This window comes from Streptomyces sp. P9-2B-2 (genome assembly GCF_030406865.1).
Taxonomy (GTDB): Bacteria; Actinomycetota; Actinomycetes; order Streptomycetales; family Streptomycetaceae; genus Streptomyces; species Streptomyces platensis.
This window is the reverse complement of the sequence record NZ_CP129126.1, coordinates 7,890,952-8,006,294: the sequence shown is the minus strand read 5'-3', so window position 1 is coordinate 8,006,294 and position 115,343 is coordinate 7,890,952. Positions and strand designations below refer to the sequence as shown.

The 115,343-nt window shown below is 69.3% G+C and carries 86 protein-coding genes and 13 pseudogenes (2 of these 99 only partly in view); 43 read left to right on the top strand and 56 right to left on the bottom strand.

Annotated features, from left to right (window positions below; all coding sequences use genetic code 11):
* On the bottom strand, positions 1-254 hold the 5' portion of the coding sequence (locus tag QT196_RS35115; protein ID WP_266732756.1) for a TetR/AcrR family transcriptional regulator. It extends 412 nt beyond the left edge of the window; the window shows 254 of its 666 coding nt (coding positions 1-254); its start codon is at positions 252-254; its stop codon lies beyond the left edge, outside the window.
* Between the two features lie 242 nt (positions 255-496).
* On the opposite strand from QT196_RS35115, the gene QT196_RS35110 reads away from it, so the two are divergent.
* Both QT196_RS35110 and QT196_RS35105 read left to right on the top strand, forming a co-directional pair.
* Complete coding sequence (locus tag QT196_RS35110) at positions 497-805, top strand: hypothetical protein (protein WP_168482673.1); 309 nt, start codon at positions 497-499, stop codon at positions 803-805.
* 79 nt (positions 806-884) lie between these two features.
* A complete protein-coding gene (locus tag QT196_RS35105; RefSeq protein ID WP_290356377.1) occupies positions 885-1,523 on the top strand; it encodes an SRPBCC family protein in 639 nt (212 codons plus the stop codon).
* Positions 1,524-1,682: 159 nt separating this feature from the next.
* On the opposite strand, the gene QT196_RS35100 is transcribed toward QT196_RS35105, so the two are convergent.
* Positions 1,683-2,981 carry an MFS transporter gene (locus tag QT196_RS35100; RefSeq protein ID WP_290356376.1) on the bottom strand — a complete coding sequence of 433 codons (1,299 nt, stop codon included), beginning with the start codon at positions 2,979-2,981 and terminating at the stop codon, positions 1,683-1,685.
* Positions 2,982-3,073: 92 nt separating this feature from the next.
* Here QT196_RS35100 and QT196_RS35095 point away from each other — a divergent pair, with 92 nt between their 5' ends.
* Entirely contained in the window at positions 3,074-3,526 is a 453-nt protein-coding gene (locus tag QT196_RS35095; protein ID WP_168482671.1) for a helix-turn-helix domain-containing protein, read from the top strand.
* A gap of 9 nt (positions 3,527-3,535) precedes the next feature.
* Here the strand turns inward: QT196_RS35095 and QT196_RS35090 are convergent, their stop codons facing one another.
* Positions 3,536-4,075, bottom strand: a complete 540-nt coding sequence (locus tag QT196_RS35090) for a 2'-5' RNA ligase family protein (protein WP_266732748.1) — start codon at positions 4,073-4,075, stop codon at positions 3,536-3,538.
* Between the two features lie 798 nt (positions 4,076-4,873).
* On the opposite strand from QT196_RS35090, the gene QT196_RS35085 reads away from it, so the two are divergent.
* Genes QT196_RS35085 through QT196_RS35075 form a run of 3 tightly spaced genes read left to right on the top strand, consistent with a single transcriptional unit; the run spans position 4,874 to position 19,769 of the window.
* Complete coding sequence (locus tag QT196_RS35085) at positions 4,874-10,966, top strand: DEAD/DEAH box helicase (RefSeq protein WP_290356375.1); 6,093 nt, start codon at positions 4,874-4,876, stop codon at positions 10,964-10,966.
* Positions 10,963-13,527 carry a hypothetical protein gene (locus QT196_RS35080; protein ID WP_290356374.1) on the top strand — a complete coding sequence of 855 codons (2,565 nt, stop codon included), beginning with the start codon at positions 10,963-10,965 and terminating at the stop codon, positions 13,525-13,527. Before QT196_RS35085 ends, QT196_RS35080 begins: the two co-directional genes overlap by 4 nt.
* Before the next feature lie 56 nt (positions 13,528-13,583).
* Positions 13,584-19,769 carry a hypothetical protein gene (locus QT196_RS35075; RefSeq protein WP_290356373.1) on the top strand — a complete coding sequence of 2,062 codons (6,186 nt, stop codon included), beginning with the start codon at positions 13,584-13,586 and terminating at the stop codon, positions 19,767-19,769.
* A gap of 108 nt (positions 19,770-19,877) precedes the next feature.
* On the opposite strand, the gene QT196_RS35070 is transcribed toward QT196_RS35075, so the two are convergent.
* From QT196_RS35070 to QT196_RS35045, 6 genes are all read right to left on the bottom strand, one after another.
* Positions 19,878-20,159: a hypothetical protein gene (locus QT196_RS35070; protein ID WP_266732740.1), complete on the bottom strand. Its 282-nt coding sequence runs from the start codon at positions 20,157-20,159 to the stop codon at positions 19,878-19,880.
* Positions 20,156-20,416, bottom strand: a complete 261-nt coding sequence (locus QT196_RS35065) for a hypothetical protein (RefSeq protein ID WP_290356372.1) — start codon at positions 20,414-20,416, stop codon at positions 20,156-20,158. The genes QT196_RS35070 and QT196_RS35065 overlap by 4 nt, the downstream gene beginning before the upstream one ends.
* Entirely contained in the window at positions 20,413-21,168 is a 756-nt protein-coding gene (locus tag QT196_RS35060; protein WP_290356371.1) for a hypothetical protein, read from the bottom strand. Before QT196_RS35060 ends, QT196_RS35065 begins: the two co-directional genes overlap by 4 nt.
* Before the next feature lie 241 nt (positions 21,169-21,409).
* Complete coding sequence (gene katG / locus QT196_RS35055) at positions 21,410-23,599, bottom strand: catalase/peroxidase HPI (RefSeq protein WP_290356370.1); 2,190 nt, start codon at positions 23,597-23,599, stop codon at positions 21,410-21,412.
* Positions 23,600-24,269: 670 nt separating this feature from the next.
* Entirely contained in the window at positions 24,270-25,310 is a 1,041-nt protein-coding gene (locus tag QT196_RS35050) for a hypothetical protein (protein WP_290356369.1), read from the bottom strand.
* Between the two features lie 217 nt (positions 25,311-25,527).
* Entirely contained in the window at positions 25,528-25,899 is a 372-nt protein-coding gene (locus tag QT196_RS35045) for a barstar family protein (protein WP_290356368.1), read from the bottom strand.
* A 297-nt stretch (positions 25,900-26,196) separates the two neighbouring features.
* Between QT196_RS35045 and QT196_RS35040 the strand changes: the two genes are divergently transcribed.
* Positions 26,197-27,012: an SDR family oxidoreductase gene (locus QT196_RS35040; protein WP_266732731.1), complete on the top strand. Its 816-nt coding sequence runs from the start codon at positions 26,197-26,199 to the stop codon at positions 27,010-27,012.
* A gap of 71 nt (positions 27,013-27,083) precedes the next feature.
* Here QT196_RS35040 and QT196_RS35035 read toward each other — a convergent pair whose 3' ends face one another.
* Positions 27,084-27,335, bottom strand: a complete 252-nt coding sequence (locus QT196_RS35035; protein ID WP_168482662.1) for a hypothetical protein — start codon at positions 27,333-27,335, stop codon at positions 27,084-27,086.
* Positions 27,332-27,946 (bottom strand): ParA family protein, encoded by a 615-nt coding sequence (locus QT196_RS35030; protein ID WP_168482661.1) that lies wholly within the window; start codon positions 27,944-27,946, stop codon positions 27,332-27,334. Before QT196_RS35030 ends, QT196_RS35035 begins: the two co-directional genes overlap by 4 nt.
* A gap of 251 nt (positions 27,947-28,197) precedes the next feature.
* On the opposite strand from QT196_RS35030, the pseudogene QT196_RS35025 reads away from it, so the two are divergent.
* Positions 28,198-28,281 (top strand): annotated as a pseudogene (locus tag QT196_RS35025) (IS5/IS1182 family transposase); the annotation flags it as partial.
* On the opposite strand, the gene QT196_RS35020 reads toward QT196_RS35025, so the two are convergent.
* Positions 28,271-28,585, bottom strand: a complete 315-nt coding sequence (locus QT196_RS35020) for a hypothetical protein (RefSeq protein WP_168482660.1) — start codon at positions 28,583-28,585, stop codon at positions 28,271-28,273. The pseudogene QT196_RS35025 and the gene QT196_RS35020 sit on opposite strands and share 11 nt — an antisense overlap.
* 231 nt (positions 28,586-28,816) lie before the next feature.
* Here QT196_RS35020 and QT196_RS35015 point away from each other — a divergent pair, with 231 nt between their 5' ends.
* Entirely contained in the window at positions 28,817-29,299 is a 483-nt protein-coding gene (locus QT196_RS35015) for an SAM-dependent methyltransferase (protein ID WP_290356367.1), read from the top strand.
* A 278-nt stretch (positions 29,300-29,577) separates the two neighbouring features.
* Here QT196_RS35015 and QT196_RS35010 read toward each other — a convergent pair whose 3' ends face one another.
* Positions 29,578-30,003, bottom strand: coding sequence for a pyridoxamine 5'-phosphate oxidase family protein (locus tag QT196_RS35010; protein ID WP_168482658.1), 426 nt, complete (start codon positions 30,001-30,003; stop codon positions 29,578-29,580).
* A 128-nt stretch (positions 30,004-30,131) separates the two neighbouring features.
* Here QT196_RS35010 and QT196_RS35005 point away from each other — a divergent pair, with 128 nt between their 5' ends.
* The 4 genes and pseudogenes from QT196_RS35005 to QT196_RS34990 all read left to right on the top strand — a co-directional run.
* Positions 30,132-31,064 (top strand): IS5 family transposase, encoded by a 933-nt coding sequence (locus tag QT196_RS35005; RefSeq protein WP_290356793.1) that lies wholly within the window; start codon positions 30,132-30,134, stop codon positions 31,062-31,064.
* 78 nt (positions 31,065-31,142) lie between these two features.
* Positions 31,143-31,706, top strand: a pseudogene (locus QT196_RS35000) (DUF1772 domain-containing protein); the annotation flags it as partial.
* A 204-nt stretch (positions 31,707-31,910) separates the two neighbouring features.
* Positions 31,911-32,111 carry a ferredoxin gene (locus tag QT196_RS34995; protein ID WP_168484201.1) on the top strand — a complete coding sequence of 67 codons (201 nt, stop codon included), beginning with the start codon at positions 31,911-31,913 and terminating at the stop codon, positions 32,109-32,111.
* A gap of 109 nt (positions 32,112-32,220) precedes the next feature.
* Positions 32,221-32,412, top strand: a pseudogene (locus QT196_RS34990) (MFS transporter); the annotation flags it as partial.
* A 158-nt stretch (positions 32,413-32,570) separates the two neighbouring features.
* Here the strand turns inward: QT196_RS34990 and QT196_RS34985 are convergent.
* From QT196_RS34985 to QT196_RS34955, 7 genes are all read right to left on the bottom strand, one after another.
* The gene (locus QT196_RS34985; protein WP_168482657.1) at positions 32,571-34,031 is read right to left on the bottom strand and encodes a hypothetical protein; all 1,461 of its coding nucleotides are present in this window, start codon (positions 34,029-34,031) and stop codon (positions 32,571-32,573) included.
* Between the two features lie 50 nt (positions 34,032-34,081).
* Positions 34,082-35,428 carry a discoidin domain-containing protein gene (locus tag QT196_RS34980; protein ID WP_168482656.1) on the bottom strand — a complete coding sequence of 449 codons (1,347 nt, stop codon included), beginning with the start codon at positions 35,426-35,428 and terminating at the stop codon, positions 34,082-34,084.
* Between the two features lie 129 nt (positions 35,429-35,557).
* Complete coding sequence (locus QT196_RS34975; protein ID WP_266732718.1) at positions 35,558-36,067, bottom strand: hypothetical protein; 510 nt, start codon at positions 36,065-36,067, stop codon at positions 35,558-35,560.
* Positions 36,068-36,092: 25 nt separating this feature from the next.
* On the bottom strand, positions 36,093-40,532 hold the full coding sequence (locus QT196_RS34970; RefSeq protein WP_266732717.1) for a discoidin domain-containing protein: 4,440 nt from the start codon (positions 40,530-40,532) through the stop codon (positions 36,093-36,095).
* On the bottom strand, positions 40,529-42,721 hold the full coding sequence (locus QT196_RS34965) for a hypothetical protein (protein WP_168482653.1): 2,193 nt from the start codon (positions 42,719-42,721) through the stop codon (positions 40,529-40,531). The genes QT196_RS34970 and QT196_RS34965 overlap by 4 nt, the downstream gene beginning before the upstream one ends.
* 5 nt (positions 42,722-42,726) lie before the next feature.
* Positions 42,727-46,641 carry a DUF6603 domain-containing protein gene (locus QT196_RS34960; protein WP_266732715.1) on the bottom strand — a complete coding sequence of 1,305 codons (3,915 nt, stop codon included), beginning with the start codon at positions 46,639-46,641 and terminating at the stop codon, positions 42,727-42,729.
* A 997-nt stretch (positions 46,642-47,638) separates the two neighbouring features.
* A complete protein-coding gene (locus QT196_RS34955) occupies positions 47,639-48,802 on the bottom strand; it encodes an epoxide hydrolase (protein ID WP_168482651.1) in 1,164 nt (387 codons plus the stop codon).
* Between the two features lie 103 nt (positions 48,803-48,905).
* On the opposite strand from QT196_RS34955, the gene QT196_RS34950 reads away from it, so the two are divergent.
* Positions 48,906-49,475, top strand: a complete 570-nt coding sequence (locus QT196_RS34950; RefSeq protein WP_266732711.1) for a CGNR zinc finger domain-containing protein — start codon at positions 48,906-48,908, stop codon at positions 49,473-49,475.
* Positions 49,476-49,862: 387 nt separating this feature from the next.
* On the top strand, positions 49,863-52,748 hold the full coding sequence (locus tag QT196_RS34945; RefSeq protein WP_290356366.1) for a BTAD domain-containing putative transcriptional regulator: 2,886 nt from the start codon (positions 49,863-49,865) through the stop codon (positions 52,746-52,748).
* A gap of 61 nt (positions 52,749-52,809) precedes the next feature.
* Here QT196_RS34945 and QT196_RS34940 read toward each other — a convergent pair whose 3' ends face one another.
* From QT196_RS34940 to QT196_RS34910, 7 genes are all read right to left on the bottom strand, one after another.
* Positions 52,810-58,881 carry a non-ribosomal peptide synthetase gene (locus QT196_RS34940; RefSeq protein WP_290356365.1) on the bottom strand — a complete coding sequence of 2,024 codons (6,072 nt, stop codon included), beginning with the start codon at positions 58,879-58,881 and terminating at the stop codon, positions 52,810-52,812.
* A gap of 29 nt (positions 58,882-58,910) precedes the next feature.
* The gene (locus tag QT196_RS34935) at positions 58,911-59,117 is read right to left on the bottom strand and encodes an MbtH family protein (protein WP_266732705.1); all 207 of its coding nucleotides are present in this window, start codon (positions 59,115-59,117) and stop codon (positions 58,911-58,913) included.
* 61 nt (positions 59,118-59,178) lie between these two features.
* A complete protein-coding gene (locus QT196_RS34930) occupies positions 59,179-59,955 on the bottom strand; it encodes an alpha/beta fold hydrolase (protein ID WP_266732703.1) in 777 nt (258 codons plus the stop codon).
* A gap of 162 nt (positions 59,956-60,117) precedes the next feature.
* Positions 60,118-61,941, bottom strand: a complete 1,824-nt coding sequence (locus QT196_RS34925; RefSeq protein ID WP_168482645.1) for a non-ribosomal peptide synthetase — start codon at positions 61,939-61,941, stop codon at positions 60,118-60,120.
* A complete protein-coding gene (locus QT196_RS34920) occupies positions 61,938-62,972 on the bottom strand; it encodes a TauD/TfdA family dioxygenase (protein ID WP_168482644.1) in 1,035 nt (344 codons plus the stop codon). The genes QT196_RS34925 and QT196_RS34920 overlap by 4 nt, the downstream gene beginning before the upstream one ends.
* A gap of 146 nt (positions 62,973-63,118) precedes the next feature.
* Positions 63,119-63,352: a hypothetical protein gene (locus QT196_RS34915; protein ID WP_168482643.1), complete on the bottom strand. Its 234-nt coding sequence runs from the start codon at positions 63,350-63,352 to the stop codon at positions 63,119-63,121.
* Between the two features lie 174 nt (positions 63,353-63,526).
* Entirely contained in the window at positions 63,527-64,816 is a 1,290-nt protein-coding gene (locus QT196_RS34910; RefSeq protein ID WP_248001454.1) for an MFS transporter, read from the bottom strand.
* Between the two features lie 112 nt (positions 64,817-64,928).
* Here QT196_RS34910 and QT196_RS34905 point away from each other — a divergent pair, with 112 nt between their 5' ends.
* A complete protein-coding gene (locus QT196_RS34905; protein WP_168482642.1) occupies positions 64,929-65,948 on the top strand; it encodes a LuxR family transcriptional regulator in 1,020 nt (339 codons plus the stop codon).
* A 19-nt stretch (positions 65,949-65,967) separates the two neighbouring features.
* Here the strand turns inward: QT196_RS34905 and QT196_RS34900 are convergent, their stop codons facing one another.
* A complete protein-coding gene (locus QT196_RS34900) occupies positions 65,968-67,260 on the bottom strand; it encodes a condensation domain-containing protein (RefSeq protein WP_248001453.1) in 1,293 nt (430 codons plus the stop codon).
* 446 nt (positions 67,261-67,706) lie between these two features.
* On the opposite strand from QT196_RS34900, the gene QT196_RS34895 reads away from it, so the two are divergent.
* Positions 67,707-68,699: a phospholipase gene (locus tag QT196_RS34895; protein ID WP_290356363.1), complete on the top strand. Its 993-nt coding sequence runs from the start codon at positions 67,707-67,709 to the stop codon at positions 68,697-68,699.
* Between the two features lie 9 nt (positions 68,700-68,708).
* Here QT196_RS34895 and QT196_RS34890 read toward each other — a convergent pair whose 3' ends face one another.
* Positions 68,709-69,134, bottom strand: coding sequence for a hypothetical protein (locus QT196_RS34890; RefSeq protein ID WP_248001452.1), 426 nt, complete (start codon positions 69,132-69,134; stop codon positions 68,709-68,711).
* Positions 69,135-69,398: 264 nt separating this feature from the next.
* On the opposite strand from QT196_RS34890, the gene QT196_RS34885 reads away from it, so the two are divergent.
* Entirely contained in the window at positions 69,399-70,124 is a 726-nt protein-coding gene (locus QT196_RS34885; protein ID WP_290356362.1) for a dienelactone hydrolase family protein, read from the top strand.
* 206 nt (positions 70,125-70,330) lie between these two features.
* On the opposite strand, the pseudogene QT196_RS39480 reads toward QT196_RS34885, so the two are convergent.
* From QT196_RS39480 to QT196_RS34870, 4 genes and pseudogenes are all read right to left on the bottom strand, one after another.
* Positions 70,331-70,438, bottom strand: a pseudogene (locus tag QT196_RS39480) (TetR/AcrR family transcriptional regulator); the annotation flags it as partial.
* Positions 70,439-70,656, bottom strand: a pseudogene (locus QT196_RS34880) (SAM-dependent methyltransferase); the annotation flags it as partial.
* Positions 70,657-70,758: 102 nt separating this feature from the next.
* Complete coding sequence (locus tag QT196_RS34875) at positions 70,759-71,403, bottom strand: DUF2064 domain-containing protein (RefSeq protein WP_266732687.1); 645 nt, start codon at positions 71,401-71,403, stop codon at positions 70,759-70,761.
* Entirely contained in the window at positions 71,400-72,128 is a 729-nt protein-coding gene (locus QT196_RS34870) for a glycosyltransferase family 2 protein (RefSeq protein ID WP_290356361.1), read from the bottom strand. The genes QT196_RS34875 and QT196_RS34870 overlap by 4 nt, the downstream gene beginning before the upstream one ends.
* A 131-nt stretch (positions 72,129-72,259) precedes the next feature.
* Here QT196_RS34870 and QT196_RS39475 point away from each other — a divergent pair, with 131 nt between their 5' ends.
* Positions 72,260-72,412 carry a hypothetical protein gene (locus QT196_RS39475; protein WP_356948492.1) on the top strand — a complete coding sequence of 51 codons (153 nt, stop codon included), beginning with the start codon at positions 72,260-72,262 and terminating at the stop codon, positions 72,410-72,412.
* A gap of 218 nt (positions 72,413-72,630) precedes the next feature.
* Here the strand turns inward: QT196_RS39475 and QT196_RS34860 are convergent, their stop codons facing one another.
* Entirely contained in the window at positions 72,631-73,683 is a 1,053-nt protein-coding gene (locus QT196_RS34860; RefSeq protein WP_266732684.1) for an NAD-dependent epimerase/dehydratase family protein, read from the bottom strand.
* A 714-nt stretch (positions 73,684-74,397) separates the two neighbouring features.
* Here QT196_RS34860 and QT196_RS34855 point away from each other — a divergent pair.
* Positions 74,398-75,765, top strand: a complete 1,368-nt coding sequence (locus tag QT196_RS34855; protein ID WP_290356792.1) for a hypothetical protein — start codon at positions 74,398-74,400, stop codon at positions 75,763-75,765.
* Between the two features lie 70 nt (positions 75,766-75,835).
* Here QT196_RS34855 and QT196_RS34850 read toward each other — a convergent pair whose 3' ends face one another.
* From QT196_RS34850 to QT196_RS34815, 9 genes and pseudogenes are all read right to left on the bottom strand, one after another.
* A complete protein-coding gene (locus tag QT196_RS34850; protein ID WP_248001451.1) occupies positions 75,836-76,549 on the bottom strand; it encodes a methyltransferase domain-containing protein in 714 nt (237 codons plus the stop codon).
* 37 nt (positions 76,550-76,586) lie between these two features.
* Positions 76,587-77,105 carry a hypothetical protein gene (locus tag QT196_RS34845; RefSeq protein WP_248001450.1) on the bottom strand — a complete coding sequence of 173 codons (519 nt, stop codon included), beginning with the start codon at positions 77,103-77,105 and terminating at the stop codon, positions 76,587-76,589.
* Entirely contained in the window at positions 77,102-78,382 is a 1,281-nt protein-coding gene (locus tag QT196_RS34840; protein ID WP_290356791.1) for a molybdopterin-dependent oxidoreductase, read from the bottom strand. The genes QT196_RS34845 and QT196_RS34840 overlap by 4 nt, the downstream gene beginning before the upstream one ends.
* Positions 78,383-79,101: 719 nt before the next feature.
* On the bottom strand, positions 79,102-80,742 hold the full coding sequence (locus tag QT196_RS34835; RefSeq protein WP_290356360.1) for an NAD(P)/FAD-dependent oxidoreductase: 1,641 nt from the start codon (positions 80,740-80,742) through the stop codon (positions 79,102-79,104).
* A 351-nt stretch (positions 80,743-81,093) separates the two neighbouring features.
* Positions 81,094-81,558: a hypothetical protein gene (locus QT196_RS34830; RefSeq protein ID WP_168482634.1), complete on the bottom strand. Its 465-nt coding sequence runs from the start codon at positions 81,556-81,558 to the stop codon at positions 81,094-81,096.
* Between the two features lie 114 nt (positions 81,559-81,672).
* Complete coding sequence (locus tag QT196_RS39470; protein WP_356948507.1) at positions 81,673-81,954, bottom strand: helix-turn-helix transcriptional regulator; 282 nt, start codon at positions 81,952-81,954, stop codon at positions 81,673-81,675.
* A 132-nt stretch (positions 81,955-82,086) separates the two neighbouring features.
* A pseudogene (locus QT196_RS39465) lies at positions 82,087-82,593 on the bottom strand (AraC family transcriptional regulator); the annotation flags it as partial.
* 486 nt (positions 82,594-83,079) lie between these two features.
* Positions 83,080-83,769: an SDR family oxidoreductase gene (locus QT196_RS34820; RefSeq protein ID WP_168482631.1), complete on the bottom strand. Its 690-nt coding sequence runs from the start codon at positions 83,767-83,769 to the stop codon at positions 83,080-83,082.
* Positions 83,766-84,668, bottom strand: coding sequence for an NAD(P)H-binding protein (locus QT196_RS34815; RefSeq protein ID WP_168482630.1), 903 nt, complete (start codon positions 84,666-84,668; stop codon positions 83,766-83,768). The genes QT196_RS34820 and QT196_RS34815 overlap by 4 nt, the downstream gene beginning before the upstream one ends.
* A 69-nt stretch (positions 84,669-84,737) precedes the next feature.
* Between QT196_RS34815 and QT196_RS34810 the strand changes: the two genes are divergently transcribed.
* Both QT196_RS34810 and QT196_RS34805 read left to right on the top strand, forming a co-directional pair.
* The gene (locus QT196_RS34810; protein ID WP_290356359.1) at positions 84,738-85,547 is read left to right on the top strand and encodes a LysR substrate-binding domain-containing protein; all 810 of its coding nucleotides are present in this window, start codon (positions 84,738-84,740) and stop codon (positions 85,545-85,547) included.
* A 141-nt stretch (positions 85,548-85,688) separates the two neighbouring features.
* A complete protein-coding gene (locus tag QT196_RS34805) occupies positions 85,689-85,916 on the top strand; it encodes an IPT/TIG domain-containing protein (RefSeq protein ID WP_168482628.1) in 228 nt (75 codons plus the stop codon).
* 389 nt (positions 85,917-86,305) lie between these two features.
* On the opposite strand, the gene QT196_RS34800 is transcribed toward QT196_RS34805, so the two are convergent.
* Together QT196_RS34800 and QT196_RS34795 are read right to left on the bottom strand one after the other, a co-directional pair.
* On the bottom strand, positions 86,306-86,524 hold the full coding sequence (locus QT196_RS34800; protein ID WP_168482627.1) for a hypothetical protein: 219 nt from the start codon (positions 86,522-86,524) through the stop codon (positions 86,306-86,308).
* 677 nt (positions 86,525-87,201) lie between these two features.
* Positions 87,202-87,807 carry a hypothetical protein gene (locus QT196_RS34795; RefSeq protein ID WP_168482626.1) on the bottom strand — a complete coding sequence of 202 codons (606 nt, stop codon included), beginning with the start codon at positions 87,805-87,807 and terminating at the stop codon, positions 87,202-87,204.
* A gap of 155 nt (positions 87,808-87,962) precedes the next feature.
* On the opposite strand from QT196_RS34795, the pseudogene QT196_RS34790 reads away from it, so the two are divergent.
* The 4 genes and pseudogenes from QT196_RS34790 to QT196_RS34775 form a co-directional block, all read left to right on the top strand.
* Positions 87,963-88,175 (top strand): annotated as a pseudogene (locus tag QT196_RS34790) (protein-L-isoaspartate O-methyltransferase); the annotation flags it as partial.
* 233 nt (positions 88,176-88,408) lie between these two features.
* Positions 88,409-88,615: a hypothetical protein gene (locus QT196_RS34785; protein ID WP_168482625.1), complete on the top strand. Its 207-nt coding sequence runs from the start codon at positions 88,409-88,411 to the stop codon at positions 88,613-88,615.
* A 170-nt stretch (positions 88,616-88,785) separates the two neighbouring features.
* Positions 88,786-89,199, top strand: a complete 414-nt coding sequence (locus QT196_RS34780) for a hypothetical protein (RefSeq protein WP_290356358.1) — start codon at positions 88,786-88,788, stop codon at positions 89,197-89,199.
* Positions 89,200-89,770: 571 nt separating this feature from the next.
* Positions 89,771-89,896, top strand: a complete 126-nt coding sequence (locus tag QT196_RS34775; RefSeq protein ID WP_282189783.1) for a hypothetical protein — start codon at positions 89,771-89,773, stop codon at positions 89,894-89,896.
* Between the two features lie 231 nt (positions 89,897-90,127).
* Here the strand turns inward: QT196_RS34775 and QT196_RS34770 are convergent, their stop codons facing one another.
* Complete coding sequence (locus QT196_RS34770; protein ID WP_290356357.1) at positions 90,128-90,736, bottom strand: hypothetical protein; 609 nt, start codon at positions 90,734-90,736, stop codon at positions 90,128-90,130.
* A 522-nt stretch (positions 90,737-91,258) separates the two neighbouring features.
* Here QT196_RS34770 and QT196_RS34765 point away from each other — a divergent pair.
* The 3 genes and pseudogenes from QT196_RS34765 to QT196_RS34755 form a co-directional block, all read left to right on the top strand.
* Positions 91,259-91,657, top strand: a pseudogene (locus QT196_RS34765) (transposase family protein); the annotation flags it as partial.
* 1,231 nt (positions 91,658-92,888) lie between these two features.
* On the top strand, positions 92,889-93,860 hold the full coding sequence (locus QT196_RS34760) for a hypothetical protein (protein ID WP_290356356.1): 972 nt from the start codon (positions 92,889-92,891) through the stop codon (positions 93,858-93,860).
* A gap of 448 nt (positions 93,861-94,308) precedes the next feature.
* A pseudogene (locus tag QT196_RS34755) lies at positions 94,309-94,498 on the top strand (IS1380 family transposase); the annotation flags it as partial.
* Positions 94,499-94,591: 93 nt separating this feature from the next.
* Here QT196_RS34755 and QT196_RS34750 read toward each other — a convergent pair.
* Positions 94,592-95,110, bottom strand: a complete 519-nt coding sequence (locus QT196_RS34750; RefSeq protein ID WP_290356826.1) for a hypothetical protein — start codon at positions 95,108-95,110, stop codon at positions 94,592-94,594.
* A gap of 282 nt (positions 95,111-95,392) precedes the next feature.
* On the bottom strand, positions 95,393-95,584 hold the full coding sequence (locus QT196_RS34745; RefSeq protein ID WP_168482621.1) for a hypothetical protein: 192 nt from the start codon (positions 95,582-95,584) through the stop codon (positions 95,393-95,395).
* Between the two features lie 142 nt (positions 95,585-95,726).
* Here QT196_RS34745 and QT196_RS34740 point away from each other — a divergent pair, with 142 nt between their 5' ends.
* From QT196_RS34740 to QT196_RS34730, 3 genes are read left to right on the top strand one after another with little or no spacing between them, the layout of a single operon-like run.
* The gene (locus tag QT196_RS34740) at positions 95,727-96,869 is read left to right on the top strand and encodes a hypothetical protein (protein ID WP_290356355.1); all 1,143 of its coding nucleotides are present in this window, start codon (positions 95,727-95,729) and stop codon (positions 96,867-96,869) included.
* A gap of 28 nt (positions 96,870-96,897) precedes the next feature.
* The gene (locus tag QT196_RS34735; protein ID WP_290356354.1) at positions 96,898-97,299 is read left to right on the top strand and encodes a hypothetical protein; all 402 of its coding nucleotides are present in this window, start codon (positions 96,898-96,900) and stop codon (positions 97,297-97,299) included.
* A 4-nt stretch (positions 97,300-97,303) separates the two neighbouring features.
* Positions 97,304-98,494: a hypothetical protein gene (locus QT196_RS34730; protein WP_168482619.1), complete on the top strand. Its 1,191-nt coding sequence runs from the start codon at positions 97,304-97,306 to the stop codon at positions 98,492-98,494.
* 262 nt (positions 98,495-98,756) lie between these two features.
* Here the strand turns inward: QT196_RS34730 and QT196_RS34725 are convergent, their stop codons facing one another.
* Both QT196_RS34725 and QT196_RS34720 read right to left on the bottom strand, forming a co-directional pair.
* Positions 98,757-99,401, bottom strand: a complete 645-nt coding sequence (locus tag QT196_RS34725) for an NAD(P)-binding domain-containing protein (RefSeq protein ID WP_290356353.1) — start codon at positions 99,399-99,401, stop codon at positions 98,757-98,759.
* A 47-nt stretch (positions 99,402-99,448) separates the two neighbouring features.
* On the bottom strand, positions 99,449-100,261 hold the full coding sequence (locus QT196_RS34720; protein WP_290356352.1) for an inositol monophosphatase family protein: 813 nt from the start codon (positions 100,259-100,261) through the stop codon (positions 99,449-99,451).
* Positions 100,262-100,376: 115 nt separating this feature from the next.
* On the opposite strand from QT196_RS34720, the gene QT196_RS34715 reads away from it, so the two are divergent.
* The gene (locus tag QT196_RS34715; protein WP_290356351.1) at positions 100,377-101,288 is read left to right on the top strand and encodes a LysR family transcriptional regulator; all 912 of its coding nucleotides are present in this window, start codon (positions 100,377-100,379) and stop codon (positions 101,286-101,288) included.
* 736 nt (positions 101,289-102,024) lie between these two features.
* Here QT196_RS34715 and QT196_RS34710 read toward each other — a convergent pair.
* Complete coding sequence (locus QT196_RS34710; protein WP_290356350.1) at positions 102,025-102,900, bottom strand: LysR family transcriptional regulator; 876 nt, start codon at positions 102,898-102,900, stop codon at positions 102,025-102,027.
* 122 nt (positions 102,901-103,022) lie between these two features.
* On the opposite strand from QT196_RS34710, the gene QT196_RS34705 reads away from it, so the two are divergent.
* A complete protein-coding gene (locus QT196_RS34705; protein ID WP_290356349.1) occupies positions 103,023-104,021 on the top strand; it encodes an NADP-dependent oxidoreductase in 999 nt (332 codons plus the stop codon).
* A gap of 42 nt (positions 104,022-104,063) precedes the next feature.
* Here QT196_RS34705 and QT196_RS34700 read toward each other — a convergent pair.
* Positions 104,064-105,580: pseudogene (locus QT196_RS34700) on the bottom strand (APC family permease); the annotation flags it as partial.
* Between the two features lie 626 nt (positions 105,581-106,206).
* On the opposite strand from QT196_RS34700, the gene QT196_RS34695 reads away from it, so the two are divergent.
* The gene (locus QT196_RS34695; RefSeq protein ID WP_266732659.1) at positions 106,207-106,731 is read left to right on the top strand and encodes a hypothetical protein; all 525 of its coding nucleotides are present in this window, start codon (positions 106,207-106,209) and stop codon (positions 106,729-106,731) included.
* Positions 106,732-107,195: 464 nt separating this feature from the next.
* On the opposite strand, the gene QT196_RS34690 is transcribed toward QT196_RS34695, so the two are convergent.
* Positions 107,196-108,011 carry an alpha/beta hydrolase gene (locus QT196_RS34690; RefSeq protein ID WP_290356347.1) on the bottom strand — a complete coding sequence of 272 codons (816 nt, stop codon included), beginning with the start codon at positions 108,009-108,011 and terminating at the stop codon, positions 107,196-107,198.
* A gap of 155 nt (positions 108,012-108,166) precedes the next feature.
* Positions 108,167-108,832, bottom strand: a complete 666-nt coding sequence (locus tag QT196_RS34685; protein WP_168484194.1) for a DUF4097 family beta strand repeat-containing protein — start codon at positions 108,830-108,832, stop codon at positions 108,167-108,169.
* Positions 108,833-109,070: 238 nt separating this feature from the next.
* On the opposite strand from QT196_RS34685, the pseudogene QT196_RS34680 reads away from it, so the two are divergent.
* From QT196_RS34680 to QT196_RS34645, 8 genes and pseudogenes are all read left to right on the top strand, one after another.
* Positions 109,071-109,277, top strand: a pseudogene (locus tag QT196_RS34680) (helix-turn-helix domain-containing protein); the annotation flags it as partial.
* A 114-nt stretch (positions 109,278-109,391) separates the two neighbouring features.
* A complete protein-coding gene (locus QT196_RS34675) occupies positions 109,392-109,826 on the top strand; it encodes a MarR family transcriptional regulator (RefSeq protein ID WP_266733024.1) in 435 nt (144 codons plus the stop codon).
* Between the two features lie 354 nt (positions 109,827-110,180).
* Positions 110,181-110,865 (top strand): annotated as a pseudogene (locus QT196_RS34670) (histidine kinase); the annotation flags it as partial.
* A gap of 378 nt (positions 110,866-111,243) precedes the next feature.
* Entirely contained in the window at positions 111,244-111,432 is a 189-nt protein-coding gene (locus QT196_RS34665; protein WP_266733058.1) for a hypothetical protein, read from the top strand.
* A gap of 287 nt (positions 111,433-111,719) precedes the next feature.
* Positions 111,720-112,061, top strand: a complete 342-nt coding sequence (locus QT196_RS34660) for an HD domain-containing protein (RefSeq protein WP_266733022.1) — start codon at positions 111,720-111,722, stop codon at positions 112,059-112,061.
* Between the two features lie 167 nt (positions 112,062-112,228).
* Entirely contained in the window at positions 112,229-112,537 is a 309-nt protein-coding gene (locus tag QT196_RS34655) for a transposase (protein ID WP_168477819.1), read from the top strand.
* Positions 112,534-113,406, top strand: coding sequence for an IS3 family transposase (locus tag QT196_RS34650; RefSeq protein ID WP_168478147.1), 873 nt, complete (start codon positions 112,534-112,536; stop codon positions 113,404-113,406). Before QT196_RS34655 ends, QT196_RS34650 begins: the two co-directional genes overlap by 4 nt.
* 232 nt (positions 113,407-113,638) lie before the next feature.
* Positions 113,639-114,172, top strand: coding sequence for a DUF1648 domain-containing protein (locus QT196_RS34645; RefSeq protein ID WP_168482610.1), 534 nt, complete (start codon positions 113,639-113,641; stop codon positions 114,170-114,172).
* Between the two features lie 225 nt (positions 114,173-114,397).
* On the opposite strand, the pseudogene QT196_RS34640 reads toward QT196_RS34645, so the two are convergent.
* Positions 114,398-114,685, bottom strand: a pseudogene (locus QT196_RS34640) (serine hydrolase); the annotation flags it as partial.
* A gap of 239 nt (positions 114,686-114,924) precedes the next feature.
* On the bottom strand, positions 114,925-115,343 hold the 3' portion of the coding sequence (locus QT196_RS34635) for a YjbQ family protein (protein ID WP_168482609.1). It continues 4 nt past the right edge of the window; the window shows 419 of its 423 coding nt (coding positions 5-423); its start codon lies beyond the right edge, outside the window — the gene reads right to left on this strand; it ends in the stop codon at positions 114,925-114,927.

The following is a 115,343-nucleotide window of genomic DNA, read 5'->3' as shown; positions in this document are numbered from 1 at the left end:
GCGCGGAGGGTCTCGGCGAGGCTCCGGTAGGCCTCGCGGATGAGTTCGGTGATCAGCTCGTCGCGGCTGGCGAAGTAGCGATAGAGCGCGGGTCCGCTCATCCCCATCTGTTTGGCAATGGCGTTGAGGGAGAGCGCCGACGCGCCCGCCGTGGCGATCTGCTCCCAGGCGCGCTCCATGATTTCTGCGCGCACCTGGGCGCGATAGCGCTCCCTCGGGGTCCTCGTGTCCGTCTCCGCGTCCGCCTTCACCACGACCTGACCCCTTCCCCACCCAAATGGATACACCTTCCAGATTGCGTTAGAGGGTATCACGCACCTGTTGCCCTCTCACACCCCATGGGTTATAACTTCTAACGAAGCCGAGACGGTCTAATCAAACGTGCGGAATGCGCAGTACGGCTACGCAACGCGCACGCCACCGGACGAGGGGAACCCCCGTGGCCACCACAGCCGAATCACCTCAGACTCACGCAGGCCGGCGCGCTCCGCTGCCGGTGACCATCTCTTCCTGGGCCGTCCCCGTCATGGTGGTCGGGCAGTTCGCTTTGCTCGCGGTCCTCCCGGTTGTGATCGTGCTGGTCGGCGCTCACCGTTCCCTTCGCGACCGGGCGGTGCGCTGGGCGGCCACCCTGCTCGCCGTCGTATACGCCGCCCCACTCGCCGTATGGCTGGCTCGGCCCGACGGGGCACAGAGCCTGTCCAAAGACATGCACCCCGTGTTCGCCGGGCTGATCGTCGCCGCGTCGGCCGCAGTCATCGTCGCCCTCCAGCGGGCGCGGACCCGGCGCCTTCCTGCGGGATGACCCGCCCTCCGGGCCGGCGTCCAACTGCCGCTCGCCCACGCCACCGACACCACGGACCAGGAGAGACAAGGGAGACCTCATGTCCGGCATCCCCAACACCCGCATCTGCGCTGCCCTGTTCACCATCCCGCTCGTCGCCATCGCGGCCCTCGGCACCGCTGCCGCACCAGCCGGAGCCACCACCTCTCCTGTCGCCAGGTCCCTCACCTGCCGCGGGGAAGGCGTCGCCCCCCACGCCCTCGTCCGCTACCGGACCGAGACCGTGATCCACGCCCCGCTGCGCATCATCTGGAAACTTCAGACCGACGTGGAGCGCTGGCCGTACTGGCAGGACGCCGTCACGACCATGAGACGCCTCGACCACGGCCCGTTCCGCAAGGGTTCGGCGTTCCGCTGGACGACCCCCGTACCCCCCAACCCCACAACTCCCGCCACCAGTCTCGCGATCACCTCGACCGTCGAGCAGCTCAAGCACCACTCCTGCATCCGCTGGACCGGCCCCGCGGTCGGCGAAGGTCTGCGCATCGACGGCGTTCACGTGTGGAACTTCACCAGGGTCAAGGGCGGCGTCCGCGTGAGCACCGAAGAGACCCACACCGGCGCCGAGGTCGAAGCCGACGTTCCCACCGCGACCAAACTCCTCCGCCAGGGCCTCGAAGCCTGGCTGCGCGACCTCAAAACCGCCGCCGAAGCCCCCACCCACGACCGGCCGCACTGAACCACGAACAGGACCGGTCCCGCGCCGCCGCTCTCCTCTGCGTCATGTGCGAGGAGGCCGGCGGCGCAACATACACCGACCGTGTCGCCACTCCCCGAAGAGACCGCGCAGACCTCCGACCTGCGGCGCACCCGCCACTCAGCCCTTCAACGAGAGCGCTCAACTTCCAACGCGGGAGGGCATCTTGGTGGTGGCCGGGTCCGGGATGCCATGCCGCGTGAACGCCAACAGCACGAGTCCGAGGCAGCTGAACGCGGCGCCCAGTGCGCATACGGCGCCCCAGCCGGCCACCGCGTAGAGGGAGGTCGCGGTGATGGCGCCGGTGGCGCTGCCGATCGAGTAGAAGACCATGTATCCGCCGATCAGCCGGCTGCCCGCGTCCGGGTGCAGCGCGTAGATCAGAGTCTGGTTGGTGACATGGACCGCCTGCACGGCGAGGTCGAGGAGGATCACCCCGACGCACAGGGCCCAGAGCGAGCTGCGGGTGAAGGCCAACGGCAGCCATGAGGCGGCGAGCAGTGCCAGGGCGATGCCGGTGGTCCGGCCGGAGAGTCCGCGGTCGTTGAGGCGGCCCGCCACGGTCGCGGCCAGGGCGCCGGTGACACCGATCAGCCCCAGCGCCCCGATCGCGCTGTGGGGCAGGAAGTACGGGGCCTCGCTGAGCGGCAGCGCGACGCTGCTCCACAGGGTGCTGAAGGCGGCGAAGATCAGCAGGCCGAACAGGGCGCGGAGCCGCAGCAGTCGTTCCCGTACGAACAGGGTGATCGTGGAGCGCAGGAGCTGTCCGTAGCGCAGGGTTGTCGGCGGAGCGTCAGTGTGGTGCGGCAGCACTCGGTACAGGACCAGGGCGAGCAGCGCGGTGAGCGATGCCGAGGCCAGATAGACGGAGCGCCAGCCCGCGAGATCGGCCAGGAGGCCGGATGCGGTGCGGGCGAGCAGGATTCCGATGACGACACCGCTGGTCACCAGACCGACGACCCGTCCGCGTCCGGCGGGAGGGGCCAGTGATGCCGCGAAGGCCACCAGCGTCTGCGTGACGACCGCGAGAAGCCCCATCGCGGCCATGCCCACGAGCAGGATTGCCGCCGTGTGGGCAGCGGCCACCACGACCAGCGCCACCACCAGGAGCAGCAACTGGGCCACGATGAGCCGTCTGCGGTCCGCCACGTCGCCCAGCGGCACGAGGAAGAAGAGCCCCAGCCCGTACCCGACATGCGTGAGGGTGACCACGCTGCCGACAAGTGCTGGGCTCATGGCGAGGTCGTGTCCCATCGTCACCAGGAGCGGCTGGGAAAAGTAGACGTTGGCGACCGCGGCCCCGCAGGCGACGGCGAACAGTATGACGACGCCTCGGGACAGGACGGCCCCGGGTCCCTCCCCGCTTCGGGCCCCGGGACCGTTCCCCCTTCGGGCCCCGCTCCGTCGCGTCACAGCCTCACCGTTGCCGGGCATCAGCACTCCCCCACATCTGGTTTCAACTTGCTACCACTGGTGACGGTAAGCATCTTGGTAGCATGTTGCAACCGTTAAGTGAGTGAGGGAGGGACGCCATGGTGACCAGGACGCGCTTCGACGACAGCGAATGTCCCGTCGCCCGGTCGGTGGACGCGATCGGCGACTGGTGGTCCCTGCTGATCGTGCGGGACGCCTTCGACGGAAGCCGGCGCTTCGGGGAGTTCCAGCGCAGCCTCGGCGTAGCGAAGAACATCCTCACCGCGCGGCTGCGCACTTTGGTCGCCGGTGGTGTCCTCGAATCCGTCCCCGCCTCGGACGGCAGCGCCTACCGCGAGTACGTACTGACTCCGAAGGGCAGGGCACTCTTCCCCGTCGTCGTGGCACTGCGGCAGTGGGGCGAAGAGAACTTCTTCGCCCCGGACGAGCCGCACTCACAGTTGGTCGACCGCCAACAGGGCCACCCCCTCCGCGCACTGGAAGTACTGTCCGCGGACGGACGGCGGCTCGACCCCGACGACACCACCGTCCACAAGGTCTCCGGCCAGTGATCCCAGCGTTCATTCACAGAGCGCGAACGACGCTCGCTCTCGCCACTTGGCGCCGTCATAGGCCATGAGGTCAACAGACGAGACCCGGGACATAAAGGGGAGTTGGCCGAGAAGGTCGACTTCAACCTCATCCAGGACGGCGTCGTCCTGGCCATCGGCGATCGTCAGGTGAGGGACGATCTCGGTGAACTTGCCGCCATAGGGAGGGGCTTCGGGCCACCGCTCAGCGACCACCTCAGTGAGCCGTCGCAACTGCGTGTCCGGCTCAGGAGCGAGATACAGCACCCCCGGAAACCGCCCGCAGCGCTCAAAACGCAGGTCAAAGGCACGGTGCTTGCCGAGTAAGTCAGCGAGAGCCGGGCAGACTTGCGAGCCCATGCGGCTCTCGGCGAGGAACGGGAAAAGCACCGTGACATGTGCTGGAACCCCTGCTCGGGCCGATGGATCGAACCGTTCACGCCATGCGCGGACGGCCGACTCAGCCTCCGGGACCCTGACGATGAGCCCTGTCTGGCCTGCCTGAAACCTGCTCGTGCTGTCGTCTGTCATGCGACGGCATGCTGCCATCTTCGCGGAAATCGACAGCAGTCACGGTCCGTCGGTGATCACGAGCGATCCACTGCGCGCCGCAAGCGGATTCTCGCCCCTCACCGGATGGATGACCGCCGAAGAACCTCACCATCACCTTGCATCGCCCGGAGCAGGAGCGGTCCGCACGGAGACTGTCAGGGAGGCGTGTGCAAGAGGCGGAACGGCTTGTTCAGAAGACCTCCGCATGTGTGCCACACCACAGTATGGTGAACTCCGGACAACGCCCTCAGTGGTCTTCCGTGATGCGCCTCAGCGCTGCGGTGATCCACTGTCTGGGCTGCACGGGGGCCGAGGGTAACGGCCCTGGTCAGGGGGTGTCGTGTGGGGACTACGGTGCAAGACTGGTGGCTCGGCCATGGTGTCGGCGGTGTACGGACCGGATGGCCTGGACTGCCTAGAGCGTTGATGTACCTTCCTCCGAAGGTGATGAGACACCTCGTCACCTGACGGCACCGGCACTTCGACGGCACCCCACTTTTCCCCCACCGATGGCCACCGGGGCCGGCGGCTTCGACGGCCCCGGTGGGAAGCGTGCTCCTTCCCGGCGCCTTCGAGAGGCGTCGTGCGCATGATGTGTGCGCACCCGCATGGACGCCCCGTCGTTCCGATGGACGCCCCGTCGTTCCGGTCGAACTCTTCGCACCAGTTATCTCTCACCGACAGCGCAGCCCGTGGTCCAAGTGACCGTACGGGTGTCCCGCCTCCCCCACGTCGGCCACCCTGCCGCCCGGCGCGGCGACGTAGGAAGGAACACCCATGGGCAGTCGAGCCTCGGTTTCGTCATCAGCCCGGAAGATCGCCGCACTCATCGCCGCCACCCCGGCTGGACTGGACCGTGCAGGCGTGGCCGCGGCGGCGGCCCGGCGCTATCCGCGCATGCACGAAGCGCGGCTCGCGGCGTTCCTGGCGGAAGCCGTCGAAGGCGGTCTCCTCACCCGCAGTGGGGACCGTTATGCCGCCGCCGTGCCCGTCGACGCCAACGTCGACGCGTTGATATCCGAGGCGTCCGCGGGCGCCACCGCTTCCCCGGCGGCCGCAACTCCCGCACGGCAGCCCGGGGTTCCGGCATCGGCCCGTCCGGCGATCGCCACGCGCGGCGCCGATGCCGGGGGCCGAGCGGCGGTCGGCGCTTCCGAAGACGCAAGCCCACGGCGCGAGTTACTACGTGCCGTCGCTCTCGACATCGAGTCCGTGGTGCGCACCACGGAGAAGAGCCCCTACCTGGAGCGGCACCCCTACGAAATCGCCGCCATCCGCTTCGGCACGGACCAGGAGTGGGTCGATGGGGCGGCGGAGCCGTTCCAGCGCTACCTGACGCTGCCGTCGCCGGAGGATGTCGCGGAACTCCGGTCGGATGCCGTCCGTGAGGCCGTGCTCAGCCGCGGTGTGGACCCCGCCGAAGCGCTGCTCGCGCTGCGCGGCTACCTCGCCGGAGCGGAGGTCGTCATCGCGTACAACGGAACCGCCCTCGACTTCCCCCTGTTGGCGCAGAAGGCCGCGGCGGTCGGCGTCGAGGACCCGCTCGACGGCACCCGCACCGCGGACGCCCTCTACCTCGCGCACGCGATGTGGCCGACGGCCAACTCCCACCGCCTGCACACGCTCGCCACCAACCTCGAGTTGCCGACTGCGGACCTTTCGGCGCACCGGGCCGACGGCGACGCCGAGCTCCTCATCCGGCTGCTTCGGCACGCAGCAGCCGATCTCGCCGAACGCCGCGAGCTGGGGCAGCTGATCGCCGATGTCTGCCGCGACTCCGAGGCCTGGAGCCTCTTGCGGAAGCTCGCCGACCCGGCCGCGCCCGGCGGCCCGTCCGACGACCCCGCCGCCCGGCGCATCTGGGCTCCGGCGGAGGTTGCCCGGCTTCTCGGCGCCGGGCTGGCGCACCATCCGCCTCGGCGCACCGAGGCCGGACCTGGTCCCGGCCGGGGTGCCGTGGTGGTGCCCGGCTCGCTCCGGGGCGACGACGGCAGGGTCGATCCGGCCGCACTGGCCCGCGCCGTCCATGGAACCGAGGCCGAACCGCGGCCCGCCCAGCAGGAGATGGCACGCACCCTGCACGACTGGACCGAACGCGGCCTCAGCGGACTCCTCGAAGCCCCCACGGGCACCGGCAAGAGCTATGCGGTGCTCGCCGCGGCCCTGGAGTGGCTCGCGGGAGGGCCCGGTCGCACCGCGGTCATCGCCACCAACACCAAGCAGTTGCAGAGCCAGCTGGCACGCGACCTCAAGAATCTGGAGCGGGCGCTGCCCGGTGTCCTCGGCGTCACGGACCTGGTCAAGGGCCGCAGCAACCGCCTGTCCCTGGCCACCCTGACCCGTACTCTCGCGGACGCCACCCGAGACCGCGGCCACCGCAGCCCGGGCCGCGGCCCCGGGCGCTGGGTGCACGACCGGCGCTTTCGCGAACTCGCCGTCTACCTCGCCCTCCGCCTGCTCGCGGCCACCGAGCCGCCGGACACCTGGACGGCCCGGTCCGTCGACCCCGTCGACCTCCCGCCGTTCCTGCGCGACTACACCCGTCCCACCATGTTCGGACTCTGGCTCGAAGCCCTCTCCCAGCGCGACGGCGACTACGCCCCGGGGACGGCGGGGCCGCTGACCGCGCACACCGACACCGTGCGGGAGGCACTGGAGGGCCACCGGCTCGTGCTCGCGAACCATGCGCTCGCTGTCGCGCACGCCGACCACCTGGGCGCCCACAGCCAGGAGACCCTGCTGGTGCTGGACGAGGCGCACGAGCTGGAGAACGCCGCCACCTCCGCCCTCACCGTCTCCGTCGACTACCAGGACCTCGAAGCCCTGCTCGCCGACTATCAGGAGTGGACGGCCGGCGCCGCCGACGGCGCGGAACGGAACCGGACCGAGGCCGCCGTGGCCGACCTCGAACGCCTGCTGGACGACGAGCGGCTGCCGCGCCTGGCGGCCCAGGCATTCGACGCCCAGGCCAAGGGCGTCGGCGTGCGGATCGGCGGCCGTGCCACCGCGCTCGCCGGGCCGCACACCGGCACCTCGGGCGCGCGCGTGACCCGCCACCTCTGCCTGCAACTGCGCCGCATCGGCCGGGCCGCCACCGCCTGCCGCATCGGGCTCGAACGGTACGCGGCCCAGCACGGCCCCGGTCTCGACGCCCTCGTCCACGAGCGCTTGCTCGCCCTGGCCGAGCACACCGATACCGTCACCACCGCCCTCGAGCAGATCACCACAGACCTTGACGCGTTCCTCGACCCCGCCCCCACGCTCGACGGTGAGCCGCCCTCGCGCGTGGTGTTCGCTGAGGAACTGGGCGAACTCACAGGTGAGTTGCGCACCTATCGCTTCCGGATCGCCGCAAGCCCTGTCGAGCTGCCCGCGTCCGCGGAGTGGCGCGGCTTCCTGGCGTCGTTCCCGCGCGTCCACTATGTCTCGGCCACCCTGCGCGTGGCGGGGGCCTGGGATTTCCTCCGCGACCGCCTCGGCCTCGCCGCGGACCTGCCGGCACTCGCGCTGGCTTCCCCGTTCGACCTGCGCCGACAGACCGAGCTGGTGTGCTTCTCCGACTTCCCGTCATGGGCCGAGCAGGAGGAGGGGGCGCTGCGCACCGTCGCTCACCAACTCGCCGGATACGCAGAGGAGATGACACACGAACGCGACGATGGATGCGGGTACGACGGCGGGGGCATGGTGCTGACCACTGCACGGGCCACCGCCGCCGGCATCGGCGCCCACCTCGTACGCGAACTGCGCATCCGCGGCTGTGAGGCCCCGGTCGTGGAGGCCATGACGCTCGGCAACGGCACGGCCTTCCAGACCTTCACCGACCGCGAGCAGGGCGGCGGCTTTCTCGTGGGAACGAAGGGCCTGTGGCAGGGCGTCGACGTCTCCGACGAGCACCGGCTGCGGCTCGTGTGGATCAATAAGCTGCCGTTCGCCCCCTTCGCGGCGCCTGTCGTCGAGGCCCGCCGGGCCGCTGTCCGCCACCGGGCCGCCGAGGCCGGACATCCCGACCCGGACGGGGTGGCGACCGAGCGGTACTACCTGCCCCTTGCCGCGCTTCAGCTCCGGCAGGCCGTCGGCCGGCTCATCCGTTCCGACCGGCACCGTGGCGTGATCGTCATCAGCGACCGCAAGCTCGCCGGGCCCGGTCTCCTGCGCCGCTCCTACCGCCGCGCCTTCCTCGGCAGTCTGGACGAGGGCCTGACGCGGGCCGACCCGGAGACGGGTGATGTCGGCGGCGACAACGTCTGCACGGCAGACGAGGGCTGGCGGCGCATCTGGCGTTTCCTGGCCCGTACCGGCCTCCTCGACTCCGCCCGGGCCGACGAGCTGTGCACCGCCGAGGCGCTGGCTCGTCACACCCTGCTGCCACACACCCGCATGATCCGCGAACTGGCCCTGGACGCCACCGCAGTGGAAAAACTACGGGCCGAGGGAAAGCTGGTGGAAGAGGTCCTCGCACGCGCCGGGCGGATCGGCGGCCTGCTCCGGTTGTCGGACGAACCGACGGCGCTGCGGCCCGCCCAGCAGGCGGTCATCGCCGCTGCCGTCGAGGGGCGCAATGTGCTCGGGCTGTTGCCCACCGGCTTCGGGAAGAGCTACACGTTCCAACTGCCCGCCCTCGTCCTGCCGGGGGTCACCCTCGTGGTCAGCCCCCTCGTGGCCCTGATGCACGACCAGGCCCTGGAGCTCAACCGCACCATCGGCGGAGCGGTCCGCGCGCTCATCTCCCCGCTGCGCGAGTCCAGCAGCCGGACCGGCAAGACCGAGGTGGCCGACCAGCTCACCGGGCGCCACGACCATGGCATCAGGATCCTCTACGTCAGTCCGGAACGCCTCAGCCAGCGCCGCTTCCGCGAACTCGTCCGCGAGGCGGTCCGCACCGGCCGCGTGACCCGCATCGCCGTTGACGAGGCGCACACCCTCGCCCAGTGGGAGGACTTCCGTCCCAGCATGCGCCGCCTCGGCCGGTTCCTCGGCGAGCTCCGGCGGGACCACGGGCTGACCGTCACCGCCGTCACGGCCACGGCCAACCGGACCGTGCACGAGTCGCTGCGTGCGCAGCTCTTCGGGACGACCGCGCCGGTGCCGCGTGCGGAATCACCCGAGGACATCGCGGAGCGCACCCGGGAGCCCGCCTGCACGTCGCTGGTGACCGTGCGCGAGAACCCCATCCGGCCGGAACTGGCCCTGCACCGCCGGTCCCTCGGGCAGCTCGGCCCCGCCGGGGTGACCGGCCTCGTCGAGCGCGTAGTGGACGCCGTCGACGGTCACGCGATCCTCTATTGCCTGACCGTCAAGGAGGTCAACACCCTCTACACCCACCTTCAGGAGTACGCCGGCACCGGGCGGACCAGGGTCCTGCGCTTCCACAGCCGGCTGACCGAGGCCGAGAAGTCCGCCACCACCACGGTCTTCCGGGAGGCACCACGCCAGGGAGAGGAGGGGTTCGCCCCGGTCGTCATCGTGGCAACCTCCGCTTTCGGGCTGGGGGTGAACCGGCCGGACGTGCGCACGGTCTTCTGTGTCTCACCGCCCACCGACCTGGCGGCGCTCTATCAGCAGGTGGGCCGGGCAGGGCGGGACCGGGCGGGCCGTGACCTCGACGACGACGCGGTGAACCTTGGCCTGACCCTGGCGACCAGCCGTGGCCTGCGCATGGTCCGCTTCATGACCGGACAGGACCTGCCTCCCCAACTGCTGCGCCGCATGGGGCGACTGGTGCTCCAGCAGCGCGACGGCACCCTCGACCCCGTCCGTCTCGCGGACCGCCTGATGACCGAGGACCTGGCGAGCGGGGACCTCACCGAGACGGACCTTGCCGACCGGCACGTCCAGGACCGCTACCGCACCGGCGTCATGCGTGCCTTCAGTGCCCTCGCCGACCTCGGCGCCATCACCGACTTGGGCGATCATCCTCCGTACTGCGCCGTCAAGGCCGGTGAGATGGGCGGTGTGCAGGAGCGCGTGGCGCCCTCGGCCGGCACCGGCCGCGGCCCCGACCACACCGACACCGACACCGAAGCCGCCCGTGTCGAAGGACTCGTCGTCGCGCAGGCACTCGCGTGGGACACGCCGGGCAAGATCGACGTCCGGGTGCTCGACCGCGCCCTGGAGGCCGGTGTCCCCGGCTACCGCACCTACGTCAAGGGGCCCGCCGCCACCTGGGAGCTCCTCGCGGACCTGCACGACCGTGGCCACCTGGATGTGTCCGCGGCACCCAGCAAACGCTTCGTCACCGGTCTCGGCATCCACCTCGACGACCTGCCGGCGGGCTACCTTCCGCTGCTGATGCGGCGCAACACCCGCGCCGGCGAGGAACTCAGCCGGCTCAAGGCGTACTTCGAAAGCCCCGACGTGTGCGCACAGCACGTCATGGCGGACTACTTCGGATCCGACGATCCGCCCAAGTCGTGCTGTAGCACCGCCGGCAGCCGGTGCTCGGCCTGCTGGGATGCCGGCCGGGCGCCTGAGAACGAACGCCGCCCCGAGGTGGCGCGCGCCTTCCACAGTCCCCGCCCGCGCGACGGTGGCGCACACGTGGACAGCGCCCAGCGCGAGCAGCGCGTCGACCGCCAGGTGCACCGACTGCTCCAGCTCCAGCCCCGCGGTATGCATCCACGCCGGGTGTGGCACGCGCTGCGCGGAGACGAGTCGGCCTTCCTGCCGGGCGCCGGACGGATGGTGGCGCTGCCGCGTGCCCTGCGCGACAGCCGGCACTTCGGCGGCCGGGCCGACCTGGGTTTCCCGGAGGTCGGCCGGAGCCTGGCGCGGCTGGCACAACGGGGCGCCGCGCAGGAACTTCCCGACGGCACGTGGCAACCACTGCGCCCAGTCGGCGCCACAGCGGAAGCGAGGAGGAACGGGGCATGACGACAAGGGACATAAGCCTTACCGCCGTCCGCGACGAGGTCTGGGCACCCTACGAGACCGCACCCGTGCTCACCCCGGCGATGGCGGCCGGGCCGGCCGCGGTCCCCGGTGAGGAACTCGACCGGCTGCGGACCTATCTGGCTGCTGTGGTGGCGGACCGCCGCGGACCGGTGCATACCGCGGTCGCCTTCAACGCCGCCTATTTCGGCTACGAGACGGGCGGCGAGGGGTACGGCAATGGCGCCTTCGACCTCGACGGCTTCCCCGTGGTCACCCTCGGCGGCGACGCGCCCGCCCTCCCCGTGGGCTCCCTGGTCCGTATCGAGACCGGTTCGGACCCGCTGTACGCCGAGATCGTCTACAAGGAGGGCCAGCGGCACGACACCGCCGACGGGCCACAGGTCGAACCGGCCTGGCTGTCCGGAGCGCCGGTGCACGCCACCGGCCCCGGACAGCTGGGCTCCGCAGGACCTTGTACACGACGGGAACTGCTGGTACCGGACCTGACGGTGTTCGGCCCGGGCCTGTGCCTGGAGACCAAAAAGCTCAAGCGGCTGCGCGACCACGGCAAGTGGCTCAACCGCGACGGGCACGTGGTGATGCATGCCCGCTACGAGTCGGCCGAAGCTGCCGGTCGCGACGCCGCGGCCGCTTTCGTCGACCACCTCCTCACCACCCAGCGTGCCGCCCTGCTCGATCCGAACGTCCCCGTCCCGCTCGTCCACCTGGCCGGTACGACGGACGAGGCTGCCCTGCGCACCGCGCTCACCGCGCTGATGGCGGTCGTCGACCACGCCCTCATGGCCAACGACGACCTGCGCCGCTGGAACCACTACGCCCTGACCCGGGCCCGGGTCGGCCGCGGCCTGGCCCAGGACGGCCCGCTCGGGCACGCGGACCTCCAGGACCTGGCCGGCTCGGTGCAGCGCAGTGTGCTGCCGGTAGGTCGTCGGCGCTACGGCCTGGAGGCGCGGAGTACCGCCTACACGGCGGTCGGGCCGTGGCTGCGCACCGTCGCAGGCGCCGGGCAACAACTGTGCGACGTGGAGTACGCGGTCTCCGTGTGCCGCGCGAACCTGGCGCTCGCCGACCTCGTACGCGACACGGAGCACGGGCTCTTCCCGGACCGGGACGTCCGGGTCGGGCTGGACGACCCCTTCGAGAGCGGCGGCGTCTGGCGCTCACACCACCCCGGTACGCAGGAAGAGAACCATGACCCGCTGGTTCCGGCGGGCCTGGGCTGGCGGGCCGCTGCCGAACCGCCCGCACCAGTGCGGCCGCCCGAACCGCAACCGGCTCTCTCAGAGGAGCCGGTTCCCGAGGTCGCGTCGGACGAGAGCACCGAGACCGCCGGCGGGGACAAGGCACCTGACGCAGTGGAGACGCCTGCGGCGGACGACACCACCGATACGACGTCGGACCAGGCCACCGCCGTGGACCAGGAGGCGGAGACGGACCAGGAGGCGGAGACGCACCCGTCGCAGGAGGCGGACGAGGCAGCCGACGCCGTGCAGACTCCGGACCCACAAGCGGCGGACCTCCCCTCGACGCCACTCGACGGTCCACTGCCCGATGACGACGCGCTCGGCGGTACCAGCCTGCTCCGGATCGCGAACAGCGAGGTGTCCTGGCAACTGACCCTGCGTCTGAGCCACTTGCTGGAAGGCACTCTTCCGCTGCGCCCGATCGTCAGCGACACCCTGCGCCGACTCAGCGACGCGAGCCATCCGATCCGCGTGGAACTCCACCATCCCGGCGGAGAGCTCGATCCGGACGAGGAGTACCAGCCGGTCGCCCTCGCCGAAGAGGGCAACACGCTCACCTCCATCGCCTGGCCCATCGACTTCTTCCCTGGGCTGCGTCTGACCCTTCAGTGGCCGCGCGGCGGGCTGGTGGTGCGCCTGTCCACCATCGAGTTGGAAGTCCCCGTCGAGGTGGACGGCGACCTCATCCACCACGCCTACGACGCGCAGGTCCGCACCCGGGAGAGCGCGCCGGGCAGTGACCACAGCCGCGACTCGGCTCACGGCCTGGACGATCGCGATCTGGTCCTGCGGGCAGTCCGCCGCTGCGGGCTGCTCACCGTCGACGGCCATGCCCTCCTCGACCGGGAGGCGCTGCCGCGGACCGTACACGGCACGGTCCCGCAGGCCGGTCGGCTCACGGGTCTGGAAACCGCGGTGCAGCAGCTCCTCGCCGACCGGAAGCTGTACGCCGCCACCGGGAGCCGCGACCGCACCGGTCTGCCGCATTACCCGCCCCGGCCCGGAGAGCCCGCGATCCCGCTCATCGGGTACGACCCACGGCCGCGGGCCGTCCCCCGGACCACCGCCCCGCACCCCACCGGGCTCCTCCGCCATACCGGCGCCCAGTACCACGTCGAGGGGTTCCTGCGCCGGCTGCCGACCGGAGAGGAACCGAGCAACGCCCAGCGCGCCGCCTACCGCAAGCACTGCCAATGGACGGGGAAGGCCGACGGCTGCGACCTGCCACACGGGTTCACCTTCGTCACCGCCCACGCCCGCACGTCCCGTACCGGCAGTGGCGTCCGCGTTCGCTGACGCCGGTCCGGCCCGACGTCCGCACCACCACCGAGACCCATGGAGTCCCGCACCAGATGACACGACGCCCTCCCCCGTCCGACACCGCGCCTTCCTCCGAGTCCGAGCTGCCGGTCGAGACCCTGAAAGAGCTATCGACCGCGCTGGACGCCTTGGGACCGGTCGTCGGACCGGCCCTCGCCGACCTCGGCGCCGCCGAGATGGCCATGGCCCTCAACGCCCTTTCGCTGCGAGACCGTCAGTACCTGCTTCGCCTCCTCAACATCCACAAGGTGGCCCCCCGCCGGGTCGGGCGGGTGCTGAGCGAGCAAGTGCTCACGCGCATCAGGCGGTTGGAGAACGAGTCGGACCAGCGGCACGCCGCCCTGCACCTCACCCGGCGCATCAGCGGTGAGGTGGTGGCGGCCGCCTTTGCCTGCGAGCACGGACGCGCCGGGGGCGACCCGGCCGCGCGCTGGGGCGCCACGCTGCTGCGTCTGACCGTCTTCAGCCACCTTCGGGCGTCCGCGTTCGACGCCCGGATCGTCCTGTGGACCGCCGGACGGGGCTGGTTCGGACTGCCGGCCGAACCGTCGGCTCTCACGGCTGCGGCGGACGCGGCGGCGCGGATCGTCGATGCGACGCCACACTATGAATGGCCGGGTGCGGAGGGAGAGTCGCCGGACGACTGCGCGCACGAGACCGAGGCCGAGGCCGAGGCCGCGGACACCGGCTCCCGCGCCGCTGACACCACTCCCGTGGCCATCCCGGCGCAGGATTCTGCCCAGCCGCAACCCACCGGCGGCACCACCGTCCCCGAACCCCGTCAAGCACCGCCCCAGACTCCAACGAGCGCTTCCGAAGCGGATGTTGACGCTGCCTGCGCACTGCTGAAGCAGACCGTCGAGGCCGGACGGCAAGCCGGCGAGCGGGTTCTCTCCGTACTTCAGGACGGCCGGGCGCCCAGCGAGAACGACCTGACCTCATTGGCCGCGGTCGAACCGGCACTCGCGCACATGCTCGCCCTCCTCGCCGCCGCGGGCCACACCGAGGTGCCCGCCCGGCTCGCCGACATCGCCGAGGCCGTGCGCGACCATCGGGCACGGGCCGAGGAGATCAAGGCGGCCCGCACCGACCTGAGCCTTCTGGGCACCTTCCGGTGCCACCGGAACAGCCCGGTCGCCGACGCCCTTGCCGACGCCCAGGCACGTGCCGCGCGGCTCCTCGCGCTACCGGTGTGGAATGCGGACGAGGAGAGCGCAACGACGCCCCTGCGCCTGCTGGTCGAGCTGGTGCGGCTGCGGGACGAGCCGGAGGCATCCGACCAACTCGTCGCCACCCAGCAGCGGTTGACCACCGTCCATCCTCCCTACGCGGTGGCCGCCGTCCTGCACGACCAGATCGACTCGGTCGGGGCTCCTCCTGCCGAAGCGACCTCCACAGTCACGTCCGCCGCGCCGGACGAGGCCGATGACTCTCCCGCGCCGGCCGACAGCGACCCGCCCGCCGCCACGCCGTCGACCGAACCGCCGGAGGGTCGGCAGGCCGGTGATCCGGCCGATAGTGGCGCCGAAGCGGGCGCACCGGACTCCGGTTCTTCCTTCGGCGCCACTACGGCGGAAGACGCCGCGGAGGGCTCCGCCCCGGTCCCCACCTCGTCCGCCTCCGCCACCATCACCGCCACCGCGTCCGGTGAGGCAGCCGACACCGACACCCAGCCGGTCACCGACACCACGCAGAGCGCGCCCGCAGTCACGGCCCCCGCAGTGGGACCCACCCCGACGACGCCACACGCCGACGGGGCGCCTCGCCGTCAGGAGACCGGTGCGCCCGCGCACCCCGCGCCGGGTGCGGCGGACACGGCCGCCGCGCTGGCGCGTCTCGTCGCCGAGAAGCGCTTCGGTCTCGCCGCACATCTCTCGGCCGCGGCAGGCCGTCCGGCCGCCGAGCAGACCGCCCTGCGGCTGGCCGCGGTGGCGACCGCCCTGCGCAGGCGCGCCGACCCCGCCGCGCTCTCCCTCGTCGACGCGCTGCGCAGCGAGGAGGCACAGGAGGGAACCGAGAGCGACGGTGTGCCGCTGCTCCTTCTCCCCGTCCTGGTGCGCACCGCCCTGGTCACCGGGGAACCGGTGGTCGGTGCCCAACTGAAGGCGCTGGTACCGCGGCTGCCCGGCGCACTCGCGGAAGTCGCAGGCGCCGTGGCCGACCCGGCCCTCAAGGGTGCCCTGCTGATCGCGCCGCCCAGGTCGGTCGTCGCCGATGTCTCCGAGGCGGAGAGCCGGCTGCTCGCCGCCGCGGATGCCTGCCGCGCGCTGCTCACCGCACCCACGATCCGGTTCCAGCGCGCCACGCACATGGTCACCCTTTGGCTCCAGCCCGGTGGACAGCTCGGGGCCGCCCTGCACGCCATCGCCGACGGCGATCCGGAGGCGCCGCGGCTGGCCGAGGAACTGCTCGGCAGCACCGGCCGCCGGTCCCGTATCGAGGCCGCCATCGACCAGATGGACACCGAACTACGCCACAACAACGGACGTGGCCTTCAGGGCGCGGGCCGGACGAACGTGCGCCAGTTCATCGCCCGGGTCCGCGAAGCGGTTACCGAGTGGCGGGCCGCGCAGCACGACGTCGGGACGCATCACAGCGAGGGCAACGCCTGGGCGTTCGAGACGGTGGCCACTCTTCGACTGCTCTTGCTGGGCCTGCGCGAACGCGTCATCGCCGACCTGGCGGCCGCGAGCCACCGCGCCACCCCGCTGACCGCGGCCGCCGCGATGGTGGCCCGGGAGGTCCTGGAGACCGCGTTCGCGGAGCTCGCCGACGGCACCTCCGCTCGCCCCGTGCCGCAGGACGCCCTCGCGCACGAGGTGGCAGCCGTCCTGGACATCGAGCTCCGCAAGTTGCCGCATCCCGCCGCCGGTCCGGCCTCGGTCACCGAACTGCTGGCTCTCGTGGACGTCCCCTGGGACGAGGCCGTGGCGCGGCAGGTGGCCCGGGACGACTTCACCGCCGCCCGCACCATCTTCGACCTCGCCGACCGGAACCTGCTGCCCGCAGCGGCCACACTGCATCGCGCTGAACGGGACCGTGCCGAGCTGGACCGGACGGAGCAGCAGCGGCGCGCAGCGCTCGTCGCCCGCGTCCAGGAACTGTCGGTGGCGCTGGGACGGGCGCAGGCCGATGGCGCCCTCACCGTGGAGCAGGACGTCAACCTCCAGGAGCTCCTGGCCGATGCCTCCGCTCCCGCCACCGCTGGTGACGCACCTGAGCTCGCCGGTGTTCGCCGCAATCTCGACCAGGTGTCCGCCCTGCTGCCGCGCTACCGGGAGGAGGCCGCCTCCCGGCTGCGGGCCCGGCTCGCCGAGCTGCCCGAGGTGAGCCCCGAGGACCGCGAACACGTTCAGCGCGCCCTGGACACCGACAACCTGGCGACCGCCGCCGAGCTCGTGTACTTCCTGGAACTGGGCGAGCCCGTGCCCGAGGTCCGTTCACAGGATTCGCACCTTGAGGCGTTCTTCCCCGACGTGCCCCGGGCCCTGCCCGCCGGTATCACCCAGAAGCTGGTCGGCACCGTGCGCAATCGGCGCCGGTGGTCCGGCCTCGCCACGCTCGACTACGAGGACCTGTCGGTCGAGCAGGCGGAGCGCGCCGCGGAAGCCCTGGAGCTGTGGCACCGTCTCGCCTCCGCCCACGACCGCGTCAACATCAACCCGCGCGCCGACCTGACCCCCGCGCTCTCCCTGATCGGTTACGAGGCCAAGCGCGCACGGCCGCTGAGCGACTTGCCACGCGGCAAGGACTACCGCTTCTTCGAACTCGCAGACATCCAGGTCACCGGCCGGGCCTGGGCACCCGCCTTCGGTTCGCAGATCGCCGACAGCGGGCACAAGCTGCGGGTACTGCTGATCTGGGACCGCCCGTCGGCCGACCTGCTGCGCAGCCGTATCTCTCAGGATCCCAGCGAGAACAGCCTGCTCGTGGTCCACTTCGGCACCATGGACCGGCGGACCAGGACCGAGTTCGCCGCCGGACTCCGCGACGGCAAGCCGGTCATGGTCGTCGATGACGCGGCACTCGCGTACCTGGCGGCACACGGCAACCGGCGCATCGACGCCGCCAGCGAGACCATGCTGCCGTTCTCCGCGGTGAACCCGTACATCAAGGAGAAGCGCGGTCAGATCGGCCGGGAGATGTTCTACGGCCGGGACCGGGAACGCAAGAGCATCCTCGACCCGCAGGGCACGCAGATCCTCTACGGCGGCCGGGGGCTGGGAAAGTCGGCCCTGCTGGCCGATGCCGGAGACCGCTTCGAGGAGCAGAGCCCCTCGTACCGCAAGCTCTACCTCAACCTCGACAAGATCGGCATCGGCCGGGGCACCGCCCAGGGCGCCGACGCGATCTGGCCCACTCTCGACCGCGAACTCACCCGTGGCGGCATCCTCGAACCGCCCCGCCGGCGCGGTCCCCAGCCCGAGCCGTACCAGCGAGTCACCGACGGCATCGCCCAGTGGCTCGACGCCGATACCGACCGCCGGCTGCTGATCCTGCTCGACGAATGCGACCGGTTCTTCGAATCCGATGTGCCGGAATGCACCGAGACCCGCAGGCTGCGCGGCCTGGGCGATGCGTCCCGGGGCCGGGCCAAGGTGGTCTTCGCAGGTCTGCACTCGGTGCAGCGCTTCACCCGGCTGGCCCGAAACGGGCCGTTCAGCCACTTGGCGCAGACACCGACGGTCGTCGGCCCGCTCGCCCCGCAGTTCGCGGCGGATCTCATCGTGCATCCGATGCGAGCTCTCGGCTTCGAGTTCGACAACGCGGACCTCGTCAACAGGGTGCTGGGGTTCTGTTCCTACCAGCCGTTCCTGTTGCAGATCTTCGGCAGCCGCATGGTGCAGGTCATGCAGGAAAAGCGCGCCCGCCTCGCTCCGGAGGCGCACCCGCCGTATGCCATCGAGGCCGCCGACGTGGACGCCGTCGAGCAGGACGCCACCCTCCGCTCCGACATCACGGCTGCCTTCAAGGACACACTTGCGCTGGACGACCGCTACAACGTGGTCGCCAACGTGCTTGCCCAGCACGCCCGTGACCACGGCCTGGAAACCCGGCTGAGCGACCACCAGCTGCGCGAGGAATGCGGCGGCTGGTGGCCCCAGGGCTTCGAGCAGCTCGACAGCGAGGGTTTCCGCGCCTACCTCCAGGAGATGGTGGGCCTCGGCGTGCTGGCCCCCAACCATGACGGCCGCGGCTGGCACCTGCGCGGTCCGAACGCCCTACGGATGATCGGCACCGCGCAGGAGATCGAGGCCCGGCTGCTGAGTGCGGAGCGGGAATGCCGACTGGAGGAGGCCGTGGTGCTGGAGAGCCGCCCGGAACTCTACGGCAACCGTGCGGCGCCATTGACGGTCAATCAGATCGACTATGTGCTCGGAGAGGGCGGCAACCAGGTGCGGGTCATCCTGGGAACGCCCGCCACGGGCATCGCGGACGTCGAGCGCACCTTGCGGGACGCCACGGGGCGGGGCGCCAACTGGACCGTACCGGCGATCGGCAGTGCCAACGTCTTCCGCCGCGCCCTCACGGACGGCCGGGCCGGCGAGCGCCGGCTGCTCGTCAGCGACCTCAGTGACGGCAGCGCCAAGGCGTGCCGGGAGTCCCTGGCGCAAGCCCGCGAGCTGGTGCCGGAAGAGCACGAGGCCACCCGATCCGTGGTGCTGATTTCCGACTTCGGACAGGTCGACTTCTGGTACGACCTGCTGGAGTCGCCCGAGGCCGACATGGCCGCCATGGTGGTCCCGCTGCGCCGCCACGACGCACGGAGTCTGCGCGACTGGGCACTGGCCCGCGGCCTGTTCGAAACCGATGAACGGCTGCACCGCCTCGCCGCGCTGTCCGGCGGTTGGCCGCTGCTGCTCGACAAGGTCGTGGAGCTGCACTCCGGCCATCACGACCAGGACCGCGCCCTGCGGGAACTGGAGGCCTGGCTCGCGGAGAAGGAGGGCGCCGAGGAGTTCGTCGAGGCGGTCGGCCTGGGCGAGGACATCGACCAGCGGGCCGCCTGCCTGGCGATCGTCCACGAGTGGAAGGACGCCTGGGAGGACGACACCTATGTGCGGGCGGCGGCCGAGACCTCCGGTCTCACACCGTCCCGGGCACGCACCGTCGTCGACTGTCTGGAGGTCCTCCAGGTGCTGGAACGCGACATCGACCGGCTGCGGGTCGAGCCCGTCGTCCTGGCAGCCCTGAAGGTGACGGGCGCACTGAAGTGACCTGAGGCGACGCTGACCTCAACCACGGGCCGGGGCCGGCCCGTGGTTGAGGTCAGGTGGCGTGCGGGCCCCGGACCAGCGGGTCACCGCAACCTCCACCCGATCCCGTCAGTGGCCGTGACCGTGACCACCGCCGTGGTCAGCGTGGCCGTAGCCGCCGCCCTGGCCGCCACCGATGTGCCCGCCCCCGCCGTGCTTGGCACCGCCCTGCCCTCCCCCGCCTTGGCCGCCACTGCCAACGATCGTCCACGGGCGCATCAAGTCATCATCTTCGTGTTCGAGAAGATGGCAGTGGTGGACGTATGTCGCCGGGAGCACGGTGCCGCTGCCCGGGATCGACGCGATCGTATCCATCGGCGGGGTGAATTCCCCGGTGATGATTCTGGTCACCGTCTCCGGATATGACATTGCCCGATCAGGAAGTTCAGCATTTGCAGCGGAGTACGGAATCCGCCGTCGGTGCCGATCAGCCAGAACGGCAGATTGGGCTGAAGCAGTGCGGAGCTGGGAACGTCGAACCTCAGCCGCCAGAAGCGCTCGTTGGAAGCGTTGAGAATGCGCAGCCGGTAGCGTCGTGGCTCGACGGCCAGGAAGGGGTATGCCTTCCCATTGACGACCGGGGTGTCCTCACCTTCCCTTTGCATCATGGTGTAGGCGAGCGAGCCGTCCCGGCCGAAGGTCCGGTCCTGAAGGACGAGGGGACCTCGAATTCGCCGCGCGGCAGCCCTAGCCGCTCGTCGGCGGGGTCACGAATGAGGTAGAGACCGGCAAGGCCCGCGTAGACGTTGACGCTGGTCATCCCCATGCCGTGATCGTGATACCAGAGCATCGACGAACGCTCGTGGTTGGTGTACGCGCAGATCGCTTCGTTGGGTTTGACCCGGCTCGGGTCCAGGGTGGTGTAGGACTCGGCATGGAAGCCGTCCGGGCTGAACGAGTGCAGCGGCATACCGTCGGATTGTGGTGCGGTGAAACCGCCGTGCTGGTGCACGACGTTCCACACACTCACATTCTTGGGAAAGGGCGGCTTGCTCTTGTAGGGAGGCGGAGCCGTCGGGGCGAGCTGGGGGTCCCCGCTGCGAATGCTGTCGATGACGGACTGGAAGAGGTGGGTGGTCGGCAGCTTGTTGCGGTACTTGACGACCGTCGGGTGGTTCGCGGTCACGCTGATGGTCGGCCCGAGATAGCCCATGCCGATCGCCTTGCGAGGATCCTTGGGGTTCTTGGCCCAGTAACCCCACACGGTTGCCGGCTTGAGATCCCGGTGAAAGCGCCACAAGCCCTGCCGCATCGTGATCTCGTAGTAGTCGGCACCCGGGTAGACCGAAGGATCCGGGATGGCCGTCAGCGGCGTGGGCAGCGGATCGACGTACTTCTCCAGCGGAGGAGTTGAGGTCACCGGTGCATCGTCCGCAGACCCGGTCCCGTGAGACGACGACGCATACCTGTGTGCTCCCAGAACACCCAGCGGAAGCATGGCCGCACCCCCCACGGCACCGAGATTCTCGTCCTCCTCGGATGCGCCATGGTGACCAAGTGGTCGCAGGTGCAGCCCTCCTGGACCGCTCGCAACCACCCTGACTGAACCCGAGGTGTCCCGGTCGGCCGATGACTGTGAAGGACCGACCGGGACATCGGCCTCAGGCGAGGTCGAACCGATCGAGGTTCATCACCTTGTCCCAGGCCGCCACGAAGTCGCGTACGAACTTCTCGCCCGCGTCCTGGGACGCGTAGACCTCCGAGACGGCTCGGAGCTGGGAGTGCGAACCGAAGATGAGGTCGACGGCGGTGGCGGTCCACTTGACCTCGCCCGTGACGCGATCCCGGCCTTCGAAGACGTTCTCAGCCGATGCCGACGCCTTCCACTCCGTGCCCATGTCGAGCAGGTTGGCGAAGAAGTCATTGGTCAATGTCTCCGGCCGCCGTGTGAAGACACCATGGGAACTTCCTGCGAAGCCGGTGGTCAGGGCGCGCATACCGCCCATCAGCACCGTCATCTCGGGAGCGGTCAGCGTCAGCAGGCTGGCGCGGTCCAGCAGGAGCGTCTCCGGCGACAGCTTCTCTCCGGCCCGGAGGTAGTTGCGGAACCCGTCTGCCCTGGGTTCGAGCACGGCGAACGACTCCACGTCGGTCTGCTCCTGCGAGGCGTCCGTACGCCCAGGTGCGAACGGGACCGTGACGGCGTGCCCCGCGTTCTTCGCCGCCTGCTCGACGGCCGCGCATCCGCCCAGGACGACCAGGTCGGCGAGGGACACTTTCCTTCCGCCGGTCTGTGAGCCGTTGAAGTCCTGCCGGATCTGTTCGAGGGTCTGCAACACCTCGGCCACCTCGGGCAGGTCGTTGACCTCCCAGTCCTTCTGCGGCGCGAGGCGAATCCGTGCCCCGTTGGCCCCGCCACGCTTGTCGGTGCCGCGGAAGCTTGACGCCGCCGCCCAAGCGGTGGTGACCAGCTGGGAGACGGACAGCCCCGAGGCGAGGACCCTGCGCTTGAGGTCAGCGATGTCGTCGGCGGCGACCAGTTCGTGATCGACCTCGGGGACGGGGTCCTGCCACAGCTGCGGCTCGGCAATCCACGGGCCGAGGTAGCGCGAGAGCGGTCCCATGTCGCGGTGCAGCAGCTTGTACCACGCCTTGGCGAACGCTACCGCGAGCTTGTCCGGGTTCTCGTGAAAGCTCTTCGCGATCGGTCCGTAGATCGGGTCCACCTTCAGCCCGAGGTCCGTCGTCAGCATCATGGGAGCGTGCCGCTTCGACGGGTCATGGGCATCCGGCACCGTGTTCTGGGCCGCGGCGTCCTTCGGAGTCCACTGCTTCGCCCCGGCGGGGCTCGTCGTCAGCTCCCAGTCGTACCGGAACAGGTTGTCCAGGTACTCGTTGTCCCACTTCGTCGGCTGGGAGGTCCACGCGCCCTCCAGCCCACTGGTGAGCGCGTCGGCGCCCTTGCCGCTGCCGTACGTGTTCCGCCAGCCGAGGCCCTGCTGCTCGAGGGGACCCGCCTCGGGCTCCGGGCCGATGTACGAGGGATCGACCGCACCATGGCACTTGCCGAACGTGTGTCCGCCGACGATGAGCGCCACCGTCTCCTCGTCATTCATCGCCATCCGCCCGAATGTCTCGCGGATGTCCCTGGCGGCAGCCATCGGATCCGGGTTGCCATTGGGCCCCTCCGGATTGACGTAGATCAGACCCATCTGGACGGCACCGAAAGGACCGGTGAGTTCCCTGTCGCCGGTGTAGCGCTCATCTCCCAGCCAGGTGTCCTCGGGCCCCCAGAAGATTTCCTCGGGTTCCCAGATGTCCTCCCGCCCGAAGCCGAACCCGAACGTCTTGAACCCCATCGATTCCATGGCACAGTTGCCGGTGAAAACCAGAAGGTCGGCCCAGGAGATTTTCCGCCCGTACTTCTGCTTGACCGGCCAGAGCAAACGGCGCGCTTTGTCGAGGCTCACGTTGTCCGGCCAGCTGTTGAGGGGCGCAAAGCGCTGTGCACCGGCGCCGCCACCGCCCCGGCCGTCGGCGATCCGGTACGTTCCCGCCGCGTGCCAACTCATCCGGATGAAGAGCGGCCCGTAGTGGCCGTAGTCGGCCGGCCACCAGTCCTGCGACGTCTTCATCACCTCGAATACGTCGCGCTTCAGCGCGTCGACATCAAGGGTCGAGAACTCTTCCGCGTAGGTGAAGTCCTCGTCCATCGGATTGGACCGGGACGAATGCTGATGGAGAATCTGCAGGTCCATCTGATTCGGCCACCAGTCCCGGTTCGTCCTGGGCTGGGTCGGCGTGGGGGCCGGGGAAGGGATTACTGGGTTCTCGCTCTCGCTGCCGGACACGTCCGTCCTTCTTCCTGTCGCGAAGTTTCCTTCTGCTGGCTGCTGGCTACTGGCTACTGGCTGCTTGCTCTTGACGTTGGTTTTCTCGTGGTGTCGAACGCGGCGACCTGCGCTCACAGCGCGCCACGGCGCCCACCGGCCGGCACCGCCGGACCAGACCCGCGGCAGTCGACGCGGGCTACCGGCCGGCGAGAACCCACCCTCATGCACGACGCCGATGATCGATCCTGTGTCGGCGTCCGTATGGTCGCGCACCACAGGCCACACCGTTACGAGAACACGCTGAGCACCCTGCGTAACAAGCACTCGAAGGCCGAAGATGATGTGGTCGTACCTCCGGCGGGTACGGCAGCGGCCTCGTCAAGCGACGCAGCCGGCGGGTCGGTGGGGTGCCGTCGGCAAGTAGAGCCATGTCATGGCCGGGGGGGCTGGGTGAGCCGGGTTCCCGCAGGTATGGGGGCTGCGGGCGGGCGGGGTCACCGTGCGGTTCACCGAGTACCCCGGAGCGGTGCACGGGTTCCTCGCCATGCCGGGCGTGGAGAAGCGGGCCAAGAACGCCCGTGCGGAGACCCTCTAGTTCCTCCACACGGCCCTGGCAAAAGTGTGGTGGGACACGCACGAGCAACCACCCGAGGCGTGTCCCACTCTGCGCTCAATGAGCGGCTCGGCCTCAGCCCTTCGGGGCTGTGGAACGTTCGATCAGAGCGTTGACCTTCGTGTCACTGTGCTCATCCATCGGCATCTTGTAGTCACCGACGGCCCAGAAGGTGCCGGAGTCACCGGCCGGCGCGAGATCGTTGAAGGCGTAAGACGGCCAGCTGGTCGCGGCGTCCGGAGCCAGTGCTCCAGCCTGCTTGGTCCACGTCGCGCCGTCGTAGTGCCAGATGAAGGGCTCGGCCCCCACTTCGGGGGTGCTCTTGTCCGAACCGGTGGCCCACAAACCACCCGCGCCATCGGAGGAGAGGGAATCGAGGTGCATGTCGGCGAGCGAGCCGGTGATGTTTTGCCAGCCGGCTCCGTTCCAGCACATGACACTGGGGACGGGCGGGGCGCCGTGCTTTCCCTGGGCCCAGCCGCCGACGTACACACTCCCAGGCGACTCTGCAACGATTTGCACGGCGTCCGTGCTCTTCTTCAAGGGCGGCTGCGGCAGAAGGGTCCAGGTCGTGCCGTCCCAGTGGTAGACGACGGGATGACCGTCGTCCACGGGGTACTGCATGCCGGTCGCGTAGGCATTGTCCGCCGACAAGGCGTCGATGTCCCTGATGTCGACGAGGTACGGCAACTCGAAGGTCTGCCAGTCCCCGTCGGCGTAGGTGTAGAGGGCCTTTCCCCCCTTGAACAGGCGCCCGGGGACGGCGTCGAGCGGAACCTCCGGCCAGGATCTGTCGAAGGCGCCCACGGTGGGCACGCTGCTCCAGCGATCGCCGTCATAGTGCACGAGAGCCTGGCCGTCGTTGTCCACCCCGTACGCCCACACGTCGTCGGCAGAGACAGCGCTCACCGCCGACCACTGCCAGACGTCCGGCAGCCCCGGCGTGGTATCCGCCTGCCAGCTCCGCCCGTCCCACCGCATGATGACGCCGCGCATGGCCTTTCTGCCGACAGCCCAGGCATGATTCGCGTCGGGCGCGGAGACCGACATCAGGGACTCTGCCGCACTGTCGCCCGAAAGCGACAGCTCCCACCCGGACGCCGTGGCCGCCGCCACCCCCGTGCCTCCTGTGGTGAGCAGTGTCGCCCCGAGAGCCAGGGACACGGCCAGGGCGCGCACCAAGTGCCGTAAGTGCATCAGCGGGTCCTTCCTACACTTCGAAAGTCAGGGGATCGCGACCGGCAGGGAAGCCGGGCGAGGTACGAGACCCACGGCACTCGGTGATGGTTGTACTGGAATGAGCTGAGCAGAAAGTCCCGAAAGTGACCAGCCATCACCGGAGCATGACGCTCACACCCCGTTCCTCGAAGACTTCCTTGAGCAGGTCGAACAGCGCGACGTCGCCCTCGCCGGTCGGTACGCGCTCTACCAACCGTGCGCTGGCCTCGGCCGAGGAATCCCAGTGCAAGGTGAACGGAGGGGTGGCGCCCAAGCCGCCTCTCAGACAGTCGTCCAGAGCCTCAAAGTTCAGTAGGCCACCCTGCGGGAGACAACCTGCCAGGCGCACTCGTCGTGCTCCCGCCTCGCCCGGCAGCGGCGTGAACAACCCCTCGGCCTCGCGGGCACAGCCCCAGAAGTCGGCGTCGTCCTCGTCCGAGGCCAGCGCGTACTTCTGCCCTGCGCCGCCCCGCCCTGATGTTCGCATCGCACTCCCCCTGAGAGCGCTGATCCTACTGACGCTCGGCGACTTGCCAGGCGACTACAGGCCCTGAGCGAGGGTCTGGCGATTCAGGAGGGAGGGTGCCGCTACTTCCTCGTCACACCGCTCCACCGATTGACCGCCGCTGTGCTCGCCGCTGCCCTTTGGCGAGGTCGTTCCTCGCCCCGCACCCAGCCGTGTTGCCGACGCTAGCTGTGCCCGGTCGGCCCGGCGGTGCCGGCGCTTCGTATGCTCGCGGTACGGGGAACCGGAAGCTGACCACCTTCGGAGGCGAAAACGAGCATGTCGGAACAGCGTGTTGTCCTGGTGACGGGCGGGGGAACGGGGATCGGGGCCGCCACCGCCCGGCTGCTGCGCACCGCCGGGCACCAGGTCGTGATCTCCGGGCGGCGGCCCGAGCCACTGCGCCGGGTGGCCGAGGAGACCGGAGCGCTGGCCCACCCTTCCGACGCCGCCGACCCCGAGGCCGTGCGCGAGCTCGTCGAGGCGACGGTGACGGCCTACGGGAGACTCGACGGTGTGGTGCTCAACGCCGGAATCGGGCGGGGCGGCGCGGTCGGCGACACCGCGGTCGAGGACTGGGAAGAGCTGATACGGACCAACCTCACCGGCCCGTTCCTGCTGCTGCGTGCCGCGCTGCCGCATCTGCTGGCGGCCCGCGGCACGGTGGTCGCGGTCGCCTCGGTCGGCGCACTCCGCAACAGCGTCGGCAACGCCGCCTATGCAACGTCCAAGGCGGGGCTGCTCCACCTCTGCCGCTCCCTCGCCGTCGACTACGGGCCGCAGGGGCTGCGGGCCAACACGGTGTGCCCGGGCTGGGTGCGTACGGAGATGGCCGACCAGCGGATGGCGCGGTTCGCGGCGGAGGCGGGGCTGGCGGGCGGTGCCGAGGAGGCATACGAGGAGGCGAACCGGCTGAATCCCGCCCGGCGTCCGGGCGATCCGGAGGAGGTCGCCGAGGCGATCGACTGGCTGCTGTCGCCCGCCTCGTCCTACGTCAACGGGGCCGTCCTCACCGTTGACGGCGGAGTGACCCAGGTCGGCGTCGGCGGCGCCGCCTTCGACTACCGGATCGAGGCGCGCACCCCGCGCCCGTAGCGGACGACCCGACAGGCTCGTTCCACGGGGCTCGTGGCGGAGCCAGGAACCCGGCGCCGGGGCAAAGCAGCCTAGCCTCCGGGCCGGGACACCCTGCCGACGGTGTCGGCCAGGGTACGCAGGACGGTCGTGCCGGCGACCACTACCGAGGAGACCGGCCATGCCACCCATCGCGCCAGATCGCCTTGAAGGTCGGGATCCACCTCGACCGTCACCCGGATGTACCTGCTCTGCAGCGTGGTGACTTTGGCGGATCGGGGTCCGGAACCGTCGTCCTGCTCGCGCCGCAATGCTGCGCGGTAGTTTTCCCTGCGCTGGCTCATGCCTCTCCCTGACGCTCGATCAGTTCCTCCGCGAAGTCCATATACGCCGAACCCTTGGCCTGGACCGAGTTCCCGAAAGATTGGGCGTACAGGTCGAGCCGCGCGATCTGGGTGTCCAGCACCTCGAAACCCCGCTCGGTGAGTGCCTCGCGAGCATCGGAATCGGGCCCGGTGCGCGTGGCATCGGGACGGTTGGTGCGATTGAGCAGAACCGCCGTGCGGGCCGGCTCGGCACGCAGGGACTGCACGTCCGCCATCTCGCCGAGGATGGGTGCCATCCGGTCCAGTTCGATGGGGGCGGGAGTCACGGGCACGATCCACTCACCGGCGTACCTCATGATACTGCGGGTGATCCGGGGATGGTCCTCCAGCTGGGGCGCATCGAGCACGACGGCCTGCCGGTTGCCGAGGAAGTCATTCACGCGACGGTGGACGTCCCCCACCGGCAGAGCGATCACCGGAAACGGAAAGCCACCGGCCAGCTCGCTCCAGCGCAGCGCGGAAGAGGCCGGGTCACCGTCGACCAGCAGCGGCGACAGTCCCAACTCATGAAGCGCATGGGCCAGCCACACAGCACTCGTCGTCTTTCCGACGCCGGGCTTGAGGTTCACAAACGCACAACTCAACGGCACAAGAGCTGACAATAGCGTGCACAATCGTCCATTTTCGATCGGCGCGAGGGCGTGGCGTCGTGGTTCACCCGCACGCGAGCGAGAGACGGCGGACAACCGTTGTGGTCACGGCCGTCCGTGTGCACCGCAGGTTGCCCTTTCTTGCCCCTCGTCAGATGCCTTTCGTCCCCCACCCGACCGCACCGACTGCTCCGCTCGGCCCAGCCACTGCCGGCCCACGAGCCTGAGGAAGGGCCTGCCGTCTCAAGGGGGACGGCGTTCACCAGGCCATGCTCGGCATCGCCCGACTCCACAACCTCGCGCTCACGGGATGAGCTGGCTTGTTCTCACGGCGAAAGTGTCCCGTCCGTCTGGCGTCGTGACCCCGTCCGGTGAGGTGGAGACCGTCACGACCTCGTCGCCGGCAAGCGTCTCGACGTCGTCCTGGATCACGCACCTCACCGCGACCTTCACCGGGTAGACCGAGTCGGGGGTCAGCTCATCGAACTCCGCGAAGATGGGGCTCTTGTCGATCAAGGACCAGCGTTGTCCCTCAGCATCAATGAACTGAACCTCGACGATGCCCGGAAACGGCTCGTCATCGACCCAGCGAACCGCTTCACAGCGCAGCTCAGGCACTCAAGCTCCTGTCCTGGATCCGGAACACAGCGGCAACCGGCGCCAGTATGCCCGAGACGCCGACTCGGGTACGGGCCAACCTTTAGCGGCTGGACCGCTTTTGGCTCGGTACGCACATCACGCATACCGACGTCCCGGATGCCGACGTACTGGATACCGATGACCGCAGGCCATCGATACGGTAGGCCAACTCGACCAACTGGCCGACGCTTTGGATGAAAGGCACTGCACATGCCCGAGAACAGCACTCCTGCCGCGGTGGTTTCGGTGCCGGTGGGCCAGGTGGTCGGCGGCCGGGCGGAGGTCCGCGACGACGACTGGGGCAAGGAGACCGCGATCATCCGCCTGGACGCCGGCCAGTACGGCCCGGAGGCGGTGGCGGGCCTGGACACGTTCTCCCACCTGGAAGTCGTCTACCACTTCGATCGCGTCCCCAACGACAAGATCCAGACCGGGGCCCGGCACCCGCGCGGCAACACCGACTGGCCCCTGGTCGGCATCTTCGCCCAGCGCGGCAAGAACCGCCCCAACCGGCTCGGCGTCTCCCACTGCCGCCTCCTCAAGACCGACGGCCTCGACCTGCACGTCCAGGGCCTGGACGCCGTCGACGGCACCCCCGTACTCGACATCAAGCCCTACATGACCGAGTTCGGCCCTCAAGGCCACACCACCCAGCCTGACTGGGCCACCGACATCATGCGCCACTACCACTGACCGACCGGGCCTCCCGCGGGTGCGTGGGGGGCCCGGGCCGGCCCCCTTAGCGACCGCGCCGAGGCGGAAGGCTCAGTGCACGAGTGGGGAGCGGCTGACGTGGGCCTCGAAGGCATCGTGGTGAAGAAGCTGAACCAGCACTACCGTCCGGCCGCCTCTTGGTGCGACGTCATTCCTGTAGAACTCCACAGCTCGGTGAACGCAGCTCGGGTTGCCTTCGCACCGGAGGCTTGGACGTTCGGTGAGCTCTGGCTCTGGGCGGGTGCCACAGCCTTTCGTCAGAAGGCTCCCAGGTCGGCCGATACCCAGTGTTCCGGCTGCATGTAGAGGGCGATGTGCTCCCCCAGCTGTGTCTGGTCGTAGGCGACGAACTCGGCGACCTTGTCCTGCGGGAGGTACCGCTCAGCCATCTCCCAGGATCGCTGGCGACTATCTGGCGCCGTTCTGGTCACCGGGCCCTCCACCGACACGTAGCGCACCGTCGGCTCGGTCCGCTGCACCATCAGACTGAAACGCCCCGCAGACCGAATCGCGCGCGCCTTCCGAGAATCAGGCCCGGTACGCACCCACAGTTCGCCGCCAGGCGTGTACTGATACCAGATGGGAACCGTGAGCGGTGCGCGGTCCGGCCGTTCCATCACCGACAAGGCACCGATATGAGGTTCCGCCAGAAATTGCTCTCGTTCTCGCAGAGACAGCGTCATACGGCCGACCCTAGGGGATGAGTCCGATCCTTTTTCGTGCTGTGCACCCGGCTCGTCGGAAGCGACGCCGACTAGGACCTGTCCGCCCGATCATGTGACCGCCCTGTGGTCGCATCGTTGATGTGGGCATGGGGCGGGGTGATCTGACGGACGCGGAGTGGGAACGGCTGCAGCCGTTTCTGCCGGTCGGCAATGGCCGTTGCGGCAGGTGGCGGGATCACCGGCAGGTGATCGACGGGATCTTGCACCGGGTGCGGACCGGCGTTCAATGGCGGGATCTTCCGGAGCGGTTCGGACCGTGGAAGACGGTCTATGAACGCCACCGGCTGTGGTCGGCGGACGGCACCTGGGAGCATCTACTGCACCAGGTGCAGGCCGCGGCCGATGCCGCGGGGGGAGATCGACTGGGACATCTCGGTGGATTCCACGATCGTGCGCGCGCATCAGCACGCGGCCGGCGCCCGCACCACCCCGCCGCCGGATCTTGCGCCAAAGGGGGCCGAAGCGGCGGAACACCAGGGCGAAACACCGTGGCAGAGTCTGTTCGCCCGCCTGGTGGAGGTGGTGCACGAGGTGAGGGTCTGGGCCGCTCGCGTGGTGGGCTGACCAGCAAGCTCCACCTGAGCGTGGACGGCCGCTGCCGCCCTCTGTCCTTGATTGTCACCGGCGGACAGCGGGCGGACTGCACGCAGTTCCAGGCCGTGCTGGACAGGATCCGCGTCCCTCGGATCGGGCTGGGCAGGCCGCGCAAGAAGCCCGACAGCCTTGCGGCGGACAAGGCGTACAGCAACGGCCCATGCCGTGAGTACCTGCGACGTCGCGGTATCCGGCACACCATTCCGGAGAAGTCGGACAGCCGGGCTGCCCGTCTGCGCAAAGGCTCACGCGGTGGACGGCCGCCCGCCTTCGACGAAGAGCGGCACAAGAAGCGCAACACCGTCGAACGGGCGATCAACAAGCTGAAGCAGTCCCGGGCCGTGGCCACGCGCTACGACAAACGCGGCTACGTCTACCTCGGCACCGCGACCGTCGCGGCCCTTGGCATCTGGCTCCGTACGTGATCGACCGGACGCAAGTCCCAGGGCTTCCGTCCGGCGCCACAGTGGCGAATTACCCCAGCTGCCGATGGTTCAGAACAGATGGTTCTGGATGTCAGAAGTAAAGGATCTTGGACTTCTGACGGATACCCGGCCACCCTTGAAGCCAGCCTCGGCTCCCGGCTCATCGCCTACGGGCCGACCCCATGGGCAACTCATCCGCCCCAAGCAAATGCACCGGAGCCGACGAACATGCGCATCAGACTCGTCCATGGATTCGCCCTGCTTTCCACCGGCCTCCTCGCCGGCGCGTTCGGCTACGGCGCAGCTAATCTCGTCCCCACCTTCAACGCCGTACCACTTGCGATGCGGCTGTCATTCCATGCCGAACTGATGAAGATGAACGGCATCACCATGCAGACGGCGATGGGCGCGTCGATCCTGAGTTCCCTCACGCTCGCCGTCCTGACAGCGGGGCGCACCCGACTGCTCGCGGGTGCGGCAGGTCTACTGGCCCTCACGTCCTTCCTGATAACCCGGCTCGGCAACGTGCCGATCAACGGACGGATCAAGCAGTGGGCACTCACCTCGGCCCCGGCCGATCACGCGGAGATCCTGCGGCGCTGGGAGCTGTTCAACAACATGCGTACGCTCACCGCCTTCGCAGCGTTTGTTCTACTGATCGCCCTCGCCGTCGGCAGACTGCGAGTGGCTGTCCGCCCCGTACATGATCGGGCGGACAGGTCCACATCCCCGCCGCCGACCTCGAACGCCTGGAAGGACTGCTGGTCGGCGGTCTTCGCGAGGTCCCCGTCCGCTGGTGACGGCCCGGCAGCACACGTCCCACCCCGAACAGAAGGAGACCCCTGCATGAAGATCACCGTCGACGAGGAGAAGTGCTGCGGCGCCGGTCAGTGCGTTCTGATCGCCCCCGAGGTCTTCGACCAACGCGACGAGGACGGCATCGTCATCGTCCTGGAGCCGGAGCCCCCGCAGGACCAGCACGCCCTCACCCGTGAAGCGGCCGTCGTCTGTCCGGCCGCCGCCATCCAGGTGCACGACACCCCCTGAACCTCCCCATCCGGCAGCGGTGGGGCGGCCAGCGGAGCCGGTCCGGCTCCGCGGGCACCGGGGCTCCTCGGAGGGCCCGCCCCGGCAGCGGGCCGAACAACACCCCACCATGGGAGGCATCACCCTCGCCTCCGAGGGCGGATTCCGCACCGGCTTGCTGATCGGCTGCGGCGTGGCCCTCGCCTCGGCCACAGTCGCCGCGGCCATCCCGGGACCGGGCTCCGCGTACCCGAACAGCTCACCCACCACGGCGAATTCGCCCCGAGACGCCCTGACCTCTCCTGTCGCCGACCACAGCTGAACAGGGGCTCGCCTGATCCCGTTTGCCGCTCATGGGTAGCGGAGACCTCAACCGGGATGAGGCCCGAACGCTGTACGCATTACAGACGTTCGGGCCTGGGTCAAAACAAGCCGAGACACGCCTCGGCCGCCGGTGTCAGGGGCCCGGACCCGAAGACCTCACCGGGGCCGGTCCAGGAACCACCTCCACCGCATGTTGTTGTTCTGGATGGACTTGAGGGAGACGTAAGCCTTCGTAGCGTTGTCCTCGTTCAGGCCCTCACCTGAGTGGTATTGATTCCGGATGACGACCATCGTGCCGAAGCGAAGGATCTCGCCGTTGTCGCTCACTTTGCCGGTGGTGGTGATGTTGCCGCTGCCGGCATTGAGGCCGGATCCGGTGATGGCTCCGTTGCCGGCGATCCCATAGCTGGTGCCCGCCTTCAAGCTGGCGCCCTTGACGACTCCGGTGGTGGTGATGTCGCCGCTGCCGGCATTGAGGCCGGACCCGGTGACCGCCCCATTGCTCGCGATCCCATAGCTGGTGCCCGCCTTCAGACTGGCGCCCTTGACGACTCCGGTGGTGGTGATGTCGCCGCTGCCGGCATTGAGGCCGGACCCGGTGATCGCCCCATTGCTCGCGATCCCATAGCTGGTGCCGGCCTTCAAGCCGGCCCCCTGGACGGTTCCGGTGGTGGTGATGTTCCCGGAGCCGGCGTCGATCCGGACGGTGCCTGCTTCGTTGGTGATGGCGTCGTGCACGATGAGCCGGGCCATGACGGTGACGTCCTCCTCGAAGGTCGTACGGCCGTGGAGCGTGGTGGTCTTGTCGTTGCTGTCCGCGGTGAAGGTGTCGGGAACGTTGACCTTCTTGGCCGTGAGTTCCTTGGCCACGATGGTGGGTTCTTTGACGGTGACCGTGCTGGACAGGTAGTGGTGCTGGTCGAATTCCTTGGTGTCCGGGTTCGGCGTTCGCGCGTCGAGGACGAACGTGGTGGTGTCCGTGATCCCTTCGATCCGCGTGCTCTGACCGGACACCTGCTGGGGCTCTCGGCCGTCGTAGGACAGCCAGTACTCGGTCTCGTTCTCGCTGCCTTCCCAGCGCAGGGTCACCGCACCGTTGTTGGGGATCTGTGGCTGTTCACAGGAGAAAGCACGGAAGAAGAAGAAATCGTCCACGGACTTGGTGATCGGCACGGTCCAGTCCTCCCCGTCGGTTTGATTCGTCGTGGCGTTGGCCGTGAGCGTCAACTGTGCTTCGCCGGGCAGGCGGCTCACCGGGATGGCGTCGAGGGTGAGCGTGAAGTGGGCGGCGTCGGTGAAGACGAATTTCCCGCCCGGGCCGGACGGCGTGCACACGTAGGTGGTCCGGTCGCTGCTGGCGGCGATGCGCCAGTTCCCGTTGCTGGAGTACTTGTAGTCGATGTTCCCGGGGTTGCTGGTGAGGTCGGTGTCGGTGTCACCCACGGGGATCGTGACGGCGATCCGGGTGCACTCGACGTTCGGGACGCCCGCGGCCTTGCTGAACCTGAGCCGGATGACACCGAGTTTGGTCTTGCTGGCGGTGGAGACCGCGAGGGGTGCGGGGTCGTCGGGCACGGCTGTCAGCAGCCGGTCGACGGTCATGCTGCGGGAGCTCATGGGGACTCCTGAGGCGAGTCGGCGTGGAGCGGAAACCTGCCGGCGCTGGGTCAGGCGATGATCGTGACGTCTCCTTCGGCGTGGGCGGTGAGCGCATGCGTGCCGGCCTCGTCGCTTCGGGCGAGGAACGTGTCGGTACCGCCTGCCCGGACCGCGAGCCGGTCGGTGGCGGTGAGGCTTCCGGCCTCGATGTCGGGGTCGGCGACGGTCACCGTGGTGGACTGGTAGTGGTGGACTGTCTGACCCGACGAGTTGATCGTCTGTGCGTCCAGGACGAACGTGGTCGTGCGGCTGAGCCCGGCGAACCTGGGCAGGTCAGCCGTACCGAAGCTGCAGTCCCGGCCGGCGGGAACGCTGATCCGTTCGGTCCGGTCGTCCCAGGAGAGGTGGTAGTCGGAGTTCGCCGGGCTGCCCGTCCAGTGCAGGGTGACATGGTCGCCGTTGTCGACGCGGGGCTGCTTGCTGGAGAAGTTCTCGAAGACGAAGGCGTTATCGGCCTTCTCGAACCCGTCCAGGCTTGTGGTGTGGCGGACTTCGCCGCCGCCGGCGATCACCGTCTGCGTGATCTCCAGGGCGGCGGTGCCGAGTGTCTGGTTGATCGGGATGTTGGACAGGATCAGGGTGAAGTCGCGGGAGGCGTCGAAGACCGCCGCTCCGTCGTCCGGGGTGCACACGAAGGTCACGGGGTCGTCGGCTGAGCGAGTCCGAGTGCCTTGGTTGGCCAGGAAGCGCCGGACGACGGCGTAGCCCTCGTTCGACGGTTCGACGATGGTGAAGATCCTCAGATAGCGGGCGTGCAGCGGTGGATCGAAGGTGCGCTCGATGCGCAAGGTGTCCTGGACGGGGTGCTCGTCGACGTTGTTCCAGTGCAGCCCGTCCATCGAGGACTGGAGAAGCAGCATCTGGACCTTGTTGCGGCCGTTGGTGAAGCCGGTCGCGATGTCCAGGGTGGTGATGTCCTGGTCGACCCCGTAGTCGACGACCAGGGCGGAGTCCTTCGGGACGAGTCCGGTGGTCCGGTAGTAGAAGTCGTCTCGGGGGTCGAAGATGTTGGTGAACTCGTGGCCGGGTGCCTCGCCCCATTCGGGAGCGGTCGTCACGGGGGCGGCAGGCAGCCGGTGGATGGACCATGCCGCGCCGGTGCTGTCGCGTGGGTAGTCGTCGATGAGCGTGTAGTTGGCGCGCGCTTCGTCGTTGACCAGGTCCGTGGCCGCGTCCCCACGCGGCAGCGAGACGCTGATCTCCGCACATGTCACGTCCGGGGCTGCGGCAGGTTTGGCGAAGGTCAGGAAGACGGTGCCGCGCTTGACCTCCTCGGCCGTGGAGACGGTGAAGTGCGTAGGCGGAGTGGTCTGTGAGGTGACCGACAGCGGGGCGTCGGAGGTGGTGGGATACACGGCAGGGCCTCCCAGGGCGGACACCCGCGGACTCGGGGAGTCGGGGCGGTCAGGGCGGTCGGGGTCGGTCGGCGGCAGGAACGTGGATGGGCGGGTACGAACTCGCGCGGGTGGTCGGATCCGAACGGGTCAGGACCCGCCGTCGGGTGCCCGCTGAACGGTGAGCCGCAGGTCGGTGCTGCGGCGGGTGTGTGTCTCGGATCCGGTGGCCGATTCGTCGGTGATGCGCAGACCGACGGTGCTGGGCGAGCCGGTCAGCGGGATGCGGTCGAGGATGAGGGTGAACGTCGCGGTGTCGTTGAAGACGGCTTCGTGGCGCGGGTTTTCCGGGGTGCAGACGAAGACGGTGCGGTCGCTGTGGGAGATGCTCTTACGGATGTGCCAGGTACGGCCGTGTGGAGCGCCGTAGGTGGCGTCGATGCGGTCGGGCCGGTCGGTGAGGGCATCGGGCCGGTCGCCGGTCGGGACCTCGACGGTGATGCTGCGGCAGCCGGCGGTCGTCTGCACCGCTTCGGGGTCGCGGAAGACCTTGATCTCCAGCCGGCCCTGGCTGGGACGGTCGGGGGCGGCCTGGGTCAGCACGGGCGGGAACGTGGTCAGCGTGTAGCGCAGGGGTGCCGTGGCGGCGGACTCGGTCATGCGGTGGCGGTCTCCTGGTGTTTCGTCAGGACTGGGACGTCGGTTCGGGGTCGGCCTGCCGGGTGCTGGGGTGGAGCTGGAGGTAGCCGGCGCGCGCGGTGGGCATCGCGTCGTCGGGGTGGGCGAGATGGTCGGCAGGGATCAGCAGGCGCTCGTCCCAGTCGAGTTGCTCGGTCCCGGTGGCCTGCGGCTGGGCCCAGCTCCAGGTGCCGTGACGTGCCGACAGCGGCGGGACGACCAGGGCCGCATCGTCGGGGGTACAGGTGGCCCGGAAGGTCCGCATGCCGAAAATGCCGTCGGCGTCGGTGGTGAGCCGCAGACGCAGATAACGGGCGGGGACCGGGGCGGCGAGGGTGTGCTCGTTCACCGGCTGTCGGGCGTTGAAGGCCCGCGGCTCCCATCCGTCGTCGTCGCCGGTGACGGACGACTCCAGGACCGGGGTACCCGGCCAGCTTCCGCCCCCGGCGGTTCCGGTCCGGAGGGAGTAGCCGGTGAGCTGCTGGACAGCGCCCAGGTCCAGGGTGATGGTGCTGCCGACCGCAGGAACGTCCAGACTGCGGAACTCTGCCGCGGGCTCCCCGCTGCCCGAGATGTTGCTCAGCGGGTGGTCCGGGTCTTCGGTCATGGTCGTGCCGAGGCTTCGCCGGTCGCGGGTGGTGGCGAGGAGCGGGTTGAGGCGGAAGGAGGCACGGACGGCGGCGAGTGCCTGGTGGACGCGCTCCGCATCGAGCCGCAGGGAGTGGACCGGGAGGATGTCAGTGGTGGCGTGGACGGGCAGGTGGGGGTGGGCGAGCAGGGTGACGTGTCGCGTGCACGGGCGGGTGGCGGGTCGGACGGGCAGGGCGAGGTCGCTGCCGTTGGTGGTCGCCTGGAGGTAGTCGTGGTCGAGGGCGGGATCGAGGGCTCGCAGCAGTCCGTAGTCGACCGGTTGGCCGGGGTCGGCGCTGAAGTAGCCGATGAGCCCGTCGTCCAGGGCGTGCGGGTCGCCCAGCCGGATCGCCCAGGTGTCGTCGTCCGCGGAGGCGCCGAGCGGGTGGAGGACGGTGTCCCAGGACGGATCGGCCGGCAGCGGGTGGTGCAGTTCGAGGTCCAGGGTGGCGTGGACGAGCGCGACGGGCCGTCCGATGAGCAGGCCGGGCAGCCGGCTGTCCTCGGCCGCGGGGGCGACGATGGCGCGCAAGCTCTTGTCGATGGTGGCGAGCAGGGCTCCGAAGGCGCCGGCGGAGTCATCGCGGTCGAGCAGGCCGGTCAGGAAGGCGGCCAACTGCGGGTGATCGGTGGCGAACCGGGGATCGGTGTGACCGGTGTACGGGGAGTGCGGCAGCGGGGTGTAGACCGCGACCCGGGTATCGCCGCCCGTGGTGACGGTGCGCAGTTCTCCCAGGGCCTGCCCGGTCGTGCCGTACACGCCCAGGGTCCGGTCGAGGTAGTTGACCAGGAGCAGGCCCGCGAGGCCGTCGGCCTGGCCGGATGGTTCCTGGGCGATCGCCAGCCGGGTGTCCTGGAGGATGCGGGGCGGGAGCTGGACGAACCGCTCGGGGTTGATCAGCCGGGGCTCGGTGTAGAGGTCGTGGCTCGGGGTGACCGAGGGGGTTTTCAGGGGGTACTGGTCGTACCAGTTGCCGCTCGCGCCGGAGGTGACCAGGTCGGCGCAGCGGCCGAAGCGGTCGACGATACGCAGGTCGGTGAGGAAGAACTGCCCCGCGCGTACGGGCTGGAAGCGCTTCTGGTGGGGCCCGCCGGCCGGGTCGGGAACGTGATTCTGCTCCCCGGTGAGCGCGGCGATCTCGGGCTCGGTGGGCACTTGAGCGCCGCCGTCGAGTTGCAGCAGCCAGTCGTTGAAGCCGTCGAGGGTCTGGGAGAGGACGTCCAGGGGTTCGAGCTCCCTGCGCAGCGCGGCCAGGCCCGCGGTGTTGACGCTCGGGTAACCGGCCCGGTAGCGGGACAGTTGTTCGCGCAGCACGTAGACGGTGGTGGGGGCGAGGTAGGCGCGGGAGCGGAAGAGCCGGTTGAGGACGTCGCCCTCGCTCTCGAAGTCGGCTTTCAGGGTGCCGGTGCCGTTCCAGAGGTAGCTGTAGGTGTCCAGTTCGCTGCCGGGCGGGGGCGCGGTGAAGGTCCAGTGATAGCCGTCGGCGGTGTGGTACGGGGTGGGGAAGTAATTCAGCTTCCACATCAGCAGCATCGGCAGCCACGGCTGGCGCCACGGTGCGCAGTACTCGGCCAGTGGGCCCCTGGCGTGGGTCGCGGGGTTCTGGGTGATGGTGTGCAGGGCGGTGTGGCCGTTGTCGGCGGTGCGTGCGGCCTCGTCCAGGAGGGCGAACTCCTTGAGCAGGTCCGTGCAGGCATCGGGCAGTCCGGTGATGCCGGGGTCGGGCGGACTGGCAGGCGGCGCCGTCCAGTTCGCGCCGATCTTGACCTCGGAGAGCAGGTGGGAAGGCACCCGGCAGGGCAGCGGGTTGTCGCGGTCACGGGTGAGCGGGACGGTGCCGCCGCCGGTGCCTTCGATGAGGACGACGGGGTCGGCGGGCTTGTAGAAGCTGTCCTGGGGCAGTCGTTTGAGCTGGAGACGGTCGGCCAGGCCCCTCGCGGTGGCCCAGGCGTCGATGGCGTCCTGGAGGTCCTGCCCGGCCGCCGCCTGCGGAATGTGGTCCCGGAGTTCGCGGAGCCGCGCCTGAGCCTCTTTGGCCTGATTCGCCGGGCCGTCGCCGTCGGGGGCGAGCAGCTCGTCGCATGTGGTGTCGAAGTCGGAGGGCAGGTCACCCGGGCGTTCCACGTCGGGCAGGTTCCGTAGCCAGTACAGCGCCCAGACCCGCCACTGGTGTTCCGTCAGCTGCCGCAGGAGGTGGTCGTACTCGGCCTGCGCCGCGTTGAGTTCGTCCAGCGGGAACGGATCGTCGTCCACCGTCCCGGAGCGTCCGGAGTCAGGCTCCCGGTCGTCGCGGGGGACGATCTGCCAGGTGTGACCGCCGTCGCTGCCGGAGAACCAGCTGCGGTGGGTGACTTCGGCCAGGTCGCGGTCCCCGGCGGCGCCGTCGAAGGTGTCCAGTGTGCCGTGGTAGAGCGCGCTGAAGAGCTGGGCGGTGCGCGGCGAGCGAGTCTGGTGGCCGATCAGCATGGTGGCGGCCTCGCCGGTGCTGTGCCCGAACGCGATCTTGGTATGGGTGGCGTCGGGGCGGGCGTCGTCGGGGGCTTCGCCTTCGCGCTCCCACTCCAGGCCGAGCGCGGTGCCGTGGTACAGGCTTCGCGTCGCCTGGGGGGCGGCGGTGGCCTCGAGGCGCCGCACGGCGGCGGGCCCGGACCCGGACTCCAGCATCCACAGTTGCACGTAGCGGGCGGTGACCGGCCGCTCGGGGGTGTACTCGATGACGGGGGTGCCGGCGTCGAAGTCCTGGTAGTGGGCGGAAGGCCAGTTGACGTTGTCCACGGACGTCTGGACGCGTACGGCGGGCAGGGAGTGCTGCCCGTCCGGGTCGCCCACCAGCACGTGCAGCGAGCTGACCTGCTGGACGCTGCCGAGGTCGACGGTGATGCGGTCCGAGCGGACCGGCGCCTTCTCGCTCAGGTAGTAGGTGTCCTCCTGGTGGTCGAGGACGTTCGTCACGTCGTGCCCGGTCGCGGTGCCCATGCCGCCCTGGACGAGGGCGGTGCGTCCGGCCACGGTCCAGCCGAGGGCGGCGATGACGTCGGCGGCCGAGGATCCGTCGGCGTCCGGGGGCAGCAGCCCGGGGATGCCGGCCGCGACGTTGAGGATGTCCTCGTCGGTGTCGCTGTACCAGCCGACGACCAGATAGCTCAGGGTGGCGTCGGGCGGGTAACTGTCGCCGTGGGCCGGGTCCTTGAGGTCCTGGAGGTCGTCGTGGAAGGAGAAGACGTTCTCGTGGTAGGGCTCGAAGGCCGCGAAGCTGGGCAGGCCAGCGCCCGCGGCGGTCAGGAACAGCTTCCGGTCCCCCGGCGGTTCCTGCCAGGGGCCGTCGGCGAGCCGGTGGGCACGGCCGAGCCAGTCGACCTCGGGGGCGTCCTTCTTGCGCGGGTTGATGAAGCTGTTGATGGTGTCGTAGCCGTTCCACAGCGCGCCGTCGTCATCGGAGTACAGGTAGTCGCTGTGCACGACCCAGCCAACGGCCTTGCGCTCACCGCGCACCCAGGAGTAGCGGACGACCAGCCAGCGGTTGGGCACCAAGGGGAAGTGCGTCCGGCCGTCGTCCTCGGCCATGAGGCCGTCGGTGAGCGCTTCCGGCAGCTCCCACTGGACGTGCACGCCCTCGAAGGTCTCGTCCCCGCCGACCTCTTTGGCCCCGCTGAAGGCCTCCGGTTCGGCGGCGCCCCGGCCCTCGGTGTCCGGATAGGTGCCGAGCATGCGGTCGAAGCTCGGCTGGTAGCGGTGGAACGGGTGCAGGGTGCGCACCTTCCGGTTGGCCAGCAGGGCGTGGACCTGGACGGGCACGATCAGGTCGGTATCGCTCACGCGGTCTCCTCGGCGGTGGGCGCGGGCAGCAGGAGCTGCTCCAGCGGGGCGTTGACGAGTTCCAGGGCGAACTGTCCGGGCGACAGCTCGTCGTCCGCGCCGCAGGCTTCGGACAGCGCCGCGACGAAGCCGTCCGCGCCATGGAGGTCGAGGACGTCCGGCAGGCCACCGGAACGGCCGGGGCGCAGGTGGTCGAAGACGGTGCGTCCGCTCACCGGGTCGGGGAACTCGGTGCCGGTCGGGTAGCCGACGTCGTCACCGGACAAGTAACGCAGGCTGACGCGCCGTTCGGAGTTGATGCCGAAGTGGATGCCCTGCCCCGGCTCGCGAAGGGTGACGCTGTCCGGGACGGCGTCCCACAACACCAGCAGGATGTCGGGCGCCAGGTGGTCGCGGCGCAGCTCGCCGACCTGTTCGCCGCCCCGGGTGGCGAACAGGTCGAAGACGGGCCAGGCGCGGACCAGCTCGGAGTTGATCAGCAGCCCGGCCGCCGGGATCGGGCGGCGGTGAGCTCGGGCCAGCCGTTCGCGCAGCAGCGGATCGAGGTCACGGTCGACGGAGGTGTGGACGCCGACGTCCGTCGCGCCGGCCACCAGGGCCTGGATCCAGGCCCCGTCGACGCGGAAGGCCCGCAGGCTCTCGGGCGGCAGCATCCGGGGGTCGGGTACCAGGTGGTGGAAAGGCACACTGCGCAGCAGGGCGAGGCGGTCCAGCCACTCGGACATGGTGGGTGTGCGGGCGTTGATCACCGCGCTGAGCGACTGCCGGGCGCGGGGGTCGGCGAGCAGCGTGGCCGGTTCGGCACGGGCGGTGCGCGCAGCCGGTGCGGGAGCCGGTTCGGGGTGCAGGTCGGCTCGCAGGGCCTGGACCAGGCGGCGCCCGAAGCCGGCCGAGGCGAGTTCGTCCAGCGCCGTGGCGGCGGGCGGGGCGTCGGGGTCGTGCCGGGCGCGGTGGGGGTCACTGCCGAGCGCGGCCAGGGTGGCGGCGCGGTCGGACAGTGCGCGCCGCGCCTCGACGGCCTCGGCGCTGTAGTCGGGATCGGCGAGCGCGATGGTGCGGCCGAGCGTCCACGCCGCCGCATAGCTGACGTCGAAGACGCCGTACTCGCGGTCATAGATCAGGGCGTGGTCGGCGGTGGTGTGCGGTCCCTGGAAGGCTTCACCTGGCAGGTCCGGAGCGGTGAGCGGGGTGAGCGGGCCCCGGTACCACGCGTAGGTGTCCTCCCCCGCCAGGGTGCGGTGGGCGACGGCGCTGTAGCCGTGGTGCAGCCGGGTGCGTGCGTACCGCTCCTCGGCTGTGGACGCCGAGCCGGCCGCGGGAGCGTGGCGCAGCGCGAGGTTCTCCGGGTCCTCGGCGCCGGGGGCGACGAGGCCGCGCAGCAGCGTGCCGGGGTCGAGGGTGCCGTCGGGGGCGTTGGTGAACGACCAGGACCACAGGCTGCACAGCCGCACTCGCTCGCTGTCGGCAAGGGCGCCGGAGGCGAGGCGGCCCAGGTGGCCTTCCAGGGAGACCAGGTGTACGGCGTAGGTGCCGGGGGTGCGGGGGAAGCGGTTGGCGGCGACGACGGCGTACTCGCCTTCGGACAGCACCTCGCCGTTGTCGCGGAGTTGGGGTGCGGTGCGCACCTCGCGCATGTGCGTGAGGTGAGAGAGCTCGTCCTCGCGCGGGACGACCGCGTGGAAGACGTCCACCGGCACATCGATCGTGCGGCAGGGCAGGTCGTCGTTGATGTCTCCGGACAGTTCCGGCCCGGCCGTGCCGGCTTCGGCGGGGTTGCGGAGACGGCCGATGGTGCGGGTGGTGAACTCGCCCTTGGCGTCGGGGTCGTCCACGGTCTCGCCCTCGGCGAGGACCAGCAGCGCCAGCCAGGGCGCGGGGACCGCCCGTCCCAGCAGTTGGCGCTCCCAGGGAAGGATCGCCCGGTGGAGCGTGATGTGCGGCAGGACGTGGGGGTAACGGCCCGCTGCTCCGGCTGCGGGGTAGGTGGCGTGGACGGAGCTGGGGTCGAGGTGGAACCGAGCCGCGCGGATCTCGTAGCGGTCCTCGGCCTTGGGCAGTTCGGCCGTGGCGTCCAGCCGTCGGCCGTCCTTGGTCAGGCAGTGTTCCACCGTGATGGTGTAGATGCCGGCGGTGGTCGCTGGTGCGAGGTGGTCGTAGAACGTGACGTCCAGGTCGGGGCGGGCAGGCACGGCGGTCACCTCGCGGCTTCGGTCAGGAGCGGGGCGTCGGTCAGGGAGGTGCCGGTCAGCCGGGCGGTGCCGGTCAGCGGGCCGTCGCTGCCGGGGGCCAGGCCGAGTGCGGCGAGCGCGTCGTGCGTCCGGGTGCGCCGGGCCGCGGTCCCGGCCTCGGCGAGCGTGTCGCCGATCAGCGCGATGCTGTGGGGGTCGGGGACCGGGGAGCGGCCGGCCACCGTCTCGTCACGCAGCGGCATCCGGCCGGGCGGCAGGCCGTCGACGTCCAGGGCCTCGACGGGTACCGGTCCGACGCCGCGCCGACGGGTCGGTTCGGGCACCTGGATGGTCAGCCCGGTCAGACAGTCGTCGACCAGGCCGGGCTGGTTGAGCGCCTGGTTCGGGTGGGCGAGCGGCTTGCCCCACAGCGCCTGCGGCAGGCTCTCGCGGGTGGCGGTCACCGTCCAGCGGGCCTTTTCCCAGTCGTACGGGTTGCCGCGCTGGTCCAGGATCTGGACGATCTGCTCGGAAACGACTCCGGTCAGCCTCATCGGGCGGATGTCGATCCGGGCGCTGTCGCTGCCCGCGAAGAGCTTTCCGTTGAGGGTGATCTTCGAGGCGGGCAGCGCGGATTCGACGGCCGCGGTGAACCCCTCGATACGTACCAGCTGCGGCTCGGCGGCCGCCGCACGGGCCTCGGACTCGTCCTGGCTGACGTCCGGCAGCTCACTGCCCTGCTTCAGGGCGGTGCGGGAGGGCGCGGGCAGCTGGACGTGGAAGTCCTGCCAGTCCGCAGGGGGCGCGCCCTTGCGGTCGGAGCCGAAGCCGAGGGTGAAGGTGATGAACCAGACCTTCACCCGGGCCCTGCCGCCGACCGGCGGCAGCCACAGCTGGAGGTCGACCCCGACCTCCAGGGAGATACGCACCCGCACGAACAGCACCTTGACGGTGGCGGCGACGCCGATGCTCAGACCCAGCGCCAGGTCGGCGTAGAACGGCTTCCACTGCACCAGCGCGTGCACGTAGGCGGTGAACCAGGCCCGCAGGTTGATGCCGTGCCCGCTGTCGTAGACGGCGGCCAGCTCACCGCCCACCATGAACGCCCCGTCGGTCAGCGCCGCGTACGCCTGGGCCCGGATGGACACCGGGCCGCGCTCCCATACCCAGCCGATCCGGGGCGGTTTGGGGAAGTAGGCGGGGGCCCGGAACTGGGGGTGGTAGCCACCGGCGGTGAGCACGAAGCCCTTGCGCACGCCCTGGGCGGGCAGCGCCTTGCCCCACACGTAGAAGGAGATCCCGCCGGTGAGCCTTGCCTGCGGGTCCAGGATGTACGAGCCGTCCGCGATCACCGTATCCATGGAGAAGCGGCCGAGCGCGGAGTCGTAGGCGAAGACGAAGTCGACGATCACCTTGCCGAGCGGGCCGCCCAGGGACAGGTTGATACCCGCGTCCGGCACTGACGCCGCACTCTCGGCGGGGACGGTGGTGGGCGGCAGTGACAGAGTGGTACGGCCTGCCAGCATGGCCTTCCAGCCGGCCTCACCCCACTCCACCAGGGCGATCGCCTTGGCCTGGATGAAGCGGTAGACGGTGAACTCCATACCGCCCGCCACCCAGTATTGGCCGTGGGCCGGGGTCACCCAGCCGCCCGGGCCGACCAGTTCGTTCAGTGCCTGGGACGGAGTGAGCTTCTCGACCTCGCCGCCGGGCGTGGACGGGCGGGCGCCCAGCCGGTTGACCAGCGGGAAGCGGCTGATCTCACTGGCCGTGGGGATGCGTACGGTGCTGTTGATGCCGAAGCCGAGGGCGATCCCGGTGAAGGTGACCGGGCCCACGGTGAACAGGCCGTTGACCCGGTTCTTGCCCGCCACGAGTTCGGCGTAGGCGAAGACCGAATCCCATCCCGCCCTGTTGCGTGCCCAACTGCCCATCAGTTGAAGGCTGACGAGATCCTGGATCTCGATCCGGCCCGCGGCAGCGAACGCCAGCTCGAACTCCGGCCCCAGGTCGAGCCGGGTGAACGCCCCGGCGATGACCACCTTGGGCGGCCCCGGGCGCTCCAGCGCGACACCGGCACCGCGTAAAACCGGCGCGATGTTCCAGTCCTTGTCCACGCCCAGGCCAAGGCCCTGCAGCTCCACGGTCAGCGGCCCGACCGCCATCGTGGCATCCAGGCTGACGAACAGACGTCCCTGCGCGTAGCCGAGGCCGGCGTGGTGGAAGCGGACCGGGCCCATCGCGAACCCGCCCAGCTCCAGACCCTTGGCCGTGTCCTCGCCGTCCTCGGCACGTTCGCGGCCCAGCACCAGGGACTGCGCCGATCCGGCGCCGCCCCACGCTCCCTCACCGCGGCCCGGTGCCGCCGCCCTGCCACCGTCGGGCAGCTTCAGAATCAGCGGCCCGCGAGGCTTGCCGCCCACCGTCACGTTCACCCAGGCCAGTGCACCAGGCGGCAGCGCCTGGCCCAGCAGACGCGGTAGCCGCTGCTCCGGCCCGCCGTCGAGTCCGTCGACGATCGTGTTGAGCCGCTCCACCTGCTCCCGCGACCAGCGTCCCGAGGAGTAGGCAAAATGGACACCGGTGAAGAGCACATCCCGTTCCCAGGGGATGGACGCGCCGACCAGCGGCAGCTCGGACAGCCGGGCCGTCACATCTCCTCGGATCGCCACCAACCGGGCCACCGTCGATCCGGCGCCTTCAGGCTCCGACGCCACCACCACCCCCACCCGGCCGACGACCGCCGACAGCACCAGTGACCCTGCCGCGGAGCTTCCGGCCGGGAGGCGGTAGGTGAACGACGCCGAGCTGAAGGAAGGGACGAGAGGTTCCAGGTCCGCCGGGACGTCGACGCCGAAGGCGGCGGCCAGGTGAGCCAGGCTCAGGACCCCGCTCTGCTCCTCCAGGGACGCGCTCAGTTCCCAGGCCCCCGAGACCGTCCGGGCGATCGCTCCGCTGAACCACAGCCGGAGGTCTTCGCCGTTGACGTAAGCGGTGAAACCGGCGTCCGCGGACAGCGAGAACGCCGAGGCCCCACCTGCCGGTGTCGAGTGGCGGAAGCAGACGAGCAGGTCCATCGTCACGCCGGCGAAGGTGACTTCCGTCGCCGCGGTGACCTCCCACTCCTCCAAGACACCCGGGACCGTCAGCACCTCGATGGTCAGGTACTGCAGGCGGAAACTCCGCAAGCTCTCTGGGATCTCCTCGGCGATGTCCCAGGTTTCGCCGAGCCAGTCGAGGAGGTCAGCCATCCGGATGTTCGCGGCACTCACCCCGCGAAGCACGTAGCCTCCGTCGTCTGACCAAGTGGTCAACTCCAGCCTGACACCGCCGATGACGATGAAAGCGACGCCGTGCGGCATGCCCCGTGCCGGCGAGGAGGACGGTCCCACCAGCGCACCGGAGGCGGCACCCACGGGCCGGATGCCATACTTGGCGCCCTTTTTCTCCCAGTCCGCATTCTTCAGCGGCCACAACCGGTCCGGGGTGAAAGCCTCAATGAGGCCCTGGACGCCCGTCAGGCCGTCACGCGTCATCCCTGCGCCCATAGGCTTCTTGCTGTACCGGGACAGACTCTCGAAGGTCGCAGTCCGCTTGGTGAGGATGCCCGACCCGATGATCCTCGCGCTGCCTGCTTCAACTTTCGGGCCCGGATCATCGGTCCGGTTCTTGTTGTCCGGGCCCACGAAAAGATTTCCCGGCAGCCAGGTCAGAACGCTGTGGATGTCGTCCAACCCGTCCGGACTGACTCCGCCGTCGGGGTCGTAGACGGACTCCGGGTCTTTGAGGTCCTTCACGAACTCCCTGATACGCGGGAAGTTGAGCTTCTCCTGCTCCTTGTAGTCCAGGCTCTCGAGCTTCGTGGCCCAGGTGTCGGCGAAGTCCACCAGCGCGTTCCTGAGTTCGGACCCCTTCACGTTGTACGCGTTCTCGATCAACACGTTCCAACTCTTCACGAGCGTTTCAAAAGGAATCACATGATGACGCGCCAGCGGGATTCCCCCGGTCGGCTGGTCCTGATCGAGGTTATCCGGATTGCGGTTGACCAACTGATCAGCAAACGGATAACGGCCGCGACCTGTCAACAACAACTTCATACGCTCAGCCACTGTCTGGCCTCCTCGGCTTGTGGTGACCGCTCAGTCCAGGCGTGGCCGCTCCGGTGCGCTGAAGGGCCATAGACCTACGACCGGACGCCCGCCGGGACTTCTCGGTCACACGCTCCCCCGCCCTCAGGCGCCGTTTCCCCCGGAACAACACCGCATCCGGCACGGAACAGCACTCAGGAATCCGAGTGTGCGCTTCCCCGATGTGCATCCGTCCGCACTCCACCCCTTTGGGAGGACGGAGTACAAGCTAGTCATCGTCAACACCCGCTGGAACAATGACCATTGGCCATGGCGTCGGTATCAGGCCAGCAGCACCTCGCCCTCCTTCTCCCGCGACCGCGGTCATAACTTCCGCGCCGACGGCCTTACAGACGACTTGGTGGCACAAAGAGCGTCGGGGTCGTTGGCGGCCCGGGCCCGACCGCAGCACATGGATGTGACTGATAACGGCTTCGACCTGGATGCAATCGTTGCGGGTGCCGACGGTGACCAGGAAGCCAGGGGGCGGCCGTGTTCGTCGCAGGCGAAGTGTTCGCGGCTATCACCCCCAGAATTCGATAGCGGCCTGGGTAACATCCCTGGCCCCACCCACCCGGTGAGATTCGAATGAGCTGCCGAATAATTCGATGCCTGGAGGGGGTGTCGTGCACATGACACCCACGCACGACGGTGAAACTGAAGCGCAAACCCACAACACCCAAGGGTCCGGCCCCGGCCGGCGGCTGATCCCTGCCCCCGGAACCGGCGGCCTCGTCGGGTTACCTCACTCACCGTCAGCTCACGGCATCAGATCATCAGCCGGTGGATTCGGGCTCAGACCCAGCCGCGTTCACCGACGAGCGGCCAGTACTGCCGCGAGGCCTTCTTGCAGATCCTTGACGAAATACTCGGGAACCTCCAGCGACGGGAAATGCCCCCCGGTTTCGGGCGACCTCCATCGGACGATCTGTCGGTACCGCTCCTGTGCCCAGCCGCGCGGACACTTCTCGATGTCGCGGGGATACATAGTGATCGCTGACGGGACGTCCACCCGAAGTTCGGGGTCGAGCGAGTTGTGGCTTTCGTAGTAGATGCGGGCCGACGATGCGCCGGTCCGTGTGAGCCAATACAGGGTGATGTCGTCAAGAACCCGGTCTCTGGAAATCGCCTCGAACGGGCTGTCTTCGGTATCTGTCCACTCAGCGAACTTGTCAAGGATCCAGGCGAGAAGCCCGACCGGTGAGTCGACGAGCGAGTAGCCGATGGTCTGCGGTCGGGTCGCCTGCTGCTTCGCATACGCCGCGCGGTGGCGCCAGAAATCGCGGGTGTCCTCGGTCCATTTACGCTCGGCCGCCGTCAGCCCGTCCGTTGTCAACCCGGGCGGTGCCTCCGCGAACGTGGTGTGGATGCCGAGAACGTGCGCCGGGAACCTGCCACCCAGAACCGTGGTGATGTTCCCTCCCCAGTCGCCGCCGTGGGCTACGAACTTGCTGTAGCCAAGCCTTCCCATCAGTTCCACCCATGCGGCCGCGATCTTTTCGGTTCCCCACCCGGTGGTGGCCGGCTTGTCGCTGTAGCCAAAGCCCGGCAACGACGGGACTACTACGTGGAACGCCGGCGCGTCCGCGTCTTTCGGATCGGCCAGCTCGTCCACCACATCGATGAACTCGGCAATGCTGCCTGGCCAGCCGTGCGTCACGATCAGAGGTGTGGCATCTGCGCGCGCGGATCGGCGGTGCAGGAAGTGGATGCCCAGATCATCAATGGTCGTGCGGAACTGGCCGATGCGGTTCAGGCGCTCCTCGAACGAGCGCCAGTTGTACCCGGTGCGCCAGTAGTGCACGACATCGACGAGGTCGGCGAGAGGAACGCCCTGTCCCCAGCGGCGAGGGCCGGGCGCGGCGCGATAGACCGTCTCGGCCTCCGGTAGCCGCGCCGCGGCCAATCGCGCGCGCAGATCGTCGAGGTCGGCGTCAGTTGCGTGGGCTTCAAATGCTTGCACGTCGCTGGGCATGAGACCTCCTGGTCATCGTGGAACCGGCTTGGACCTGTCATGAACCATCTAAGACGGTTCTAGCGTGCCTCGATGCCGGCGCGCAACCCGCTAAGGTGGTTCCATGCATGCTCGGTTCCCTGACTTCCGTCTCGGTAAGGTGCTGGCGACCAGCTTCACGGCGACCCTGACGGAGCGGCGTGGCGACGCTGTGGAACGCATCCCCACGCCGCACCGACTCGTCGACTGGCTGGCGGTGAACGGCCTCGCCGTGGAGTCCTGCACCACCGCCCAGCTCGAACTCGCGCGGGAACTGAGGGAATCGATTCACGCCGCCTTGACAGCGGCGGCGATCCGGGATCCTCTCCCCGCGTCTGCTGTCCACGTCATCAATGACTGCAGCTCTCAGGGTCGGGCCGCGGCCATCCTGACGCCCGAGAGCAATCGGCAATGGCGACTCAGCTCGGCTTCCTGCGTAGAAGATGCCCTAGGCGTGATCGCCGCCGACGCGATCAGCATCATCGCGGGCGAACGAGACGGAAAACTGGCCTTGTGCGCATCGCCAACCTGCCAAGCCGCCTTCTTCGACACCAGCCAGAGTCGCACCCGCAGATGGTGCGACATGAACACATGCGGGAATCGTCAGAAGAAGGCGCGCTTCCATGCCAACCAGCGCAAAAATGCAGCCGGCTAACAAGGCCTGCCGTTAGCAACTTAGGCAACTGTGGGGCACGCTGCCGAGAATCTCGCTGGGAAGCCTGGGGCTCATGAGTGCCCTGGCCGAGCACGCGTAAGACCGTCTGTAGTCCTTCTGGCGTCGCCGTCGCCAGGGTGTGTCCGGCCCCTGGCACCACCGCCGCACTGGGGCCCTACTCGCGCCCGCCGACGCGTCAACTCTGGTTCTGTGTAGTTTAGTTGGTATACAGGAGCAATGTCACACTTATCCGCACTACACGGAGTGGCCCACCTCCGGCTGCTCGGTCCCGTCGAATACGTTTCGGCTGACGGAACAGCCGGGCGGCCCGGAGCGCCGGGGCCACAGGCCGTACTGGCGGCTCTGGCACTCCGTGCGGGGACCCTGGTGACGATCGATCAACTGGTGGACGGTCTGTACCACGACGATCCGCCCGCCTCCGCCCGCCGAGTGATCGTCAACTACGTCCATCGGCTGCGGACATACCTCGACCGCGCGCACACCGCGGGCAGGGAGGGTGGCGCCGCATCCGGTCGAGACGGTGGGGCCACGGTCATCGGGACCATGGCGGACGGCTATGTCCTGCGACTGCCGGCCGAGCGTGTCGACGCTCTGCTGTTCGGCCAGCTCACACTGCGGGCCCGGCGTGCGGCCGCGCAGGGCGATCCCGCGTATGCCGCATCCGTCCTGAAGGGGGCGCTCGGTATGTGGCAGGGCCCGGCGCTGGCAGGGCTCCCCGGGCCCTACGCGCAGGAACAGCGACGGGCGCTGGCCGAACAGCGGGCCTCGGCGACGGAGCACCACCTGGAGCTGTCGCTGGCGTGCGGCCGGCATGAGGAGGTGGTGCCGGAGATCCTGTGCGCTCTGGAGGCCTATCCGTACCGGGAGCGGCTGCACGGTGCGCTGATGCTGGCCCTGTACCGGTCGGAGCGGAGCGCCGATGCGCTGCTGGCCTACGATCACGCCCGCCAGGTACTCGCGGACGAGATGGGCATCGATACGGGCCCCGTCCTCGACGGGCTGCACGCCGCGGTGCTGGCGGGTGACCGGACTCTGCTGGCGGTTCCTGCTACGGCGAGGACCGCTGCCGTCCCGGCCGAGGTGCAGGTGTGGTCGGCCGTCCCCGCGCCGAGGGCGCCCGCCCAGTTGCCGGCCGTACCGTGCGACTTCACCGGTCGGCACGACGAGGTCTGCACCCTGGTCGCCGCGCTCAGCGGGCACGCCTCGCACCCCGTCGCGGTCATCACAGGGATGGGCGGCGTAGGCAAGACCGCGCTGGCCCTGCGCACCGGGCATGCGGTCATGGGCTCCTTCCCCGACGGCCAGTTGTACGCCGAACTGCGCACACCGTGCGGCGCTCCTGGTGACCCGGCCGACGTTCTGGCCGGTTTCCTGACCTCACTGGGCGTGCCGCACGAGCGCCTGCCGGCTTCGGTGAGCGACCGCGCGGCACTGTTCCGCACCCTGCTGTCGGACCGCGCCGTGCTGGTGGTGCTGGACAATGCCGCCACCGTCGCCCAGGTCGAGCCGTTGCTGCCCGGCGCCGACCAGTGCGCGGTCCTGGTCACCGCCCGTGCGCTGGCGGCGCTGCCGGCCGCCGTCAAGGTGTCGCTGAAGGGCCTCGACCCCCACGATTCCGTGGAGCTGATCGGCAAGGTCGCCGGTATCCGGCGGATCGAGGAGGAGCCGGACGCCGTCGCGGCGCTCGCCGCCGCCAGCGGCCATCTGCCGTTGGCGCTGCGGGCGATCGGCGCTCGCCTCGCGCTCCGGCCGGCCTGGCCGGTCGCCACGCTGCTGTCCCGGATGTCCGACGAGGCCAGGCTGCTCGGGGAACTGCGGGTCGGTGAGCTGACGGTCGAGGCGGTGTTCGAGCAGTCGTACGCGCAGCTCTCCCCGCAGCGGGCCCGGGCGTTTCTGGAATTGTCCCTCCCGCACTGCGTCGAGTTCGGTGTGAAGGGCGCCGCCGCAGTTCTCGAACTTCCGGAGCGGGAGGTGGAGGACGTCCTGGAGGCCCTGGTCGACGCGGTACTCCTGGAGACCCGCGCACCGGGCCGCTACCGCTACCACGATCTGGTCGGGGCCTATGCGCGAGCGACGGCTCGAGTGGAGCTGACCGACGAGGAACTCCGCCAAGTCGTCCGCCGCGCGGCCGACTTCATGTGCGCCAGTGTCGCCGGAGCGGTCCTGGCGACCCAGCCGCTGGGCGTTCGGCTGACCTCTGAGCTGCGACCGCGGCGGTCGGCGGGCGAGGACGTGGGGACCGGCCAGGAGGCGGTGCAGTGGATGCGGAGAGCGCTGCCCACCGTGGCCGCCGTGGCGGAGCAGGCGGCCGGCAGCGGAGACGCGGAGGCGGTGGCACTCGCCGTCGACGGGCTGATGCTGGCTCCCTGCTTCGAGGAGAGCGTGCCCCTCGGCATGCTGGCGCCGGCGGCCACCGCTCTGGTGCGGTCCGCGGTGGCGTACTGCGACGAGGACGTGGTGGGCACGGCTCATTACGCGGCCGGGGTGATCCTCAAGAAGCACTCCTCGCTGGACTGCCTCGACCGCTCACGGGCGCATCTGCTGAAGGCACTGGAGATCTTCGGTGAGTCTCCCGCACCCGCCGATGGCCTCCGGCCCTTCCTGGCAGTTCTCTTCACCCATGCGATGCTGGCCCACCTCGACACCATGTGCGCCGACTTCAGCTCTGCCCGCGCCCATGCGGAGCGGTCGGTGGAGATGGCGATGATCACCGGCGATCAGGGGCTGGTCACACGGCGGCGCACCCTCCTGCTCCAGATCCGGGCCCAGGATCCCGGCAGCAGGGGGGACCTGGCCCGGATCCGTGAGCAGTGCCGGGAGCTGGCCGACCTGCTGACCTGCGGCAAAGACGTGAAGTGGCTGATCCGGGTGATGACGACGGAGGCGGACACCCTGTTGTACGGCGGGCGTCCCGCGGAGGCGGCCGCGCTCTACCGCCAGGTGTTGCCGCGTGCCCGGACCACCGGTCATGCCCGAAACGAGACCGAGTGCCTGTACCGGCTCGCCGAGGCACTCCTGCTGACCGGGGACGCCCATGCCGCCGTCGATCATGCGCGGCAGGCCCTTCAAGGAGCTCAACTCACCCAGGAGCACCTGCTGATGGCGCGCAGCCACCAGGCTCTCGGCAGGGCCCTTCAGGCAGTGCGGGCCGAGTACGTGGACGGGGAGGCGGCGGGCCACTTGGAGAAAGCCGCGGAACTGTACCGGGTTCTCGGGCTCCATACGGGTTCCGGGGCTGCCGTCGGTCAGTGACCACGTCCCGCCCGGACACCGCTGGGGGTCCGGGCGGGACGCGATCCGCTGCACTGTGGCGTCACTTCCTGTATTCGGCACACCAGTCGGCCAGCACCGGACCGATCTGCGCGAGCTGCTCCGGGCGGGTCAGTTCGCCGTGCGCGCCACGTACGGGAGTGATGGCGAGCCGGCCCGTCACATGGGGCCGCCAGGCCTGCGGGCGCTGCATGCCCGGAACCCAGCCCTCGGTGGCCTCGAAGAACAGCACATCACCCCGGAACGAGCGCGGGACGAATCCGCTCTGGAGGCGACTGTTGCGGGCGAATACCCGGACCATGGCCGCCAGGCCCTGTTCCCCGAGCAGGGCGAGCGGGCCGTCCGTGGCGTCCGCCTGGTGCCCGAGGGAGTCGAACAGGGCCTGCCGCAGTTCTTCCGCATCCGGTGCGTCGCCCCGGTCCGTCCCTGATCCGCTCTTTTCCGTCCTTCCTGTGTCGTGGCCGTCGGCGGTCACGCGCGACGGGTAACTGTCCATCAGCACAAGCGAGTTCACCTTCTGTCCGGCCTCCTGGAGCCGTACTGCCATCTCGTGGGCCACCACCCCGCCGAAAGACCAGCCGAGGAGTGAGTAGGGGCCGTCCGGCTGCACCGACCTGATCTGCGCGAGGTAGGCCTCCACCATCTCCGTCATGCTTTCCGGAGCCGCATCGGGCTCGGTGAGCCCGTGTGCCTGAAGGCCGTACACGGGCTGGTCGAGTGCCAGGTGGCGGAGCAGCCCGGAGTACACCCAGCTGGTTCCGGCCGCCGGGTGGACGCAGAAGAGCGGCTCGGGGGGTGTGGCGCCCCGTGTGCGGGACGGCGTGGCCGCCCGGCGTACGGAGCGCAGCGGGAGCAGGACCGCGAGGGAGTCGTCGGGTGTGTCCTGCGAGAGCCGGTCGGCGAGTCCGGCGACGGTGGGGGCATCGAACAGGGTCCTGATGCCCAGCTCGGCGCCGAGCACCGAACGCGTCCTGGCGATCAGCCGGGTGGCGAGCATCGAGTGGCCGCCCAGGGCGAAGAAGTCGTCGTCGATGCCCACTTCGGGCACCCCGAGGACCTCGGCGAACAGCCCGCACAACAGCTCCTCGCGCACCGTTCGCGGGCCTCGGCGGCGCTCCACCGTCCCGTCACCCGGTGCCGGCAGCATCCGCCGGTCGAGCTTTCCGCGCGAGGTCAGCGGCAGGGCGTCCAGGAACACGAACGACGACGGCACCATGTGGCGGGGCAGTGACGCCGTGGCGAGACGGCGCAGCTCGCGGGCATCCGGCCGGCCCTGCTCCGTCGGAACCACATAGGCGACCAGCTTGCGCTCCCCCGGCCTGTCCTCCCGGACGATCACGGTCACCTGGCGGACCGCGTCGTGTCCGGCGAGCACCGACTCCACCTCGCCGGGTTCGATCCGGAAGCCGCGGACCTTCACCTGTTCGTCGGTGCGGCCCATGTATTCCAGGACACCGTCGGCGCTCCAGCGCGCCAGGTCCCCGGTCCGGTACATGCGCTCCCCCGGCTCTCCGAATGGGCAGGCCACGAACCGCTGTGCCGTCAGCCCCGGCCGGCCCAGGTAGCCGCGGGCCGTCCCCGCTCCGGCCAGATACAGTTCGCCGACCACCCCGGCGGGCAGGGGACGCAGGCCCGCGTCGAGGACGTACATCCGGTTGTTGCTGATCGGCCGGCCGATCAGCGGGCGCTCGTGTTCCGCTGCCGCGCCGTACGACACGTACACGGTGCACTCCGTCGGGCCGTAGGAGTTGAAGCCCTCGGTCCCGGAAATGGCGCGGAGTTCGCTCCACAGCGCCTGGTCGACGGCCTCGCCGCCGAGCTCGACGATGCGCGGTTGCGAGGGCTGCCCTGCGGACAGCATGCCCGCCGTCATCAGCTGCCGGCAGTACGTCGGCGAGATCTCCATGTAGTCGATGCCCGCGGCGCCGATGTACTCGGCCATCGCCTCCGGGTCGCGGCGGACCTCGTCGTGCACGAGGTGCAGTTCATGGCCGCCCAGCAGCCACAGGACCGGTTCCCAGGAGGAGTCGAAGGTCAGCGGTCCGGTCACCAGGGCACGGAACCGGTGGTCCCCGGCGGCCGCCACCTGAGGCGCGAACACCGCGAAGTGGGCGTGGAACAGGTTGCTGAGATTGCGGTGCTCCACGGCCACCCCCTTCGGCCGGCCCGTCGAACCCGAGGTGTAGATGACGTAGGCGAGATGGTCCGGGCGCAGCGGTACGGGCCGGTCCGCAGGGTGCGGATCGACCGGCGCGTACCGGCTGAGGGACTGACGCACGGCGGGGTCGTCGAGGACCAGCACCTGGATCGAGGGATCGGCCCCCGGACGGAGCCGGGCCAGGTTCTCCCGGTCGGTCAGCAGGAAGGAGGGCGCGGCGTCCGCCAGCATCAGGGCGATCCGGTCCTCGGGGTCCTCCGGGTCCATCGGCACATAGCAGCAGCCCGCCTTGAGCGCGGCCAGCAGCGCGACGATGTGCTCACCGGCCCGTGGGAGCAAGGTGGCCACCCGCTGTTCCGGCTGGATGCCCTGGCTGATCAACAGCCAGGCCAGCCGGTTCGCGCGGGCGTTCAGCTCACGGAAGGTCAGCGTGCCGTCGGCGTCGACCACCGCGGTGGCATCCGGGCTGTTCCGTACGTGCTCCTCGAAGATCTCGTGCACCAGCCGGTCGTCCGGCAGCGGAAGGGCGGTGTCGTTCCACCCGGAGAGGATGCGGACGCGCTCCTGCGGGGAGAGCAGTTCCATCGCTCCGATGGGAGTTTCCGGGGCGGCGCCGGCGGTGGTGAGGAGGCTCAGCAGGCGCTGGGTCAGGGCCTCGGCGGTGACACGTTCGAACAGGTCGGCCGAGTAGTGCAACAGGCCGTCGACGCCGTCGGGGCTGCCGTCGGCGCCGTGCCGTTCGGTGAAGGTGAAGTCGAGGTCGAATTTGGTGGGGGCGGTGTCGAGGGGTTGGGGTGTGAGGGTGGTGCCGGGGAGATCGAGGGTGCCTTCGGCGTTGTTCTGGAGGACGAGCATGGTCTGGAAGAGCGGATGGCGGGCGGTGCTCCGGTCCGGGTTCAGCCTCTCCACCAGCTGCTCGAAAGGCAGATCCTGGTGGGCGAACGCCGCCAGATCCCCCTCCCGTGTCCGGGCGAGCAACTCGCCGAACGACGGATCGCCCGACGTGTCCGTCCGCAACACCAGCGTATTGACGAAGAACCCGACAATGTCGTCCAACGCCTGATCCGTCCGTCCCGCCGTCGCGGTACCCAACGGGATGTCCGTCCCGGCCCCCAACCGCGTCAGCAACGCCGCCAGCCCCGCCTGAAGCACCATGAACAACGTCGCACCCTGCTCACGCGCCAACGACTCAAGACGCCCATGCAAGTCGGCCGGCAGCCGGAAATGAACGAGACCACCGGAATGGGTGGGCTGAGGCGGACGCGGCCGGTCGGTGGGAAGCGCCAGCTCCTGCGGAAGACCCTCAAGCGCCTCCACCCAGAAGTCCGACTGCTGCCCACCCACCTCCGCCAGAAGCTCACGCTGCCACAGCGCGTAATCCGCGTACTGGACCGCCAGCGCCTCCCACACAGGAACACTGCCGGTGAGGCGGGCGCGATAGGCCATGGACAGATCGCGTAGCAGGGGCACCAGCGACCAGCCGTCGCTGGCGATGTGATGCAGCGTCAGCAGAAGCAGGTGGTCTTCGGCGCCGACGGTGAACAGCGTGACCCGCAGGGGCAGTTCCTCGGCGAGGTCGAAGGGCGTGAAGGCCGCGGCGTGGAAGCGGGCGGAGATCTCGTCGGCGGGGCACGGCACCACGGTGACCTCGACGGCGGCCTCGTCGGGGGCGAGCAGCTGCTGCTGCGGCTCGCCCTCGTGGGCGGGGAAGACCGTGCGCAGCGCCTCATGGCGCCCGACCACATCGTTCACGGCGGACTGGAGGGCGTCCGCATCCACCGGGCCCCGCACCCGGAAGGCGAACGGCGCGTTATAGGTCGGACTCTGCTCCAGACGGTCCAGGAACCACAGCCGCTGCTGCGCGAACGACAACGGCACCACCGCAGGCCGCGCCCGCGCCGTCACCGCCGGCCGGGCCGCGGCACCCTCGGCCAGCAGATCCGCCAGCCCCGCGGCCGTCGGGGATCCGAAGAACTCCCTGACGCCCAGCTCCACGCCCAGCACCGAACGGATCCGGCTCAGCAGCCGAGTGGCCAGCAGCGAGTGACCGCCCAGGGCGAAGAAGTTGTCCGCCACCCCGACCGTCGGCACACCCAACACCTGGGCGAACAGCTGACACAGCACCTCCTCCCGCGCAGACCGCGGACCACGCTCGCCCCTCCCGCCACGGTCGGGGCCGTCCCCGGAGGTCGGACCGGCATCTGCGGCACCGCCAGGGCCGGACGCGCGACGGGCGGGGAGCCGATGCTCGTCCGTGCGGTCCAGGAATGCCCGCTCCGCTGTCCGCGACGCGAAGATCTCCAGCGAACCGATGGCGGTGTCCGGTGCGTCCGCGGCGGCGTCGAGAGCGCGGACGAGGAGGCCGGTCAGGGTGTCCGCGGTGGTGCGGTCGAACAGATCGGTGGCGTACTGCAGGATGCCGGACATGCCCAGGGGGCGTTCGTCGGCGTCCCGCTCTTCGGTGAAGCTCCAGCCGAGGTCGAATTTGGAGGGTGCGGTGTCGAGGGGTTGGGGTGTGAGGGTGGTGCCGGGGAGATCGAGGGTGCCTTCGGCGTTGTTCTGGAGGACGAGCATGGTCTGGAAGAGCGGATGGCGCGAGGTGCTCCGGTCCGGGTTCAGCCTCTCCACCAGCTGCTCGAAAGGCAGATCCTGGTGGGCGAACGCCGCCAGATCGCCCTCCCGTGTCCGGGCGAGCAACTCGCCGAACGACGGATCGCCCGACGTGTCCGTCCGCAACACCAGCGTATTGACGAAGAACCCGACAATGTCGTCCAACGCCTGATCCGTCCGTCCCGCCGTCGCGGTACCCAACGGAATATCCGTCCCGGCCCCCAACCGCGTCAGCAACGCCGCCAGACCCGCCTGAAGCACCATGAACAACGTCGCACCCTGCTCACGCGCCAACAACTCAAGACGCCCATGCAAGTCGGCGGGCAACCGGAAATGGACAAGACCACCGGAATGGGTGGGCCGGGACGGGCGCGGCCGGTCGGTGGGAAGCGCCAGCTCCTGCGGAAGACCCTCCAGCGCCTCCACCCAGAAGTCCGACTGCTGCCCACCCACCTCCGCGAGAAGCTCACGCTGCCACAGCGTGTAATCCGCGTACTGGACCGGGAGTGCCTCCCACACAGGAACACTGTCGGTGAGGCGGGCGCGATAGGCCGTGGACAGATCGCGCAGCAACGGAGCTTCCGACCAGCCGTCGCTGGCGATGTGATGCAACGTCAGCAGCAGTACGTGTTCATCGGGGGCGGTGGTGAACAGCGAGACACGTAAGGGAAGTTCGACCGCCAGGTCGAAGGGGGCGAACGCCACGTCATGAAAGAGGGAGTTCAGCTCCTCGGCGGCACACGGCACCACCGTCACCTTCACCGTCGCGTGCTCGGGTGCCAGGATGTCCTGGAAGGGCTCGTCGTCGCGGACCGGGAAGACCGTGCGCAGCGCCTCATGTCGCCCGACGACATCATTGACGGCGGACTGGAGGGCGTCCACATCCACCGGGCCCCGCACCCGGAAGGCGAACGGCGCGTTATAGGTCGGACTCTGCTCCAGACGGTCCAGGAACCACAGCCGCTGCTGCGCGAACGACAACGGCACCACCGCAGGCCGCGCCCGCGCCGTCACCGCCGGCCGGGCCACGGCACCCTCGGCCAGCAGATCCGCCAGCCCCGCCACGGTCGGCGAACCGAACAGTTCGCGGACGCCCAGCTCCACGCCCAGCACCGAACGGATCCGGCTCAGGAGCTGGGCAGCCCTCAGCGAATGGCCGCCCAGGGCGAAGAAGTTGTCCGCCACCCCGACCGTCGGCACACCCAACACCTGGGCGAACAGCCGGCACAACACCTCCTCCCGCACTGACCGCGGACCACGCCCCCTCCCGGCACGGCCGGGGCCGTCCCCGGACGGGGCTGTGGCATCGGCCTGCTCCCCGACCGCGGGGCTCTGCGCTTGCGTCATGGTGCTCCTCCCTTGGAGACGGAGATGGGTCAGTTGCCGGTGGCGGGCTGCGGCGACAGATCGCGCCAGTGCTCCTCGATGTGGTCGAGGCAGGCCTGATATCCGTCGGCGCCCCGGGTCACCGTCCAGCCCTGCGGAGGTGCCAGGTGCGACGGCCAGAGGGAGTGCTGGTTGCGCTGGTTGACCAGGACGAGATAGGTGGCGTCGACGTCTTCGAAGGGGTGCGTATGCGTCACGGGGGATGTCCTTTCAGGTGGCAGGGAGCGGTGTGGGGCGGAACGTTCCCGTTCTGCGGGCTCAGACCGCGGCGTGGGATGCCGGTGTGGTGAGCGGTGCGATGTGGGCCGGCAGCTGCCGCCAGATCTCCGGGGTGTAGAAGTGCCCGCCGGGCAGCACATCGTGGCGGTAGGAGCCGCGGGCGACCCGGCGCCACTGGTTTCCTGCGTCCGGCTCGATGACATCGTCATCCGTCGCGGAGAGCATCTGGACGGGGACGCCCACCGTGGTCCCCGGCCGGCAGCGAAAGGTGTCACGGACCCGGATGTCCGCACGCATCAGCTCCACGGCCATCTCCTGGAGTCCCGGGTCCGCCAGGACGTGTTCAGGCATCAGGCCGTTGGTGCGCATCCAGTCCAGCAACTCGGCGTCGGTGTCCTGGCGCGCGGGGAACATGTCCCGTGGAGTCAGACCGCGGTCCGGCGCGTTGCACGAGGAGACGACCAGTGCCTCCGGGGCCGGGCCGGCCGCGTCCTCGATCCGGGCCGCGACGTCGAAAGCCATCCAGCCGCCCATGCTGTGCCCGAACAGGACGTATGGCCCGTCGGCCGCGGAGAGCACGGCGGCGGTGGCGTCCGCGGCGAGTTCCTCCCAGTCGGCCGCGTACGGCTCCAGAAAGCGCCCCTCCCGGCCGGGGTAGCAGATGGCGGAGAGGGCCACCTCGGCGGGCAGGCTGTCGCTCCAGGAGTGATACGGCCCGGTGCCGCCGCCGCAGAAGCCCAGGCAGAGGAGCGTGCGCACGGTGTGACGGTCCGGTGGTTTGATCGGGATGACGGTGGTGTCCTGAGGTCCGGCCATCGTGGCCCTCTCCCTGTCTGTGTGGGGGGTCTTCTGTCTCTTCGGCGTCTCTTGGTGTCTCTGCTCCGTCTCCGCGGTGACGGAGCGCGGTGTCCGCGCAGGCGGCGCAGTGACGGTGGTGCAGAAGGTGCGCGGTGATCGAGGGAGGCGGATGCCGGCCCGTCAGCGGTCGGCGCGCAGGCTCTCGACGTGCCGCGCCAGGTCCCTGAGCCGTGGATGCTGGTAGACCTCACGGGCCGACATCACGACCCCCAGCTGCTTCTTCAGCCGGGCCACGACACGCAGGGCGATCAGCGAATGGCCGCCCATGGCGAAGAAGTCGTCGTCGGCCCTGATGTGCTCACGGCCGAGCACCTCGGACCACACGGTCGCTATCAGCGTCTCGGCCTCGCTCTCCGGAGCGCTGTCCGGGTCCGCCGTGGCCGGTTCGGGCGCGGGCAGGGCGGTGAGGTCGACCTTGCCGTTCACGGTCAGCGGCATCGCGTCGAGTGCGAGGTAGGCGGTCGGACGCATGAACTGCGGCAGAGCGGCGGCCAGATGGGCGCGGAGCGTGTCAGGAGTGGGGGTGCCGGTGGCAGGTGTGTCGCCCGCGGCACCTGTCGCCGCCACGTAGTACGCGACGAGCTGTTCGCCGACGGCCGTGTCGCTGTGCAGGGTGACCACGGCGGCCGCCACGCCCGGATGGGTGGTCAGCGCGGCCTCGATGTCGCCCAACTCCACGCGGTGGCCGCGGAGTTTGACCTGACGGTCACTGCGTCCCCGGTATTCCAGGGAGTTGTCGGGGCGCCGGCGCACCAGGTCTCCGGTGCGGTACATCCGCGTGCCGTCGGCGGCGAACGGGTCGGCGACGAACCGCGTGGCGGTGAGCGCGGGCCGGTTCACATAGCCGACGGCCAGCTGCCGTCCGGCGAGGTAGAGCTCGCCCTCCTCGCCGAACGGCACCGGCCGCAGCGCGGCGTCGAGGACGTGGCAGCGGACTCCTGGCAGGGGGCGTCCGATGTGCGGAGCGAAGTCCTCGATCCAGGCAGCGGTGGCGTCCACCGTGCACTCGGTGGGGCCGTAGAGGTTGACCGCTTCGAGGCGCCGGGCGTCGTGTGCGGCCGCCAGCTCCCGCCAGGTGCCCTCCGGTACCGCCTCGCCGCCCATGAACAGCCGGAGCCGTCGCCCCTCGGCGGCGCGTACGAGCAGGTCGTCGCGGAGCAGCGGCCAGTGCGAGGGGGTCAGGTCGAGGTCGTGCACCCCGTGCTCGTCCAGGACTGCCCCCAGCAGGGCCGGATCGGTGCGCTCCGCCTCCCCCAGGACGACCACGGTGTCGCCCCGGCACACCCGTGCCCATTGCTGGACCGAGGCGTCGAAGGAAACGCTGGCGTTCCATGCGACGACCCGGTGCCCATGGTCGTAGAAGCCCGCCTCCTCCAGCCCGGTGACCAGTGCCGCCACCGCGCCCCGGGTGGTTTCGACGCCCTTCGGTACGCCCGTCGAGCCGGAGGTGTAGATGACGTACGCCGGGGTCCGAGCGGAGACCGGTACGGGCGGAGCCGGAGCGTGCTCCGGGGCCGGGGCCTCCGGAGGGGGTGCGACCGGAAGGGTACGGACACCTTCCGGCCACACCGGGCCGTCACTTCCCCCGGTCAGCACCACGTCGATGCCCGCGTCACGCACCATCGCGTGCAGGCGTTCCTGCGGATAGGCGGGGTCGAGCGGTACGTAGGCGGCGCCGGTCCGCCAGACGGCGAGCAGCGCGACGACGAGGTCGGTGCCCCGGGGCAGGCTGATGCCGATCCGCCGGCCGGGCGCGGCGCCGTGGCCGGCCAGCACTCCCGCCAAACGGGCGGTGTGCCGGTCGAGTTCGGCGAAGGTGAGCGCACCATGGTGGCTGACCGCGATGCGGTCCGGGGTCGCCGCGACGGCCTGCTGGAAACGGGTCAGCAGATCGACGGCGTGGTCCGGTGCGGCGTGCCGGCGGTCTTCGAGGAGCTCGGTCATGCTGCCCGCTCCTCTCCCGGGGCGGGCGGCACGGTGGGCCGGCAGTCCGCGAGGGCGACGGGTTCGCCCATCGCGACGACGATGCGGCGGTCGCCGCGGAAGGGGTCGCGGCCATGGGTGGCCAGCACGTTGTCGACGAGCAGCACATCGCCCGGCTGCCAGGTCTCGCGCACCGTCGCACCCTCGTATGCGGCGTTGATGGCGTCGAGTTCGTCGCGCGTCAGCGGCGCGCCGTCGCCGAGGCCGGTCTCGAAGGGCAGGCCGTCCGGCCCGAATTCGTCGAGCAGCGCCTCCCGGATCTCCTCGTCCAGCGACCAGGAGTTCCAGAAAGCCATGTGGTTGAACCAGACCTCCTCCCCCGTCTGCGGGTGCCGGATGATGCCGGGCCGCAGTTGCCGGGTACGCAGTGCGCCCGAGGCGTCCCATTCGCAGGAGATGAGGTTGTCCGCGCAGTACTTCTCGGTCTGCTCCCGGGTGTCGGCGGCGAACGCGGTGCGCCAGTCCAGGGAGATGTGCTCGGAGTAGTTGCGGGTCAGCAACCAGCCGGCCGAGCGCATCCGCTCGACGAGCGCGGAGGGTATCCGGCGGAGCACTTCGCGGCAGTCGGCGACCGGTGTCGCGCCGCCCTCCTCCGGTGCCGTCAGGCAGGAGAACAGCAGCAGACCGGGGAAGGTCAGTGTGTAGCTGTTCTCGTTGTGCATCCGGATCGGCTGGTTGGGCGGGAGGTCGGTGGAGGAGTAGACGTCGTTCCCGTAGCTGCTGCGGGGGGTGGCCTTCTCACGGTAGGGAGTGCGGCGGGGCACCAGGACGTCGCGTACCTTCGCGAAGTCCTCGACGTCGCGGACCGGGAGGCCCCGCAGGTACACCGCACCGTGCCGGTGCAGTGCGGTGCGCAGCTCCGCGTGGACCGATCCGAGCCACTCAGCTGCTTCGGCGGCGTCGGCGAAGCGGGGGACGTGTGCCATCGCCGGCTTACCGGGTTCGAGGGTCCAGGCGGGGGGTTCCGCGGTGGCGGACCGGGAAGAGCTCATGGTTGTGCGCTGCCTCTCATGTCGTTGCTGACGGATGTCCTCGGACGCTGCTCGGGGGAGGTCACCCCCATCCGGTGTCGTTGCGGATCTCGGACGGGTGACGCATGTTCAGCGCGGGGCCGGAGAGCGGGAACATGGAATTCCTTTCACGTCATGGGGAAGGTGCGGACGGTTCCGCGGCAGGAATCGGCGCGGTACGTCGAATCGGCGCGGTACATCGAATCGGCACCGCTCTCGGCTCGGTCCGTCCCGCGTACCGCGCGCAGGACGTTCTGCCGGAATGCGCTGCGGAATTGCTCCGGCCGCGGGTGCCAGTCGCTCTTTCCGGCCGTGCCGACGCGATTCACGTTGCCATCGGGAAAGGCGTGCACCAAGAGCATCCGGGGATGGTGTTCATGCCTGTCGCATAAAGGAGAGGGGACAAAAGGGACACCCGTGGTTTCGGGGCCAGGGCGGCCGACGCCCGTCGGTACGGCGCGGAGGGGCCCGGGCGGGCGCGGACGGGCGCGGACGGGCGCGGACGGGCGCGGACGAGGGGCACGGCCGTCATCCGCTCAGCTCAGGTCGGCCTCGCGCGCGGGCAGGTCGCGGCGGGAGCGGATCGGGGACCACAACAGGATCAACGCCGCCAGCGGCATGGCCGCGGTCAGCAGCCACATCGTCGGCCGCACCCCCAACAACGTGCCGAGGCCACCTGCGAGGAGCGCGCCCAGCGGCAGAGTTCCGTAGTTGACGAACGCCGAGCAGGCAGTCACCCGGCCGAGCACACCGGAGGGGCAATACCCTTGGATGAAGCCTGCCTTGATGATGTTTCCCGCCACCACGCCGAGCGCGGCAGCGCCGTAGCCGACGACGAAGAACGCCAGTCCGGCGCCGTCTCGGGTGAGCGCCATCAGCGGGGCGAGGGCGGGCACGCCCAGCTCGAACAGCAGCAGGGCCCGAGCGGTACCGAGCCGGGCCGCGCCCCGGCGCACCAGCAACGCGCCCAGGACTCCCCCTGCGCCGCCGAGGCCCACCAGCGCCCCCACCGCGCCGGAGGACAGGCCGATGTCCCGCGCCAGGAAGACGACGAGCAGGGCCTGGCAGCCTCCCAGGGCGAGATTGGAGGCGCCTCCGAAGAGAGTGAGGCTGCGCAGGTACGGATCACGGGCAACCAGCCGCACCCCCTCCCGTAAGTCCCCGAGCAGCGGCGCGCGCTGCCCCGACCGGGAGCCCGCTGCCGGCGGCTCGCGGTGGCGGATGCGGCCTATGCACAGGAAGGAGATGAGGAAGGTCGCCGCGTTGGTCAGCATGCCGTCGACCGCACCGGCGGCCTGTGCGATCAGGCCGCCGGATCCCACACCGGCGATCTGCGCCGCGGCGGCGCTTCCGTGCAGCTTCGCGTTGCCCTCGGCCTGGTCCGGGGGGCTGAGCAGGGTGGGGAGGTAGGCGGTGTACGCGGTCTGGAAGAAAACGGCCGCCGAGCCCACCAGCAGCGCGACCAGCAGCAGCTGACCGATGCCGAGTACACCGCACCATGCGGCGACCGGCACGCTCAGGAACAGGGCGCACGAGACGGCGTCGCAGACCAGCATGACCGTGCGGCGGCGCAGCCGGTCCACCCAGACTCCGGCGGGCAGCCCGATGACGAGCCAGGGCAGCCACGTCGCGACGTTGAGCAGGCTCACCGCGAAGGTTCCGGCATGCAGCACGGAGACGGCGGCCAGCGGCAGCAGTACACCCGTGACGGACACGCCGAACTTGCCCGCGGTCTCCCCGTACCACAGCTGCCGGAAATCCCGGTGGCGGCGTAACAGTCCGCCGCCCGCGCTGCGTGCCGCCCGGTGCCCGGTCTTCACCGGCACGGGGCGGCGCCCGTCTGCTCCGAGGCGCCCGTCTGCTCCATGTTGACTGGCTGTTGATCAAGCATGTCTAGCGTGCCTTCCGATCGGGGGATATCTCTGATGGGGCTGAGGGATGATGAATACGTCAGAACCACCGGGACGAATTGAGCTCAGCGAGGAAGCTTCGCTCGTATTCGGCTACGCCACACAGCGCGCCGTATGGGGCATCGAGGAACTCACCACCGTCGTGGGACTGGACAGCGCGGACGTGGAACGAGCGGTGAAAGAGCTCGTGGAAATGCGACTGCTCTGCCGCGCCGAAGGAGAGGCCGGCCGGTTGACCGTGGTGCCGCCCCGGACCGCCGCAGACCGGTTGCTGCGTCCCTTGGAGCGCCATGTGCGGGAGCGCTACGAGGAGATCGAGCGGCTCCGGGAGACGTTCGCCTCGCTGCTCCCTGCCTACGAGTCGGGGCGGGCGCGTCGTTCGGACGCCGAGCCGATCGAGCTGCTCACCGATCTGAGGACCGTCCAGGAGACCATCGACGAGTTGACGATCGGTGCCCGGCAGGAGGTACTCACCGCCCAGCCGGGTGGCGCCCGTTCCGCCCGCGCACTCCAGGAGGCGGATGAGCGGGACCGGCAGATGCTCACGCGCGGCGTCCGGATGCGCACCCTCTACCAGCATCCCGCCCGCTACGACCAGCCGACGGTCGACCATGTCCGGCGCGTGATGCACCTCGGGGCGCAGGTGCGGACGCGGACCGACGGCCTGTGCCGGCTGCTGGTCTTCGACCACCGCGTGGCCCTGCTGGGGCTGCGGGACGACCCGGAGGCGGCCCTGCTGGTGCGCGAGCCGCATGTCGTCCACTACATACGGGTGTTCTTCGACTGCTTGTGGCGCGATGCCTCACTCTTCCCGGTCAGCTTCGACTCGGCCGCGGCCGTCCGGATCTCCGGCGAGATCCAGGAATCGATCGTCGCCATGCTGTCGGAGGGGTTGGAGGACAAGTCGATCGCGCGGCGCCTGGGGATGTCCGTGCGCAGCTGTCAGCGCCACGCCTCGGAAATCATGAAGGCGGTCGGCGCGAAGAGCCGGTTCCAGGCCGGGTATGTGCTGGGGCGGCTGCACGCCGCCGCGCGGGACCGGGAGTGAGCCGGGGGCCGCCCGCACGTCACCGGGGCCGGCCCAGGGCTCGTACGGGGAGGCCCGGATCCACCCCGGCCAGTTCGCGTACCAGCCCGCCGAGGCCCTCGGCGTGCCGGGCTGCCTCCTCCGCCGTGTAGTTGGCGGGGTTCGCTTCCACGCACACGCTGGTGCCGGCGTGCTCGGAGTGCACGTCGAAGTACAGGCCGAGGTCCGGGATGGGCCCGGTGACCAGGGTGCGCACCACGCCGGTGGCCGGTCCGAAGCGCAGATCGCGGTCGAAGTTGACGATATTGACCACCGGTCCGACGCCGTGCTGCTCCGGGCCCGCGGCGAGCGTGCGCCGGAACTCCTCGTAGCGGTACCGGTGGTGGCGCAGCGCCTGCCCGATCTGGCGGTCCGTCCGCCGGAAGGTGTCGGTCACCGACCGCTCCGGCTCCACAAGCACCCGGAACGGCAGGAGGTTCGCCATCGGGGCGACGACATTGCGCAGCAGGCGGGTGGGCCGGCTCGTCGCGGAACAGCCGAAGGTCACCTCGTCGGCGCCGGTGACCTGCCACAGATAGAGGGCGGCGGCGGTGATCAGGAAGCGCGCGGTGGACACCTCCAGCCGCTCGCTCTGGGCTCGGACGGCGTCGACCACCTGCCGTGGCAGATGGTGGCTGTACTGCAAGGTGGCAGGTGCGGGCGGAGCGTCCGCCCGGAGCCGGCCGGTGGCCGGCCAGTCGAGCGCGACCTTCTCCCAGAACTCCCGGTCGGCCGCATACATCCGGCCGGCCCGGTAGGCGCGGTCGTGCTCGACCGCGGCCGTGACCGGCGCGAAGGGGTTGGGTTCGCAAGGGGAACCGGTGTGCATCGAGTGGTAGAGGGCCGCGGTCCTGCGGGCAACGGCGGCAGTTCCATGGCCGTCCGTGATGATGTGGTGGAAACGGCGATACCAGAAGTGGCGGTCCCTCGATACCTTGATCAGCGCACCGGCCAGCAGAGAACCGCGGGTCAGGTCGACCGGGCGGGCCATCTCGGCACGCATCCAGGCCACCGCCTCCGCGTCGGGGTCGGGCCGCTCACTCATGTCGAGGACCTCGAAGGACCATTCCGCGGGCCCCAGTTCCTGGTAGGGCGTACCGTCGGTGGCGACGAGGAACCGTGCGCCGAGCGATCCTGCTTCGTCCACGGCGGTGCGGGCGGCCGCTTCGAGGAGCTTCGCGTCGACGGCGCCGGTGATCTCGTAGTAGTCACCCACGTTGTAGACCGGGCTGCCCGGTTCGAGCACCTGCGATATCCAGATCTCCAGTTGCCCCGCGGTCAAAGGGGATTGCACGTTTCCGCTCCAGAGGTCTAGGGAACCGTTGTCCGCCCAGCCTGGCAGCCGCACCGGGCCTCGCACAGGCCGTGCCGGGGGTGGTGTCTGCGCCAGTCGTGGACCCGAGGGGGCGCGGCGCTGGTTGGAAGCGCAAGGGCTGACGCAGAACGGCGACGGGGTATGGGCCCAGCGCGGAGCGCCTGAGACAGCACTGACACCGAAGGAGGTGGCGCTCGCCTGGCCAATCAAACACTCCCGGGCACCGCCGACAGGTTTCCGCTCCCTTACCTCGGACGGGGGGCGACTGCGTACGGACGGCAGCCTATTTACTGATGGGTAACTTAGCCGTACAGTGCTGCACCGGCGGGCAGTTGGCCCGCCGTCTGCCTGTAGCGCAGACAGCCACCACACGCCGCACGGGCTGCCACCACGCGTAGCCCGTGCAACCGGAAAGGACCGTCCTCATGGCCTCCCCACGCCGGCTTCGCGCCGTACTGCTGCCGCTGGCCCTGGTCGTCTCCGCAGCCACCCTGGGCACCGGAGCCGCAATGGCCGTACCGGAGGACAAGCCCTACAAGGCCGCGCCCGGTGCCACCGATCAGCGTCCCACCTGGGCCATCGCCCACCGGGTGCTGACCACGGGCGGTGTGACCAGGGCGCTCGAGAACGGGGCCAACGCGCTGGAGATGGACGCGACGGCCTGGCGCAAGGGCTGGTGGGCCGACCACGACGGCACTCTCACCAGCTACGGCGACCCCATGTCGGCCATGTTCGACCAGGTGGCGAAGGAGCATGAGCAAGGGCGTCAGGCCTCCTTCGTCTGGCTTGACATGAAGAACCCCGACTGGTGCGACAGCAACGACCCCAAGTGGCGCCACTGCTCCGTGGCCGGGCTGCGGGACATGGCGCGCAAGAAGCTGGAGAGCAAGGGCATTCGGGTGCTCTACGGCTTCTACGGCAAGGAGGGCGGCAGCGGCTGGAAGACCGCCCTCGCTGACCTGAACTCCAAGGAAGCGGTCAGCTTCAGCGGCGACTACGCGCAGGTCCGGGACGGCTTCGCCGAGCACGGGCCGAACATCCCCGGCAACCAGCGCGTGATGGACAACGGCCTGTTCAACATGGCCTTGAAGTTCGGCAGCATCCGGAAGGAGCTGGAAGCCGGCAGGAAGGCCCGGGACACCGGAGAGCTCGGCCTGACCGTCGGCTGGACGGTGGGCAAGGGGGACGGGGACCGTGCCGCCACCCTGCTGGACGCCTCCGGCGGGAGCGCCGCCGTGGACAGCCTGATCTACGGCAACCGGATGTCGTGCTACCCGGACGGCGTCAGCGGCCCGAAGGGCTGCGGCACGGACGACAGCGCGGTGCGGGAGTCGCTCTCGTACCTCACGGACTACGTGAAGGCCCACCCGGACACGCGCCGGATGGCCACCCCTCGGGACATCCCCTTCGGCAGCTGACACCCCGAGCTACTCCGCCCAGCCCCGCTTCCTGTCAGCGCCGTCGCCACCCGGGCCGCCGGGGACCGAGCCGTACGCGGCGGCCCACCTCACGGCTGGGCGCGGGTGAGTTCTCGCTGTCCGGTCACCGTCCGGGAGGCTGACGCCGTGCTCGCGGGCAAGGGCGGCGACCGAGCGGCCTTCCAGGTACACGGTGCGTATGGCGTCGGTCTTCGCGGCCGCCACGGCGGGGCGGCGTCCGCCCTTGTTGCCCTTGGCCTCGGCGGCGCGCAGGCCGTCGTAGGTCAGTTCGCGCTGGAGGTCGCGTTGGAGTTCGCCGGCGGCGGCGAGGGTCTGCACCATGAACTTCACGGTGGACAGCAGCTCGCCGGTGCGCGGGTGGCGGGCGGTCGACTGCTGGTCGGTCGAGACCCGCTTGCAGACCAGGTTCGCCACCGAAGGGCCCCTTCCGTACGGAGGAGTGGGCCCTATCTGTCGTCAAACCCTGTCAGCAATCACCATCGGGTCTGATTGGATTCGCGCCGCCGCGAACCCCCGGATTGCACGGGTTCATTGGACGCCCGCCACGCCTGTCGTCATTCGATCGTTTGACGACAGGCGGGCCGATGCATCCGGGTGATGTGCAGTCGGGACAGACCGCTGTCTGCCATCGGTGAACACCACCCCGAGCGGGCGCAACAGTCATTACCGTCCAGTCGTATGACGACGATCACCACCCGTACGGTCGAATACCCGGCCGACAACCTGACGATGATCGGATACCTCGCCCTCCCGGCCGGTGCCGGGCGCCGGCCCGCAGTCCTGATCGGACCCGAGGGGATAGGGCTCAGCGATGTCGAGCGCCGCCGGGCCGAGGCTCTGGCCGAGCTGGGTTACGTGGCGCTGGCCTTCGACCTCCACGGCGGACGCTATTTGGAAGACCCAGAGGAAATGTTGGCCCGTTGCATGCCGCTGCTCGCCGACCCCGACCGGATGCGGGACATCGGTCATGCGGGGCTCGACGTGTTGCGTGCCGAACCACGGGCCGACCCCGACCGGATCGCCGCCGTCGGCTACGGCACCGGGGGCGCAGTCGCACTGGAACTCGGTCGCGATGGCGTCGACCTGCGCGCGATTGCGACGGTCAACGCACTGACCACGGGCCGACCGGGCGAGGCGGCGCGCATTCGCTGCCCGGTATGGGTCGGGGTCGGGTCGGAAGACCCGATCATGCCGCCCGCGCAACGGGACGCGTTCACCGCGGAGATGCAGGCCGCGGGCGTCGACTGGCGCCTCGTGGTTTACGGGGGAGCCCTTCACGCCTTCCACCATCCACCGGTCGACCACACCGTGCGTCCCGGCGTCGGCTACCACCCACGGCACGCAGAACGAGCCTGGCGTGACATCGTCGCCCTGCTCGCCGAGTGCCTGCCCGTCACGGATTGATCCGATCGGCTCCTGATACTCACTCCTGCCCGCCGTCGTCGTCCTCGTCCAGGTCGGGCGCGTCCGGGTCGCGCAGCGGGCGCAGGGCGCCGGCGGCCGGGGTGGAGGCGGTGAAGCTGTAGCGGCCGAGCAGGTTCAGGTTGCGGTGCTTGAGCGGGGAGAGCCGGGCGATGTCCTGCTCGGCCAGTGCCCAATCTGGCGTGCGGTCAGGACTGGTCCAGGGCCCGTTCGATCGCGCGGGGGGCCCGGTCCGCGGCCGACCGGTCGTGCCGGAGCTGCATGGCCGCGTTCAGTGCCAGCCCGGCGGCGACGATCATGGCAGCACCCCCGCGCTGCCCGGTCCGGGCCACTACGCCGGGCTGACGTCCACGCCGAGCGCCCGCACGCCCTGGGCGGCCAGGGCTGCCATCAGACGTTCCGGTCCGCAGCCGATGCCGAGAACAGGGCCGGTGCAACGGTGCAGAACGCTGGTGTCGGCGGCGTCGGGGGCGGCGCAACAGCGCTCGACGTCCAGCGGCAGAAGTTCCCCTTCCCTACCGGCGCCGTCCGGATGGGCCGGTGGGGGATGCCGTCGGGCCGCAGTCTGCGTTGCCCACTCGGCGAGGGCCTGGGTCTCTCCCGCTTGCCGTGCCGCTCACCGCCCGGCTTCCGCGAGCGAGTTCAGGGTGGTGGTGAAGCGCGAGCCAGGAGGGCAGCAGGCAGCGACCGCGGCGGCGTCGGCGGCGGTGTCCACATCGCGCAGCACCGGCAGTTCGCTCACGCTCAGCCCCGCCTCGGCAAGGCGGCGCCGCTGGATCGCCCCGGTGCGGTCGGTGGACATCGGCACACCTCGCACGAGGGCCGCGGCGTGCGCCGGGTCGGCCAAACCCAGCGCCCAGAATCCGCCGTCCGCGGCCGGCCCGAACCAGGCATCGGCGCTGTCTCGGCCGACCCCCGCAAGGAGGTCCGCGGTCAGTTGGGGGGTATCCATCCCGATCAGGACGGCCGGTCCGCGGTCACAGTGGCCGAAGGCGGCCGCGATCCGCTCGTCCAGGCCGCCGGCGCCCTGGGGCACGATATCGAAGCCGGGTGGCAGCCAGGGGCCGGGAACACCGTCGAGAACAAGGACTCGGCGCCGGACGGGGACCTTGAGCACCGTGTGCAGGGTGTCGGCGAGGGCTGCCTCGGCCAGAGCGGCCGCCTCCTGGGGCGTGTAGGGCGGGGTGAGCCGCGTCTTGACCCGCCCCGGCACGGGTTCCTTGGCGATGACCAGCAGCGTGGCAGGGAGCCGGGCGCTCATCGTCCGGTTCCTGGGCTGGTCGCCGCGGACACCGCGTCGGTGACGGGCCGCTCGGCGAGGACAGCGCGCATGTCCCGTACCGCCTGCCAGGTGCCCCGCCAGGTACCGGTGACCTTTGAGCGGCCCGTGCGCGGGCGATACGGCACATCCGTCTCCGCCACCCGCCAGCCTGCGTCGGCGGCACGGACCACCATCTGCAATGGGTAGCCGGAGCGCCGGTCGGTCAGGTCCAGAGCGAGCAGGGACTGACGGCGGGCGGCGCGCATCGGGCCCAGGTCGTGCAGCCGTAGTCCGGTACGCCGGCGGATCAGACGGGCCAGCTCCAGGTTGGCCAGGCGGGCGTGCAGTGGCCAGGCGCGGCGCGTAACGGGCCTGCGGCGGCCCAGTACGAGGTCGGCGGAACCGTCGAGGACGGGCCCGCCGACAGCGGGCAGAAGTGCGGGGTCGAGGGAGGCGTCGCAGTCGCAGAAGCAGACGATGTCGGCGGTGGCGGCGGTCAGGCCCGCGTGGCAGGCGGCGCCGAAGCCGCGCCGCGGCTCGTGTACGACATGCGCCCCGAGGGCGCGAGCGATGTCCCGCGAGCCGTCGACGGAGCCGTTGTCGACGACGATCGCGCGCCAGCCCGAGGGGATTCGGCCCAGCACCCACGGCAGAGCCTCGGCCTCGTCGAGGCAGGGCAGCACCACGTCCACAGGCGCAGCCGAAGAAGGGGATGTTTCGATCATGCCACCCACCCTACGGAGACAAAAGAGGCAAATGGGAATTAGAAGCCTCATGGATCGCTGACATCCTCCGACGCTTCCGCCGACGGTCGAATGCCGGTGGGAGACTCGGTGGCGGTGAATCCGCCCTCGTCGTGGACGACGACCCCACCGTCTCCGAGGTCGTCGCCAGCTGTCTGCACCGGGCGGGCTTCGCCGTCGACGTGGCTGCCGACGGTCCCGCCACCGTGTCCCACGCCGCCGCTCTGCCGCCGCACAGACCACACCGGCCGGATCCCTCGCCTTAGCCCCCATCGCCCGCCCCCGACATAGCGCCGAACTCTCCCTGACTGTCCGAGAGTTCGACCTTCTGGCCTATCTACTGCGAAATCCAGGCCGGGCCACGAGCCGCTAGGAGCTGACGCGCCGAGTGTGGGGCTGGGAGTTCGGCGGCCTGTCCACCGTCACCGCCCACGTGCGGCGGCTGCGCGAGAGATCGGGGAGGACCGGGGCAGCCCCCGCCTGATCAGCCGGCTCGCAGCGAGGCCGCCGCGAACTCCGCCATTCCCTCCGCGAACGCGACCTCCGGCTTCCAGCCCAGTTCGTCGCGCAGCCTGCGCGAGGAGGCGGTGATGTGGCGGACGTCCCCGAGCCGGTACTCCCCCGTCACGACCGGCGTCCGCCCGCCGTGCGCCTCGGCCAGGACGGCAGCCATCTCCCCCACCGTGTGCGGCTCGCCGCTGCCGACGTTGTACGCCCGCGTGCTCCCCTCCAGCAGACCGGGCAGACCGTCCAGGGCCGCGAGGTTGGCCCGGGACACGTCCCTGACATGGACGAAGTCCCGCCGCTGGCCTCCGTCCTCGAACACACGCGGTGCCTCACCGCGCTCCAGCGCGGACCGCAACAGCGCAGCGACTCCGGCGTACGGGGTGTCACGCGGCATCCCGGGGCCGTACACGTTGTGATAGCGCAACGCGGCCACCCGCCCGCCGACGGCGCGCGCCCACGCGAAGGCCAGGTGCTCTTGCGCTAGCTTGGTGGCGGCGTAGACGTTGCGCGGATCAAGCGGGGCGTCCTCGGCCACCAGGCCGGGGGCGAGCGGCTCACCGCACCTCGGGCAGGACGGTTCGAAGCGTCCCACCTCCAAGTCGGCCACCTTGCGCGGCTCCGGCCGTACGACACCGTGCCCCGGGCACTCGTAGCGCCCTTCTCCGTAGACCACCATCGAACTCGCCAGCACCAGACGCCGCACCCCGGCCTCGGCCATGCCGGCCAGCAACACCGCGGTGCCCAGGTCGTTGCAGCCCACGTAGGCGGGGGCGTCGGCGAAGTCCTTGCCGAGCCCGACCATCGCCGCCTGATGGCAGACGGCGTCCACACCCTGCAGGGCCTCGGCCACGGCCGCTGCGTCGCGGACGTCCGCATGTCTCCGGTCCACCCCGTCGGGAATCGGCGGGGACGTGCGGTGCGCGGCAGGCAACAGCGCGTCGAGCACGCGCACACCGTGCCCGGCGCCGGTGAGGGCGGTGACGACGTGCGAGCCGATGAAGCCCGCGCCTCCGGTGACCAGGATCAACATGCCACCGACCGTACGGCCACCGGCCCGCCCGGCGACCGAACGACGCCGGAGCATCAGGAATTCGTAAGCCGCCCGCCGCAGGCCGTGCCTCGCCGGGCTGTGAGGCAGCACCGTCAACAGCCGACACTCCGAGTACGCGCAGCGCTCTCCACCCTGCTCACAGCGCAGCTGCTGCCGAGACTCAGCGCGCTGCCGTCCGGCGACGTGACGCGACTCGCAGACAACGACCAGGAAAGCAGGGGCAGTTGGCCGGTGGAAGCCTGGAGCGCTTTCGCCGGCCACTGCGCTGCACATCGCTACCTGCTCCAGACCCCGGTGACCGGCGCCCCGCCGCGCGACCGGCCCGCCACGGCTCCATGAACCGTGCGGGCCGCAATCCGCCGATCCCACCGGCTCTCCCCCCACCGGTCTGTTCGGCTGTCGGGGTGGTCGTCGGCGACCGGTCGTGCCGCTGCGGCCGGCTCGGGCGCCGGGCCATCACGATGGGCAGCGTTGCGTCACCGTGGACGGCACGGTGGCAGGACTCCCGGGGCGGCCTCCCCGCCTACGGCAAGCAGCGCACCACCTGGGACGAAGGCTGCCGCCACGACTACGAAGACCCCGAACACCGCTGGCCGGGCCGAGCCGCCCATACTGCGAACGATGTGATCCGCTGTGTCGAACCGTAAGGTCAGCGAACGGTCAGCCGTCCCCGCCCACGGTGACGCGGTGACGATGAGTGCGCGGAAGCGGGAGTGCCGACGCGATGTGTGGGCAGTGGTGGCCGCGGTCGTGCTGCTCGCGCTGGCGGTGGTCATCGGAAGACTCCTCAACAGGACCGTTTACGGTGCGGAGGGGGTTCTGCGGCTGGGGTGGCCGCCGCTGTCTGCGTGGTGGCTGCCGCATATCGGCCCGGGGACGCCGGCGGCTCTCGCCGTCGCCGCGCTGGTGGTGGTCTACGGCCCGCCGACTGCGCGGCGCCTGTCGTGGCGGGTGCTGGTGCCGGCCGTCTGGGGCGCGGCAATGGCATGGACGTGGTCGCTGGCGCTCGTGGACGGTTGGGGGCGTGGGATCGCCGAGCGGCTGACCACCAGTCTGGAGTACCTGCAGTCGGTGAACGGCGTGCACGATGTGCCCGCTTTCCTGCGGGACTTCACGAACCACATCCTGGTGGGCTCGCCTCACATCTGGCCGGCACATGTGGCCGGTCACCCGCCCGGCGCACTGCTGACGTTCGTCGGCCTGGACCGTATCGGGTTGAGCGGCGGCGCCTGGGCGGCAGCCTGGTGCATCACCGTCGGGTCGTCGTTCGCAGCCGCGGTCGTGGTGGCCGTGCGGGCGCTGTGTGGTGAGCAACTGGCCCGGCAGGCGGCCCCGTTCCTGGTGCTGGCCCCGGCGGCGGTGTGGATCGGTGTCAGTGCCGACGGCTACTTCGCCGGTGTCTCCGCCTGGGCAGTTGCGCTGCTCGCGCTGGCGGCCGGCCGCACCACACGCATGCCCGGCCTCGCGGCTCTGGGTGCCGGTCTGCTCTTGGGGCTTGTCTGGTACCTCTCCTACGGCCTGACGGTCCTCGTCGTGCTCGGTGCCGCCGTCCTCCTCCTCGCCCGGTCAGCCCGCCCCCTTCCGCTGGTGCTCCTGGGAGTGCTGCCGTGGGTGGCGGCCTTCACCGCCGCCGGGTTCTGGTGGCTTGACGGCTACACGACCCTCGTCGAGCGTTACTACCAGGGCGCCGCCAAGGTACGCCCGTACGGCTACTTCATCTGGGCCAACCTCGCCGCCCAGGTGCTGACAGTGGGCCTGGCCACGGTCGCGGGTCTGTGCCGAGCCGCCGGACCTCTGCGGCCGGCCGTGCGGGGGATGCGGCGCAGGTCACCGGCCGGGCGTGGTGCGCTGTCGGTGCTGGTCGCCGCGGCGTTGTGCATGATGCTGCTCGCGGATCTGTCCGGAATGAGCAAGGCAGAGACCGAACGGATCTGGCTGACCTTCGCGGTCTGGCTGCTCCCCGCCTGCGCGCTGCTCCCACGCCGGGCTCATGCTTGGTGGCTGGCCGCACAGGCCGTCCTCGCCCTCCTTGTCAACCATCTGTTGCTGACCGGCTGGTGACCACCGCACGGCCTGGGTCGGGTCCGGGAGCCGCCATCCAGGAACGCAGCGCCCGCTGCTGCGGCTTCCCTCAGCCTTGACGTCGCGTGTGTGCCGCGCGAGAGCCGGCGGACCGCTTCAGTTCGAGGAAGTGGCGGTCGCCGACCGACCAGTGTTCGCCCGGCTGCCACCCGGTGGCCGCTGCCGTGCGACGCAACGCGGCAACACCGACACGGGCCCAGGGGAAGGGCATGCCAAGGCGGCCACGGCCGTCGTCGAACTGCACATGCAACCGTTCGTGGACGTCATGAGCGGCCGCCTCCACCAGCAACAGGCTTCCACGGGGCGACACCAGGCTCCCGATCCGCACCAGCAAGGCAGCCGGGTCGCCGCCGATCCCGATGTTGCCGTCCATGAGCAACGCCGTATTCCAGAGCCCTTCACCAGGAAGCCGTTCGAAGACAGACCGGCACAGCGCCGCGCCTCCGGTGTCGGCGGTCCGCGCGACGGCGGCATGGTTGATGTCGATGCCGAGCACGAGGTGGCCGAGCGCCCGGAGGGCGCTGACCAGCCGCCCCGGTCCACAACCGATGTCGAGGACGGCCCCCTTGCACCGCCGCAGAACGCTCATGTCGGCGGGGTCCGGAGCGGCACACCAGCGGTCCACCTCTGACGACAGAACTCCACCGTCCATACGGCGCATGTAGAGGGGACCGCGGCCGTCCTGCAATGCGTGCGCATACGGGTCCTCGTGCCGCTGACCGGGGCCCAGCGGCTGCTCTGGCGCATGCTCTTCGGTGCTCACGGAACAGGCGGCCCTTTCTCGGAACTGGCGGCCTCGGTTACGCCTGGTGTCGGCCGGGCGCCTTGGGAGGGGCTTCGTGCGCTCTCGGCCGGGGCGAATGCCCACGCCACATGGCGACCAGCAAACACACTGCGGAGGCTGCGAAGAGGGCAGCCGTGATCAGCAGCCAGCGGCCCCAGAACACTTCGGCCTGTAGGCCGGTGTACGAGGTGAAGCCCGGGACCCGGTTCAGGATGAGCGGATACCAGACGAGGAGCAGCAGGAGAGCCACGAAAGCGGGCACGCGGAGGTAGTTGATCCGGCCTGTCAGCGAGTGCGAACGGTCCGTCGCGTCCCTTCTGCGCCGGAAGACGCGTTGCACCACTCGGTCGGTGACGGTGTAGAGGGGGAGAAAGACCAAGTCGTGCAGGAGCGCGGCGCCCACGAACCAGAGGACGACTCCGAGCGTGTCTCCCTTCAGCAACCGGAGTCCCGCATAGACGGCCAGGGCGAAGGAGCACAGGACGAGCAAGAGGTGCAGGGGGGATGCGCCGTAGCGGGTGCGGAAGCCCTTCATTGTGCTGCTCCGAAGGTGAGGCGAGTGACCCATTTGGTGTTGTGCACACCGGGGTTGGCCGGGACGATGATCCGCGCCGGATAGCCGTGATCCAAGGAGAGGTCCGCGCCATTGACCCGAAGGGCAAGCAGTGACCTGGGGTCACGCACCTGGTTGTCACGCAGGTGCGTGGAGCTGAAGGCTCCTCCGCGCTGGGCAGACTCGACGAACACGCCCGGCGGGCTCTGCCGCAGTCCGACCAGGGCTGCCAGGTCGGCCAACCGAACACCGCTCCAATCCAGGTCGTCGGTGGACCAGCCCTCCACGCAGGCGATCGGCAGGGCTGCCGTGTGCTGCGGCAGCGCCAGTACCTGCGCACGGGTGAAGATCCGCTCCCGGCCGGGGCCGCGTACGACCAGGCGCCAGCCAGGCCCGATGTCGCGGGCGCGGATACCTACCTCCGCCGCGGTCTTGTTGATCTGAAAGCCATTGGGGCCCTTTCCTGGCTCCTGCCCGTGCGGTGCCAGCAACGCGGTCTTGCGCAGGGCCCCGCCGATGCTCTGCCCGGCCGTCACGACGAGCAGTGCCAGCGAGCCGGCGCCCACCAGGCCGAGCGCGCCACGCCGCGACATCGTGGGCGGCGCGGGGTGGGGGGTCACCAGGCCGGTGTCATCCGCCGCTTCGGGTGTCGTGCGTGCAGCGGGGGTACGCAGGGCGCTGCGGAAGCGACGGCTGCCCAGCGCCCTTGCCATGGTGGGAATCCGGAAGACGACATGGACGACGAAGGCGCCGATGAAGACCCAGGCGCCGTAGAAGTGCAGGGTGTAGAAGGACCCGGGGAAGATGTAGTGGAGCTGGATGTTGAGCACGCCGGTGACGAATTCGAACAGCACCCCGCCCACGAGAAGCAGCAACGAGAGCCGCTCCAGCGCATGACTCAGTGAACGCACCGGCGGCCAGGTGAACAGCTTGGGGACGACTGACCAGAGCTTTGCCAGCAGAACCGGGATCAGCACCACGCCCAGCGTCACGTGGATTCCCTGGGTGAGGCGGTAGAGCCAGTACGGGCTGGTCGGCCAGGAGAACAGATAGAAGCCGAGCCAGCCCTTTTCCGGCGTCTTGTCGTTGCCCGGCGCCAGATTCGGGTTGTACGAAGCGTAGGACAGCAGCCCGGTCACGAACAGCACGGTGATGCCGACCAGGAGAATCAGCCCGAAAACCGACGTCAGCCACGGCCCCCGCAGCGGACTGCGCCAGAAGCCCGACCGCGTGGGGCCCGGCGGCGGACTGCTCAGCAGTGCGGCGAGGCGCCGGCGACGACCGGGATGGGGCTCGGCAGCCCTTTCGGTGGGTGGGGCGGCGCCGGCGGCCCGTCGTTGTGCGGAGCTCCCTCGGGGTGGCGGGCTGCTGTCGGCCGCCTTGTCAGGCTGTCGCTGCGGCCTGTCACGACGAGGCTCACCATCACGGTCACTACCCTCCACATCGATCCCCTCACGGTGGCCGGTGCGGCATGATCGCCGCCCAGGACTCACCGTATGCAGCTCGACGCGCAATTCATCCTTTGCCGCACATTACGGAACTCATTCGGCCCCACGCCGACCGCACCCCGGTCCACGACGGACTCCTTACGCGCAGAGGCGCCCGACTGTGATCAGCGACTGGTCTCGGCCTCCTGCCAGGCCCCACGGCTCACCGACGATGCCCCCAACGGGCCGCACCGGACGGTTCACCGACCGGACATAGGTGGTCACCTCGGCGGTGCTGACCGGTCTGCTGGCGCTGCAACCATGTGGCGCACCCCGCGCGTCGCCCGATACCGGGAGTTCTTCCAGCGCTGCCATTCCTGGCTGCGACGGGCCGGACGTCTGTCCGTGTAGGCCAACGCCTGGAATGAGCGCGGGTGGCTCGCCTCCCCGGTGCCGCCACCCAGCAATTGGCCCACGCACGAGAAGGCGTGAGGATGGCGGGTGCGGAAGGCCGGCGATCGGTGACCCGTTCGCCGGCCGGGGACGGGCTCTCAGTCAGCGCCGCCGGACAGGGCGAAGGCGCGGTAGCCGTCCTCAGCGGCGGCGGCGCACTCCGCCCGGTACCGCTCCAGGCCTCCCGTGTAGGCCAGGAAGACCCGCGGTTTGCCCGGCACGTTCGCCCCCATGTACCAGGAGTCGACGGACGGGTAGAGGGTCTGGGCTGCGAGGTCGGCGACATGGGTGCGCCAGTCCGCCTCGGCACGCGGGGTGGCGTCGATCTCGGTGATCCCGTTCCGCCGCAGGTGGGCGATGCAGTCGCTGATCCACTCCACATGCTGTTCGATGGCCACGACCGCATTGCTGAGCACCGACGGACTGAGGGGCCCGATGACGGTGAAGAGATTCGGGAAGCCGGCCGAGAGCAGGCCCAGGTGGTTTCGGGGGCCGTCGGCCCACTTCTCCCTGAGGGTGGTGCCGCCCTTGCCGACGATGTCCATGGCGACCTGGGACCCGGTCAGCGCGTCGAAGCCGGTGGCGAAGGGGATGACATCGACGGCGTGTTCCCGGTCCGAGATCCTGATCCCCCTCGGTGTGATCTCCACGATCGGGGTCCTGGTGAGGTCCACGACCCGCACATGCGGCTTGTTGTACGTGGCGTAATAGCCAGTGTCCAGGCAGGGACGCTTGGTACCGAACGGGAAGGTGCTCGGCGAGAGCGTCTCGGCCGTCTCCGGGTCGGTGACGATCGACCGGATCTTGGACCGGACGAACTCGGCGACGGTCTCGTTGGCGTCCCGGTCGACGAGGATGTCGGTGTACGTGCGCAGGAGGCCGCTGAGTACGCCCGAGTCCCAGCCCTCCTCATAGGTGGCCCTGCGCTCCTCCTCGTCCACCTCCAAGGCCGACCGGGTGGGCGGCTCGAAGAGGGTGCCCCCCTTGGAACGCCGCTGGGCGGCGCGGAACTCCGGGTAGTTGTCCTTGAGTTCGGCGGTCTCCGCGGCGGACAGCGGCCGGTTGCGGGCCGGCAGCGCATAGACCGGTGTCCGCTGGAAGACCGTGAGTTCGGCGGCCTGCTCGGCGAGGATCGGGATGGCCTGGATGCCGGAGCATCCGGTGCCGATCACGGCGACCCGTCTCCCGGTGAGGTCGACGTCCTCATGCGGCCAGTCGGCGGTGTGCAGGGATCGGCCGGCGAAGGTGCCGGCCCCGGGTATGTCCGGTTCCTTGACGGCCGACATGCAGCCCGTGGCCAGCACGACGAACCGGGTGGTGACCGTCTCTCCGGTGTCGGTGGTGACCTGCCAGGTGTGCCCGCCCTCGTCGTACACCGCCCCCGTCACCCGGGTCCGCAGGGTGATGTCCTTGCGCAGGTCGAAGCGGTCGGCGACGTGATGGAGGTAGCGCAGGAGCTCCGGCTGCGTCGCGTACCGCTCGCTCCACCCCCACTCCTGGTCCAGTTCGGGCGAGAAGGAAAAGGAGTAGGCCGTGCTCTCGACGTCGCAGCGGGCACCGGGGTACCGGTTCCGGTACCACGTTCCGCCGATGTCTTCGCACGCTTCGAGGACGCGGGTGCGCAGGCCCAATGCGCGCAGCCGGTACAACTGGTAGAGGCCGGAGAAGCCCGCCCCGACGATGACGGCGTCGAGCTGCGGGGCGCCGGAGCGGGAAGGGGGTCTGGGGGCGCGGTGCATGCTGTTCTCCTGACAGGTGTCTCACGCCGGCTGGTACGGGCTGCGCACGCCGGTGCCGGACGGCCTCCGGCACCGGCGTGCGCAGCCCGTCCGGCGAGCCGCCCGGGGCCGGTGACCGGGTCCTTCGCGCGCTTTCCGCAGGAGGACATCTTGGGTCACGCCCTGGCCCGCTGAGAAGACCCACGCTTTGCGCGCCTGCGCCTCTTGGACGGCGCCGCTCCGTATCCGAACGGGCGGCACCAGGGGCGGCTGCGGGACAGGCGTCACGAGGAGGATCAGCTGAATGATCTCCCGTTCTCCGTGGTCTGGGAACCTGGCGCGGCCGACACTGAGTTACTTGCCGGGCGCGGACTACTTCCAGGCGGTGCACATATCCAGGCGTTTGTCGCCCTTGAACTGTGCCACCTGGGCACCCACTTCAAAAATGCCGTACACGTCGCGGGCAGTCGTATGCCACGTCTTCTCGGAAGAAGTCTTGTGCCACTTCCAATAGTGCCTCTGGCCCTTGCTGTTCTTCGTGACGAGCCGGACACGCACGTGTTGACCGTCAGAGACTCCGTCATACGCCCACAGCGTGACCTTGAGCTTCGTCACGGGCCCGGTGAGCCGCTTGAACCGGGCGCCGCCGTACCCTCCCGAAGTGACACACGCCCTATCGGCGACTTTCATTACTGCCTGGTGGCGATCGACGAGGGCGGACGTGCGTTGCGCCGGGGGTGTGCCCGGGTTGGAGGGGGCAGCTTCAGCGGCGCTCAACGGACCGACGAGCGGCAGCAGTAACCCCGCCAGGATGAATGTGATGCGCGTCGCGCGCATGGTGAACGTCCTTTCCGACTAGGTGTATGCGCGTCAGCCGACCAGCAGGCCGGCGCCGCGATTCCACAATGCAGGTAGCTGCCGGGGAGGTCATCAGCAAGGGGTGCTGAGGGCTTAGCAATGCGTCTCGACCTGGAGACCGAATGCTCGGTGCCGGCAGTCCCTGGGCGGCATGCCGTAGTGGGTACGGAAGGCACGGGTGAAGTCAGCGGCGCGGCTGAAGCCCCAACGAGCGGCAATTTCGTGGATCGTTTCGTGACGCAGTGCCGGATCGGTGAGGTCGCGACGGGCACGTTCGAGGCGTTGGTGGCGAATCCAGGCGGCGACGGGCAAGTCTTCGCCCTGGAAGAGGCGGTGCAGAGAGCTGAGGGAGATGTGATGTACCGCGGCAACCATGGACGGCGTCAGCAGCGGGTCGTTCAAGTTCTGCCGGATGAACGCGCGGATGCGTAAAATCAGGGTGCGCTTGCGTGTCTCCGGCGCCAGGCTCCGCTCGGCCTCCAGGGCGTGGGCGAACATCGCAGAGAGCAGGTCAGCGGCAATGGTGCCCAGCCGTTCGGCGTCGGCAAGACCGTAAGTTCCGGTGTCCCACGCCACGCTGCGCATGAGCTGTCCGAGCAGGGCCCCGAAACCCTCCTGCTCGGTGAAGTGCACGGAGGTGAGTGAGACCATGTGGTGCCTGGTCGGCGGTAACAGCACCTTGGGGACCTCCAGGCCGATGCCTGTATGCGGGTGGTCGCCGTCCCCGCTCATCAGGCTGATCGGGCGCGAGGTGTCCAGGACACAGAAGGTGCCGGGCCCGCAGGTCTTTTCGTGGTCCCCGTGCGATCCGCGGAGGGTTCCGCGGATCGGCAGTGATACGTGGACGGTTTCTGGGTCGGAGGCCCGGACCAGTTTCGCGGTCCGCACGTAACGCACCGGTGTGAACGTCGTGGGCCAGATCGTCACGTCCCCGAGCGTCAACACCTCCTGGGAGGCTTGGAAGTCAGCTGAGTGCTCACTCTCCAGCTGGAGCGGAGCGTGTGTATGGCTGACGAGTTCCCGCCATAAGTCGAACCGGTCTTCCCTGGGAACGTCATGTGTCCGGAAGACGGGTGCTGAGGTTGTGGGCCCTGGCCAGCGCGTTCGTACCTTTCAGCGCTGTCAGGGCCTTCCCTGCTTACGCGGCGGAAAGTCCCTGGAATCTCCCTGGGACAGACGTGAAAGTCCCTGAAAAGCCCCCCCAGGGGGTGCCCCTGGCCGGCGAGGGCCTCAGGGGAAGCCATCCACCCTCTCAGCTGACCAAGGCGTGAGAGTCCGCTGGGCACCTTTAGGTACGCCCCCGACGTTGCGGAGCCTCGGCGGCTGCTCCGGCCTGTCCCTGTAACCCCGAACGGGCATCCGGCCCGAAGCGTACGACCCGAACTCGACGTCGACTTCACCCCGCTGCGCGAGCAGGACCTGACCGCCGCCGGCTTCGGTCAGGCCGCTTGACCGCGAGCCTTCTTGTGTGAGCGCTGGCCGGCGTCACTCCGACGGCTTTTACCAGGGCACGGGCTGGTCCTCGTAATTGACGAATTTCAGGCCCGGTTCGCCGCTGTGGTGGTCGATCGTGCCCACCACGCCTGGGACGGACTGGTCGATGGTCAGCGGTGCGTCCGGCCCGCCGAGTTCGGTGCGGACATGGCCGGGGCAGATGAGCAGGAGCGTGTGCGCGGCGTCGGCGTACCGGGCGGCGTAGCTGCGCATTAGCTGGTTGAGGGCGGACTTGCTGGCTCGGTAGACGTCCTGGCCGCCGTTGGTGTTCAAGCTGATACTGCCCTGGCGCGAGGACATGACGCCGATGGTCCCGGTCGGCGCGACCAGCGAGCGGAAGGACTCGACGACGCGCATGGGGCTGAGCGCGTTCGTGACCATGACCTCGGCAAACATCTCCTCCGGGACGTCGCCGATCGGAATGTCGCCCCTCGTGATGGCGGCGTTGACGAACAGCAGGTCGAGGGTGTGCCGGGCCAGGCGCTCGCGCAGCGCGGTGACCTGTTCTGGCTTCGTCGTGTCCAGTGACTCGACCATGACCCGGCCCCTGGATGCCTCGGCCAGGTCGTGGAGAGCGGTGCGGCGACTGCCCCGGACGGTTCCGATGACGTCCCAGCCGCTTTGCGCGTACTCGGTGGCGAGGCCGAGCCCGAGGTTGCGGGATGCCCCGACGATGAGAGCGGTCCTGGCGCTCATGCCTGGACCCGGACCGCGGGCTCCAGGACCTTCTCACACCATGTGCGGAAGGTGGTCGGACTCGCGGTCTGAGGGGTGCGCTGCACGCCGTCGTCGAGGCCGTTGTCCTTGGCGCGCATCATGTCGACGTAGCCTTCGACGAGCGCGTCCCCGAAGCCGTGTCCGGCGAGTTGGGCGCGGAAGTCGTCGAGCGACTGCCGCTCATAGCGGACTGGGCGGCGCAGCACGTCGGTCATGATGCGCGCCATGTCGTTCGCCGAAAGGTCCTCGGGGCCCAGCACCGGAACCTCGCCCGTCCCCGTCCATGAGCGGTCGAGCAGCAGGCCGGCGGCGGCCGCGGCGATGTCCCGGGCGGCGGCCGCCGGTGCACTGCGGTCGGCGGAGACGGTGTCGGTGAACACGCCGTCGTCGCGGATCGAAGCCACCTGCCGCAGCAGGTTGTCCATGAAAGTAGGGTTCGCGAGCGCGCGGTAGGCCACGCCTGTACTCGCGATGAGGTCGTCCATGGCCAGCGACGCCGTGACATGTCCGGCGCGACTGGCGACGGGTGTGCCACGGCCGAGCGCCGAGACGCCGACCACGTGCCCCACCGCGTGGGCCGTGAACGCCTTTGCGGCGGCGCGGGTGAACCCGGAGTACGCGGCGTCCAGACTCGGCGCCCGCGGGTCTGGCGGAGCCAGCCAGAAGACGGCGTCCGCGCCGGCGAAGGCCCGATCGATGACCTCGGGGTCGTCGTGCGAGCCGGTGACGACGTCGACGCGGGCACGGACCGCGTCGGGGAGTTTTGCGGGGTCGCGCACGGTGACGCGCAGTTCTTCGCCACGAGCGGGAGCCTCATTGAGCAGGGTGTCCAGGAGCCTGCTGCCGATCCGGCTGGTGGGGGCGGTGATGACGATCATGTTTCGAGTCTCGGGGCAGCCCGCCTGCGGCGTCCAATACCCCTCCTGGGCAATTGATACCGTAAAGGCATGGATCTTGATCTGCGCAAGCTCCGCTACTTCGTCGCGGTGGCCGAGCACCGGCACTTCGGCCGGGCGGCGCAACAGCTTTACATCGCCCAGCCGGTTCTCAGCCGTCAGATCAAAGCGCTTGAGCAGGAGTTGGAGTGCACTCTGCTTGTGCGGACCACGCGACGCGTGGAGCTGACCGCCGCCGGGAAACAGCTCCACGAGGAGGCGCAAAAGATTCTCGCGGCTGTCCCCGCAGCGGTGCAGCGCGTGCACGACGTTGATCGGGGTGCCCAACGGCTCGTTGTCGCCTTTTCTCCCGGACTGCACGTGTCGGATGCGATCCGGGCGTTCTCGTCGCGCCGCCCGGACGTCGAGACCGACGTCGTCCCGGCGCGCTGGTGGGAGCAAGACGCGCCGCTCCGGGACGGCCGGGCCCAGGTCGGGTATCTGCGGCAGCCGTTCGACGACTCGGGGTTGCACACCATCCCCATCGGCCATGAGCCCAGGGTCGCTTGCATGCCCGCAGCGCACCCGCTGGCATGCCGCGGCAAGCTTGCCTCCGCGGACCTCGGCGGCGAGCGGCTGCTCGACGCACCGACGCGGCGGACGTCTTCACTTGAAGAGAAGTTCGAGCTCATCGCCTCCGGGCACGGCATCGCGCTCGTCCCGCTGAGTGTCGCGCGCTCCTACTCCCGCCCCGACCTCGCCCACCTCCCCGTCACGGATGCCCCGAGGATCGGGACATGCCTGGCCGTCCTCGCGGACCGGCGGGAGAAACTGCTGCGCGACTTCCTGGAGATCGCCACCGCGACGCTGCGGCACACCTAAACGATCAGCGGGCAAGACTGCGTTCCGGGTGGCTTGGCCTTCCGGCCGGCCTTCCCGGGTGACCGGGTCCGCTGCGCCCAGACCGGCATGCCGGTCGCTCCGCGCTCGCGTTCTTGTCGATCACTGCCGGGAGGCGCCTCCATGCCCATGTCCCCGAACCGGGGCCCCACCGCTGGTGGCACCCTGGTCACGATCACCGGCGCGTACCTGGCCGGCACCCGCGAAGTGCTGTTCGGCTCCAGGCCCGCCACCCACATCACCCAGGTCTCGCCGACACAGGTCACCGCGGTGTCCCCAGCTGGCAACGGCGTGGCCGGCGTAACGCTGATCACCGCGGCGGGCGTCAGCAACGCGGCGCCGTTCTACTAATTCGGCCCACCCCACCTGTGTGGCATCAGCCCTGCCTCCGGCCCGCTCGCGGGTGGAGCCACCCTCGGTCGCGGGGTGTGCCTGCTCGTACGGGGCGCCGGCGGCCGGGTTCTGGCCGTCGGTCTCGGCGAGCTGGCGCTCCGGGGCCCTGGTCGGGGCCCGACTGCTGCGGGCGGTGCGCACTCTGATCGTCCGGACGCTGCGCACGTGGTGTGTCACCACCTGGGTCTTGGTGCCCGGCATGCAGTGCCTGACGAAAACATATTCCCCGGGCCGCCGCGGAGGCCCGGGGAATATGTTCGTTCTGCTCAGAGCCCGCCGCAATGCGATGCGGAACATTCGGGCCCGATGGGCTCCAAGAAGAGCGCAGGGGCACTCATCACGAGCCGTCAGTCGTTGCCCACCTCGAGCAGCCAGCCATCGCTCTGCTCGGTGCACATGTAGCCGGCCGTGTGACCGTTGTCCGTCAGCGCTGCCCCCTTGTCCATGCACGCCTTCTGGGTGGGGAAGCCACGGTAATCCGCTGCCTGTGCCGCCCCCATACTGATCGTGGTGGCTGCCGCTATACCGGCCAGGACGACAGCTGCCTTGCTGAGCTTCTTGCGCATATCCTCGCTCTTCCGAAGTGTTTCCGTGGACGATCACCACGCTGCCCGGCCCTGCTAATGGATCACTAAATGATCACTAACGTTCGGCGCAGGGCCCACGACGAAGGCGGCCCGCCCGAGTGATCCACCCCGGGGCGCCGGGGGGCACACGCTGATCAAAGGTGGGAGCCAGACTGCCTGCGCCTCCGATTCGGATCGTGCTGCACGACGGCACAGGAGCTGGTCGGACGGCTGCACCGCAGCTGGCAGGGCAATACCGATATCTGGTAGGCACACCTCAACAACGGCACAGGCCGGCCGTTCGCTGCTTGCAGGTCAGGGGCGGTACCCGCTGCGGTCCAGGTCTGCGTCGAGGACGGCCAGGTCCGGGTGGTCTCGGAGCTGCTGCTCGCGCGCCCATTCGTCGAGTCGGCTTTGTGGGCGGCCTGCCCGGCCTCGATGGCGGTGTCGGCGACGGTGGCGAGAAAGTCGAAATCCTCGCGGCTCAGGCCGTGGTAGCGCTTGGCGGGGCGTAGCTGAAGGCCATGCTCGCAGTGGCGCCGGCCGCGGTGAGTTCTCGAACAGCCCTCGCCGGAAGGGAGTGTCCTGGGTCTCCCCGGCGGGGTCGTCGTTGTCGTACTCGGGATCGTCGTAGCCGGGGCCGACGATGGGCTGAGATCTCTTCTGAATGTCGGTGATCAGCGGTAGGGGCTCCAGCCGCCGAAGCGGGCCATCAGCTTGCGGGCAGCGTCCTCGTTCAGGCCGAGGGCCGCGGCGGCCTGTTCGGCCGTCGTGTCCTGCCGCGCATCGTGAGCCGGCCAGTACCCAACGTGTTCGGCAGTCACCTCCAGCCGGCGCGCTGCCCGTACAGCCGCCAGCGGTGAAGTCTTCGCCAGCTTCTCGATCTCCTCCTGCACTTGGGCCAGCAAGACAGTGACCGTCTCCGGCAAGGGAATGGCCGCCTGTTCGACGTCGGCGGTGTGCGTGTCCCAGTCCTCCATGCAGGTGTCCGCCGTACCGTGAGCTGCCTCGGCCAGCTTCTGCTCGCCGATCATGTCCCAGTCCAGGCGGCGTTCTGGGCCATTCCAGCCGCAGGAGCACACCGCGCGCAGTGCGGCCGCCCGCGGCCCGTGCGCGATCTGGCCGTCGTAGACGCTCCAATGCGACACCGACTGACCGTCCGCACCAGAGCCCGTATCGAAGAAGACGGAGGCCGGGACAGTGCCGTCGGCCAGGAGCACGCCGACCGCACCCTCGTGGGAAGAGCCGAACTCCTCCGTCGTCCACATCTCCCGCTCACCCATGACAATTCTCCAGCCGCTCTGCCCACACCCTTGGCGCCCCGAGCGGGCCCCGAAACGGCGATGCCGCAGCACTGACAGGCCCACTACCGGATTCACCGAACGCGTGAAGCCCGTGTTCAAACCGGTGGACCGGCCCGCGGGCTCCGTGCGCCCCGTACGACCGGATCTTCGTCTCCTTCGCCCTCCCCTGCGTGCCGGGGGCGTTGATGGATCAACTCGCCCCAGGAGGGCGGATGCTGATGCACATTACGACGCCGACGCCGTCGTGGCCCGCGCTGGCGGTGATCTCCCGGTGCCCGGACGGGCGGGTCACCTCGCACCTGCGGGCGGTGGAGTTCGCCCACCGGGCGGGGCACGGCCGGAAGTAGATCTTCCTGTCCGCAGCGTTCCGCGAGCGCATCGCAGCGCGGTCCGCTGGTAGCGCGGAGGCTCGGGCCTTCCGATCCGCTGGGGTACCGCCGCCGGATGAGGCCCGCGGCTTCTGGCTCGCGCTGGACGCCCTGCACCCGGGCCTGGTGCGGCACAGGGGGGTCGACGACCTGGTGATCGGCGCGCCCAGCTGCGGTTCCTGGATGGTCGCCCGCCCGGACGGTGCCGGCACGTGGACGGTCACGCCAGCGGCTCGCGGGACATCTGGGCCGAGATCCGCGAGACGACCGTCCGGTGGCGGGCCGCCGGGGAGCCGGAGGTCTATCGGCTCGATTTTGAGTCCGACGGCGAACAGCGGGTGAGCGCCGGCCGCGGGCAGGGGGCCTTGACCTGGCGGTTGCCCACGCCGCACACCGTCACCGAGGAGGCAACGCAATGACCACACCACCACGGGGAGACGAGCCAATGGGCATGAGTGCCGCCAGCCCCCTGCGGTCCGGCGGATGCTTGTGCCGGAGGATTCGCTTCATCATCAACGGCGAGCCCGACTATCCCCACTTGTGTTTCCCTGATGATTGAGTGAGTTCAAGCGACTCACAGGGGTGGAAGTTGGACGAGTGGTGGCTGGTGTTCGTGCCGGATCCGGAGCGGTGGGGGCCGCTACCGAAGGAGGGGGTGCTGGGGGTCCGCGACCTGCCGGCCCCCTTGGACGCGGTGGGACTTCGGCCGGGCGATCCGGTCTTTGTACGGCCTGATTTCGTCGTGGACGCGGAATTGTTGCAGTTCACCCTCTCTCCAGATTTCCGCAACCTGGAACGGGAATCGCGTCGGAATTACGCGATAGACATCCGTTTGCTGCTGTCGTGGCTTTGGCGGCGGGGTGTTCCCTGGCAGGCGGCGACCATTGCGGATTTGCGGGCGTACAAGGAATTCCGCGTCGACTCGCCGTTGAATCCGCAGCGGATCGGTGGAACGAAGTGGAACGAAGTGGAACGAAGTGGAACCGTGAGGCAGCCGCTCTGACCCAGCTCTACAAACACCGCATGAACGCCCGGCACGCGACCACCCTCCTGCGGGCCCTGCTCGTGCGGATGTCGTCGTATCCCAGGCCCCCTGAGGGCAGCAGCTGCCCCGTGAACCGTCTGCGCAACGCCGCAGGGAGGTCGTCGCCGTGGGACTGTCCGTGTACCGGCCGGCCCGCCGACAGTGAAACGGCACCATGACGAAACGGCCCGTGGCAGCCCGGGCCCCCTTCCAAGCCAGGGCTTCGGCGTAGTCGGCGGGCGTCCGTTTCGTGACCACTTGCAGTGAAGGGAGTGCGAGCGGACGATTCCTGTCTCATGTCCATTGCGCCTCGGTGGCCTGCATCTCCGCGCACCGTCGGGCGGAGCCAGCCGACGGTGCCGGGGGATGACCCCTGCGTGGCTGAAGAGACGGGTGCAGATGCGGACGACGCTCGTGCATGGGATGAGCGGCTGGGCTGGGCGTTCGGGCTGATAGCAGATCATCCGGCTGCGAGGAGTGCGGCACGCGCTGGCCGTCGTCCTCGACCTGACCGCGTGCGCGGTGGCGGACCGACAGCGCACCCCGCGCTATGGCGACCTGGCGCAACTTCGCGGTCGGCGCCCTGCGACTGAACGGCGCGAAGGACATCGCCTCCGGCCATCGCCGCAATGCGCGTGACGCCCGCCGACCCCTCACGCTCCTCGGCCTCGCCTGAGCACGAAGTGGACCTCACTCGACTACGCCGAAGCCCTGAGGGCTGTCGCAGAATAACTTCAGGCTTTGATCTTGCTCAGGCGGACCGTCTCGCGAGGTCATCGAGTGGAACGGCGCTTCGGCGTCCGTGAGTTATTTTCCGACGGCCCCCTGGGCCACTCAGGGGTCGACCGGGTCCCGGCGCATGCGTTCTCGGCGTTCCCTCAGGCCGAGAACGAGAGGTAACGCCGCCTCAGATGGTCGGGGTGTCGTCAACAATCGGCCTGTGAATCTCAACGACCGGCTTCCACCCCGCGGAGAACTCGATGAAGTCCGCACGGGTGGGGTAGGTGTCGACCGCACGACGGTCACGCTTGGGGCTGTCGCTCCCCTTGCGCCCCCGGGGAATCTGCTCCTCGAAGATGTCGACCTTCACGTCGGGAACCTCCTTGAGGCCCTGGCGCCAGATCTGCACGACGTCGGCGCCGAAGGCCTGCCGGGCCGCAGCGTAAAGGGCCGTGAGGGCCCCCCTGTCCCCAGCAGGGACGAAAAGTGCCAGGTCCAGCACGACACCGGCGGACTGGAGGACCTCAATGGTCACCGAGCCGTTCTCGTCGGCCAAGTAGATTCCGGCTTCATTCTCGTCGTCGGGAAGGCAGGAGACCTCTTCCTGGAATACGGTTCTCGCCGTGATCGAGCCGCCCTCGAAATCCTGACCGGACTTGGTCAGAAAGGCAGGGACATAGCAGTCGGGAAGCTTGAGTTCTGCCGTTTCGGCGGAAATGAAGAGCCTGTCTTTCACGCCGAGCTTCGTCACCTCTTCCAGCGAGAGGCGGCGAGCGGCGATCTTCTCCGTGTTCACGATTTCCCTTTCAGGTTGCATTGTCCCTCGAACAAGGACGCTACCACGAAACCCTGAGGTCAACTGCCCTGCAATCTTTGGGTAGATGGCCTCCGATGACCTGCACGGGAGGATGCCGAAGCGAGTGCCACTCGGCCGGGAACACGCATCCGCCAGATAGTGTCCCTCGTCATGCTGTCGGAGATCAACTGGCGGTTGCATTGCGGTGCGTTGGGTAGCGCGGAGGAACTAAAAGAGAGTTTACGGCAGATATCACCCATATCCCCTTCGGGGAGGTGGCGACGCGGTAAGGCGATCCATTCGTCGTGCATCTCGAAGGGCGCAGCGGAAGCCAACCGGATGGTCCGACAACGCAACAAGGAAACCCCCACCGGCAACATCTGGATGAAGCACGAACCGGAAGTCGCGTACTACCGCGCCCTCTTCGGTGAGGACTTCGGCGTAGTCGGCTGACGCCCGGTTGCTGACGCCTCGTCATGTCGAGCGGGGTTCGGTACACAGCAGGCACGGACGTCCGCGATCATGGAGTTCACTACGCTCAGTGACCTTGGACTGCCCGTGCCTGCCGACGCATCATCCCTGACCTCCCCCGCCTTTGAACAGCTCAGACCGCATCCGGAAGTGTCCAGGAGCGATCTTCCGACTCTGCTGGAACGCCTCGCGCAGGTCCCGGACCCGCGGGATCCGCGGGGAATACGGCACCCTCTCGTGACGCTCCTGGCACTGACGTCCTGCGCGGTCCTCGCCGGAGCGCGATCCCTGCTCGCGGTGAGTGAATGGGTCGCCGACGCACCGCCGGCCCTGCTCGAACATCTCGGCACGGCCGTCGCCCCGCTGGTTCCGAAACGGTCCTGGCCCGCGGAATCCACGATCCGGCGACTGCTCGCCAGAATCGACGCGGACGCCCTGGACCGGGCGGTCGGAGCCTGGCTCGCGGACCGGCAGACCAGGGGACAAGAGCTGCGAGGGCTCGCGGTCGACGGGAAGTCGCTGCGGGGTGCGGCCCGCGCGAAGGGACGGAAGATCCACCTCCTGGCCGCCTGCGACCACGTGAACGTACTGGTCCTGGCCCAGATGGACGTCGGTGAGAAGACCAACGAGATCACCCGCTTCCGGCCTCTGCTCGACACCCTCGACGCCCGAGTAGTTCCGACCAGAGGCCAGGGGCGCGGTGTTGGAGATTGGAGTCCGATGGTCGCGGCGGCGTTGCGTACGTCTCTCCCTTTCGAGTTCCTGCGTACGGTCATCACACAGGTGTCCGACGACTCCCCGCCCACGCGCATGGTTGTCGAGGCGATACGCACGGCACCCCAGGGCACGGACCGCGACGGCCCACTCATGGCCCTGCTCACGGGACCGCTCGCACAGTCGGCGCCCGAGTGGCTGTTGACCACGGCGGTGGAGAGCGATCTCAATCGCGAACCGCTGCCGCACATGACGACCGCCCGCATGGACTTGACCCGCGTCGCCCTCTCTCACCCGGCCTGCCCGGATACATACAGGGCGCGGATTCTGCAGGCGTGCACTGAGACGCGGCTCGGTGCACTTGGCCGGAGCGAGGGTGGGGTAGCGCTCATCCACGCCACCGTCGCTGAGCTCCACCGCCGCTCGACAACGGGCCTGACCATCACCCCCGAGCTGCTGACGGCTCCGACGCCCGCCCAGCTCGTACTCGGTGAACACGGCCTGCACGAGGACGTGTTCGTCGCAGCCCTGGACTGCCTCCCGTTCGGGCCGGACAAGCACGACGGCGAAGAGGACGTCGATGCGTGGATGGACCGCCACCGTGCCGCATCCGACGCATGGGACAGCATGTGGACCGGCATCCTCCGGGCTCAGACCAGGCATCACCGCCGCCTGCTGGCCTGGTCCGCGCGGCACCCCGCCGCCGATCGTGTGGTGCGCGAGCACCTGCTCGGCTCCGCGCCGTGGCACGTCGAACCGGCATTGTTGGAGGAAGTCGCCGCACACGACCTGGAGTCCTTCGAGCGAGCGGTCCTCCTCACCCGGATCTTCCGGGCTTGCCGGGACGGGCTAACGCCCATGCAGGCGCAGGAGCGCTACGCCGAAGAACTGGCGACCGCGTCCCAGGAGGAGCGGGACTACGTGGAGCGATTCGTCGACGAGGAGATGCAGTCCAGGTACCGCCTGGGTGGAGCGGGCCGGCAAAGGATCCTGGCGGTTCCTCCTCAACCCCGGCGAGGCCCAGTGCTTCGGCCGCCCCCGGGAATGGCTGGCGTCCCAGGATCTCGTCGCCGCCCTCGGCACCCGGTTCGCGACCGTCTGCCTCACCGCCCTCAGCCTCTGGGAGCCGGACCCCGACTCGCGCCATCCGGTCGTGCGCGATCTCGGCTGGTTGCAGGCACTCCTCGTGCATCTCCCCGAAGTCCCGGAGGAGGCGCGGCAGAAGGCGCGTCTCGTGGTGCAGGAGGCCCAGCGGGCCCTGTCCGCCCGGACCGGTGCGCGCGGCTACCCCTCCGGCCATTCCGCATGGGAGGAGAAGCGGCGGGCCAAGGAACTGATCGACAGCATCATTCCGCTAGTCACCGATCCGGTTCCCGCCTTGCCAGGCCGACGCACAGCCTCCCTCGGCGACCCACAAGGCATCAGATTCAAGACATTGGCCGACGTCGACGAGGACGTTCTCGTCGCGTACCTGGACCGGCACACGGGCAACGACACGCTCGTCGAGGAGGCCCTGCTCTCCTTCGCCGCCCGCTCCTATCGAAAGACCCTTACCTTCGACGCCGTACTGGCCCGCCACTCCGCCCCGCAGCAGGCACTGCTCGCCCTCACGCTGCACCTGCGCAGGCGCCTGGGCGGCGGACCCGACCTACGCGGACGCTGGGCCGAGATCATGCTGGGCCGGCCCAAGTGCCCTCCGGAGCTGCTCCGACTGCTGCCTGCCTGGTCAGTACTGAAGGCCCGCGGCCCGCGCTACGACACCACTCACGCCGTCGTCGCCGCCTACGTCACCGAGGCGCTCGGAGACAATGACGCGGCGTGGCAGCGGTTCGCAGCGAGCCCCATGTCCCACGCCGGTCCGGGCGCCTGGCATCGGCTCGGCGATCTCCTCGACGCGGCAGTCGACGGGACCGCGTGGCCGACGCCGCCGGGACGATGACAGCGGCCATATCGGTCCCCGCCTCGTGGTCATGACATCAAGCACTCTCCACGTATGCCAGCCCACTCTGCGAGGTCGTTGTGGCGGGCGGCAGCGCGGCTGCCAGCGATCCGCTGGCAGGTAGGGGCAGGCAGCCGCGTTTGGCGTGGCCGGACTTCCCACCTGCAGTCGGCACCCCTCGTGGCCTGACGGGGCCGAAGGGGCCCGGAAGCGATCAGTCGCGACGTTATCGGTGGCCCCCCGATCACCTCTTCGACGAGATCGATCCGAGAGAGGCCGGGGCACCGTCTGGGCGCTTCAAGCACCGTGCGCCCGAGCTCATCACGCGGTCACGGCCACCGATGTAGGCACCCACCTCCAGCGATGCAAATAGCTCAATGATCGCCGCGCGGCCCCGCGCCGTCCGGCTCGCAGGACCCGGTTCTGATCGGAGCAGGTGGCCAGGCGCGAACTCGAACTTCGTCACTGGCTGCGGGCCCCGGCCAGGAGGCCGCAGCCAGGCCACTCGTTCCACCGACCAGCGGAAGCTGCCCCTGAGGCACACCGCCCACAACCGCGTCTGGCTCGAGATCGTGCAGATCGCACTCGACCTCCTGGCAAGGGCGCCGATGCTCGCGTTGACCTGCCAGGCCCGCTTGGGAGCCCGGCGGACTGTGTCTCCGTCTCTATGTGCCCCGGCCGCAGAGCGCGGTATGGGCCGCCGACCCCGTGCGGCCCGCCACGAAAGAGCGTCAGGAGTCGGTGGACTCGGCCGACTCCTGTTTCGCCAATCTGTCCCGCAGCTTTTTCGCAGCAGGTTTCACCTTGTTGTTCCACAAGGGCTTGGCATGAGGAGCAATGAGAAGAGCACCTACCACGGCTCCGCCGATAGCCAACTCTTTCCAACTGGGCGCGGGGCTGTCGTCATCACCACTGCCGCTGCGGTCCACGAAGGGCTCGCACCCGAAATGGTCCTCCTCTTTCGCGGAAGAGCTTCCTACGTCGAAGCCTCCAGGGTTGACTTGCATGTCAGCCTTGAGCGCCGCTGCCGTCTCGTCGCTCCAGGTGCGAGTTTCCCAGCTTGGGTTGTATTGCGCGTAACCGCCTGTGCCACGCGAGTGGTACTGCTCCTCCGCGTACTGCTGCCCCTTCTCGGTGAGCCCATAAGCGCCGGGGTTTCCGTCCAGGTAGCCGTGCTCCTTGAGGAGCACATTCATTTCGCGAGCCGTTCGACCGAACTCCCAGCCCAGTACCCGTGCTGATTTACCCATAGATCAGCGCCCCTTTTTCCACTTCGGCCACACTCGGGCCGTCGCTGAACGACATGATGCGACGTTACCGGCAGCGCACTGCACTGCGGGCCAGTTCTGTTCATTCCTCGCGAGACGGCGGCCGACTACCCGGGCCGGAGCGTGACATAGGAGCCGACCGCACGTTGAGGTGGAGAGCCGCGTCGTCAGGCATGGCAGCCAGTGCTAGGAGATTCCCCTCAGGCGTCCTGCGCCCCCGGAAGCTTCTTCTGAAGATGCTCGCCGGGCAGAACGGCCGGGAGGTTACAGAGCCCTGGGAACAAGGAGGCGGCGGTCCAGGATCTTGCGGGCTTCCTTCCTGCGGGAGCGGCGGGGATGGAGCAGGGCGACGCTGACGATGACGACATACGCCGTGGTCCAGATACAGAGAAGCGTGACCACCGCCCAGGCAGCGGGGCTGCAGGTCAGCGGCGGGAGCAGAGTGATGATGGGCATCGCGTCCTCCTGATTCGTTGCCGGGGCTGTGCGCTCCGACGGTTTCCCCAGGGCACCAGACGCGGCGCTGCTGTACCCCGTCAAGGTGGGGGGGTCTCCAAAAGGGCCCGCCGCGGACTGAGAGGTTGAGTAGCCTCGCGGCATGCCTTCCAGGAGTGCTCCGAGCCCCGCTGATCAACAGCTCATCGACCACGCGCGGGAGCACGGCTATGTGGTCTCCGTGAAGCGGCTTGAGGTGTGGCGGCGGGCGGGTCTGCTGCCGGGGAACGTGGTGCGGTCGCTCGGTCGGGGGCGTGGGAGTGGGTCGGTTCCGCGGGAGGAGGCGTTCGTTCTGGTGGTCGCGCTCGCCCATCTGGCCCGACGGGGTGCCCGGCCGTCCGACCTGGCGCTGGCTCTGTTCGATGAGGGGCTGCCGGTTCCGGAGGAAGCCGTGCGGAAGGCGTTCGGTAGGGCGGCTCGGATTCCGGGTGCCGGCTTCGCCGAGGGTGGGCCGGACGCCGGGACGGACGAGGACGAGTGGGCGGAGCGTGTCGCCGACGAGGTGGTCGCGTCGGGGCACCGCGCCACGCTGATTCCCGAACGGGCTCGTCGCCTCGATCGGGACATCGCTCGCCACCTGAGAAGTAAGGGAGTGGTCTGGCCGCCGCCGGAGCTGGCTGAGTTGGACCGGAACCCGGAGCCTTCGGGGCTGTCCGGCGGGGAGGCGAGCGCGGTCGCGGTGTCCATGGTGCTGCGCGGAGGCGCGGCTGTCACACCGCAGGGGGTTGGGGATGTGCTGCGGACGGTGCAGCCGGAAGGGTGGGGTAATCCTGTGGCGGCCCTGGCCGAGTACACGGTGGAGGACGTTCCGGCTGTGGAGCCGGTCTTCCCCGCTGACGGCGGGATGACAACCATCGCTGATGGCGATGCCCGCGACACACTGGCGCGGTTGGCGGAGACCATGCCGCTGGACGATCTACGGGCCGCTTGGGCAGCTGCCCAAGCGGCCCGGGACTGGACACTGGATCTGTGCGCTCGGGCTGAAGCCGAGTTGGAGGCGGGGGAACTTGGTAGCGCGGTCTTGGAGTGGCTGCTGGGCCGGACGCTGGCGTCGGGGCTGATGGTGCTGAACGCCTTGCGTGATCGCGCCTGGTCACCATCCGACCGTGCGCTCTCGGCGCTGCTTCTGCTGTTGATGCGGCAGGCGTTCCGCGATCTCGACGAGAAGGTGCCGGGCTGCCAGTGGGAGCTGCTCGAATCTCCCGGGATGGCACCTGCTCCGCTGGTGCCGTTTCTCCGGCCGTAGCCCGCCTCAAGGATCCGATAGGAGAATCATGGCCGAGAGCACTCGTGGGGCTGTGGTCGCGGCAGTGGCTGAGATGGCCGTGCTGCGTGCGCTGGAACTCGTCGGTCGCCGGTTGCTCGCGCGGCGGAGTCGAGCGGTGCGGGGCCCTCTACAGGCCGTCCCTCCGTGGGAATTGCATATCCATCTGTCAGTCGGTGACACGGATCTGGATGTCCTCCTGCGGGACGCGTGGGCCATCCCGGAAGCCCTAAAGCTGCCCTCGTTGGTGATCGAGAGCATGGATCACCATGTGCGGATCCTGCTCGCCGCGGGCCTCGGGTACTGCCGGGACGACTTGATCAAGACGGTGGCTCATCTGCCGCTAGAACAGCTTGCGTTTCCCTGGGATGCACTCACCGATACGGAGCAGGCTCATGCCCCGAACGAATGATCCCGTGGAGCTGAGGACAGCAGGCGTCCTCCGGTTTTGCACCGGTGAGACCGTTGAGCCGTATGACAGTTGCCCTCTGTGTGGTGAGTTCCATGATGTGCGGGCTGACCGCAACGGCCGCTACGACCTCATGTGCGGCCGTGATCTGGCGGTTGAGACCACGCTGGTCACCAGCAGTGTCGCCGAGCAGAACAGGCGTTCCTGGGAACCGTACTTGCAAGAGCGCCCAAAGTCCGAGTTGAGTCTGGGCTGGCATGTGGTCTTCGAGAGCACGGCGAAGGCAACCTACGGAGGTCGCAAGGAGGGCCCCCGCTTCAAAGATGCCCTGACCGTCATCAGCCCGGCACTGGCCGAACTGGAACGACGTGGAGTGACCAACTTCGGCCCCGGCACGGCCTGTATCGAGCAGCCAGTCCATGAAAAGGGATGTCCGTACCGGATCCTGGGTGCTGCTGGAGTGAGCTTCGGCTGTTCGGTGCCCAGCGAAGCGGGTACCGGCTTCATCAGCGCCGGACTGCTGACGGGGTACGACCAGATGCCGGCTTTCAACCCGGACCACTGGGCCAAGAGGGCTGAGAAGAACCTACGGCAGGAGAAGCCCGCACCGCCTTCTCCGGTCCCGAAACCACCTCAGATGGGCCTGGTGCAGTGGTCGTTCGATCCGGGCCTCATCGCCGTGCTGGAAGAGCGTCGGGACGAGGATGAACGGAAGTGGGCCGAGGTGACGCGGGCACTGTTTCCTGGTCGCCGCACCGCTGCCGAACTGAACGAACTGGCCCGCCGGGAGGTGAGTGGGCGGATCGCCCTTGCACGGTCCCTAGCCTGGCAGACCTCACTTCCCGCGAAACCGCCCCCCATTGGTGATGCTGATGGTTCAACGGAGCTGGTGGAGCTGCTGAACGTCGAGTTTGGGCTGCACGAGGACCTGGCCTCGAAGCTCAACGCGGCGTCCGACCGGCCGCGCCGTGAGGTGTTCTTCTGGCTCACATGGATGCGTTCTTCCGCATGGTGCCGCCTTGCCGACCCTGGCCTGCTGCCCCAGCGGCCTCCGAACGTACCGACCGGCATCACAGGCGTCTGGGTCGGTTCCCTGCTGGATGACGCCCACGTGCTGCACTGGGACCGTGACACCGGATGGACGCGTCACCCGCTCCCGAACCCTCTGCTCGTTCCCGAGTTCCCTGGCTGTTCCTGACCAAGAGCTGAGTTGCTCCACGGCCTGCTCGCACCCCCAACGAGCAGGGTGACACCCCGGTCAGTACCGATGAGGAACTATCCGAGGAGCCTCGCTTGGTTTCGTATCGTGTGCTGCCGACGTCGCGTACCGGCTGGTCGAGCCAGTCTTGAACAGGTCTCACTCCACACCTGCTCCCGGAACGGGCAGCAACGGCTCGATGAACGACCGCAGTTCACCGGCCATGGCGCGGCGCGCAGTTCTTTCGGTCCGGGAGGCGGGTTCAGCGGGAGAGGGAGACGGCGAAGGGCTTGAAGCCGTGTCGGCGCAGGATGTGGGGCACGACCAGGATCATGGCCTCGGTGGCTCGGGCTGTGCTGATGCCTCCAAGGTCTTCGATCCATGCGGGCTGCCAGCCCAGGTCGGCGAGCAGGCCGGTGACGGTCTTCTTCGCGTTCTCGTCGTCGCCCGAGACATAGACGGTGGGCGGGGTGGCGAGAGTTTCGGGAGCGGTCATGACCGTGAACAGCATCGTGTTGAGGGTCTTGACCACATGGGTATCGGGGAGTGCGCGCTGAAGTTTCTCGGCGAGGCTGCTGCCGGGATAGCACAGGTCGCCGGGCAGGCCGTCGTCGGCGTCGCGGGTGGCGTTGGAGACATCGATGAGGATTTTTCCGGAGAGCTCGGTGCGCAGGCCGGTGAGGCGGTCCAGGGAGCTGTCGCCGGGTGTCGCGTTGATCACGATGTCCGCGGTGCGGGCGGTGGTGCGCTGGTCGGCGAAGGCGATCTGCGGGGCGACCCCGGCGGCGCGGGCGGTGGTGTCTTCCGGGCCCCGGCTGCCGAGGGTGACATGGTGTCCCGCGGCGAAGAGCTTGTTGGCGAGGTTGGCCCCGACGCGGCCGGCGCCCAGGATGCCGATGTTGGTCATGAGACGAAACTCCTTGCGGTATCAGGTGGGAAGTGCGGGGTGTCCGGTCAGGCGATCGGCGACAGGACCTTGAGGGCGGCGGCATGGAGGCCGGGGGCGGCGGCCAGGAAGTCGCGGCTGCCCGTGTTCCAGGCATCGCCCGCCAAGTCGGTGACGGTTCCTCCGGCTTCGGAGACCAGCAGAGCGCCGGCGACCAGGCCGGAGCGGACGTCGGAGAACTGCCAGAACGCGTCCATGCGTCCGGCGGCGACGTGGATCAGCTGCATGGTGGCGGGAACGGACACGCGCACGACCAGGCCGTTGATGAGCATGGCGGTGACGGAGTCACCGATCCGCCGGAAGGTTCGCTCGTCCTCGCCGGGCTTGGCCTGACCGGTGCCGATGAGCGCGGCGCCCAGATCGGTCTTGGCGGACACCTTCAGGGGCTGGCCGTTGAGGCGGGCACCGCCGTCGGCGACGGCGGTGTAGGTGTCGCCGGTCAGCGGCAGGTGGACAACGGTGAGCACCGGCCGGTTGTTGCGGACCAGGGTGGCGGTGACGGCCCAGTCATCCATGCCGTGGACGTGGTTGATGTTGCCCTCGGCGGGGTCGACGACCCACCACTCCCCGGGCGGGAGCGCGCCGCCGGCCAACTCGTCCTCGGCCCACTGCGACCCCTGCCGGGCCCGCAGCAGCGGTTCGCGCAGCACGTCCCGCACCGCGTCGTCGTTGGCGTGGATCTCATCGACGACCTCGTCAAGACTCACGCCTTGGGCTTGCGGGGTGTAGCGGTCGCGCAGCGTGACTCCGGCGGCCTTCACCGCGGCGGTCACCTCGGACATGAGCGTCGTGTCGGCGTAGAAAGGCATGGGTGTAGTCATGGTGGGCTCCCTGAGTTCTGTCGATGCGGGCGGTCTGTCTCGCCCCCGCACTTCGAAGGTAGGCCGCCCATCGATTAACAACAAGTGCATGCTTCTCACTTGTAGAGTTACTGTCATGCAACTGGATTTGAATCTGCTCACGGCCCTGGACGCACTGCTGGAAGAGGGCAGTGTCGCCGGCGCCGCAGCCCGCCTCCACGTCACCTCACCGGCGATGAGCCGCTCCCTGGGGCGCATCCGCAAGGCCACCGGTGACCAGATCCTGGTCCGCACCGGCCGCAGCATGCTCCCCACCACCCGCGCGCTGGCCATGCGTGCCGAGGTCCACGCCCTCGTGCAGCAGGCACACCACCTTCTGTCCGCGGAGCAAGAACTCGACCTGGCAGCTCTGGACCGGGTGTTCACCGTGCGCTGGCACGACGCCCTGACCGCCGCCTGCGGCACCGCCCTGACTACGGCCGTCCACCATCAGGCCCCCAGCGTCCGGCTGCGCCTGTCCGCCGAACCCGGCACGGACGGCCCCGAACTGCGCCGGGGTGAGATCGACCTCGAATCCAGCTCCAGCCAGCCGACACTCCCTGACATCCGCCATCGTCTCGTCGGTAGCGACCGGCTGGTCGTCGCCGTCCGCCCAGGCCACCCGCTCACCGAAACCCCGATGAGCCTCGAGCGCTACGCGGCGGCCGAACACGTCACCGTTTCGCGGCGCGGAAGCCTGCGCGACCCGATCGACGAAGCCCTGACCAAGCGCGGCCTCGATCGGCGCGTCGTCGCCGCCGGGCCCACGGCCGACTTCGCGCTGCAACTCGCCCTCGGCAGCGACCTGGTGGTGACCCTTCCCGACGCGGTCACCCGCGCGGCCCGGCACCAACTCGGCCTGACCACACTGGCGCTGCCACTGCCGTTGCCCGATGTCCCGCTGTACCTGCTGTGGCACCAGCGCTACGACGACGACCGCGCCCACATCTGGCTGCGCGAGCTGGCCACCGAAACCATCCAGGCACTGTTTGCACGACCAAACACCTGATGGTCACGGTAACCAACCCAGCCGAGGGCAGAGTCAGTCAGCAACGCCGCCCCGCAACCTTCCCGCAGCCGTGATAAACGACCCTTTCCCGGAGCAAGATCAAGGGCGACCCGTGGAAGCGGTCCGGATCACCGTTTCACTGTCACAACTCGTTCTCACTCAAAGTGGAACCGGGCATTTTCTGGGGATGGTTTGTGACAACATCCGGGTCATGACGGCCCCTCAGGCCGCACTTCTGCCCGACGCGGACGACGTCGAGCGCCATCCCTGCCCGCGCTGCCAGGCGCAGCCCGGCTCGCCGTGTCGCTCGCACTCCGGCGCGATCGCCGGCACTTACCACACAGGCCGCTTCACCACGGTTCCCCGGCTCGCGAAACTCCTGCGAGTGCCGACCCCCTGCCGACCGCGGCCCCGCCCAGCCTTGGCGACCCGACATCCCGGTGCCCGCTCCCGTCGACCGGTGGGACACGAGGGCCTTTCTGTTGCTGGTGCAGATGTCGCAATCCACACCAGGCCAATACGTGTGCGTTGACCTGGTCGGATCTGAAGTTTCCCTGCTCCCTCACGCGGTACGCCAACGGTTCCTGGTCGAGACGGCGTGCTTGATCGCCGTTCCATGGGGTCGGACGCTGAGCCGGCACAGCCTAACCACGAGCGATACCGGCAGATGCGCGACGCACACGGCGCGCGTCACCGCTTGGTGCAGTTCAGCGCCAAGCGGGTCGGCTGGTCCCGGTCAGGCTGCCGGGGCGGTCAGGACGGCCTTGGCCGCCAGCCGGAGATTCCTGATCATCGGATTCGGGTCGCCCTTGCGGCTGACCAGGACGACCTGGCTGGGGGGAGCGCCCTCGATCGGGACGGTGACGAGGTTGGGACGCAGTGAGCTACGCCGATCGCCGACCGGTAGCACGGCGATCGCCCTGCCACTCGCGACGAGTTCGAGCTTGTCCTCGTAGCTCTCGATCGGCGGCACGCCGGCCCCGAGGATCCGGTAGGAAGTCCAGTCCGCGGTCTCGAACGCGCACGGCGCCGCCTCCTCGCCGGCCAGTTCTTCCGCGGTCACCGACGCGCGGTCGGCCAAGCGATGGCCACGCGGGACCACGAGCATCCGGGGCTCCTCGTACAGCGGGGTGGTGAACACGTCGTCGGCGGCGAGCGGCAGCGGAGCCCGCGCAATCAGGGCGTCGACGCGCTTGTCGGACAGCGCCCCGACGTCGCGGCAGGTCAGGTACCGGGTGGCGATCTCAGCGTGCGGGTAACGGCGGCGCAGTTCCCGTACGGCGGCAGTGATCACCAGGTCTTCAACGTAGCCGATGGCGATTCGTTCGGTCTCGGCTTGTTCACGCACGGCCAACTCGGCCTGGCGGGCGACCTGCAGCAGGGCTTGGGCCCGGGGAAGGAACCTCTGACCGGCCGGAGTGAGCAGGGTGCCCTGAGGTACGCGGTCCAGCAGTCGTGCGCCGAGATGCTTCTCGAGCCGTTGGATCTGGCGGCTCAGCGCCGGCTGAGCCACGTGCAACTCGGCGGCGGCCCGGCCGAAGTGCTGGTGCGCCGCCACCACGGTGAAGTAGCGCACCAGCCGCAGTTCCAGGTCCTGTCCGAGATCGTTCACCCTTCCAGCGTACGCGTCATGCCGTTTCGGAATGATGAGGTTGCCGAACCGGTCTTGGACGGCCGTGCCGTCCTGGGCCTTGACTGAAGGAGCAACGATTCCCCAAGAAAGCGACGGGCGCGATGAAGGCGATCCAGTTCCACGAAGCGGGCGGGCCGGAAGTTTTGCAGTATGACGAGGTGCCGGTTCCCGAGATCGGCCCGGGCGAAGTGCGCGTCCGGGTGCACGCGGCGGGCATCAACCCGCCGGACTGGTACCTGCGTGAGGGGATGAAGGTCATGCCGGCCGGGATGAGGCCGGCGCTGGAGTTCCCCCTGATCCCTGGAACGGACATGTCGGGTGTGGTCCAGGCGGTCGCTCCGGACGTGCTGGGGTTCGCCGTCGGTGACGAGGTCTTCGGCATGCTGCGGTTCCCCGGATTCGACGGCCGGACGTACGCCGAGTACGTGGCCGCGCCGGCTTCGGACCTGGCTCACAAGCCGGCCGGTATCGACCACGTGCAGGCGGCTGGGGCGCCGATGGCCGTGCTTACGGCCTGGCAGTACCTGGTTGATCTCGGCCACGACGTGCCGTCTCCTTTCACCGGCCAGGTGCACCAGCCGGTGCCGATCACGCCAGGGATGACCGTGCTGGTCAACGGGGCCGCCGGTGGAGTGGGCCACTTCGCAGTGCAGCTGGCGAAATGGAAGGGGGCACACGTCATCGCGGTGGCCTCGGGCCGGCACGAGCAGTTCCTGCGCAAGCTCGGCGCCGATGAGTTCATCGACTACACCAGGACGCAGGCCGCGGACGTGGTCAGCTGTGTCGACCTGGTGATCGACACCGCCGGTGGCCCGGACAGCGCACGCTTCCTGACCGTGCTCAAGCGCGGCGGCACCATGCTTCCGGTGTTCTTCGCCCAGTACGACCCGGAAGAGACGGCGAGTCTGGGCATCACAGTCTCGAACATTCAGGTGCGTTCCAACGGCCCCCAGCTAGCCGAGATCGGGCGCCTGTTCGACGAGGGCAAGCTCCAGGTCGGGGTGGACAGCACCTACCCGCTGCCCGAGGCGGGCAGCGCACACACGCGAGCCGCGCAGGGCCACCTCCAAGGCAAGATCGTGCTGACGGTGGTCTCGTAATCGCTGAACTCCAGCAGGCGGTGGCGAACTACGCCGTGATCAGTCGCGGCGCAGTGCCTCCGCGGCCCGGCGGTCCTCGGGTCGGTGTGGACCACGGTGACGGCGTGGACTTCGTCGCCGAGGGACGCGGCCGCGCCCAGGGCCTCGCGGGTGAGCCGGGACAGGCCGGAGACGGGGACGATGACGAGTGAGTGGTCCTGGTGCGGCGCGTCGGGGATACGGCCGAGTTCCAGGGACCGGCCGATCTGGTCGTAGGCGCGGTGGACGCGCTCGAAGGCGAGGACGAGCAGCGGCAGGGCGATGACGATGAGCCATGCGCCGTCGCTGAACTTGGTGGCGGTGACCACGAGGGCGGCCACGCCGGTGAGCAGGGCGCCGAAGCCGTTGAGTGCGGCCTTGCCTCGCCAGCCGGGGATGCGTTGGGTGCGCCAGTGGCGGACCATGCCGGTCTGGCAGAGGGTGAAGCCGACGAAGACGCCGATGGCGAAGAGCGGTACGAGGGTGTTGGTGTCGCCGCCGGAGACGACCAGCAGGAGGGCGGACGCGCCGGCGAGGGCGAGCACACCATGGCGGTGGACCTGGCGGTCGGCTTTCAGGGCGAAGAGGTGCGGCAGGTTGTTGTCCCGGGCGAGCAGGCCCATGAGGACGGGCAGCCCTCCGAAGGACGTGTTGGCGGCCAGGGCGAGCAGCGCCATCGTGGCGAACTGGACCACGTAGAAAGCCCAGTTGTGGCCGAGGGAGGCGTCCGCGAGCTGAGCGAGGACCGTCACGCCCTCGACCGGCTGGAGGTGAAAGCGGCCGATCAGTACCGACAGGCCGATCAGCATGACGCCCAGCAGCGCGCCGAGTACCACCTCGGTGCGCTGGGCGCGGCGGGCTGCCGGGGCGCGGAAGGACGGTACGGCGTTGGCCACCGCCTCGACACCGGTCAGCGCCAAGCAGCCGGAGGCGAAGGCCTTCAGCAGGAGCAGCGCGCCGACCGTTGTCGCGCCGTGGCCGAGCGTGGAGGCGTGTCCCTCGGCTGTGGCGGTGCTGACCGGTGCGGAGCGGAACAGGCCGACGGCGATGATCGCGAGGATGCTGCCCACGAAGACGACCGTCGGCACGATGAAGGCGCGCGCCGACTCCACGATGCCGCGCAGGTTGACCGCGGTGACCAGTGCGAGCACGGCCAGGCAGATCCACACCCGGTCTCCGTAGAGCGCCGGGAAGGCCGAGGTCAGCGCGGCGACCCCGGCGGTCACGGAGACGGCCACGTTGAGGACGTAGTCGAGGATCAGGGAGGCCGCGGCCACCAGGGCGGGGCGCCGGCCCAGATGTGCCTTTGCCACCGCGTACGCCCCGCCTCCGTTCGGGAAGGCGGCGATGACCTGCCGGTACGAGGCGACCAGTACCGCCAGCAGCCCGGCGATGGCGAGCGTGACCGGCAGTGTGAATCCGAGCCCGTGTGCGCCCGCTGCGGCCAGCACCAGGACGATGGCCTCCGGGCCGTATGCCACGGACGCCATCGCGTCCAGCGACAGGGCTGCCAGGCCCTGGACGGCGGTGAGCTTGTGGCGTCCGCCTGCCTCGGCGCCCCCGGAACGTACGCCGGTATCAGGCGGCTCCTCGTCGGCTGTGGCTGCCGCCCTGGCTTCGTCCTCACCACGGGAAAGCGTCGACTTGGCGCTGGTGCCTCCGGGAATCAGGATGCGGTCGGAATGCTCAGCTTCAGGCGGCAAACCGGACCGGCCGAGCCCCCTTATCGCATCCCTGTCACCGAATACCGGGCTCTTGACGATCTCCTGACGGCAATACCGGCCGACCCGAAAAGAACGCGCCACCGAACGCGACCGAAGCGCGATCAAGACGTCGTAGTCGGGGCATCGCTGAACGTCCAGCATGAGCCCCCGGGTTGCGCGAGCACGGACGGCCACCGGCCCGCCGTACGGCCCGGCCGGCTCTGGCTGAAATCCATGTGCGTCGCCCCCTTGTGCGGCTGCCTTCAGGACCCTTTACTTCTCCGCCCACCCGCGGCCGGAATGCCCGGTATGCGGACTTACGAGAAATTCATTCGATTCCACTGGACCGACCCCGTCAAGGAACCGCTCGGGGCAAAGTTTTTCATTGCGTACACATATCCTTGCTGGTAGCGTCCCTCCCGTAATGATCAAGATGTATTAGCGTTTATTGGGGGACTGGCTTCATGAGCATGCGAAGCAAGGGAATATCGACCGCGATCGCCTTAGCCATGACCGGCGCAATGTGCGGCCTCAGCACACAAACGGCAATTGCATCTTCAGCAGAAGACCACGGGGATACGACGGTCGCGGCGGCCGCAGCGACCGCGACAGAAATGCAGATGCACGCGGCCGGAGCCGACGAGATCTGCGCAGTTCTGGGGATTGGCAGCGGCGCCGCAGGCCTTTCCAAGGCTCTGGCCAAGGGGGCGTCCTGGGTAGGCATTGGCGCCAGCGTCGGGTGCTACGCGTACACGAAGGCGAAGAACGCCACGCCCGCGCAAAAGCGAGCAACCATGATGAAGTCGTACCGGAATTACCAAGCGAAGAGCGATCTCGGCAAGCTTGACGCGCTCGGCTATTACTGCCGGAAGAAGGGGGGCGGCGGTGGCGGCGGCGGTACCGATTTCGCCTCCCCTGACATGATGATCGGGTACCGGGACATCAAAATGAAGGGCGTAACGTACTCGTGCACCAACATCCGCGACTGACCGGTCGCCGCGGCCTGGGCCATGGAGAGCGAGCCTTGCTCTCCATAGCGCTGGTCGTAGTGAGCTTGCTGTGGATCACACAAGACATGGCCCTATGGGCCACGGTAATGTGCGGGGCCGGTGCAATCGGGGGAGCACTGGGGGCGCTCTACTTTGGATGGCGCTACCTTCGCTCACGCAGGGAATCGCAATAGGGTTTTCTCAGCGCAGCGTTCTTCGCGAAGTGAGGTAGAGGTCGTGTACTGGCCGGGGCCGGACGACGCGTGCCCCGGCTGATCTCGCACGAGCGAACCAAGGACCAGGTCGGCGTGCTCGGCTTGGTCCTCAACGCCGTCGTGCTCCGGGCGACGCGCTGCATCGACGCCGCCTCGACCAGTTCCGCGCCGAGGACCACGAGATCCGCCATGAGGACATCGCCCGGCTCTCCCCACTGAGCACCGCAACTCAGTCCGGTGGGCGCGTCTTCAGCGCTTCCCGTGGTCGAGGGCGGCAACCTCATGTACGGCCTCGGCGATGGCCCGGAAGTCCTTTTTGAGGATCGCACCGTGGTTGCTGGCGACCTTCGCGCCGACCCGAATGTTCGGGTTGCGGGCGGTCACCGCATCGAGGCTGGTGCGTATCCGTTCCTGCTCATCGCCGCGACTGCCGAAGGACACCCCCGAGGCGACCACATACCGCACCGGGACGGTGATGTTGTCCAGCACGGGGCCCAGCTCGCGCTCACGGGACAGCCTGCCGAGCTCGATGTTGCTGTCGGCCTGTTGCCCGGCGGTCATCCGCGGGGCCAGTCCCGTCGGGCGCACCAGCGGCAGGAACCAACTCATCCGCCGGAACAGCTTCCGGATCCGCTGCTCCATGTCCTCGTCGAGCCAGTCGTACGGGAACGCGCCGTCGACCAGGACCGCGCCCACGGCACGCTCCGGATTCCGGTCGGCCCAGTGCGCCCCGACGACCGCCCCGTAGGACCAGCCCACCAGCAACGCCCGGTCCACACCCCTGGCCGCAAGAACGGCATCGACATCCCGGACGGCTGCCTCGAAGGAGTAGTCCGCGGAACGGTTCGATTTGCCACGCGCCCGCTCGTCGTAGGTGATGTGCCGCCACCCCGCCCCCAGTTCGGCGATGACCCGCCGCCAGTACCCCTGAGTGGCGAACTGGCCGTTGAGGTAGACCACTGGGATACCGGGACCGCCGGTGTCGGAGACGGCCAGGGCCGTATCGTCAACCGGCACCATGCCGGTCCACGTCGAACTGGTCGAGGAAGTGCTGTTCTTCGTCATGTGTTCCCCCTGATCGCGTGAGAGCTTCTTGCGCAAATCTCCAGGCACCGCATGTGGATCGCAGGACCTCAGGACGGACCGGCCGCGCCCTCGGCAACGACCGACGGAATCTCGATCGCGGTGGGCCCCGGCCGGACGGTCCTGGTTCTGCTCCTTCAGAGGCTGCGGGCGGTGATGTCGCCGTGCGACGTGGTGGCGCGGATGTCGAGTTCGGCGGTGCCGTCGTTCTTGAGGGCGTTGCTGACGCGGCCGTAGTCGGTGCCGGCGTCCAGGGCAGCGGAGACGCCGGCGGCCGCGGCGACCGTGATGTCGCCGGACTGGGTGCGGAGCACGACCGTGCCGCGCACGGCCTCGGTGATCGTTATGTCGCCCCTTGCGGTGCTGATCTCCGCGGGGCCGTTGAGCCGGCCGACCTCGACGTCGCCGTCGATTGCAGTGAGGCGGACGCTCGCGGCCTCATCGATCTTGATCTGGCGGTACGCGCCTTCGAAGGCGACGTCGCCAAGGCGGCCGACGCCGCGTAGCTCGCAGGCGGCGGTCTTGGCCTCGACGCGGGAGCCGGCGGGCAGTTGGACGGTGACCTCCAGGGATCCGGAGGGGCCGAAGAGCTGGTTCTTGGGCTCGGGGGTGTGGATTCGCAGGACGCCCTCGGCGTAGGCCACGGTGGTCTGTTCGGCGGTTTTGACGTCGCGGCTCTTGGCGGCGTTGGCGGGCAGTACCTCGACGGTGGTGTCCGCGCGGTCGGCGGCGATGAGCTGGATACGTCCGGCGGGGATGTCCAGGACGACGGAGATCGGGGCGGTGGTGTCGAACTTCTGCATCATGCTCTCCCGTGTTCGTTCGTTGTTTCTGATGCCGGAAACGCTACGTTGCTTTCCATGAGTCGACAACACACTCGTTGCATAGAAATGCCATTTAGGCAGGTGGAAGCAATAGAACTGTTGCAATGGTCTCGTCGATAACGCAACGATGACCTGCCCGATCATTGCAATGAGCGAAAAGTGAACGCTATGGTGAGGGGGTCAGGGAACACCACGAAGGATCACCAAGGAGACCGCGATGCCGGGAGGCAGGCTCACCCAGCAGGAACGCCGGCAGATCGCGCTGGGGCTGGCCGACAGCCTCCCCTACGCCGAGATCGCCCGACGCCTCGACCGTCCCACCTCGACGATCACGCGTGAGGTGATGCGCAACGGCGGCCCTACCGCCTACCGCGCCGACTTGGCCCACCGCGCCACCGAACGCCGCGCTCACCGGCGCAGGCCCGCCTCTTCCCGAGGACCGGAGTCAGTCCCTCAGCCCCACGGACGCGACGCCGCGGCCGTGGCCGATTACGAGGAGACGCTCACGACCGTCCTCATTGCCTCGGGCCTGACCAAGATGTCCGCCCGGGTGCTGACCTGCCTGTTCACCACCGACGCGGGCAGCCTCACCGCGTCCCAACTCGCCCAGCGCCTCCAGGTCAGCCCGGCGTCCATCTCCAAAGCGATCGCCTTCCTGGAGAGCCAGAGCCTCGTCCGCCGAGAACGCGACGAACGCCGCCGCGACCGCTACATCGTCGACGACGAACTCTTCTATCAAGCGACGATCGCCAGCGCCCGCGCCAACGACCAGCTCGTCGAAACCGCCCGCCAGGGCGTCGCCGTCCTCGGCTCCCACACCCCCGCCGCCGCCCGTCTGGAGAACATCGCCCGCTTCCTCGACTTCATCAGCGAAAGCATCACCCGCGCCGCCGAACAGGCCCGCGAAGTCCTCCACACCAAACCCGAAACAAGCCCCAACGGCACCGCCCAACCAAGTCCGGACCACGGATAGACAGCCCCGGCCCGATCGTCACGGCCCACCCGATCGGCGCGGTGGGCGTCGCCGTCACCCACAAGTGCTTGTCGCAACAGGGCGTCCTGTGTTCCCGCTCCCGGCCGTCCGGGCCGACCGGCGGCCGACAGCGCCACGGATCTCGGGCGGGCTGCTCGACCCGAACTGATCGCCGACCGGAGGCGTGTCCGGGGGTTCCTGGTCAGGAAAGCGTCAACATCGTCGAACTCAACCGCGACCTGGCCCGTCTGATGTGACGATGGTCCATCACCCATGCCGCACGGCCGCCCGCGATTCCCCTCGCGGCGGCAGGCGTCGTGGCGCTGTGCACGACCGCTCAGGGAGGGGCTTTCGGTGGCGCCCAAAGTTGTCGCAGCCGATACGCCAGGCGTACGGCCAGGAAAGCTCAAGGTGTTCCTCGGGGCGGCTCCGGGGGTCGGCAAGACCTACCGGATGCTGGACGAGGGGCGGCGCCGTGCCCGGCGCGGCACGGATGTGGTGGTGGCCTATGCCGAGTGCCACGCCCGGCCGCACACCGAGGAGAAACTCGAAGGGCTGGAGATACTGCCCCGCACCCACCGCACGTACCGAGGCGGCACGTTCAGCGAGTTGGACCTCGACGGTGTCTTCGCCCGCCACCCCGAGGTCGCACTCGTCGACGAATTGGCCCACACCAACGTTCCCGGCGGCCGCCACGCCAAGCGGTGGCAGGACATCGAAGAGCTGCTCGCCGCCGGGATCGATGTCGTCACCACCGTCAACGTCCAGCATCTGGAGTCGCTGAACGACTGCAGAAGATCACCGGTGTCCCGCAGCGGGAGACCGTGCCCGACGATATCGTCCGCCACGCCCACCAGATCGAACTCGTCGACATGCCCGCCGAGGCGCTGCGCCGGCGCATGGCACACGGCAACATCTACCAGCCGGAGAAGGTCGATGCCGCGCTCGCGCACTACTTCCGCGTCGGCAACCTGACCGCCCTGCGCGAACTCGCGCTGCTGTGGTCGCCGGGCGGGTGGACGAGACGCTTCAGAAGTACCCCCTCGCGGACTTGGTGCACACCCGCGAAACGGCGCACCTGATCAACTGGGCTCTGAACGGAACCACACCGCCGGCCCTGGCCGACCGCGCAACGAAGGCCAGGCGCGGCCCAGTCGCTCGTGCTCCTCTGTTGCCGTCATCCGAAAGGGGCCAGTTCTTCGCGACGCTCAGAGAAACCGCCGAGTCCGCCGTTCGAGTGGGCGATGAGGGAATTCTCCTACATCGGCAGGCCCTCTACCTTTGCTCCTACGACAGGAGCCCGGAGGCAACATGGTGGATGGCACACGCCTTGCACGCCCGCCGAGACCTCACTGCGTCCCGAGGCTGGACACCGCACGGGGCGGCGGCGCGCTCCACAGCAACAGCCCTCGTACGGTTGGGAGACGATCAGACCCTTCTCGACTTCATCGATCGTGCGATCGTCGATGACGACGTAGCGGAGACCGCGAACCTCAACTACGGGGCGTACTGGCTCGGCGCCATCCGGAAGCCACAGCCGAACGACGGCTTCATGCAGGGCCGCCAACGGACTGGGAACCGATTCGACTACTCCGGGGCCTCGTGAGTGGCCTCTACCAGGCGTCCGGCTACGCGGACCTCTACATCCACTCTCTGGGCTTTGCTAACGGCCCACCGATGGTTGCCGCTCGCCGCTCCTGACCAGACGAAACAGCTCAACGCACGAATTGAGGAGCTACTTGGCGACCGCCGAATTTCACCTCGATCAAGGCGGGACCTCAGCTCTGTGCATTACGTTCTGCGCGAGAACCAGACGTAGCACACCGGAGGACGCATCTCGTGGCGAACACTGCGCAGGAGCGGGCGAAGGGCACAGCGGGCTTCCTGCTGGAGATGGGGATGCTGAAGCGGGCCAAGCGGTCCGGCTGGTGGATCGCCGGTGTCAAGGACCCTGCAGACCAGGTATCAGCCGCGCACCCGGCGGTGAAGGCCGGGGCTCAGCGCATCGTCGAGGAGTACGAGAACGGTGACTCTCTCGAAGTGATCTGCGCGCACGACGCCGACAAGCTCGAATGCCTGATTCAGGCTGTCGAGTATCGCGAGCAGGGCTGTTCCAACGTGCAGCCGTGGATCGACAGCAGCCTCTCGAAGCTCAAGACAGCCTCGGCCCAGGCGCTCGCGGAGGCTGCGCTGCACATGACCTCGATCGAGTGGCAGCAGACCTACCTGCCCTGAGTCGGCACCGGATCCCCCGCCTCCACGTGGTGAGGGCGGGGCATCGGGGTGATGGAACAGCCGCTTCAAGCCATACCTCGGCATAGCCGTGTTGTCGGAGGGAGTGGGCTTGATGCGCTTTGACGGACATCTGAGATCAGGGGTTCTGCCCCGGGAGGATGTCCATCATGGAGAGCATGGGGAAGAAGAAGCCTCGGCCTCGCCGTTCGTTCACGTCGGAGTTCAAGGCCGAGATCGTCGAGCTGTGCCGGCGTGGTGACCGCTCGGTCGGTCAGGTCGCCAAGGACTTCGACCTGACCGAGACCGCGGTGCGGCTGTGGGTCAGCCAGGCCGAGGTCGACGCGGGCGAGCGCGATGGGCTGACCAGCAGCGAACGTGAGGAGTTGGCCGCGCTGCGGCGGGAGAACCGCCGGTTGCGGGAGGACGTGGAGGTCCTCAAGCGGGCGACGGCTTTCTTCGCGAAGGAGACCCGGTGACGGTGCACCCGTTCATCGAGGCGGAGAAGCGAGACGGTCACAACGTCAAGCGCGCGTGTGAACTGCTGCAGGTCTCCCGAGCCGCCTTCTACGCCCGCCGCAGTGGCAGGACCGGTCCGCGGGCGGTCCGCGATGCCGAGCTGACCGAGAAGATCGCCGAAGTTCACGAGCGGTCCCGCGGGACCTACGGAGCCCCGCGAGTCCACGCCGCCCTGCAACGACAGGGCGAGGACTGCGGCCGACGCCGCATCGCCAGACTGATGCGCAACGCCGGGCTGCAGGGCCGGCACCGCAGACGACGGCAGCTGACGACGATCCCCGACCCGCGGGCCACGTCCCGGCCCGACCTCGTCGTCCGGGACTTCGCCCCCGACCCGGACGGCGTCGACACACGCTGGTGCGGTGACATCACCTACGTTGCCACCGAGGAGGGCTGGCTCTATCTGGCCACCGTCATCGACATCGCCTCCCGCCGCGTCGTCGGCTGGTCCACCGCCGACCACCTGCGGACCGAACTGGTCGCGGACGCTCTCACATCCGCCTGCCGCCAGCGTCGTCCCACCCGGCCAGTGATCTTCCACTCGGATCGTGGATGTCAGTACACGAGTCAGCAATTCGCCACCCTGGCAACGGAGTTCGGCGTCCGCCTGTCCGTCGGCCGCACCGGGCAGTGCTGGGACAACGCGCTCGCCGAGTCGTTCTTCGCCACCATCAAGCGGGAGTTGCTCGACACGGGTTCCTGGCCCAGCCGGGCCACCGCCCGCACTGCGATCTTCGACTTCATCGAGGGCTGGTACAACTTGCACCGACTACACAGCAGCCTCGGCTACCGCAGTCCCGCCGAATACGAGACCGCACTCGCAGCCTGACCACCACACCGATGGTGTCCGTCAAAGCGGAACAAGCTCAGGAGCGGGGTGCGGGTGAGAAGAAGAGCGTGGCCTGTGGACCACCTGGGCAGGGCGCGCGATGCGGCCTTTGGTGTGGGGCCTGGTCCTGCGGCGGCCCACGCCGAAGGGGCGACCGCGGACCTACAGCGGATCCACGGCACCACCAGAAAAGCGCTACCGGTATCCACCTCTTCATCCGACAATCGGTCGCATGGTCTTCTCGGCTTCCATGCGACTGTGGTTACTCCCCAACGCCATATTGCTCGCTGCAGTGTCTCTGTGGGGCCTCGTCCGCTACCCGCACCTACCCCATCGGATACCGCAGCACATCGGCATCGGCGGGGTGGATGCGTGGACGGAACGGTCAATCGGCAGCGCGTTTGTGCTGGTGTTCGTCTTCATCGGGGTGACAGGGCTGCTGACGGCCTCCGCGGAGCTGACGCTGCGAGTGACCCCACATTCCGAGCTACCGGACGGCGCCACATCGTTCGCACCTGCACTGGTGAGGTCCTCGCTCAACCGGCCGCGCACCCGCGCCTCCGCCTTGCGGATCGCCCGGGCGTTGCTGGTGCTCAATGCTTGCATCGGCATCTCACTCATGATCAGTTGCGGAGTGCTGTGGCGTTCCGCACCGGAACCGCAAGTGTCCGGTTGGCTGTTCACCGCGATGGTGGTGCCCATCCTCGTGGGGACCGCGCTGACCATCGCCTCCGCTGCACGGGACCGGCAAGCGCCCGTCAACTGAGCAACCTCACCTGCGGCCCGTTTTTCATCGCTGCGCCCCGCACGGCTTCCTGCTTCTCCTTACAGGCCCCGGACCTGCCACACACCGCCGCAATGCCTGGAAACTCCCGCTCAGCACAAGGGAGTTGTTCGAGGCGCGCGGCGTCCCTGAGCGCCAGGCCACCTCGCAACAGTGAGGGGGGCCGGTCGAGGTCTTGTGCCGGACGACCTCGACCAGGTAGGCAGGTCAGTCGTCGATGGCCTGGTAGAGCGTGGCCCAGAAGTCGTGGATGGCCCGCGCCGAATCCGGGGTGGACATCCCGGTCTGGGTGAGCAGGATGCCGACGAGCCGGTTGGCGGGGTCGGCGTATGTCGTGGTGCCGGCTCCGCCGTCCCACCCGAACTGGCCGAGCGGCGCGAAGTCACCACGGTAGGTGCGCACCGCCATCCCGAAGCCCCAGCCGCCGTGCTGCCCCGTGCCGTGTGACAGATGGACAACGTTGCGGGCTCAGGCTTCTCGGGCGGCCAACTGCTCTCCCAGTCGTCAGCCCAGCCGATGATGTGGGCGCCGACAGATGCTGCCGCCGTCAGGACGTCCTCGCGTTGACGCTCCGGGGACGAGGTGGGCAGCTTCATACGGGACAGCCGCCGCACGCCGAGGAGGCACTTTCCGCATCCGTCATAGGGGCGTTCGATCACGTCCAGGTCCGTACGTCGCAAGGGCTCTCCGTTTCGGGCACGCACGGTACGGAGAATTCACGGCCCCCAGGATGCTCAGCCCAGGAAGCTCAGCCGCACCTGGCGGTTCGGGTTGTCGACGTTGGTGTCGACCAGGCAGACGGACTGCCAGGTGCCCAGGGCCAGGTGGCCCGCTACTACGGGGAGGGTTGCGTGGGGTGGGATGAGGGCGGGGAGGACGTGGTCGCGGCCGTGGCCGGGGGTGCCGTGGCGGTGGCGCCAGCGGTTGTCGGCGGGTAGGAGGTCGTGCAGGGCGGCCAGGAGGTCTTCGTCGCTGCCTGCGCCGGTTTCCAGGATGGCGATGCCGGCGGTGGCGTGGGGCACGAAGATGTTCAGCAGGCCGTCGCGGCCGTCGGCTGCCTCGCGGAGGAAGGCGGCGCAGTCGGCGGTGAGGTCGGCGACGGATTCCGTGGAGCCGGTGGTGACGTCAAGGGTGCGGGTGGTGAATGCGGTGC

Bases quoted from the DNA above. Each gene is read 5' to 3' on its own strand.
- QT196_RS35105 (WP_290356377.1), top strand. From the start codon at position 885: ATGTCCGGCATCCCCAACACCCGCATCTGCGCTGCCCTGTTCACCATC.
- QT196_RS35095 (WP_168482671.1), top strand. From the start codon at position 3,074: ATGGTGACCAGGACGCGCTTCGACGACAGCGAATGTCCCGTCGCCCGG.
- QT196_RS35090 (WP_266732748.1), bottom strand. From the start codon at position 4,075: ATGACAGACGACAGCACGAGCAGGTTTCAGGCAGGCCAGACAGGGCTC.
- QT196_RS35085 (WP_290356375.1), top strand. From the start codon at position 4,874: ATGGGCAGTCGAGCCTCGGTTTCGTCATCAGCCCGGAAGATCGCCGCA.
- QT196_RS35080 (WP_290356374.1), top strand. From the start codon at position 10,963: ATGACGACAAGGGACATAAGCCTTACCGCCGTCCGCGACGAGGTCTGG.
- QT196_RS35075 (WP_290356373.1), top strand. From the start codon at position 13,584: ATGACACGACGCCCTCCCCCGTCCGACACCGCGCCTTCCTCCGAGTCC.
- QT196_RS35065 (WP_290356372.1), bottom strand. From the start codon at position 20,416: ATGATGCAAAGGGAAGGTGAGGACACCCCGGTCGTCAATGGGAAGGCA.
- QT196_RS35045 (WP_290356368.1), bottom strand. From the start codon at position 25,899: ATGCGAACATCAGGGCGGGGCGGCGCAGGGCAGAAGTACGCGCTGGCC.
- QT196_RS35040 (WP_266732731.1), top strand. From the start codon at position 26,197: ATGTCGGAACAGCGTGTTGTCCTGGTGACGGGCGGGGGAACGGGGATC.
- QT196_RS35035 (WP_168482662.1), bottom strand. From the start codon at position 27,335: ATGAGCCAGCGCAGGGAAAACTACCGCGCAGCATTGCGGCGCGAGCAG.
- QT196_RS35015 (WP_290356367.1), top strand. From the start codon at position 28,817: ATGCCCGAGAACAGCACTCCTGCCGCGGTGGTTTCGGTGCCGGTGGGC.
- QT196_RS35010 (WP_168482658.1), bottom strand. From the start codon at position 30,003: ATGACGCTGTCTCTGCGAGAACGAGAGCAATTTCTGGCGGAACCTCAT.
- QT196_RS35005 (WP_290356793.1), top strand. From the start codon at position 30,132: ATGGGGCGGGGTGATCTGACGGACGCGGAGTGGGAACGGCTGCAGCCG.
- QT196_RS34995 (WP_168484201.1), top strand. From the start codon at position 31,911: ATGAAGATCACCGTCGACGAGGAGAAGTGCTGCGGCGCCGGTCAGTGC.
- QT196_RS34985 (WP_168482657.1), bottom strand. From the start codon at position 34,031: ATGAGCTCCCGCAGCATGACCGTCGACCGGCTGCTGACAGCCGTGCCC.
- QT196_RS34975 (WP_266732718.1), bottom strand. From the start codon at position 36,067: ATGACCGAGTCCGCCGCCACGGCACCCCTGCGCTACACGCTGACCACG.
- QT196_RS34955 (WP_168482651.1), bottom strand. From the start codon at position 48,802: ATGCCCAGCGACGTGCAAGCATTTGAAGCCCACGCAACTGACGCCGAC.
- QT196_RS34950 (WP_266732711.1), top strand. From the start codon at position 48,906: ATGCATGCTCGGTTCCCTGACTTCCGTCTCGGTAAGGTGCTGGCGACC.
- QT196_RS34940 (WP_290356365.1), bottom strand. From the start codon at position 58,881: ATGACGCAAGCGCAGAGCCCCGCGGTCGGGGAGCAGGCCGATGCCACA.
- QT196_RS34930 (WP_266732703.1), bottom strand. From the start codon at position 59,955: ATGGCCGGACCTCAGGACACCACCGTCATCCCGATCAAACCACCGGAC.
- QT196_RS34925 (WP_168482645.1), bottom strand. From the start codon at position 61,941: ATGACCGAGCTCCTCGAAGACCGCCGGCACGCCGCACCGGACCACGCC.
- QT196_RS34920 (WP_168482644.1), bottom strand. From the start codon at position 62,972: ATGAGCTCTTCCCGGTCCGCCACCGCGGAACCCCCCGCCTGGACCCTC.
- QT196_RS34915 (WP_168482643.1), bottom strand. From the start codon at position 63,352: ATGCTCTTGGTGCACGCCTTTCCCGATGGCAACGTGAATCGCGTCGGC.
- QT196_RS34905 (WP_168482642.1), top strand. From the start codon at position 64,929: ATGATGAATACGTCAGAACCACCGGGACGAATTGAGCTCAGCGAGGAA.
- QT196_RS34895 (WP_290356363.1), top strand. From the start codon at position 67,707: ATGGCCTCCCCACGCCGGCTTCGCGCCGTACTGCTGCCGCTGGCCCTG.
- QT196_RS34885 (WP_290356362.1), top strand. From the start codon at position 69,399: ATGACGACGATCACCACCCGTACGGTCGAATACCCGGCCGACAACCTG.
- QT196_RS34875 (WP_266732687.1), bottom strand. From the start codon at position 71,403: ATGAGCGCCCGGCTCCCTGCCACGCTGCTGGTCATCGCCAAGGAACCC.
- QT196_RS34870 (WP_290356361.1), bottom strand. From the start codon at position 72,128: ATGATCGAAACATCCCCTTCTTCGGCTGCGCCTGTGGACGTGGTGCTG.
- QT196_RS34860 (WP_266732684.1), bottom strand. From the start codon at position 73,683: ATGTTGATCCTGGTCACCGGAGGCGCGGGCTTCATCGGCTCGCACGTC.
- QT196_RS34855 (WP_290356792.1), top strand. From the start codon at position 74,398: ATGAGTGCGCGGAAGCGGGAGTGCCGACGCGATGTGTGGGCAGTGGTG.
- QT196_RS34845 (WP_248001450.1), bottom strand. From the start codon at position 77,105: ATGAAGGGCTTCCGCACCCGCTACGGCGCATCCCCCCTGCACCTCTTG.
- QT196_RS34835 (WP_290356360.1), bottom strand. From the start codon at position 80,742: ATGCACCGCGCCCCCAGACCCCCTTCCCGCTCCGGCGCCCCGCAGCTC.
- QT196_RS34830 (WP_168482634.1), bottom strand. From the start codon at position 81,558: ATGCGCGCGACGCGCATCACATTCATCCTGGCGGGGTTACTGCTGCCG.
- QT196_RS39470 (WP_356948507.1), bottom strand. From the start codon at position 81,954: ATGGTTGCCGCGGTACATCACATCTCCCTCAGCTCTCTGCACCGCCTC.
- QT196_RS34820 (WP_168482631.1), bottom strand. From the start codon at position 83,769: ATGAGCGCCAGGACCGCTCTCATCGTCGGGGCATCCCGCAACCTCGGG.
- QT196_RS34815 (WP_168482630.1), bottom strand. From the start codon at position 84,668: ATGATCGTCATCACCGCCCCCACCAGCCGGATCGGCAGCAGGCTCCTG.
- QT196_RS34810 (WP_290356359.1), top strand. From the start codon at position 84,738: ATGGATCTTGATCTGCGCAAGCTCCGCTACTTCGTCGCGGTGGCCGAG.
- QT196_RS34805 (WP_168482628.1), top strand. From the start codon at position 85,689: ATGCCCATGTCCCCGAACCGGGGCCCCACCGCTGGTGGCACCCTGGTC.
- QT196_RS34800 (WP_168482627.1), bottom strand. From the start codon at position 86,524: ATGCGCAAGAAGCTCAGCAAGGCAGCTGTCGTCCTGGCCGGTATAGCG.
- QT196_RS34795 (WP_168482626.1), bottom strand. From the start codon at position 87,807: ATGGGTGAGCGGGAGATGTGGACGACGGAGGAGTTCGGCTCTTCCCAC.
- QT196_RS34775 (WP_282189783.1), top strand. From the start codon at position 89,771: ATGGCGACCTGGCGCAACTTCGCGGTCGGCGCCCTGCGACTGAACGGC.
- QT196_RS34750 (WP_290356826.1), bottom strand. From the start codon at position 95,110: ATGGGTAAATCAGCACGGGTACTGGGCTGGGAGTTCGGTCGAACGGCT.
- QT196_RS34745 (WP_168482621.1), bottom strand. From the start codon at position 95,584: ATGCCCATCATCACTCTGCTCCCGCCGCTGACCTGCAGCCCCGCTGCC.
- QT196_RS34740 (WP_290356355.1), top strand. From the start codon at position 95,727: ATGCCTTCCAGGAGTGCTCCGAGCCCCGCTGATCAACAGCTCATCGAC.
- QT196_RS34735 (WP_290356354.1), top strand. From the start codon at position 96,898: ATGGCCGAGAGCACTCGTGGGGCTGTGGTCGCGGCAGTGGCTGAGATG.
- QT196_RS34725 (WP_290356353.1), bottom strand. From the start codon at position 99,401: ATGACCAACATCGGCATCCTGGGCGCCGGCCGCGTCGGGGCCAACCTC.
- QT196_RS34720 (WP_290356352.1), bottom strand. From the start codon at position 100,261: ATGACTACACCCATGCCTTTCTACGCCGACACGACGCTCATGTCCGAG.
- QT196_RS34715 (WP_290356351.1), top strand. From the start codon at position 100,377: ATGCAACTGGATTTGAATCTGCTCACGGCCCTGGACGCACTGCTGGAA.
- QT196_RS34705 (WP_290356349.1), top strand. From the start codon at position 103,023: ATGAAGGCGATCCAGTTCCACGAAGCGGGCGGGCCGGAAGTTTTGCAG.
- QT196_RS34695 (WP_266732659.1), top strand. From the start codon at position 106,207: ATGAGCATGCGAAGCAAGGGAATATCGACCGCGATCGCCTTAGCCATG.
- QT196_RS34690 (WP_290356347.1), bottom strand. From the start codon at position 108,011: ATGACGAAGAACAGCACTTCCTCGACCAGTTCGACGTGGACCGGCATG.
- QT196_RS34685 (WP_168484194.1), bottom strand. From the start codon at position 108,832: ATGCAGAAGTTCGACACCACCGCCCCGATCTCCGTCGTCCTGGACATC.
- QT196_RS34675 (WP_266733024.1), top strand. From the start codon at position 109,392: ATGTCCGCCCGGGTGCTGACCTGCCTGTTCACCACCGACGCGGGCAGC.
- QT196_RS34660 (WP_266733022.1), top strand. From the start codon at position 111,720: ATGGGGATGCTGAAGCGGGCCAAGCGGTCCGGCTGGTGGATCGCCGGT.
- QT196_RS34655 (WP_168477819.1), top strand. From the start codon at position 112,229: ATGGAGAGCATGGGGAAGAAGAAGCCTCGGCCTCGCCGTTCGTTCACG.
- QT196_RS34645 (WP_168482610.1), top strand. From the start codon at position 113,639: ATGGTCTTCTCGGCTTCCATGCGACTGTGGTTACTCCCCAACGCCATA.